Raw genomic sequence first — 115,343 nt, forward strand, 5'->3', positions numbered from 1 at the left:
GGGCGGGGCGGGCGTCCCGTCCCGCGCCCGGCCCCGCTGCTCGTCGCGACGCTGCTCGGCTTCCTGCTCGGCCTCTGGGCCCTGCTGTACGCGGCGCTGCTGTTCTCGGCGGCCCGGGCCGACGGCGTCCTCGCCGCGATCGCGGCCGTCTGGCTCGGCATCACCGTGCTGTGCGTGGCGGGCGGCGTCCAGGCGCTGACCGGGCGGGGCGGCCGCCTCCTCGCGGCCGGCGGGGTGGCGGTCGCCGCTCTGTCGCTGCTGGGGGTCGTCACCTCGGTCCTGGACGGCACGCTCGCCGTGTGGCCGCTGGTCCTGGCGGCGGCCGGCGCGGGCGTCGTCGTGCTGCTCAACCGGCCGGCGTCCCGGGAGTTCCTCAGCCGGCCCCGCGCCTGACCTCCCGCGCCGGACCTCGCGCCCCTGACCTGCACCGATCCCCCGCCCGGGCGACGACCCGGGCCCCCGCAGGCCCCTACACTCCGCCGTCGACCGCCGACCCGGCGCGCCGGCTCTCCCGGAAGGAACCCCATGACAGGTCCCAGCTTCGACAAGGACTCCCCCTACGGGGGCCAGCCCGCGCCGGGTCAGCCGCCCTACGGCCAGCAGCCCGGCTACGGCCAGCAGCAGCCGTACGGCCAGCAGCCCTACGGCCAGCCGCAGCCGTACGGCCAGCAGCCGGGCGGCTTCGGCGGCCCCTCCCCCTACGGCGCGCCGGCCGGCAGGCGCCCGGGCGTCGTCACCGGCGCCGCGGTCGTCGGCATCGTCTGGGGTGGCCTCGGCACGCTGTTCGGGATCATCAGCCTGTCGCTGGCCTTCCAGATCAACGCGGTGGTGGGGCTGCTCGTGCTCCTGTCGACCGCGCTGTCGATCGGCCTGCTCGTCGGCGGCATCCAGACGCTGCAGGGCAAGTCGCCCCGGCTGCTGCTGCTCATCAGCTACGTGGCCATCGGGATCAACGTGATCTCGCTGCTCCTGTCGCTGATCAGCGACGGCGCCTCGGCGGCCAACGGCCTGCTCGGGTTCATCCTGCCGGTCGTCGTCGTGGCGCTGCTGCGCCAGCCGCAGGCCCGGCAGTACTACGCCTCGCGCGGCATCAGCTACTGATCCCCGTACGTACGGGAACGGCCCTCGCTGCCCTCGGGCAGCGGGGGCCGTTCCCGTGTGCGGGGACTACGAGCGGGCGGCGGTGCCGGTGTAGTCGTCGGAGCTCGACACCCAGCTCATCAGGCCGCGCAGCTTGCGGCCGGTCTCCTCGATCGGGTGCGCCTCGGCCTCGGCGCGGCGACGCCTGAAGTCCGGCGCGCCGGCGTCCTGGTCGGCGATGAAGGCGGCGGCCCAGGAGCCGTCCTTGATCGCGGCGAGGACCTCCTTCATCGACTCCTTGACGCGGGCGTCGATGACCTTCGGGCCGGAGGTGTAGTCGCCGTACTCGGCGGTGTCCGACACCGACCAGCGCTGCTTGGCGATGCCGCCCTCGTACATGAGGTCGACGATCAGCTTGAGCTCGTGCAGGCACTCGAAGTACGCGATCTCGGGCTGGTAGCCGGCCTCGGTGAGGGTCTCGAAGCCGGCGGTGATCAGCGCGCTCGCGCCGCCGCAGAGGACGGCCTGCTCGCCGAACAGGTCGGTCTCGGTCTCCTCGGCGAACGTCGTCTTGATGACGCCGGCGCGGCTGCCGCCGATGGCCTTCGCGTAGGACAGCGCGAGCTGCAGGGCCTGCCCGCTCGCGTCCTGCTCGACGGCGACCAGGCAGGGCACGCCCTTGCCGTTCTCGAACTCGCGGCGCACGAGGTGGCCGGGGCCCTTGGGGGCGACCATCGCGACGTCGACGCCGGCCGGGGGCTTGACGTAGCCGAACCGGATGTTGAAGCCGTGGCCGAAGAACAGCGCGTCGCCGTCCTGCAGGTTGGGCTCGATCGACTCGGTGTAGAGGGTCCGCTGCACGTGGTCGGGCGCCAGGATCATGATCAGGTCCGCCTCGGCGGCGGCCTCGGACGGGGTGACGACCCGCAGGCCCTCGGCCTCGGCCTTGGCCCGGCTCTTCGACCCCTCGGGCAGGCCCACCCGGACGTCGACCCCCGAGTCGCGCAGCGAGAGGGCGTGCGCGTGCCCCTGGCTGCCGTAGCCGATGACGGCGACGGTGCGCCCCTGGATGATCGACAGGTCGGCGTCGTCGTCGTAGAAGATCTCGGCGGCCATGCGGTGGTGCTCCTTCGGTCGGTTCAGGTGAGTGGATGGAACGGCCCCCTCGCAGGGTCCCGCCGCGAGCGCGCGAGCGGTGGGGGGCGAGGGGGTCCTTCGTCAGGCGGTGCGGTCGACCGGCCGCAAGGTACCGGCGCCGCTCATCGAGCGCGGTCCGCGGCCCAGGGCGACGGTGCCCGACTGGGCCATCTCCTTGATGCCGAGCGGGGCGAGGACCGCGAGCAGGGCCTGCAGTTTGTCGGGGGTCCCGGTGGCCTCGAGGGTCACCGTGTCGGTGTTGACGTCGACGACGCGGGCGCGGAAGAGCTCCGCGGTCTGGAGCACGGTGGTCCGCTCGGCCAGCGGCGCGCGGACCTTGACCAGCAGCAGCTCGCGCTGGACGGCGGCGCCGCCGTCCAGCTCCACGATCTTGATGACCTCGACGAGCTTGTTCAGCTGCTTGGTCACCTGCTCCAGGGGGGCGGACTCCGCGTCGACGACGATCGTCATGCGGGACAGGTCGGGGTTCTCGGTCGGGCCGACGGCGAGCGACTCGATGTTGAACGCGCGCCGGCTGAACAGCGCCGAGACGCGGGCCAGGACGCCGGCCTTGTTCTCGACGAGGACCGACAGGGTGTGGCGGGTCATCGGGGGACCTTCTTCCGATCCGCGGTCCGGCCCCGTTCCAGGGGCCCGCCGCGAGCGTGCGAGTGGTGGGGAGGAACGGGGTCCTTCGTCAGACCTGGTCCTCTCCGAAGACGGGCCGCAGGTCGCGCGCGGCCAGGATGTCGTCGTTGCTGGCGCCCGCGGCGACCATCGGCCACACCTGGGCGTCGGCGCCGACGACGAAGTCGATGACCACCGGGGCGTCGGTGATCGCCATGGCCTTCTCGATGACGGCGTCGACGTCGTCCTTCGACTCGCAGCGCAGGCCGACGCAGCCGAGCGCCTCGGCGAGCGCGACGAAGTCGGGGATGCGCACCGGCTTGGGCGTGCCGTCGGCGTTGCGCGCGTGCAGCCGCGTGTTGGAGTAGCGGCCCTCGTAGAAGAGGGTCTGCCACTGCCGGACCATGCCGAGGTTGCCGTTGTTGATGACGGCGACCTTGACCGGGATGCCCTCGATCGCGCAGGTGGCGAGCTCCTGGTTGGTCATCTGGAAGCAGCCGTCGCCGTCGATCGCCCACACCGTGGTGTCGGGGCAGCCGTACTTGGCGCCCATGGCCGCGGGGACGGCGTAGCCCATCGTCCCGGCGCCGCCGCTGTTGAGCCAGGTGCCCGGCTTCTCGTAGCGGATGAACTGCGCGGCCCACATCTGGTGCTGGCCGACGCCGGAGGTGTAGATCGCGTCGGGGCCGGCGATCGCGCCGAGCCGCTCGATGACGTACTGCGGCGACAGCGAGCCGTCCTCGGGCCAGTCGTAGCCGAGCGGGTAGCGGTCGCGCCAGTCGTCGAGCTGGGTCCACCAGGCGGTGAGGTCGGCGCGCCGGCCGGCCTCGTGCTCGGCGCGCAGGGCGGTCACCAGCTCGGCGATCGTCTCCTTCGCGTCGCCGACGATCGGCACGTCGGCCTTGCGGTTCTTGCCGATCTCGGCCGGGTCGATGTCGGCGTGCACGACCAGGGCACCGGGCGCGAAGGTCGACAGCTGGCCGGTGACGCGGTCGTCGAAGCGGGCGCCCAGGGCGACGAGGACGTCGGCCTTCTGCAGCGCGGTCACGGCGGCGACGGTGCCGTGCATGCCCGGCATGCCCAGGTGCTGCGGCGAGCTGTCGGGGAAGGCGCCGCGGGCCATGAGCGTGGTGACGACGGGCGCGCCGGTGAGCTCGGCCAGCTCGGCGAGCTCCGCGGTGGCGGAGGCCTTGAGCACGCCGCCGCCGACGTAGAGGACCGGGCGGCGGGCGCCGGCGATCAGCGCGGCGGCCTCGCGGACCTGCTTGCCGTGCGGGCGGGTGGTCGGCTTGTAGCCGGGCAGGTCCAGCCGCGGCGGCCAGGCGAAGTCGGTGCGCGCCTGCAGCACGTCCTTGGGGATGTCAACCAGGACCGGCCCGGGGCGGCCGGTGGCGGCGAGGTGGAAGGCCTCGGCGATCCGCTGTGGGATCTCGGCGGGGTCGGTGACCAGGAAGTTGTGCTTGGTGATCGGCATCGTGATGCCGCGGATGTCGGCCTCCTGGAAGGCGTCGGTGCCGATCGCGGCGCTGGGCACCTGCCCGGTGATCGCGACGATCGGGACCGAGTCCATGTAGGCGTCGGCGAGCGGGGTGACCAGGTTGGTCGCGCCCGGGCCGGAGGTGGCCATGCAGACGCCGACCCGGCCGGTGGCCTGCGCGTACCCGGTGGCGGCGTGGCCGGCGCCCTGCTCGTGGCGGACCAGGACGTGGCGCACGCGGGAGTCGAACAGCGGGTCGTAGGCCGGCAGGATCGCCCCGCCGGGGATGCCGAACACCACGTCGACGCCGACCGCCTCGAGCGAGCGGACCAGGCTCTGGGCGCCGGTGATGCCGGTCGCGGGCAGGTGAGCGGACTCGGCGATCGAGCGGGCCGTCGTCTCGACACCGGTGAGCGCCTCGGCGGCCTCTCGGGTGGCGGACTCGCTCGGGGTCGTGGTCATGGGGGGCGTCTCCTGGGCCGGACGTGCGGGGAGGGTGCGGTCGGGTGCCTGCTCGGGCAACAAAAAACCCCTCGTGCCACGGGCACGGAGGGGTCAGCGCGTCGGTCGGGCGACCGGCGCGCTAGGCGAGTACGAGGAGCAGGCAGGCGGAGGGCACGACCACACTGTGCGCCTCCGCCGTCGGGACGTCAACCAGCCCGTCCCACACCGTGGGACCGTGTCGAGCGGAACCTGGGACGACGCTCCGCGCCCGCTACGGGACGGCGACCGCCTCGGGGCCGCCGACCAGGGCCGGGTCGAACCCGTCGACCCGGGCGGGCAGGTCCGCGGCGGGCACCGGCCGGCCGATGTGCCAGCCCTGCAGGAAGCGGCAGCCCAGCGCGGTGAGCACCTCGAGCTGGGCGCGGGTCTCCACGCCCTCGGCGACGACGTCCATGCCGAGCGTGCGGCCGAGGTCGACGACGCTGCCGACGAGGGCGGCGACGCGCGGGTCGGTGTCGATGCCGGAGACGAACCCGCGGTCCATCTTCAGCACCTGCACGGGCAGCCGGGCGAGGTAGGCCAGCGACGAGTAGCCCTTGCCGAAGTCGTCGAGGGAGACCACGCAGCCCAGCGCGGACAGCTCGGCGAGCTCGGCCAGCAGCCGCTCGTCGTCGTCCATGAGGACGCTCTCGGTGACCTCGACCATGAGCAGGTGCGCCGGCAGGCCGGAGCGCTCCAGCGCGCGGGTGACGTCCTCGACCAGGCAGCGGGCCTGCAGGTGGCGCACGGAGATGTTGACGCCGAGCTTGAGGTCGCGGCCGCCGGCGACGAGGCAGGCGTGCTCGGCGGTGGCGGTCGCGAGCACCCAGCGCTGCAGCGGCACGATGAGCCCGTCGTCCTCGGCCAGGCCGATGAACTCCTCCGGCGGCACGGGGCCGAGCTCGGGGTGGTCCCAGCGCACCAGCGCCTCGACGCCGAGGACGCGCCGCTCCTCCGCGCCGGCGACCGGCTGGTAGACCATCCGCAGCTCGCCGCGGGCGATGGCGCCGGGCAGGTCGCGGGCCAGCCGGCTGCGGCGGGCGGACTCCTCGACGAGGGCCTCCCCCGACGCCCGGACGCCGTTCTTGCCCTGCGCCTTGACGGTGCGCAGCGCGAGGTCGGCCTCCCGCACGGTGGCCGAGGCGTCCGCGCCGGACAGCACCTCGGTGACGCCGACGCTGGCCGACACCCGCAGCACGGGGCCCGCGGTCTCCGGCTCCCCCGGCGCGGCGTGCCGGCTCGTGCGGTCGAGCTCCGCGACCAGCCGCTCGGCCAGGGCGAGGGCCTCGTCGGGGCCGCCGTCGACGACGAGGGCGAACTCGTCGCCGCCGAGCCGGGCCACCAGGTCGGTGCCGCGCGCCTCGGCGCGCAGTGCGGCCGCGACCTCGACCAGCAGCCGGTCCCCGGCGTCGTGGCCGGCGAGGTCGTTGACGGCCTTGAAGCCGTCGAGGTCGACGAGCAGCACGCAGGCGCGGGCGCCGCGGCCGGCGCGGGCGAGGGCGCCGTCGAGGGCGGCCATGAACCGGGCGCGGTTGGGCAGGCCGGTGAGCGAGTCGGTGTAGGCCAGCCGCTCGAGCTCGCGGTGGCTGGCGCGGCGCTCGGTGACGTCGCGCAGGTGCAGCACCAGCCCGTCGCCGGTGCGGCGGCCGCCGGTGCGGGCGGCACCGGACACCTCGACCTCGCGCCACGCGCCGTCGGCGGTGCGCAGCCGGCCGGTGGCGGGCAGGCCGTCGGGGGCGCCGTCGCGCAGGGCCGCGGCGACCCGGACGACGAGGTCGCGGTCCTCCTCGTGCAGCAGCCCGACGAGCAGGCGTCCGCGGAGGTCCTCCTCGGGGCGGCCGAGCTGGGCCTCGACCGCGCCGGTCGCCGAGGTCACCCGGCCGGCGGCGTCGAGCTCGACGGTGACGGCGTCGCCGCTGTGCACCAGCGCGCGGAACCAGCCCTCGGTGCGCTCGAGGCGGCGGGTGAGCCGGGCGGCGTCGAGCACCCAGGACAGGGTGCGGACCGCGGCCAGCAGCAGCAGGACGGTGGCGGCGCCGGCCTCGGCGGCCTGCAGCGGCCGCCCCGCGACGACGCCGGCGGTCAGCCCGACCAGCGCGGCGGTCGCGGCGCCGTGGGCGAGCACGCCGCCGCGCAGGGGCAGCGCCCGCCGGGACCCCGGCGGGAAGTCGGCGGCCGGCACGGGACGGTCGGCGGCGGCCGCACCCAGGGCGGTGCCGAGCATGGCGAGCCACGCGAGCACGGTGACCACCCCGGCGACCGGGGCGGCGCCCTCGGCCGTGCGGCCGGCCGCGCCGCCGAGGGCGACGACGGCCATCGCCACGAAGGAGGCGAGCAGCCAGCCGGCCGCGCGGCGGCGGTCCTCCGACACCGCGGTGAGGGTGACCAGGCCGATGCCGCACAGGACGGCGCCCACCAGCGGGTAGCCGACGGCGATCAGGCCCTCGGCGGGGCCGCGGACGGCGGCCAGCAGGTCGGCGAGCAGGACGTCGCCGAGCAGCGCGACGGCGATGGTGACGACGAGGCCGTCGAGCACCACGCGGGTGCCCAGCCGGCGCTCGGCCCGCGGCGGCAGGAGCAGCACGGCGGCCGACACCGCGACCGGGACGGCGAGCAGGGCGGGCAGGTCCTCGACCCCGCCGGCACTCATGTCGCGGTCGGGCCGGGCGAGGGCGAGCACCTGGCCGAGCGCGAGCAGCGCGCCGGCGGCCGCGAGCGCCTGCCAGGGCCGGCGGGCGGTCCGGGGCAGGCGGGCGGCGCGGCGGGCCAGCACGGCGGCGGCAGCGCCGGAGCCGAGCGCGAGCGCCGCCGGGACGAGCCGGCCGGCCTCCTGCGCCCCGGACAGCTGCAGCGCGGTGGTGCCGGCGCCGAGGACGGCGAGCAGGACGACGACGGCGCGGCTGGCGGCGTCAGGCACCGGACGCCTCCCGCAGGGCGGAGGAGTCGGCGGTCTCCCCGGCGATCAAGGTCGCGGCCGGGCCGGCCGAGGAGCCGACCAGCCCCGGCCACAGCGCGCCGGCGTTCTCGCGCAGGACCTGCGCCAGGTCGGCGGCCGGCAGCGGGCGGGCGAGCAGGAAGCCCTGCGCGAAGCCGACGCCGAGACCGCGCAGCACGCCGAGCTGGGCCGGCGTCTCCACGCCCTCGGCGACGACGTCGAGACCGAGCGAGCGGCCGATGGTGACCATCGACTCGCACAGCGCGCGGCTGTCGCGGTCGCGGTCGACGCGGGAGACGAACGCGCGGTCGAGCTTGACGACGTCGATCGGCAGCCGGGTCAGGTGCAGCAGCGAGGAGGAACCGGTGCCGAAGTCGTCGAGGGCCACGTGCACGCCCATGAGGCGCAGCGCCGCGATGTCGCCGTCGACGGCGGTGCCGGCCGCGCGCACGGTGGCCTCGGTGATCTCGAGGACCAGCCGCTCGGGCCCGAGGCCGGAGCAGCGCAGGGCGCCCGCGACGTCGTCGACCAGGGTGCGGGCGGCGACGTGCGCGGCGGAGATGTTGACGCCCAGCCGCAGCGGGACGCCGTCGACGGCGGGCAGCGCGGCGACGGTGGTCGTGGCCTCCCGCAGGGCCCAGCGCTGCAGGTCGGCGATGACGCCGGCCCGCTCGGCGACGGGCACGAACTCTCGCGGCGGGACCTCGCCGAGGTCGGGGTGCCGCCAGCGCAGCAGCGCCTCGACGCCGGTCACCCGCTGCTCCCCCATCGACACGATCGGCTGGAACGCCAGCCACAGCTCCCCGCGCGCGGCGGCTCCGGCGACGTCCTCGCGCAGCCGGTCCCGGCGGGCCGCGGCCGCGCCGAGCTCCGGGGTCCACACGGTCGCCCGGGCCCGGCCGGAGGTGCGCGCGGCGGCGACGGCGAGCTCGGCGCGCGCGGTCAGCCCGGCGACGTCGAGGCCGTCCTCGACGACGACGACGCCGACGTCTGCGGTGAGGTCGAAGACGCCCGCGGGCGTGGTCACCGGCTGCTCGAGCACGGCGAGGCAGCGGTCGGCGAGCAGCGCGGCGGTGTCGGCGTCGCCCTCGGCGAGGATGCCGAAGGTGCCGCCCACGGTGCGGGCCACGACCTCCTCGCCGCGGGTGGTGGCGCGCAGCCGGCGGCCGAGCTCGACCAGGACGGTGGTCACGGTGTCGCGGCCGGCGTGCTCGCGGACGTCGTCGAGCCCGCGGACGTCGACGAGCAGCACGGCGTGGCCGGCGCCCGTGCCGGCCAGTGCGGCTTCCCAGCCGGCCCGGTTGGGCAGGCCGGTCAGGGCGTCGGTGTAGGCGACCTCGGCCAGCGCGCGCTCGCGGGCCTCGCGCTCGGTCACGTCCCGGCAGTGCAGCACGACGGAGCCGACCGCGGCCTCGTCGCGCAGGTCGGCGACGCTGGCCTCCAGGTGCCGGGTGCCGCCGTCGGCGGTGCGGACGCGGAGGGTCAGCAGGCCGGGCGCCCCGGCGGGGCCGGCGAGCAGCCGGCGCAGCGCGGCGGCGTCGGCGGGGTCGACGGTGCCGGGGCGGGCGGTGCCGCCGGTGAGCAGGTCGCGGCCGGCCAGCTCGGCGGGCGTGGTGCCCAGCAGGTCGGCCAGCGCCGCGGAGGCCCAGCCGACGCGCAGCCGGCGGTCGAGGACGAGCACGGCCTCGCGGGTGGACTGCAGGAGCTTGCGGAAGTACGCCTCGTCCGAGCGCAGGCGGGCGCCGCGCTGGTGGTCCTCGCGGGCGGTGACCCAGCGGTGCGCCGCCGACAGGGCCACGCACAGCAGCGCGCCGGCGAGGGTGACCCGGGTGGGCCGGACGCCGAACGCGAGCGGGCCGACGACGACGCCGACCACGGCGACGAGCGCGAGCTGGGGCAGGACCGACCGCAGCTGGACGGCGCGGCCGCTGGCGGCGCCGGTCGAGGAGGAGGCGGCGGCGTCGCGGAGGCGGGCCAGCACGACCAGCGCCAGCCCGAGCACCACGGCGATCCGGGTGGCGGCGACGAGGTGGGGCGCGCCGAGCAGCGCGGCGGAGGTGGCGGTGCCGCGGCCCAGGCACAGCAGCACCAGGCCGCCGAGCAGGACGGCGGCCATCCCCTGGCGGTGCGCCGCCACGGAGCCGAGGACGGTGAGCGCGGCGGCCATGACCGCGCCGGTCGCGGCGACGGCGGCGCCGAGCACCAGCTGGGCGCCGACGGTCAGGCCGGCCCAGCTGTTGCCCGGGCCGACCAGCAGCAGCTGCATGACCACGACCGCGGCGGTGCCGAACAGCGCCAGCTCGAGCGACGTGCGCGAGCAGGTGCGGCGCAGGCCGGAGCGCCCGGCCATGTGCAGCAGCGCGACGACGGTGACGGCGTAGCCGGGCACGGTGGGCAGCCAGCGCAGGACGACCTGCTGCAGCACCGTCTCCGGCTGCACGACCGCGCCCACCGCGAGCGCGAGGACGGGGAACAGCGGGGCGAGGGCGAGCAGCCGCCACGGCCGGTCGCCGGCCGCACCCGAGCGGCTCGTCGCGAACAGCACGGCCGCCGTCGCCACCCCGGCGAGGGCGGCGACGGCGTCGCCGAGCGGGGTCAGCGGCGGGACGAGCGCGGCGAGCACGCACGCCGCCGCGGCGGGCACGGCAGCCGCGAGCAGCCACCTGGTCCGTCTGTCCACAGTCCCGGTGTCGGCACCGCGGGCGGGCCGGAACAGCGCGGGGCGCCGCCGCTCACCCCATCGGGGGGACTCCCCCGGGTCTCAGCCGCAGATGGCGCCGTTCGCCGCGGAGCCGACGAGCTTGGCGTACTTGCCGAGGACCCCGGTGGTGTAGCGGGGCGGCAGCGGCTGCCAGTCCTGGCGGCGCCGGGCGAGCTCGTCGTCGTCGACCAGCAGGTCCAGCGTGCGGGTGGTCAGGTCCAGCCGGATCCGGTCGCCGTCGCGGACGAACGCGATCGGGCCGCCGTCGGTGGCCTCGGGCGCGACGTGCCCGACGCACAGGCCGGTGGTCCCGCCGGAGAAGCGGCCGTCGGTGAGCAGCAGGACGTCCTTGCCCAGGCCCGCGCCCTTGATGGCGCCGGTGACGGCGAGCATCTCGCGCATGCCCGGCCCGCCGCGCGGCCCCTCGTAGCGGATGACGACGACGTCGCCGCTCCGCAGCGTGCCCTCGGTGACGGCGTCCATCGCGCCCTGCTCGCCGTCGAAGACCCGCGCGGTGCCCTCGAAGACCTCGGCGTCGAAGCCGGCCGACTTGACCACGGCCCCCTCGGGCGAGAGCGAGCCGCGCAGGATGGTCAGGCCCCCGGTCTTGTGGATGGGGTTCTCCATCGCGTGCACGATCGTGCCGTCGAGGTCCGGCGGGGCGATCTCGGCGAGGTTCTCGGCCATGGTCTTCCCGGTCACGGTGAGCGCGTCGCCGTGCAGCAGGCCGGCGTCGAGCAGGGCCCGCAGCACGACCGGGACGCCGCCGACGCGGTCGATGTCGGTCATGACGAAGCGGCCGAACGGCTTGACGTCGGCCAGGTGCGGGGTGCGGTCGCCGATCCGGTTGAAGTCGTCGAGCGTGAGGTCGACCTGCGCCTCGTGCGCGATGGCCAGCAGGTGCAGGACGGCGTTGGTGGAGCCGCCGAGCGCCATGACGACGGTGATGGCGTTCTCGAACGCCTCCCGGGTCATGATCTGGCGGGCGGTGATGCCCTTGCGCAGCAGGTTGACCACGGCCTCGCCGGAGGCGACGGCGAACGCGTCGCGGCGGCTGTCGGGGGCCGGCGGGGCGGCGCTGCCGGGCAGCGCCATGCCGAGCGCCTCGGCCACGCTGGCCATGGTGTTGGCGGTGTACATGCCGCCGCAGGAGCCCATGCCGGGGCAGGCGGCCCGCTCGACGGCGGCCAGCTCGTCCTGGGTGATCAGCCCGCGGGCGCAGGCGCCGACGGCCTCGAAGACGTCGATGATCGTGAGGTCGTCGCGGTCGCCGAGCTTCCCGGGCAGCGTCGAGCCGGAGTAGAGGAACACGCTCGCGAGGTCCAGCCGCGCGGCGGCCATGAGCATCCCGGGCAGCGACTTGTCGCAGCCGGCGAGCAGCACCGAGCCGTCGAGCCGCTCGGCGAACATGACCGTCTCCACCGAGTCGGCGATGACCTCGCGGCTGACCAGCGAGGCGCGCATGCCCTCGTGGCCCATCGAGATGCCATCGGAGACGGAGATCGTGCCGAACTCCAGCGGGAACCCGCCGGCGGCGTGCACGCCCTCCTTCGCCCGCTTGGCCAGCCGGTCGAGGGAGAGGTTGCAGGGGGTGATCTCGTTCCAGGACGAGGCGACGCCGATCTGCGGCTTCTCCCAGTCGTCGTCGCCCATGCCGACGGCGCGCAGCATCGCGCGGGCCGGGGCCCGGGTGATGCCGTCGGTCACCTCGCGGCTGCGCGGCTTGACGTCGGCGATGGTGCGGGGCTCGTCCACGGTGGTCACGGACGACGAGGGTAGGCGCGTTCGGGAGGCCGTCCCAGACGCCGCTCATACTGGTACCGCCACCACCACCGAGGAGGAGCGCTGTCCGCCACCGCCCGCCGTGAACTCGCCGACTTCCTGCGCTCCCGGCGCGCCCAGCTCGACCCGCGCGACACCGGGCTGCCGGCCGGGGGCGCGCGGCGCACGCCGGGGCTGCGCCGCGAGGAGGTCGCGCTGCTCTCGGGCGTGAGCTCCACCTGGTACACGTGGCTGGAGCAGGGCCGCGACATCCGGCCCTCCCGGCAGGTGGTCGACGCGCTGGCCGCCACCCTGCGCATGACGCCGGCCGAGCACGGCTACGTGCTGCGGCTGACCGGCCACGGCGGCGCCGCCCCCGGCGACCCGGGCGACGGCATGCCCGGCCACGTGCAGCGGCTGCTCGACGCGCTGGGCCCCTCCCCCGCCTACGCCATCACCGCCGACTGGACGATCGCCGGCTGGAACCGCGCCTACGAGCGGCTCTACCCCGGCGTGGCCGCCGTCGCCCCGGACCGGCGCAACCTGCTGGAGCTGGTCTTCACCGACCCGGCCGTGCGGGCGCTGCTCGGCGACTGGGACACCGACAGCCGCCGGTTCCTCGCCCAGTTCCGCGCCGAGGTGGGGCCGCGGCTGGCCGACCCGCCGGTGGTCGACCTGGTCACCCGGCTCGAGGCGGCGAGCCCCGCGTTCCGCGCCGGCTGGGCCAGCCACGACGTCGACCGGTTCACCTCCGCCGAGCGGCGCTTCGAGCACCCGGAGGTCGGCACGCTGCTGCTCGAGCACCACCAGCTCGCGCCGGCCGACGCGCCGGGTCTGCAGGTCGTCGTCTACACCGCGGCCGCGGGCAGCGAGACCGCCGCGCGGCTGGCCCGGCTCGCCGGCCCGGCCGCGGGTCAGGCCGCCGGGGGCTGAGGCACCTCGAAGCGGCCGCCGGACCAGCCGGCCAGCCGCGGCAGGTCGCGGGCGCGCAGCACCGGCAGCCGCACCTCGCCGCCGCCGCGGGTGACCAGCCGCAGCCGCGCGTTGCGCACGACGCGGATCCCGGCCAGGTCGTCCCACGCCACGCGGCGCTGCCCGAGCACGCCGCGGGTGGTGATGGCCTCGTCGTCGACGTCGACGCCCACCCGCAGGACCCACACCGCGGCGGCCAGCGGCAGCAGGAGGACGAGCGCGGCCCACGGGGAGGCCGCGGCGAAGGGCAGCACGCAGACGGCGAGGAAGACGACGGGGACGAGGGCGACCCGGCTCAGCCGCATCCGCGCATGGACAGCCACGTCCGCCGATGATCCCTCAGTAGTCGCCGACGACGTCGGTCAGCGGCTCGCCGGCCAGCACCCGCCGCAGCTGGGCGAGGACGGTCTCCTGCGCGCGGGCCCGCGTCTGCGGCACCGCGCCGCCCACGTGCGGGGTGAGCAGCAGCCCCGGCGCCGTCCACAGCGGGTGGCCCTCGGGCAGCGGCTCGGGCTCGGTGACGTCGAGGGCGGCGCGCAGCCGGCCGGAGGTGAGCTCGGCGACCAGCGCGTCGGTGTCCACGACCACCCCGCGGGCGGCGTTGACCAGCAGCGCGCCGTCCGGCATGGCGGCGAGGAACGCGGCGTCGACCATGCCGGTGGTCTCGGCGGTGACCGGCACGATGAGCACGACGACGTCGGCCGACGGCAGCAGGTCCGGCAGCTCGTCGGTGCCGTGGACGCCGTCGCGGGCGGTGCGGCCGACGTAGGTCAGCTCGACGTCGAAGCCGGACATCATCGCGCCGATCCGGCGGGCGATGTCGCCGGCGCCGACGACGAGCACCCGCGCCCCGACCAGCGAGCGGTGGGTGCCGGGCGCCCAGCGGCCGGCGTCCTGCGCGCGGACGAACTCCGGCAGGCCGCGCTGCGCGGCGAGGGTGGCGGCGAGCACCCACTCCGCCGTCGACGGGGTGTGCGCGCCGCGGGCGTTGCACAGCACGACGCCGTCGGGCAGCCGGCCGGTGAACCGCTCGGCGCCGGCGCTGAGCAGCTGCACCAGGCGCAGGTCGGGCAGCGCGGCGAGGAACGCCTCGGCCGGCTGCGCGCCGCCGAAGGCCGGCACCCACACGCGCGCGGCCGCGGCCTCGCCCGTGGGCGGGCCGTCGTCGGGGGTGACGTGTGCGCGCACCCGCGGGTCGAGGGCCGCGACGGCGTCGGCCATCTCGCGCGAGGGCACGAGGACGGTCAGCGTCTCGTCGGGGCCGGCGATGTCGGTGCCGCGGATCTCGGGTGCCACGGGGTCCGAGCGTAGGCAGCCGCGCTCCACCCGGCCGCAGCGTGCCCGGCCGTACTGTGGGTCGGGTGAGGCGGCAGCGGGGGCGGCGGGCGGCGGGCGCCGCGTGCGCGGTGGCCCTGACCCTGGTCCTCGCCGGCTGCGGCGAGGAGGGCTACGAGCCCAGCGGCCCGTTCCGGCCGCTGCCGGAGGGCGCACCCCCGGAGGTCGGCCCGCCCACGGAGTCCTCCCCCGCCCCGGCGCCCGGCGACCCCGCCGACCCCGGCTCCGGGCAGGCCGGCGGCGACCCCAACGTCGTCGCGTCCGGGCTCACGGTGCCCACCGGCCTGGTCGTGCTGCCCGACGGCAGCGCCGTGGTCGGCGAGCGGGAGACCGGCCGGCTGCTGCAGGTCTTCCCCGACCGCTCGCCGGCCCGCGAGCTCATGGTGGTGCCGGGCGTCGACACCGGCGGCGACGGCGGCCTGCTCGGCCTCGCGCTCTCGCCCACCTTCGACGAGGACGGGCTGTTCTACGCCTACGTGTCGACGGCGACGGACAACCGCGTCGTCCGCTTCCCGATCGGCGGCACCCCGAACCCGGTGTTCACCGGCATCCCGCGCGGCGAGACGCACAACGGCGGCGGGCTGGCGTTCAGCACCGACGGAACGCTGCTCGTCGGCACCGGCGACACCGGCAACCCGGCGCTCGGGCAGGACCCGGCGTCCCTGGGCGGCAAGGTGCTGCGCATCGACGTCTTCGGGCGGCCGTCCAACGCCGCCGGGCCGGTGTTCAGCAGCGGCTTCGCCGACGTCACCGCGATCTGCCCGACCGCCGACCTGCCCTCGACGATCTACGCCGTCGACGAGTCGGCGGCCGGCCCCGACGAGCTCAACGAGCTCTCGGAGGGCACCGACCACGGCTGGCCGACCGCCGGTGGCGGCACGATCGAGCCGGTGTTCGAGGTGGACAACGCCGCGGGCGGGCTCGGCGGCTGCGCCGCCGTCGGCACCACGGTCTTCCTCGGCACCCTCGACGGGCAGCAGGTGACCGTCGTCCAGGTCGACGGCGAGGGCACCGTGAGCGAGGAGCCCGAGCAGCTGCTCACCGGGCGCTACGGCCGGCTGCGCACCGTCGTCCTCGACGGCGAGGGCGCGCTGTGGATCACCACGTCCAACCGCGACGGGATCGGCGCGCCCGCCGAGGACGACGACAAGGTGCTGCGCATCCTGCCGCCGTCCTCGACCGGTAACTCACCGTTGTAGCGGCCCGCGGTGCCGTGCCCGGTGGCGGGCCCCGGAGGGGTCCCCGGCGGGTGCGGCGGACGGGCTCAGCGCACGTCGGGGACGGCACGTGGCCGCGGTGCGGTCCGGTAGGACCGCAGTGTCATCGCACCCGCTCCTCGAGCATGCGGCGCACGGTCGCGGCGTCGGCCTGGCCGCGGGTGGACTTCATGACCGCGCCCACGAGCGCGCCGAGCGCCTGGACCTTCCCGCCGCGCACCTTCTCCACGACGTCCGGCGCGCCGGCGATCGCGGCCTCGACGGCGGCGACCAGCTCGTCGGACTCCCCCATCACCGCCAGGCCACGGGCCTCGACGACGGCGCGCGGGTCGCCCTCGCCGGCCAGCACGCCGTCGAGCGCCTGGCGGGCCAGCTTGTCGTTGATCGTGCCCTCGGCCACCAGCGCGGTCAGCTCGGCGACCTGGGCCGGGGTGACGGCGAGGTCGGCCAGCTCGACGCCGGCGTCGTTGGCCCGGCGCGCCAGCTCACCCAGCCACCACTTGCGGGCGTCGGCCGGCGTGGCCCCGGCGGCGACGGTCTGCTCGACCAGCCCGAGCGCCCCGGCGTTGACGAGCCAGGTCAGCTCGGTGCCCGACAGGCCCCACTCCTCCTGCAGCCGGCGGCGGCGGGCGGCGGGCAGCTCGGGCAGACCGGCCGCCAGCTTCTCGATCCACTCGGCGTCGGGCGCGAGCGGCACGAGGTCGGGCTCGGGGAAGTACCGGTAGTCGGTGGCCTCCTCCTTGCTCCGCCCGGACGAGGTGCTGCCGGTGTCCTCGTGGAAGTGCCGGGTCTCCTGCACGACCCGCCCGCCCGCGTCGAGGACGGCGGCCTGGCGGCGCATCTCGTAGCGCACCGAGCGCTCCACCGACCGCAGCGAGTTGACGTTCTTGGTCTCGGTGCGGGTGCCCCACTCCAGGCTGCCGATCGGCGCGAGCGAGGTGTTGACGTCGCAGCGCAGGCTGCCCTGCTCCATCCGGACGTCGGAGGCGCCGAGGGCCTGGATGATCTCGCGCAGCTCGGTCACGTAGGCGCGGGCGACCTCGGGGGCCTTCGCACCGGCGCCGGCGACCGGGCGGGTGACGATCTCGACCAGCGGGATCCCGGCGCGGTTGAAGTCGACCAGCGAGTGGTCGGCGCCGTGGATGCGGCCGGTGGCGCCGCCGACGTGCAGGTTCTTGCCGGTGTCCTCCTCGAGGTGCACCCGCTCGATCTCCACGCGGTAGGTCTCGCCGTCGACCTCGACGTCGAGGTGCCCGGCGGTGCACAGCGGCTCGTCGTACTGGCTGGTCTGGAAGCCCTTCGGGATGTCCGGGTAGAAGTAGTTCTTCCGGGCGAAGCGCGACCAGGACGCGATCCGGCAGCCCAGCGCGAGGCCGATGCGGATCGTCGACTCGACGGCGGCTGCGTTGGCCACCGGCAGCGAGCCGGGCAGGCCGAGGCACACCGGGCAGGTCTGCGTGTTGGGCTCGGCGCCGAAGGTGGTCGCGCAGCCGCAGAACATCTTCGACTCGGTGCCCAGCTCGACGTGGGTCTCCAGGCCGATGACCGGCTCGTACCGGGTCAGGACGTCGTCGAACTCGACCAGGGTCTCGCTGCGGGTCTCGCTCACGGGGTGGGGTCTCCCTTCGGGGCGGTGCTGCGCCCGGTCAGCCAGGCGCCGACGCCGGTCAGCAGCCCCAGGACGATGAAGACGGCGAACACCGCGCGGCCGGTGGTCAGCCAGAGCACGAGCCCGGCGAGGACGACGAACGCGGTCAGGCCCCAGGCGACCTTGAGGGCGCCGTTCACGCGGCACGCTCCGCGAGGCGGTCGGTGAGCGGCGCGCCCTGGGCGGCCTCGACGGCGGCGGCGACGCGGTAGCAGCGGTCGTCGGCCAGCGCCGGCGCCATCACCTGCAGGCCCACCGGCAGGCCGTCGGACAGGCCGCACGGCACCGAGATCGCCGGGACGCCGGCGAGGCTCGCCGGCAGGGTGCACAGGTCGGCGGCGTACATGGCCAGCGGGTCGTCGACGCGGGCGCCGATCGGCCAGGCCACCGTCGGGCTGGTGGGGCTGACCAGGACGTCGACGCCGCCGTCGAACGCGGCGGTGAAGTCGCGGGTGATCAGCGTGCGCACCTTCTGCGCCTGCCCGTAGTAGGCGTCGTAGTAGCCGGCCGACAGCGCGTAGGTGCCGAGGATGATCCGGCGCTTCACCTCGGGGCCGAAGCCCTGCTCGCGGGTGAGCGCCATGACCTCGTCGACGTCGCGGCTGCCGTCGTCGCCCACGCGGATGCCGAACCGCATGCCCTCGAAGCGGGCCAGGTTCGACGACGCCTCGCTCGGCGCGATCAGGTAGTACGCGGGCAGCGCCAGCCCGAACGACGGGCAGGTCACCTCGCGCACCTCGGCGCCGGCGGCCTCCAGCAGCGCGACCGCCTCGGCGAACCGGTCCAGCACGCCCTGCTCGTAGCCCTCGCGGGCGCCCTCGCCGCCGAGCTCCCGGACGACGCCGACGCGCAGGCCGGCCAGGTCGCCGGTGGCGCCGCGGCGGGCCGCCTCGACGACGGTGGGGACGGGCGCGTCGATGCTCGTGGAGTCGCGCGGGTCGTGGCCGCCGATGGCCTCGTGCAGCAGGGCGGCGTCCATGACCGTCCGGGCCATCGGGCCGGCCTGGTCGAGGCTCGAGGAGAAGGCGATGAGGCCGTAGCGCGACACCGAGCCGTAGGTCGGCTTGTGCCCGACGAGCCCGGTGACGGCGGCCGGCTGCCGGATCGAGCCGCCGGTGTCGGTGCCGAGCGCGAGCGGCGCGAGCCGGCCGGCGACCGCGGCGCTCGACCCACCCGAGGAGCCACCGGGGATCCGGTCGTGGTCCCAGGGGTTGCGGGTCGGCCGGTAGGCGGAGTTCTCGGTGGAGGACCCCATGGCGAACTCGTCCATGTTGGTCTTGCCGAGCATCACCGTGCCGGCCTCCTGCAGCCGGGTGGCGACGGTGGCCGAGTACGGCGGGCGCCAGCCCTCGAGGATCCGCGAGCCGCTGGTGGTGGGCACGCCCTCGGTGACGAAGACGTCCTTGAGCGCCACGGGGATGCCGGCCAGGCCGGTGCCGGCGGTGCCGGAGGCGTCGATCTCGGCGGCGCGGGCGAGCGCGGCGTCGTCGTCGACGAAGAGGTAGGCGCCGAGGGCGCCGTCCTCGGCGGCGATCCGGTCGAGGTGCGCGCGGGTGACCTCGACGGCGGAGGTCTCGCCGGCGGCCAGCGCCGCCTGCAGCTCGACGGCGGTCAGGGCGGTGAGGTCGCTCACTCCTCCTCCCCCAGGATGCGCGGGACGCGGAAGCGGTCGTCCTCGGCGGCGGGGGCGCCGGCCAGGACGACGTCGCGGGGCAGGCTCGGCGTGGCGACGTCGGGCCGCAGGACGTTGGTCAGCGGGACGGCGTGCGTGGTGGGGGCGACGTCGCCGGCGTCGGCGCGCTGCACCTGGGCCACCGCGTCGAGCACCGCCCCGAGCTGGCCGGCGAAGCGGTCGAGCTCCTCGTCGGTGACGGCGAGCCGGGCCAGTCGCGCGAGGTGCGCGATGTCCTGGCGGCCGAGGGCGGGCGTCGCCCCGCGGTCGGGGGTGGACTCGGTGCTCATGCTGGGGCGGGACTCCTGTCGTCGGCGCCGCGCCGGCGCCAGGGACGCAACCCGTTCAGCCTACGCGGCGGCGCCCGGGCCGCTCCGACCGCCGAGGGGACGCATCCCACGTCCCGGGTCCCGCGTCGCACCTCGACCCGGGACCCGGCCATGGGGGAAGCTGCCTACTCGATCGACGCGGATCGTCCTGCACCTCGACGTCGTCAGCGGAGGAACCGTGTCCTATCTCCTGCGCCTGGTGGTCCCCGACCGGCCCGGCCTGCTGGGTGCCGTGGCGACCGCGCTGGGCACCGCGGGGATCGACATCGTCTCCGTCGACGTGCTCGAGCGCGGGGGCGGCGTGGCCGTCGACGACATCGTCGTCGACCTGCCGCCCGACCGGCTGCCCGACAGCCTGATCACCGCCGCGCAGGCGGTGCCCGGCGTGCAAGTGGAGTCGTTGCGGCCCTTCGCCGGGCCGCTGGACACCCACCGCGAGCTCGACCTGCTCGAGGCGCTGGCACGGGCGGCCGAGGGCACCGCGGTGAAGCTGCTGGCCGCCGAGATGCCGCGGGTGTTCCACGCCGGGTGGGCGGCCGTGCTGCAGGCCTCCGGCGACGGCTCGGCCGTGGTGCTCGCCGCCTCCGACGCCGCGCCCGCGCTGGAGGGCATGGCGCTGCCGTGGCTGCCGCTGTCCTCGCCGCTGCTGCTGCCCAGCGAGGACGACTGGGTGCCCGAGCGCTGGCAGGAGATGGCGATCGAGATGATGGCCGCCCCCTTCGGCGCCCCCGACACGGCCGTGCTGCTGGGCCGGTCCGGCGGGCCGGCGTTCCGCCGGTCGGAGTTGCTGCGGCTCACGCACCTCACGGGCATCGCGACGTCGGTCGCCCACCTGCCACCGGTCTGACCTGCGGGTTCGTCCGTCCACAGGGGTTGTTCGGGTCTCCCTTCGAACGTATGATCGAAGGCGTGACGACGGTCCTGCCCGCTCCCGCCGGGGCGCCCACTGCCGGGTGGGCGTCCGGGCCGCTGGGGCTGGTGCAGGCCGCGGATCGTGAGGTGTCGCGGCAGTCGGCGCTGCGGTACCGGGCGGTGGCGGCGTTCGCGCTCTCGCGGCCGTCCTCGGTCGACCGTCCGCAGGGCACGCGGGGTGCGATGGCGGCGGAGCGGTGGGCTGTGCGGCCGGAGCTGCTGCGCTTGGTGAGCGAGTGGGCCACCCAGGAGCTGGTGGTGGCCCTGTCGCTGACGGCGACCGCGGCTGAGGCGCTGCTGGTCCGGTCGCTGACCCTGGTCCACCGGCTGCCCGCGACGCTGGACGCGCTGGAGTCCGGGGCGGTGCACGGCGGGCACGTCGCCGCGATGGTCGACCACGTCGCCCCGGTCGCCGACGACATGGTCCGCGCCGCGCTGGAGCGGGATCTCCTGGCCTGGTCCGCCCGGCGCGGGACGGTGTGCACGCCGGCGCAGTTGCGCGACAAGGCCCGCCGCGAGGTGCTCAAGCGCAAGGCCCGCTCCGCCGCCGAGGACCTGGCGCGGGCCATCAAGCAGCGCGGCCTCTCGTGCCGGCTCGACTCCTGCGACGGGATGAGCGTGGTGTCCGCCCTCCTGACCACGCCGGAGGCGGCGGCGCTCATGGCGGCGCTGGGCGCGCACGCCGACGCGCTGCCCGACGACGGGCGCACCCGCGGGCAGAAGATGGCCGACGCCCTGATGGACCTGGTGCTGCGGCCCGGGGCGAACGGCCTGTCGCCGGTGCAGGTGGTGCTCAACGTCGTCGCGCCGGTCGGCGCGCTGCTGGGCGGTGACCAGCCGTGCGAGATCGACGGGCAGGTCGTCCCGGCCGAGGTGGTCCGGGCCCTGCTCGCCGCCCTGACCGGCGCCCGCGTCGCAACCGCCGAGGACACGACCGCCGAGGGCGCCATGCCCGAGGACGCCGCGGCACCCGCCGAGGACGCCATGCCCGGGGACTCCGCGCCGGCCGGCGCGGACACCGCCGAGACCACCGCCGCGGGTACGCGACCAACGCCCGGGGACGCGGACGGCCCCGGGGCGGACGACACCGCCACCGAGAACCCTGCCGCGGCCGAGGACACCACGGCCGAGGACACGACGGCCGAGGACGCCACGGCCGAGGGCGTCAGCCTCGTCAAGGGCGTGGACCCGCTGCGCGGCCTGAGCGACGCCGCCATCGCACAGCACATCGCCGAACTGGAGGCCGATGCCGCCTGGTGGGCCGAGATCGAACGCCGCGTCGCCACCGGCGAGCTCTACGCCGACCTCGACCCCGCCCACGACGACGACCCCTGGCCACCACCCGGCTGGGCGCCACCCCGGTACGACCTCGATCCCGACGATCACGCCGACGACGACCCAGACCCGCCGCCCGACGACGCCGGCCCACCCGAGCCCGACGGCTGGTGGGCCCGCGCCGACGACGCCGTGAACGACGCCGGCGCCGCGCTGCTCGACGCCGAGCAGGCGATCGGCCGTGCCCGCCGCCTGGTGGCCACCGCCGAACGCGCCGACACCGCCGACGAGACCGCCTGGGCCGACAGCCCGGCCGGCCGCGTCACCGCCGCCGCCGACGCACTGGACGCCCTGGCCGCGGCCACCGACGACGCTCGAATGGACCTGGCGGACCTCCTCGATCGCACCGCCGGCGGCGGCCTCGCCGGCCGGCCCCGCATCGCCGTCACCCACGCCCTCACCGGCGCCCTGCTCACCCTCACCGACCTGCCCGGGCTCCGCCGCGCCGCCCGCGCCGGCACCGGACTCGCCGCACCCAGGGAAACCGACGGCTACCGCCCAGGTGCCGCCCTCGACCGGCACGTCCGCGCCCGCGACCGCCGCTGCCGCTTCCCCGGCTGCCGCCGACCCGTCCCCAAGCGGGGCGAACTCGACCACGGCACCCCCTGGCCACTCGGCGCGACCGCCGCCGGCAACCTCACCGGCTTCTGCACCGGCCACCACCGCGGCAAGCACCAGGCCCCCGGCTGGCGCCACGACCTGAAGCCCGACGGCACCCTCACCGTCACCACACCCAGCGGCCTCACCGCGAGCACGGAGCCGCCGCCCTGGTGAGGGGGCCGACAAGGACTCGCACCCCGCCCCGGCGCGGGGGCACGGTGACCGGCATGGCCGTCGACCACTTCGCCGGGCCCGTCGCCGAGCACTACGACGAGTCCTCCGCCGCGATGTCCGCGCCCGCGGTGGTCGATCCGGCGGTCGACCTGCGCGGCGACCTGGCCGGCGACGGCGCCGCGCTCGAGTTCGGCATCGGCACCGGCCGGCTCGCCCTCCCGCTCAGCGCACGCGGCGTCCCCGTGCACGGCATCGACCTCTCCCCCGACATGCTCGCCCGGCTGCGCGCCGAGCCCGGCGCCGAGCGGATCGGCGTCACGGTCGGCGGCTTCGCCACCACCCGGGTCGAGGGCACCTTCGCTCTGGTCTACCTGGTCGTCAACACGGTGATGAACCTGACCAGCCAGGACGAACAGGTCGCCTGCTCCGCCAACGCCGCGCGCCACCTGGGGCCGGGCGGGCACGTCGTCGTCGAGGTCGGCGTCCCGGACCTGCAACGGCTCCCGCCCGGCGAGCGCGCCCGCCCGTTCTCCGTCTCGGCCGACCGGCTGGGCGTCGACGAGTACGACGTCGCCGAGCAGCGCCTCGTCTCGCACCACTGGACGCTCACCGGCGGCCGCCCCGAGGCGCGGTCCATCCCGTTCCGCTACGTGTGGCCCGCCGAGCTCGACCTCATGGCGCGGCTCGCCGGCCTCGTGCCCGCGGCCGCTGGGCGGACTGGCACCGCTGGCCCTTCACCTCGGACAGCCGCGCGCACGTCTCCGCGTGGCGGAAGCCGGGGGAAGGGCCGGAGGAACCGCGGGTCAGCCGCGCGGCGAGGTGACCTTGTCCGCGCTGATCCGCACCATCAGGCGCACCTGGTCCCGGCCGCCGAACCACGGGTACGGCCCGCCGATGTAGCGCTGTGCGAGCTCGTCGATGTGCTCGCGCGCGCCCTCCTCGGTCACCTCGACCACACGGCCGCGCACCTCGAAGTAGCGGCTCGGGTCGTCGGGGTCGGCGACGTTGAGCGACACCCGTGGGTCCCGCTCGACGTTGCGCACCTTCTGGTGGCCCCGGACGGTGTTGATCAGGACGTCGCGCCCGTCGGTGTCGACCCAGGTCTGCGTCAGCTGCGGCGAGCCGTCGGGCATCAGCGTCGCGAGGAAGCAGGGGCTGGGACGGCGGAGCAGGTCGAGCAGGGCGTCGGGCAGCGACACGCGGGGTCCTTCCGGAGCGGGTGGAACCCGCCCCTACCCCCGCACCGGGCCTCCCCGAACGCGCGCGGACGGCGGACGGTCACTCAGCCGCCGGCTCGCTCCCGTCGCCGATCGTGGCCACCGCACGCGCCGCTTCCGGCCCCTCGTCGAGCAGCACCCGCAGGCCGTCGTCGTCGAGGACGGGCGCCTTCACCTGCACGGCCTTGTCGTACTTGCTGCCCGGGTCGGCGCCGACCACCACGAACCCGGTCTTCTTCGACACCGAGCCGGTCACCTTGCCGCCGCGCTCCTGCACCGCTGCGATCGCCTGGTCGCGGGACAGGTCGCGCAGCGAGCCCGTGATCACCACGGTGACCCCGGTGAGCGGCCCGGGCGGGGCGTCCTCCCCCGCGTCGGCCAGCCGCACGCCCGCGCGCCGCCACTTCTCCACGACGCCGAGGTGCCAGTCGACGGCGAACCAGTCGCGCACCGAGCGGGCGATCGTCGGCCCGACCCCGTCGGCCGCGGCCAGCTCCTCCTCCGAGGCAGCCATGATCCGGTCGAGCGAGCGGAAGTCGCGGGCCAGCGCCTGCGCCGCCGTAGGGCCCACGTGCCGGATCGACAGCGCGACCAGCACCCGCCACAGCGGCACGTCCTTGCGGGCCTGCAGGTTGGTGAGCAGCCGCTGCCCGTTCGCCGAGAGGCTGCCGTCCTTCTTGGTGAAGAAGGCGGTGCGGCGGAGCGCGTCCTCGGTCAGGTCGAAGACGTCGCCCTCGTCCTCCAGCAGGTGCTCGGCGAGCAGCGCGATCGCCGCCTCGTAGCCGAGCACCTCGATGTCGAAGGCCCCGCGCCCGGCCACGTGGAAGACGCGCTCCCGCAGCTGCGCGGGACACGAGCGGGCGTTCGGGCAGCGGATGTCGGCGTCGCCCTCCTTCTCGTGCCGCAGCTCGGTGCCGCACTCCGGGCAGTGCGTGGGCATCTCGAACTCGCGTTCGTCGCCGGTGCGCGCGGCGACCACCGGCCCGAGGATCTCCGGGATCACGTCGCCGGCCTTGCGCAGGACGACGGTGTCGCCGATCAGCACGCCCTTGCGCCGTACCTCGCTGGCGTTGTGCAGCGTGGCCAGCTGCACCGTGGACCCGGCCACCTTCACCGGCTCCATGTACCCGAACGGCGTCACCCGGCCGGTGCGCCCGACGTTCACCCGGATGTCGAGGAGCTTGGTCGTGGCCTCCTCCGGCGGGTACTTGAACGCGATCGCCCAGCGCGGCGCCCGCGCCGTCGACCCGAGCCGCCGCTGCAGCGACACCTGGTCCACCTTGACGACGACGCCGTCGATCTCGTGCTCCACCGAGTGGCGCTGCTCGCGGTACCGCTCGACGTAGGCCCACACCGCCTCGAGGTCGCCGACCACCTCGTACCGGCTGCTCACCGGCAGCCCCAGCGCGCGCAGCCGCTCGTAGGCCTCCGACTGCCGCTCCGGCTCGAAGCCGCGCCGCGCGCCCAGCCCGTGCACGACCAGCCGCAGCGGCCGGGACGCGGTGATCCGCGGGTCCTTCTGCCGCAGCGAGCCCGCGGCGGCGTTGCGCGGGTTGGCGAACGGCGCCTTGCCCTGCTCGACCATCCCGGCGTTCACGTCGGCGAAGCCCTCGATCGGGAAGTAGATCTCCCCGCGCACCTCGAGCAGCTCGGGCAGGTCGTCCCCGGTCAGCTGCTGCGGGACGTCGGCCATCGTGCGGACGTTCGCCGTCACGTCCTCGCCGGTGGTGCCGTCGCCGCGGGTGGCCGCCCGCACCAGCCGGCCGTTCTCGTACACCAGCGCCACCGCGACGCCGTCGACCTTCAGCTCGCACAGCCAGCTCACGCCCGCCCCGGCGTCGCGGGTGACCCGCCCGGCCCACGCCGACAGCTCGTCGCTGTCGAAGACGTTGTCGAGGCTCTGCATCCGCTCCAGGTGCTGCACCGGCGCGAACGTGGCCGTGAACCCGCCGTTGACCTTCTGGCTCGGCGAGTCGGGCGTGACCAGCGCCGGGTGCGCGGCCTCGAGGGCCTTGAGCTCGGCCATCCGCTCGTCGTACTGCCCGTCGCTGACCAGCGGCTCGTCGCGCACGTAGTACGCGAAGGCGTAGCGGTCGAGCTCCTCGGAGAGGTCGCGGTGGCGGGTGCGCGCGTCGTCGGGGACCTGCGTGAGGTCCTCGCGGTCGGCGACCGCGGCGACCTGCGGGGCGTCCAGCTCGGCGTCGGTGCTCACGCCGGAGACGGTATCCGCCGCCTCCGACGGCGAACCGGTCGTTCCCCCGGCCGGGTCGGCGGCCCGGTCACGCGGCCGCGTCACTCCGGCAGGAGGTACCGCGCCGCCTCGCGCACGTGCGTCATCGCCGCCCGGGCGTACGCCGGCGAGGCGCCCGCCAGGCCGCACGACGGGGTGAGCGTCACCGCGGCGTGCAGGTCGTCGGCGGGGAAGCCGAGCTCGCTCCACCACGCCCGCAGCCGCGACGCCGTCGCCTTGGCCTGCGGGAGCGCGCTGTCGGTGCCGGGGACGACGCCGGTCAGCAGGTGCACGCCCGCGTCGACGGCGGTGCCGAGCGCGTCGAGGTCCTGCACCAGGCCGAGGTCGAACGACAGCGCGGCGGCACCGGCCGCGCGCAGCAGGTCCAGCGGCACCCGCGGCGCGCAGCAGTGCAGGACCACCGGCCCGGGCAGCGCACCGACGACGGCCCCGAGCTCCGCCTCGACGTCGGGGGCGGCCACCGCGGGCAGCCGGCCGAAGCCGCTCGCCGTCGGCAGGGCGCCCTGCAGCACCGCGGGCAGCGACGGCTCGTCGAGCTGGACGACGACCTGCGCGCCGGGCACCCGGGCGCGCACCGCGGCCACGTGCGCGGCGATGCCCTCGGCCAGCGACTGGCCCAGGTCGCGGCGGGCGCCGGAGTCGACGACGGCCCGCTCCCCGCGCTCGCGCTCCAGCGAGGCGGCCAGCGTCCACGGGCCCGCGGCCTGCACCTTGAACGGCCCGGCGTGGCCCTCGGCGACGTCGTGCAGGGCGTCGAGGTCACGGGCCAGCAGCTCCTGCGCCCGGCGCAGGTCCACGCCCCCGCGCGGCACCAGCCGCCAGCCGGCCGGCGTCAGGTCGACGGCGAGGTCGACCAGCAGCGCGGCGCTGCGCCCCACCAGGTCGGCGCCGGGCCCGCGGGCCGGCAGCTCGGGCAGGTGCGGCAGGCCGGGCAGCTCGCCGAGCACCACCCGCAGCGCCTCGGCTGGGTCGGTCCCGGGCACCGACCCCACGCCGGTGGCCCCGCCCCAGGTCAGCGGCTCGCTCACGCGCGGACCGTCCCCTGGCCGAGCACCAGGTCACCGCGCACCGGGTCGGGCGCGTACAACACCGCCGACTGCCCGGGCGCCACCCCGCGCTGCGCGTCCGCCAGCGCGAGCACCAGCCCTCCGTCGGGCGCCGCGGTGACCTCGCAGGCCACCGGGGCGGAGTGCGCCCGCAGCTGCACCTCGGCGCGCAGCGGCAGCACCGGCGGCTCCCCCGTCCAGGTGGGCGGCGCCGTGCGGACGACGTCGACCCCGGCCAGCTCCGCCGTCCCGACCGTCACCGTGCGGGTGACCGGCTCGATCGACAGCACGTACCGCGGCCGCTGGTCGCCCACGGCGATCCCGAGGCCTCGCCGCTGGCCCACGGTGAACCCGTGGGTGCCCTCGTGCGTGCCCACGGTCGCCCCGGTGGCGGCGTCCACGACCGGGCCGGGCGCCGACCCGAGCCGGCGGGTGAGGAAGCCGCGGGTGTCGCCGTCGGGGATGAAGCAGATGTCGTGCGAGTCCGGCTTGGTGGCGACGGCGAACCCGCGCTCGGCGGCGATCGCGCGGACCCGCTCCTTGGTCATCGACCCGAGCGGGAACCGGGCGCCGGCGAGCTGCCCGGGCGTGAGCACGCCGAGCACGTAGGACTGGTCCTTGGCCGCGTCGACCGAGCGCCGCAGCCGGCCGTCCTCCAGCCGCGCGTGGTGGCCGGTGACGACGGCGTCGAAGCCCAGCGCCAGCGCCCGGTCGAGCACCGCGGTGAACTTGATCCGCTCGTTGCAGCGCAGGCACGGGTTGGGCGTGCGGCCGGCGGCGTACTCGGCCACGAAGTCGTCGACGACGTCCTCGGTGAACCGCTCGGCGAGGTCCCACACGTAGAACGGGATGCCGAGCTCGTCGGCGACCCGGCGGGCGTCGTGGGCGTCCTCGACGCTGCAGCAGCCGCGGGCGCCGCTGCGCAGCGTCTGCCGGTCGGGCGAGAGCGCCAGGTGCACGCCGGTGACGTCGTGGCCGGCGTCGACGGCCAGCGCGGCCGCGACCGCCGAGTCCACGCCCCCGCTCATGGCGGCGAGGACGCGCATCAGCGGCCCATCCCCGCGCGACGGGCGCGCTCCACCACCGGGGCGATGACGGCCAGCAGCGCGTCGACGTCGTCGTCGGTGCTCGGCGAGCCCAGGCTGAACCGCAGCGAGCTGCGCGCCCGGTCGGCCTCGGCGCCGACGGCGGTGAGCACGTGGCTGGGCCGGGCGACGCCGGCGCTGCACGCCGAGCCGGTGGAGCACTCGATGCCGCGGGCGTCGAGCAGCATGAGCAGCGCGTCGCCCTCGGCGCCGGGGAAGGACAGGTGCGCGTTGCCCGGCAGCCGCCCGGGCCCGCCGGCCACGACGTCGTCGAGCGGGGGGCCGTTGAGCTGCGCGTCGGGCACCTGCTCGAGCACCCCGGCCACCAGCCGGTCGCGCAGCGCCGCCAGCCGGGCGGCCCGCTCGGGGCGCGCGGCGACGGCGGTGGTGGCCGCGACGGCGAGACCGACGATCGCCGGCACGTCGAGGGTCCCGGAGCGGACGTCGCGCTCCTGGCCGCCGCCGTGCAGTAGCGGCACGCACTCGGCGTCGCGGCGCAGCAGCAGGGCGCCGGCGCCCATCGGCCCGCCGAGCTTGTGCCCGGTGAGGGTGAGCGCGTCGACGCCGCTGGCACCGAAGTCGACCGGCACCTGACCCACGGCCTGCACCGCGTCGGTGTGCAGCGGGACGCCGACGGCGTGCGCCACCTCGGCCAGCGCGGCGACGTCGCTGACCGTGCCGATCTCGTTGTTGGCCCACATCACGCTCGCGACCGCGACGTCGGTGCCGTCGCCGAGCGCGTCGGCCAGCGCGTCGGGCGTGACCCGGCCGGTGGGCTCCAGCCGCAGCCAGGTGACCTCGGCGCCGTCGTGCTTGGCCAGCCACTCGGCGCTGTCGAGGACGGCGTGGTGCTCGGCCGGGCTGACCACGAGCCGGCGACGGCGCTGGTCGGCGTCCCGCCGCGCCCAGTACAGGCCCTTGACCGCGAGGTTGTCGCTCTCGGTGCCGCCGCCGGTGAACAGCACCTCCGACGGCCGGGCGCCCACGGCCTCGGCGAGGCGCTCGCGGCCCTGCTCGGCGGCCCGCCGGGCGGCGCGGCCGCTCGCGTGCAGCGACGAGGCGTTGCCGACCCGGCCCCACTGCTCGGTCATGGCGGCCAGCACCTCGGGGAGCACCGGCGTGGTGGCCGCGTGGTCGAGGTAGGTCACCGGCCCAGGTTAGTCGCGCACGACGGATCCGCCGCCGGCGCGACCGTGCGCCCGGCCACCCGGGCGGTCAGCAGCGCCGGGACGGTCAGGACGGCGACCGCGGCCAGCACCGCCGGCCACAGCGGCCCCCCGGCGTCGGCGGCGCCGGCCACCAGCACGCCCGAGAGCCCGACGCAGATCGCCGACGCGGTGGCGTCGGAGATCTGCAGCGCGGCGGAGTTGGCCCCGCGCTCGGCCTCCGGCGACTGGTCGAGCAGCAGCACCCCGACGCTGGGCATGCCGAGCCCCATCCCGACCCCCGCGAGACCCCACGTCAGGTAGGCCGGCCAGCCGCCCAGGGCGGGGACCGCGACGGTGGCCGTGGCGGCCACGCCGACGGTGAGCACCAGGGCCCCCAGCCGGAGCACCCGCTGCCGGGGGACGTCGGGCCGCCGGCCCTGCAGCTGGGCGGCGACCACCCAGCCGACCGCGCCCGCGGTCAGCGGCAGCCCGGCGGTGGCCGCGCTCCACCCGTGCTGCTCGGTCAGCACGAACGGCAGCAGGGCGTCCATGCCGAAGAAGGCCCCGGCCAGCAGCCCGCGGGAGGCGACGACGGCGGGGATGCCGCGGCGGGCGCGCACGGTGCCGCGCGGCAGCAGCCGGCGCAGGCCCGCGGCGAGGGCGGCCGCCCCGAAGACGGCGATGCCGGCGGCGGCGAGGTCGAGCCGCTGCGCGGCGTACTGCAGCGCGGCGATGCCGGTGCCGGCCAGCAGCGCCCACCCGGCCCGGCTCCTCCTCGGCGCCGCGTCCGCGGGCGGGGTCCCGCCGGGCGCCCCGGTGAGGAGCAGCACCAGGCCGGCCGCGACCAGCGGCACCAGCCCGAGGAAGACCGCCCGCCAGCCGACGTGCGTGGTCAGCAGCCCGGCCGCGAGCGGCCCGAGCAGCGCCGGCAGCACCCAGCCCGCGGCGAACGCGCCGAACAGGCTGGGGCGCAGCCGGGAGTCGTAGGCCTGCCCGGCGACGACGTAGAGCAGCACGATGACCACCCCGGCACCCAGGCCCTGCACGGCGCGGCCGAGGACGAGCACGGCCATGTGCTGCGCGAGGCCGGCGATGACCAGGCCGACGGCGAACACCACCACGCCCGCGAGGACGCCCGGTCCCGGGGGACGGCGGTCCCCCACCTCACCGCCGACCACCATCCCGACGACCGAGGTCACCAGGAACGCGCTGAACGTCCACGCGTACCAGGCGACGCCGTCGAGCTCGGCGACCGCGCGCGGCATCGCCGTCCCGACCGCCATCGCCTCGAAGGCGACCAGGGTGACCAGCGTCAACAGGCCGACCGTCGTCCGCCGGTGCGCGGCGTCCCAGATGCTCGCCGTCGCCACGTCCCGCCCGCCCACCGGTCCCCCTGTCCCCCTGTACCCGCCCCCGCGCCCTGCCCCGAACGCCGACGGGCGCCGACCCCCCGGGAGGGGGTCGGCGCCCACGGAACGCGCTGGAACGGCCTCCCTGCAGGGTCCCACGGCGAGCTCGCGAGCCGTGGGGGGCAGGGAGGTCCTTCGTCAGCCCTTGCGGACCTTGATGAGCTCGGTGGCCTGCGGGGCGACCTGGAACAGGTCGCCGACGACGCCGAAGTCGGCCAGCTCGAAGATCGGGGCCTCGGGGTCCTTGTTGACGGCCACGATGGTCTTCGAGGTCTGCATCCCGGCGCGGTGCTGGATCGCACCGGAGATGCCGACGGCGATGTAGAGCTGCGGCGAGACGGTCTTGCCGGTCTGCCCGACCTGGAAGCTGTGCGGGTAGAAGCCGGAGTCGACGGCGGCGCGCGAGGCACCGACGGCGGCGCCGAGCGAGTCGGCCAGCGCCTCGATGATCGAGAAGTTCTCCGCGCTGGCCACGCCGCGGCCGCCGGAGACGACGATCGAGGCCTCGGTCAGCTCGGGGCGGTTGCTCTTCTGCTCGACGACCTTGTCGACGACGCGGGTGAGCTTGGCCTGCTCGGAGAGCTGGACCTGCACCGGGACCTCCTCACCGGCGGCCGGCGCCGGCTCGGGGGCGACGGAGTTGCCGCGCAGCGTGTAGATGGGCGTCCCGACGGTGACCTTCGAGTGCACGATCTGCGCGCCGGCGAAGACCACCTGGGTGGCGGTGCCGTCGGCGGCGATCTCGGTGACGTCGGTCAGGAAGCCGCTGCCGGTCTTGAGCGCGAGCCGGCCGGCGACCTCCCGGCCCTCCGGGGAGGACGGGATGACGACGGCGGCCGGCGAGACCTGCTGCACCAGCTGGGCCAGCACCTCGGCCTTGGGGGCGACGAGGAACTCGTCGATCTCCGGGGACTCGGCGACGTAGACCTTCGCCGCGCCGTACTGGGCGAGCTGCTCGCGGGTGCCGCCGAGGACACCGGGGCCGCCGGCGACGACCGCCGAGACCTCACCGAGTGCCCGCGCGGCGGTGAGCGCCTCGAGGGTGCCCTTGCGGACGGTGCCGTCGGCCGGGTTCAGCTCGACGAGGACCAGGACCTCTGCCATGGGTGTTCAGTCTCCTCTTCGCTTCGATCCGGGCCGGGTCAGACGAGCTTCTGCTCGGCGAGGAAGCCCACGAGCTTCTCGGCGCCGTCGCCCTCGTCGGTGACCTTCACGCCCTCGCCCTTCGGCGGCCGGCCGGAGAAGTCCACGACCTGGCTGGTCGCCGTGGCGAGGCCGACGGCGGAGGGGTCGACGCCGAGGTCGGCCAGGGACTTGGTCTCCACCGGCTTCTTCTTGGCGGCCATGATCCCCTTGAAGGAGGGGTAGCGCGGCTCGTTGATGGTGTCCCAGGTGGACACGATCGCCGGCAGCGGCGCCTCGAGCGCCCAGAAGCCGCCGTCGGTCTGCCGCTCGACCTTGACGGTCGAGCCCTCGACGGTGAGCTTCTGCGCACCGGACAGCTGCGGGAGGCCGAGCCGCTCGGCGAGCAGCGCCGGCATGACGGCGACCTGGCCGTCGGTGGACGTGGCGCCGGTGAGCACCAGGTCGTACTGCATCTGCTGCAGCGCCGCGGCCAGGACCCCGGAGGTCTGGATCGCGCACGAGCCGTGGATCGCGTCGTCCACCACGTGGACGGCCTTGTCCGCGCCCATCGACAGGGCCTTGCGGATCGCGTCGGTGGCCGAGGCGGGACCGACGGTCAGCACGGTGACCTCGCCACCCTCGCGGTCGCGGACCTGCAGTGCCTCCTCGATCGCGTACTCGTCGATCTCGTTGATGACGTTGTCCGCGGTGGCGCGGGCGACGGTGTTGTCCGACGGGTCCAGCGAGCGCTGGGTGCCGGAGTCGGGGACCTGCTTGACCAGAACGACGATGTTCATCGCCAGACCTACCTCCGCGATCGGTCATGGGGGACGCGGGCCCGCGGCCCGCCTGGCTCCGATAGTGGAGGTTACTGCGGGGTAACGGAGCGCCGTGCCGGGGTGCGGGTGAGGCCCGTCACGCCGGGAAGCGGCCGGTCGCGGCGAACTCGTCCAGTACCGCTGCGTACGGCGCGAGGTCCAGCCCGCGGGACGCCACCCAGGCGTCGGAGTGGTACGTGTGCGCGTACCGCTCGCCGCCGTCGCAGAGCAGGGTGACGACGCTGCCGGTGCGGCCCGCCGCGACCATCTCGGCGACCAGGCGGAACGCGCCCCACAGGTTGGTGCCGGTCGAGCCGCCGGCCCGCCGGCCGGTCGCCCGCTCCAGGTGCCGCACCGCGGCCAGCGAGGCGGCGTCGGGCACGCGGATCATCCGGTCGACCACCGAGGGCAGGAACGACGGCTCCACGCGCGGCCGGCCGATCCCCTCGATGCGCGAGGCCGTGCCGGTGGTCCACCCCGGCTCGTCCTCCACCCAGCCGGGGAAGAACGCCGACCCCTCCGGGTCGACGACGGCCAGCCGGGTCGGGTGCCGCCGGTAGCGCAGGTAGCGGCCGAAGGTCGCGCTCGTGCCGCCGGTGCCCGCGCCGACGACGACCCACTCCGGCACCGGGTGGCGCTCGAGGGCCATCTGCTCGAACACCGACTCGGCGATGGTGTTGTTGCCGCGCCAGTCGGTGGCCCGCTCGGCGTGGGTGAACTGGTCGAGGTAGTGGCCGCCGGTCTCGGCCGCCAGCCGGCGCGCCTCGTCGTACATCGCCGACGCGTCGTCGACGAACGCACAGCGCCCGCCGTGGAACTCGATGAGCGCGACCTTCTCCGGACTGGTGGAGGCCGGCATCACCGCGACGAAGGGCAGGCCCAGCATCCGGGCGAAGTACGCCTCGCTCACCGCCGTCGACCCGCTGGAGGCCTCGACGACGGTGCTGCCCTCGGTGATCCAGCCCGAGCACAGCGCGTGCAGGAACAGCGAGCGGGCCAGGCGGTGCTTGAGGCTGCCGGTCGGGTGCGTCGACTCGTCCTTCAGGTACAGGTCGACGCCCCACTCCGGCGGCAGCGGGTAGACGAGCAGGTGGGTGTCGGCGCTGCGCACCGCGTCGGCCTCGACGGCGGCGATCGCCCGCTCCACCCACGCGCGGCCGGCGGGGTCGGAACGGTCGACGTCGCCGGTGCCGGGGTGCTCCACCCGGCCATCCTCGTGCAGGCCGGCCGGACGGCGGCGCGCACCCTCCGTCGCGGCGGGGTGGCGCAGCGGCGGGACGCGGCGGTCCCGCCGGGCGGGGAGCCGGCGTCGGGCGGACGCGGCTCCCGGCGGGATGCCGCGGTCCCTACCCTCCGCGCGACCCGGACGTCCACGCCCGGCCGCGGTCCGCGGGCCGGGCAGCCGAGGAGCGCGCCCATGCCCCGCGAGTTCGGCCGCTACGTCCTGGAGGAGATGATCGGCGCCGGCGGCATGGGCGAGGTGTGGCGGGCCCGCGACACCCGCTTCGACCGGCTCGTGGCCCTCAAGCTGCTGCCCGAGGCGCTCAACCACGACGCGGAGTTCGCCCAGCGCTTCCGCCGCGAGTCGCACGTCGCCGCCCGGCTGCGCGAGCCGCACGTCGTCCCCATCCACGACTTCGGCGAGATCGACGGCCGCCTCTACATCGACATGCGGCTGGTCGACGGCCGCGACCTCGGCGCGATCCTGCGCGACGGGCCGCTGCCGCCCGCGCGGGCGCTCGCGCTGCTGTCCCAGGTCGCCGAGGCGCTGGAGGCCGCGCACGCCGACGGCCTGGTGCACCGCGACGTCAAGCCGAGCAACGTGCTGGTCACGCCGAACGACTTCGTCTACGTCGTCGACTTCGGCATCGCCCGGTCGGTGGGCAGCACGCGGACGTCGCTCACCATCACGGGCGCCACCGTCGGGACGCTGGACTACATGGCGCCCGAGCGCTTCACCGACCAGCCGATCGACGGCCGGGTCGACGTCTACTCGCTCGCCTGCGTGCTCGCCCAGACGCTGACCGCGCGCAAGCCCTTCGGCGGCGAGGACCTGCCGGCGTTGCTCTACGCGCACCTCTACGCCGAGCCGCCCCGTCCCAGCGACGTGGTGCCGGGTCTGCCGCCCGGGCTCGACGACGTCGTCGCGCGCGGGATGGCCAAGCGGCCCGAGGACCGCTACCCCACCCCCACCGCCCTGATCGCGGCGGCCCGGGAGGCGCTGCGGGACGGCGCGCGGGGGGCCCCGCGGGAGGCGCCGGCGCGGACCGTCCCGGCCGCCGGGCTGCCGGGCGCGGCACCCACCGTCCTCGGGGTGCACTCGCGCGACGGCGCGCACAGCTCCGTGCAGCCGCTCGGCCCGCCGCCGGGAGCGGTGCCGCCGGGGCCGGTCCCGACCGGCCGGCCGGCCCGCCGCGGCCGTGCCCGCCGCGCCGCCCTGGCCGCCGCGGCCGCGCTCGTGCTCGCCGCCGGCGGCCTCACCTGGTGGCTGTGGCCCGAGGGAGGCGACGGCGAACCCGCCGCGGCGGCCGGGACGAGCGGGGAGGCGTCCGGGACGCTCGCGCCCGACAGCACCACCGCGCCGCCCCGGCCGAGCGCCGGACCCGCCCCCAGCGTGGCCGTGCCCACCCAGCTGGGTGGGCCCATCTCGGTCCCGCCCACGCCGGGCTACATGGCGGTCGCGCCGAACGGCCGCTACGCCTACATCGCCCACCGCGCGGAGGGCATCGTCAGCGTCTTCGACACCAACTCCCTGCAGGTGGTCTCGCGCATCCGGATCGAGGCCGGGCCGCCGCAGTTCGTCACCTTCTCCCCCGACGGCAGCCGCGCCTACATCACGGTCACCAACGCCGACTACACCGAGAACCACGTCGCGTTCGTCGACACCGAAACCAACGAGGTGATCGACACGGTCGAGGTCGGCCTGCGGCCCTACGCGCCGGAGACCTCCCCCGACGGGTCGCTGCTGTACGTGCCGCTGCACGACGAGGGCCGGGTCGAGGTGCTCGACACCGCGACGGCCACGGACGTCGACTCCTACGACGTCCCGCGCAACCCGCACTGGATCGCCGTCTCCGCCGACGGGACGCGCGCCTGGACGGCCAACCACGAGTCGAACGTGCTCTCGGTGCTGGACCTCACCGACGGCGGCCGGGTGCTGCAGCAGATCCCCGCCGGGGTCTCACCGCACAGCGTCGCGGTCTCCCCGGACGGCACCCGCGTGGCCGTCGTCGCCTACGACAGCAGCGACGTCCACGTCATCGACGCCACGACCGGGGACGTCGTCGACTACGGGCCGGTCGGCACGAGCCCCCAGGACCTGACGTGGGCGCCGGACGGGCGCCGGTTCTACACCGCCGACGTGGGGTCCGACACGATGTCCGTGGTGGACGCCGAGACGCTGACCGTGACCGCGAACCCGTACACGGGCGACGGGCCCACCAGCGTCGCGGTCTCCCCCGACGGGGAGCGCGCCTACGTCACCAACCTCAACGAGGCCACGGTCGTCGTCTACCAGCTGACCGCGTGAGCCTCACTCCGTGGCCGCGGGCTCCACGAGCACCGGCCGCTCGGCCGGCGTGACCGTGACCGCGGTGCCGGGGGTGAGGCCCTGGCTGTCGGCGCTGGCGACGTCGGCCTGCACCTCCACGCCGTCGGGCAGCGCGACCGCCAGGCGGGTGGTGGCGCCGGAGAACGTGCGGGTGACCACGCGTCCGGCGCCGTCCGGGTCGGCGGTCACGGTGAGCGCCTCGGGGCGCACCAGCGCGGTCGCGGGGCCGGCCGGCGCGGTGGCGCCGAGGACCTCGCGGCGCACGCCGAGGAACTCCACGTCGCCGTCGCCGAGCTGCGCCGGGATCCGGTTCATCGTGCCGACGAAGCCGGCCACGAACGCCGTCGCCGGGCGCTCGTAGAGCTCGTCGGGCGAGGCCACCTGCTCCAGCCGCCCCGCGCGCATGACGCCGACCCGGTCGGCCACCGACAGGGCCTCGGCCTGGTCGTGGGTGACGAACACCGTGGTGGTGCCGAGCTCGAGCTGGATGCGGCGGATCTCCTCGCGCAGCTGCACGCGCACCTGCGCGTCGAGCGCCGACAGCGGCTCGTCGAGCAGCAGCACCTGCGGGGCGACGGCGAGCGCGCGGGCCAGGGCCACCCGCTGCTGCTGCCCGCCGGAGAGCTGGTGCGGGTAGCGGCCGCCGCGGTCGGCGAGCCCGACCAGCTCGAGCAGCTCCGCGGCCCGGCCCGCCCGCTCGGCCTTGTCCCGTCGGCGCACCCGCAGGCCGTAGGCGACGTTGTCGGCCACGGTCATGTTCGGGAACAGGCTGTAGGCCTGGAACACCATGCCGACGTCGCGCTTGGCCGGGGGCAGCCCGGTGACGTCGCGGCGGTCGAACCGGATCCGGCCGGCGTCGGGCACCTCGAACCCGGCGATGGCCCGCAGCGCCGTCGTCTTGCCGCAGCCCGACGGGCCGAGCAGGGCGAGGAACTCCCCGCCGGCGATCTCCAGGTCCAGGCCGTCGAGGGCGAGCACCGACCCGTAGCGGCGGGTCAGCCCCTCGAGCCGGACGGCGACGCCCGGCGCCTCCCGGAGGTCGGCCGGCGCGGCCGGTCGGACGGCGGTCATGCGGGGTCCTCCTCGCGGCGCCGGCGGTCCAGCGCGGAGATGAGCAGCAGCAGCGCCCAGGTGAGCAGCAGGGACAGCACCGAGACCGCGACCGACAGCCGCGGCTGGGAGCCCGAGATGCGCACGATCCAGGTGGGGAAGGTCTCGAAGCCGAGGATGTTGGCGACGGTGAACTCGCCGATCACCAGCGCGAGCGTGATGAAGGCGGCGTTGAGCACCGACGTGCGCAGCACCGGCAGGACGACGGTGAGCATCAGGCGCGGCCACGAGGCGCCGAGCACCCGCGCCGCCTCGGTGAGCGTGCGCAGCTGTGCGCCGCGGACGCCGGCGTCGAGCGCCCGGTAGACGAACGGCAGCGCCAGCACGACGTAGACGAGCACGAGGATCCACGGCAGCGCCGGCTCCTGGAGCGCGAAGAACGCCTCGGCCAGCGGGGTGCCGTAGAAGTGGTCGGGCGCCCAGGCGAGCACGCTGCGCACGCCGACCACCAGCGCGATCGGCGGCAGCAGCAGGGGCACCAGGGTGAGCAGCTCGACCACCGGCCGCCAGCGCGGCAGCCGCAGCTCCACGAGCACCACCGTGGGCACCATGAGCAGCAGCGCGATGACCACGGTGAGCACGCCGAGCAGCAGCGAGCGGCCGAGGTTCTCGGCGAACCCCTCCGCCGTCGGGATGCCGGCGTAGACGTCGGCGGTGACCCCGTCGCGGCTGCGCAGGGTGAACCACGTCGAGGCGGCCAGCGGGACGAGGAAGTACAGGCCGAGGACGGCGAACACCGCCCAGCGCCACCAGCCCCGGCCGCGGCGGGCGGGGCGGACGGACGTCTCCGGCTCCACCCCGCCGGCGCCCGCGACCGCCGCGGTGGACAGGCCGGCGGCGGTGGCGCTCACGCGAGCCACCGCGACGCGCGCCGCTGCACCCAGGTGTAGAAGACCATCACCAGGCCGACGAGGACGACCATGCCCAGCGCCAGCGCCTTGCCGAGGTTCTCCGCGCCGACGATCACGTTGCTCGACAGCGAGTCGGCGATCTGCAGGGTCACCAGCGGCACGCTGCTGCCCACCAGCGCCCGGGCGGTGGCGTAGGCGGCGAACGCGGAGGCGAACAGCAGCACCGTGGCGCCGAGCACCGGCGGGGCGAGCACCGGCCCGCCCACGTGCCGCCAGTACTGCCAGCGGCTCGCGCCCAGCACCTCGGCGGCCTCCCGCCACTGCGGCCGCAGCGCCTCGATCGCCGGGACGATCGTCAGCACCATCAGCGGGACCAGGAAGTAGAGGTAGACCAGCGCCAGGCCGGTCATCGAGTACAGCGAGAAGCCGTCGAGCCCGAGCGGGCCGGTGAGCACCGCGGTGACCACGCCCTGCGTGCCGATCGTGGCGATGAAGGCGAACGCCAGCGGGATCCCGCCGAAGTTGGCCAGCACGCCGGACGCGGTGAGCACCAGGCGGCGCAGCAGCCGGCCGCGGCGGCTGGTGACGACGGCGAACGCGAGCGCCAGCCCGAGCACGGCGCCGAGCACCGCCGTGATCGCCGACAGCCGCAGGCTCCCGGCGTAGGACCGGGCGTAGGCGCCCTCGGCGATCGCGCCGAGGTTCGCCGTCGACCAGGACTCCTCGAAGGTGACCGGGTCGACCGCGCGGAAGGCCTCGACGGCCAGCACGCCGACCGGCAGCAGCAGGAAGACCGCGACGTAGAGCAGGAACGGCACGATCCCCAGCAGGGGCAGCAGACGCCCGCGCCGGCGCCCCCGGGGGGACGCCGGCGCGGGGCTCTCGACGACGGTGCTCAGCCCGAGATCTCCTGGTTCCAGCGGGTGGCGACCACCTGCTGCGCGGCGGTCTCCTGCTCCTGGGTCGGGAACTCCGCGGTGCCCTCGACCGGCGGCAGGGCGGCGAGCGCCTCGGCGTCGGCGGTGCCGGCCTCCTCCATGGCGGCCTGCCGGACCGGGCGGGCGCCGCCGGCCAGGTAGAGGTTCTGGCCGCGGTCGGAGTAGAGGAACTCCTGCCACAGCCGCGCGGCGGCCGGGTGCGGGGCGTAGGCGCTGATCGCCTGGCTGTAGTAGCCGCCGAACAGGCCGTCGCTCGGGACGGCGACCTGCCACTCGACGCCGTCGGCGGCGAGGGTCTCCGTCAGGCCGGCGTTGAGGTAGTCCCAGTCGATGGCCAGCGGCGTCTCACCGCTCTGGATGGTGGCCGGGGTGATCTCGACCGGGTTGAAGTTGCCGGCCTCCTTCACCTGGGCGAAGAAGTCGATGCCCGGGCCGATGTCGTCGAGGCTGCCGCCGTTGGCCAGCGAGGCCGCCCAGACGCCGGCGAACGCGGCCGCGGCCTGGGTGGGGTTGCCGTTGAGCGCGACCTGGCCCGCGTACTGCGGGTCGAGCAGGTCGGCGAAGCTGGTCGGGCACTCGGCGATCACCGTGGCGTTGCAGCCGATGGAGATGTAGCCGCCGTAGTCGTTGTACCAGTGGCCCTCGGGGTCCTTCTGGCCCTCGGGGATCTCGTCCCAGGTCTCCACCTGGTACGGCGCGAGGAGGTCCTGGGCCTGCGCCTGGCGGGCGAAGGCGGTGCCGAGGTCGAGCACGTCGGGCGCCCGGTCCTGACCGCGCTGGCTCTCGACGGCGTTGAGCTCGTCCTGGCTGGAGCCGTCGGGCAGCGCGCTGTTGACGGTGATCCCGTACTCCTCCTCGAAGGCGGAGATGATCTCGCCGTAGTTCGCCCAGTCCGGCGGGAGCGCGATGACGTTCAGCTCGCCCTCGGCCTGCGCGGCCTCGACCAGGGCGTCCATGCCGCCGAGGTCCTCGGCCGAGCGCGCGCTCGCCGCGTCGCCGCCGCCCCCGCCGCCGGAGCCGCCGTCGTCACTCCCCCCTCCGCAGGCCGTGAGCACGAGGGCAGCGGCCGCCAGCACGGACGCGGTCCTCAGGGTGGGGGTGCTTCGCACGGGGGTCCTCCAGGGGAAGGGAACGGAACGGCCGGAAGGCCGTGCGGATGGTGACAGAGCCGGACCGTCCGGGAGGCGGGATCCGGTGGCCGCCGGCGGAACAGTCGGCGACGAGGAGCCCTCAGCGGCCGGTGAAGGTCGCCTTGCCCGGGCCGCTCTCCAGGAACGAGCGCATGCCGGTGGCCTGGTCCTCGGTGTCGAAGAGCTCGGCGAACAGCCGGCTCTCCAGCTCCAGGCCGCCCTGCAGCGGCAGGTCCAGCCCCTCGTCGACCGCCCGCTTGGCCGCCGCGAGGGCCAGCGGCGGCCCGGCGGCGAACTTGCGCGCCATGGCGACGGCGGTGTCGTACACCTCGGCGTCGGGGACGACGGCGTCGGCCAGGCCGATCTCCAGGGCCTCCTCCGCGCCGACGTGCCGGCCGGTGAAGACGAGGTCCTTCGCCTTGGCCGGGCCGACCAGGCGGGCCAGGCGCTGCGTGCCGCCGGCGCCGGGGATGACGCCGAGCAGGATCTCGGGCTGCCCCACCTTCGCCCCGGCGCCCATGACCCGGAAGTCGGCGCACAGCGCGAGCTCGTAGCCGCCGCCGAGGGCGTAGCCGGTGATCGCCGCGACGACGGGCTTGGGGATCCGCGCGACGGCGGTGAAGGAGTTCGTCAGCTCGCGGCCCCAGGCGACCATCGCGGTGCCGTCGAGCTGCGACATGGCCTTGATGTCGGCGCCCGCGGCGAACACCCGCTCGCCGCCGTAGAGCACCACCGCGCGGACGTCGGCGCGCTCGGCGGCCTGCACCGCGGCGGCGCGCACCTCGGTGTGCAGCTGCTCGTCGATGGCGTTCATCTTCGGCCGGTCGAGGCGAATCGTGCCCACCCCGTCCTCGACCGACAGGGTCACGAACTCCGGTGTTCCAGCCATGCCCGGCACCCTAGCCAGGCAGGCGGCGTCAGGACCGGCGGCGGGCGGTGAACCGGCCGTCGGCGCGGGTGAGCTGCAGGGGCAGGCCGAAGGTCTCCGACAGCGTCTCGCCGGTGAGCACCTGGCCGAGCGGGCCGGAGGCCACCACCCCGCCGCCGCGCAGCAGCAGCGCGTGCGTGTAGCCCGGCGGGATCTCCTCCACGTGGTGGGTGACCAGCACCTGCGCCGGCGCGAACAGGTAGCGGGCGAGGTCGGACAGCCGGCTGACCAGGTCCTCGCGGCCGCCGAGGTCGAGGCCGGCGCCGGGCTCGTCGAGCAGCAGCAGCTCCGGGTCGGGCATGAGCGCGCGGGCGATCTGCACCCGCTTGCGCTCCCCCTCGCTGAGCGTGCCGAACGGCCGGTGGGCGATCGACTGCACGCCCCACTGCTGCATGAGCAGCGCCGCGCGGGTGAGGTCGTGGATGTCGTAGCGCTCCCTGCCCCGCCCGACGACGGCGTAGCCCGCCGACAGGACGACGTCGCCGGTGCGCTCGCCGGGCTCGATGCGCTGGGCCAGGGCGGCGCTGGTCAGGCCGATCCGCGGCCGCAGCTCGAACACGTCGACGGCGCCCATCGTCTCGCCGAGCAGCCGCACCTCGCCGCGGGTCGGGTGCATGTGCGCGCCGGCCAGCTGCAGCAGCGTCGTCTTGCCCGCGCCGTTGGGCCCGAGGACCACCCAGCGCTGGTCGGGCAGGACGGTCCAGTCGACCCCGCGCAGCAGGTGCGAGGTGCCGCGCACGACGTCCACCCCGCGCATCTCGACGACCGGCTCGGCTCCGGGGGGTGAGGCGCTGCTCGACACGGCCCCATCCAAACAGCACCCCTGGTCCCGCCGCCCGGGAGGCGGACCGGGCACGATCGCGGCGTGAGGACTCCTGAGCACGGCAGCGGCGGCCCGGAGGTGTGGCCCGGCTCCCCCGCGCCGCTCGGCGCGCACTGGGACGGCACGGGCACCAACTTCGCGCTCTGGTCGGCCGGGGCGAGCGCCGTCGACCTGTGCCTGTTCGACCCCGACGGGACCGAGTCCCGCCACCGGCTGCAGGAGACCACCCACCAGGTGTGGCACGGCCGGCTGGCCGGCGTCGGCCCCGGCCAGCGCTACGGCTACCGGGTGCACGGCCCCTACGACCCGGGCGCCGGGTCGCGGTGGAACCCGGCCAAGCTGCTGCTGGACCCCTACGCCCGCGCCGTCGACGGCGAGCTCGCCCTCGACCCGGCGCTGTTCGGCTTCCGCCCCGACGGCGTCGACGCCGCCTCCCCCGACCCGCGCGACTCCGCGCCGTTCGTGCCGCGCGGCGTCGTCGTCCACGACTCCTTCCCGTGGGACGGCGACCGGCGGCCGGCGACGCCGTGGTCGGACACCGTCATCTACGAGGTGCACGTCAAGGGCGCCACGATGCGCCACCCCGACGTCCCCCCGGCGCTGCGCGGCACCTACGCCGGCCTCGCGCACCCCGCGTTCGTCGAGCACCTGCAGTCCCTGGGCGTCACCGCCGTCGAGCTGCTGCCGGTGCACCAGTTCGTCAGCGAGCCGCACCTGCTGCGCCGCGGCCTGACCAACTACTGGGGCTACAACACCCTCGGCTACTTCGCCCCGCACGCCGGCTACAGCTCGGCGGGCTCGGGCGGCGCGCAGGTGACCGAGTTCAAGGCGATGGTCAAGGCGCTGCACGCCGCGGGCATCGAGGTCGTGCTCGACGTCGTCTACAACCACACCGCCGAGGGCGACTCGACCGGGCCGACGCTGTCACTGCGCGGCATCGACAACCCCGGCTACTACCGGCTCGACGGCGCCAACCGGGCCCGCTACACCGACTACACCGGGTGCGGGAACACCCTCGACGTCCGCCGGCCGCAGGTGCTGGCGATGCTCATGGACTCGCTGCGCTACTGGGTCACCGAGATGCACGTCGACGGCTTCCGCTTCGACCTCGCCGCGGCGCTGGCCCGCTCGATGCACGACGTCGACCGGCTCTCGGCGTTCTTCGACGTCGTCCACCAGGACCCGGTGGTCAGCCAGGTGAAGCTCATCGCCGAGCCGTGGGACATCGGCGAGGGCGGCTACCAGGTGGGCAACTTCCCGCCGCTGTGGACCGAGTGGAACGGCAAGTACCGCGACACGGTGCGCGACGTGTGGTCCGGCGCCCGGGTGGGCGTGCGCGACCTCGCCTACCGGCTGACCGGCTCGTCGGACCTCTACCGCTCCGACGGCCGCCGGCCCTTCGCCAGCGTCAACTTCGTCACCGCGCACGACGGCTTCCCCATGGCCGACCTCGTCACCTACGAGCACAAGCGCAACGAGGCCAACGGCGAGGACAACCGCGACGGCGAGAGCCACAACCGCAACTGGAACTGCGGCGTCGAGGGCCCCACCGACGACCCGGAGGTCACCGCCCTGCGCGCCCGCCAGGTGCGCAACCACCTGGCCACGCTGCTGCTGTCCACCGGCGTGCCGATGCTCACCGCCGGCGACGAGCTCGGCCGCACCCAGGGCGGCAACAACAACGCCTACTGCCAGGACAACGAGATCTCCTGGATCGACTGGGAGGGCGTCGACGGCGAGCTGCTGGAGTTCGTCAGCCGGCTGGTCGCGGTGCGCCGCGGCGCCCCGGTGCTGCGCCAGGAGGCGTTCTTCGAGGGCCACGAGATCCCCGGCACCGGGGGCACCCGCGACGTCGCGTGGTTCGCCCCGGGCGGCGGGCAGCTGACGACGGCGGAGTGGTTCGACGGCGGCCTGCAGACCGTCGGCATGTACCTCGACGGGCGCGGCATCCGGCACCGCGACGCCCGCGGCCGCCGGGTGGTCGACGACTCCTACCTGGTACAGCTGCACGCCGGCCCCGACCCGGTGACCGTGCACCTGCCCGGGCCGCCGTGGGCCGACGGCTACGAGTTCGTCGTCAGCACCGAGTACCCGACCGGCGTCCCCCCGCGCCCGGCCGTCGTCGCGCCCGGCCCGATCGAGGTGCCCCCGCGCTGCGTCTGGCTGCTGCGCGTCCTGCGCCGGCCCTGACACGGCGAGAGCCCCGGTCCGCGGGGACCGGGGCTCTCGTCGGGAGCGGTGCCGCTACTCCTGCGGCTGCTCGTACGTGATCACGGTCCAGCCGAGCAGGAGGCGGTCGCCGTCGGAGAGCGGGTGGGCGACGCCGGGCTCGAGCTGCGTCCACTCGGTGGCCTCGGGGCCGGCGACGTGGGTGCCGTTGAGCGAGCCGAGGTCGGTGAGGGTGACCTCGCGGCCCTGGCGCTGGATGGCGGCGTGCGCCGAGGACAGCACGTTCTGCGTGTCGGCGATCGGCACCGGGCGGGCGTTGCCCGCGGTCACGAGCTCGTGGCTGTCGGGGCGGCGGCCGAGGACCAGGTCCTCGTCGACGGTGACGACGAGGCCGTCGTCGAACCGGAGCACCGGCGCGGAGGCGCTGTCGGGCTTCCAGAACGCCGTCTCCTCGCCCTCGTCGGCGCGGGAGGGCGCCGACGACGCGGCCGAGGAGCCGCCCGGGGTGTAGGACGGCGCGGCGCCGAAGGAGGAGGGGCCGGCGAACCCGGCGTCGGAGCCGGCGGTGAACGACGACGGCTGCGCGGGGGCCGACGGCGGGACCGCGGCGCCGGCGGACGCGGCGGCGGCGAGGTGCAGCAGCGCGCCGGAGCCGGGCACGGTGCCCTCGGTGAGGTCGTAGGCGACGCCGGGCGGCATCGACGGGGCGGCCTGGCCGGGGCCGACGTACAGCGTGCCGCCGAGCGGGAAGCCCGCGGCGAGGCTGCAGCCCTCGGTGGGCTGGCCGGAGACCGGGACGCCGTCGACGGCGGGCTGGCCCTTGCCCGACCAGAGCGCGACGCCGGTGCCCGCGCCGCCCTGGGAGTCGGTCAGGACGAGCGCGAAGGACGCCGACCCGCTCCCCAGCGAGTGCACCTGCGCGGCGACGGCGGCCAGGACGCGGTCGGCGCCGGGGCCGGCGACGCCCAGGCAGGCGTGCAGGGCGGCGACGAGCGCCGGCGAGCCGGGAGCGTCCACCCAGAGCAGGCCACCGCCGCGTCGGGCGACGACGGCGTCTCCGGGCAGGACTTCACAGCGGTCGGGCATGCGCGCCAGCCTAGTGACCGGGCCGGGGTCCGCGCGGCCCGGCGGCCACCGCCACGCCGGTCGCGCGCGCCCGGTGGGGACGCTGCGACCGGCGTGACGGGTGATCCCGGGTCAGGCCGAGCGGACCAGCCCCAGCTCGGCCGGGTCGGCCAGGTGCTCGGAGTGCGGGAGCACGCGCACGGTGTAGCCGAAGGCGCCGGTGCGCTCCAGCGGCAGCGTGGCGGTGAACCAGTGCCGGGAGCCCTCGGTGTGCTCGTGCGCCATCGGCACCGTGGTCACCTCGTGCAGCCCGTCGGCGTCGTCGACCCGCCCGTAGGCGGCCTGCACCTCGACGTCGCCCGGCGTCAGGTGCGGCAGCTCCACCTCGGCGCGCAGCGCCAGGGTCGAGCCGATCTCCGGGGTGTCGCCGGCGCCGGTGGCCTCCACGTGCGCCACCCGCACGCTGCTCCAGTTCTCCAGCAGCCGGGCCCGCCACTGCGCCTCGTCGCGCGCCGGGGCGTAGCCGCCGTCGGCCATCGACCGGGCCGAGCCCGCGGCCGGGACGTAGAGGTGCTCGACGTAGTCGCGGACCATCCGGGTGGCCAGCACCTTCGGCCCGGTCTCGCGCAGCGTGTGCCGCACCATCTCCACCCAGCGGGTCGGGATGCCGTCGCGGTCGGTCTCGTAGAACCGCGGCAGCACCTGGGTAGCCAGCAGGTCGTAGATGGCGCGGGCCTCGACGTCGTCGCGGCGGGCCGGGTCGCTGACGCCGTCGGCGGTCGGGATCGCCCAGCCGTTCTGGCCGTCGAACCACTCGTCCCACCAGCCGTCGCGGATGGAGAGGTTGAGCCCGCCGTTGAGCGCGGCCTTCATGCCCGAGGTGCCGCAGGCCTCCAGCGGCCGCAGCGGGTTGTTCAGCCAGACGTCGCAGCCCCAGTAGAGGTAGCGGGCCATGCCGATGTCGTAACCGGGCAGGAACGCGATGCGGTGCCGGATGGCCGGGTCGTCGGCGAACTTCACCATCTGCTGGATCAGCTGCTTGCCGCCGTCGTCGGCGGGGTGGCTCTTGCCGGCGATGACCAGCTGCACGGGCCGGTCGGGGTCCAGCAGCAGCGCCCGCAGCCGCTCGGGGTCGCGCAGCATGAGGGTGAGCCGCTTGTAGGACGGCACCCGGCGGGCGAAGCCGATGGTGAGGACGTCGGGGTCGAAGGCGGTGTCGGTCCAGCCGACCTCGGCCTCGGCCGCGCCGCGGGACAGCGCGGTCTCCCGCAGCCGGCGGCGCACCTCCTCCACCAGCCGGCCGCGCAGCATCCGGCGGGTGTTCCACAGCTCCAGCGCCGGGATCCGGTCCACGCCGTCGAACACCGCGGCGCCGGCGCCCTCGAACGGGTCGCCGCTGCGGGAGGTCTGGGTGCCGAGCTCGACGAGCTCCCGCGCGGTCCAGGTGGGGGCGTGCACGCCGTTGGTGATCGAGCCGATCGGGACGTCGGCCTCGTCGAAGCCCGGCCACAGGTCGCTGAACATGCCGCGGCTCACGTGCCCGTGCAGCTCGCTGACGCCGTTGGCCCGCTGGCCCAGCCGCAGCCCCATGTGCGCCATGTTGAACTTCGCCGGGTCGTCCTCGGCGCCGAGCGGGATGAGGTGCTCGAGCGGGACGCCGAAGCCCGCGAAGTAGCGCTCGATCAGCGCGCGCGGGAAGCGGTCGATGCCCGCCGGGACCGGCGTGTGCGTCGTGAACACGGTGCCCGCGCGGACGGCCTGCAGCGCCTCGGTGAAGGTCAGCCCGTGCGACTCGGTGAGCTCGCGGATCCGCTCGACGCCCTGGAAGCCGGCGTGCCCCTCGTTGGCGTGGAACACCTCCGGCTGCGGGGTGCCGGTGAGCTGGCAGTAGGCGCGCAGCGCCCGCACGCCGCCGATGCCGAGCAGCATCTCCTGGCGCAGCCGGTGGTCCTCGTCGCCGCCGTAGAGCCGGTCGGTGACGACGCGCTCGGCCGGGGTGTTCTCCTCGATGTCGCTGTCGAGCAGCAGCAGCGAGACCCGGCCGACCTGCGCCCGCCAGACGTGCGCGTGCAGGGTGCGGCCCTCGGGCAGCGGCACGGAGATGACGACGGCCGACCCGTCGGGCTGGCGCAGCAGCTTCACCGGCAGGCCGTGCGGGTCGAGCGAGGGGTAGTGCTCGAGCTGCCAGCCGTCGGCCGACAGACCCTGCTCGAAGTAGCCGGCCCGGTAGAGCAGCCCGACGCCGATCAGCGGGACGCCGAGGTCGGAGGCGGCCTTCAGGTGGTCACCGGCGAGGATGCCGAGGCCGCCGGAGTACTGCGGCAGCACCTCAGTGATGCCGAACTCGGCGGAGAAGTAGGCGATCGACCGCGGGGCGTCGGGCCCCAGCGACTGGTACCAGTGCTCGGCGGACAGGTAGTCCTCGAGGTCGTCGACGACGTCCTGGAGGCGGCGCAGGAACCGGCGGTCGGTGGAGAGCGTGGCCAGCCGCTCGGCCGACACCTCCCCCAGGACCTTCACCGGGTCGTTGCCGCACCGGCGCCAGAGGTCGGGGTCCAGCGTCTCGAACAGGTCGCGGGTCTCGGCGTGCCAGGACCAGCGCAGGTTCATGACCAGCTGGGACAGGGGTGTGAGGGCCTCGGGGAGGGCCGCCCGGACGGTGAACCGACGGAGTGCTCGCACGGCGCGAGCCTAGTCAGGCGGGCCCCGCGCGACAGGGTGGACGGATTCCACCCGCCACGGCACCGGGACGTGCCGGAACCGGACGGGTGGGCGGCCCCCGGCCGAGGTGTGGGCGACCCCCCGGCTGGATAGCGTGGCCGCGATGACTCGCCGACCTGACCTCCGCCTCGGCATCTCCGATGTCGCCCCCGTCGTGTCCTGCGGGTCCTTCTCGGCCCGCGCCGTGGTCGGCGAGCACCTGCCGATCACGGCCACCGTGTTCCGCGAGGGCCACGACGCCGTCGCCGCCGACGTCGTCTGGACCGCTCCCGACGGCACGCGCGGTGCCTTCACCCGCATGCGCCGCTACGGCGAGGAGCCCGACCGCTGGATCGCCACGGTCGTGCCCGACCGGGAGGGCCGCTGGACCTTCCGCGTCGAGGCGTGGAGCGACCCGCTGGCCACCTGGCACCACGCCGTCGAGGTGAAGATCGACGCCGGCCAGGGCCCGGCCGAGCTCGCCAACGACCTCGAGGAGGGCGCGCGGCTGCTCGAGCGCGTGGCCGCCGACGCCGACGACGAGTGGCGCGGGCGGCTCACCGACGCGGTCACCGCGCTGCGCGACGAGACGCGCGGCCTGCACGAGCGCGTCGCCCCGGCGCTGGCCACCGGCCTGCAGCGATACCTCGACGGCCACCCGGTCCGCGAGCTGGTCACCCCGACCGCCGACCACGAGGTGTGGGTCGACCGGCCGACCGCGCTCTACGGCTCCTGGTACGAGTTCTTCCCGCGCTCGGAGGGCGCCGTCGTCGGCGGGCAGCCCACGCACGGCACCTTCACCACCGCCGCCGACCGGCTGCCGGCGATCGCCGACATGGGCTTCGACGTCGTCTACCTGCCGCCGATCCACCCGATCGGCACGGTCAACCGCAAGGGCCCGAACACCGCCCAGTTCCCGGGCGGCAACCCGAACGAGATCGGCCCCGACGACGTCGGCTCGCCGTGGGCGATCGGCAGCGCCGAGGGCGGGCACGACGCCGTCCACCCGCAGCTCGGCACGATGGAGGACTTCCGCGCCTTCGTCGAGCGCACCCGCTCCCTCGGCATGGAGGTGGCGCTCGACCTCGCGCTGCAGGCCGCGCCGGACCACCCGTGGGTGGCCGAGCACCCGGAGTGGTTCACCACCAAGCCCGACGGCACGATCGCCTACGCGGAGAACCCGCCGAAGAAGTACCAGGACATCTACCCGGTCAACTTCGACAACGACCCCGAGGGCATCTACGCCGAGGTGCTGCGGGTCGTGCGCGTGTGGATGGACGCCGGCGTGCGGATCTTCCGCGTCGACAACCCGCACACCAAGCCGCTGGACTTCTGGCACTGGCTGATCTGGAAGGTCAAGGAGACCGACCCCGACGTGCTCTTCCTGGCCGAGGCGTTCACCCGGCCGGCGATGATGCACCAGCTCGCGCGGATCGGCTTCACGCAGTCCTACACGTACTTCACGTGGCGGACCGGCCGCGAGGAGATCGAGGAGTACGGCCGGGAGCTCGCCTCCAACGCGCACTACATGCGGCCGAACTTCTTCGTGAACACCCCGGACATCCTGCACGCGAGCCTGCAGTACGGCGGCCCGCCGATGTTCAAGATCCGCGCGGTGCTCGCGTCGATGATGAGCCCGACCTGGGGCGTCTACAGCGGCTACGAGCTGTTCGAGCACGTGGCCGTCAAGCCGGGCAGCGAGGAGTACCTCGACAGCGAGAAGTACCGGCTGCGTCCCCGCGACTGGGCCGGGGCCGAGGCCGCCGGGCGGAGCCTGGCGCCCTACCTGCGCAGGCTCAACGAGATCCGGCGCGCGCACCCCGCGCTGCAGCAGTTGCGCACGCTGCGCTTCCACGGCGTCGACAACGGCAACCTGCTCTGCTTCTCCAAGACCGACCCGGGCTCGCAGGACGCCGTCCTCGTGGTCTGCGCGCTCGACAGCCAGAACCGGCAGATCGGGACGACGTCGCTGGACCTGCCGGCGCTCGGTCTCGACTGGCACGAGCGGTTCGCCGTGACCGACGAGATCACCGGCGCGCGCTACGACTGGGGCCAGTTCAACTACGTCGAGCTCGACCCCTACTGGGAGCCCGCGCACGTCTTCTCGGTGCACCTCCCCCGGCCGGTCACCTGGCCGCCACCGGTCCGCTGAGCGCCGACCGCCCCTTCCCCGGACCACCGCTGAACCGCGAGGACGACCCGCTCCGATGACGCTCCCCGTGCCCGATCCCACCGACTCGACCTCCGGCCTGCCGCCGCGCGGCAGCGACCCGCTGTGGTTCCAGCGCGCCGTCTTCTACGAGGTGCTCGTCCGCGGCTTCGCCGACAGCAACGCCGACGGCATCGGCGACCTGCGCGGCATGCTCGACAAGCTCGACTACCTGCAGTGGCTCGGCGTCGACTGCCTGTGGCTGCCGCCGTTCTTCGCCTCGCCGCTGCGCGACGGCGGCTACGACGTCAGCGACTACACCGCGGTGCTGCCCGAGTTCGGCGACATCGACGACTTCCGCGCCCTGCTGCAGGCGGCCCACGCCCGCGGCATCCGCGTGATCATCGACTTCGTCATGAACCACACCTCGGACCAGCACCCCTGGTTCCAGGCCAGCCGCAGCGACCCCGAGGGCCCCTACGGCGACTTCTACGTGTGGGCCGACGACGACACCGGCTACGCCGACGCGCGGATCATCTTCGTCGACACCGAGAGCTCGAACTGGACGTTCGACCCGGTGCGCAAGCAGTACTTCTGGCACCGCTTCTTCTCCCACCAGCCGGACCTCAACTTCGAGAACCCGAAGGTGCAGGAGGCGATCATCGACGCCCTGCGCTTCTGGCTGGACCTGGGCATCGACGGCTTCCGGCTCGACGCGGTGCCCTACCTGTTCGAGGAGGAGGGCACCAACGGTGAGAACCTCCCCCGCACCCACGAGTTCCTCAAGCACGTGCGCAAGGTGGTCGACGCCGACTACCCCGACCGCGTGCTGCTGTGCGAGGCCAACCAGTGGCCGGCCGACGTCGTCGAGTACTTCGGCGAGAACGGCGACGAGTGCCAGATGGCCTTCCACTTCCCGGTCATGCCGCGGCTGTTCATGGCCGCCCGCCGGGAGCAGCGGTTCCCGATCTCGGAGATCATGGCCCAGACGCCGCCGATCCCCGACAACTGCCAGTGGGGCATCTTCCTGCGCAACCACGACGAGCTGACCCTGGAGATGGTCACCGACGAGGAGCGCGACTACATGTGGGCGGAGTACGCCAAGGACCCCCGCATGAAGGCCAACATCGGCATCCGCCGCCGGCTGGCGCCGCTGCTGGAGAACGACCTCAACACCCTCGAGCTGTTCAACGCGCTGCTGCTGAGCCTGCCCGGGTCGCCGGTCCTCTACTACGGCGACGAGATCGGCATGGGCGACAACATCTGGCTCGGCGACCGCGACGGCGTGCGCACGCCGATGCAGTGGACGCCCGACCGCAACGGCGGCTTCTCCACCGCCGACCCGCAGCGGATGTACCTGCCGCTGAACCAGGACCCGGTCTACGGCTACCAGACCACCAACGTCGAGGCGCAGCTGCGCAACAGCAACTCGATGCTGCAGTGGATCCGCCGGATGATCGCCGTCCGCAAGGAGCACCCGACCTTCGGCCGGGGCACCTACGAGGAGATCGGCTCGCGCAACCCGACGGTGCTGTCGTTCGTCCGTGAGTTCGGCGACGACGTCGTGCTGTGCGTCAACAACCTCTCGCGCTTCCCGCAGCCGGTGGAGCTCGACCTGCGCCGGTTCGAGGGCTACACGCCGATCGAGCTCACCGGCCGGGTCGAGTTCCCGCAGATCGGCGTGCTGCCCTACATGCTCACCCTCGCCGGGCACGGCTTCTACTGGTTCGAGCTGGCCAAGCCGGCGGAGCCGGTCGAGGAGCCCGCCGCGGAGCCGGAGTCCGCGACCAGCCCGGTCGCCGACGCGCTGCTCGCCGCCGGCCTCGTCAGCGAGGCCGAGCAGATCCCCGGCGGCAGCGACACGCGCACCGGCGACGACGTCCCGCCCAGCACCGGAGGACCCCGATGAGCACCGCCCTGGCCCACGTCCTGCGGGACTGGATGCCGCACCAGCGCTGGTTCGGCGGCAAGGGCCGCGAGTGGGCCGACGTGAGCGAGGAGGGCTTCTTCCTCTCCCGCTCCGAGCCGGTGCTCTCGGTCCACCGCGTCCGGGTCACCTACGCCGACGGCGCCGTCGAGACCTACCTCGTGCCGCTGTCGTGGCGGGCGCACCCGGAGGAGGACCTGACCTCGGCCTTCGTCGGCGCCGTGCCGGTGAAGGACGCCGAGGGCGCCGACCGGGAGAACTACGCCTACGACGCGCTGCGCGACCGCGACGCCACGACGCCGTGGCTGACCCACCTGGCCGCCGCCTCGACCGTCGGGCCGATGCACTTCTCCCCGTCGGGGAGCTCCGCCATCCCCGAGGGCGTGCCCGGCGACGTCATCTCCACCGAGCAGAGCAACACCTCGCTCGTCTACGGCCAGGACGCCATCCTCAAGCTGTTCCGCCGGCTCGAGCCCGGGCTCAACCCCGACGTCGAGATCGGCGAGGCGCTGCGCCGCACCGAGAACCCGCACATCGCCCCGCTGCTCGGCCACGTCGAGATCGACACCCCCGACGGCGAGCCCGCCACCGTGGCGATGCTGCAGACCTTCGTGCCGAACGCCAGCGACGGCTGGCGCCTGGCCACCGCGAGCGTGCGCGACCTCTACGCCGAGGGCGACCTGCACGCCGACGAGGTGGGCGGCGACTTCGCCGCCGACAGCGAGCGGCTGGGCGCGGCGACGGCGTCGGTGCACGCCGACCTCGCGCGGGTGCTGCCCACCGAGGCGGCCGACCGCGACTGGTTCGCCGCCACCGCACGGGGCATGGGCGAGCGGCTCGAGGCGGCGCTGGCCGTCGTCCCGCAGCTGGAGGAGCACCTCGAGCGGCTGCGGGCGGTCTACGCCGCCGTCGCCGACAGCCCCGAGACGGTCGTGCGCCAGCGGGTGCACGGCGACTTCCACCTCGGCCAGGTGCTGCGCACCGCGACCGGCTGGGTGGTGCTCGACTTCGAGGGCGAGCCGGCCCGGCCGCTGGCCGAGCGGCGGCAGCTCGACAGCCCGATGCGCGACGTGGCGGGCATGCTGCGCAGCTTCGACTACGCCGCACGTCACATGCTCGTGGAGCAGCCCGACGACCCCCAGCGCGCGTACCGGGCGCAGGAGTGGGCAGTGCGCAACCGCGGCGCCTTCTGTGCGGGCTACTCGGCGGCGAGCGGGATCGACCCGTGCGGGGACTCCCCTCTCCTGCGGGCCTTCGAGGCGGACAAGGCCGTCTACGAGTGCGTCTACGAGGCGCGCAACCGGCCGAACTGGCTGATGATCCCGCTCCAGTCGCTCTCCCGGCTCACCGCCGGCGAGGCCTGAGGCCCGCACCGCACCGCACGCAGACGAGACGACGGCAGCAGAGGACGGCACCCCGACGATGACGACGAGCGACTCCACCGGCCACGAGACCCCCGAGGCGCCGGCGACCAAGGACGAGCTGCAGCGGGTGGTCGAGCAGAAGGCGGCTGCCGCCGAGGCGGCCGAGAGCGAGCCGATCGTGAACCCGACGCCGGCCCGCAAGCGCGCCCCGGCCAAGAAGGCCGCCGCGAAGAAGGCCCCGGCGAAGAAGGCCGCCGCAGCCGCGCTCGCGGACGGCGACGGCGCGGCCGAGCCCGCCGCACCGGCCAAGGCCGCGAAGCGGACGACGAAGAAGGCCGCCGCGGCCGCCGGGGACGGCGCCCCCGCGAAGGCCACCCGCAAGCGCGCGCCGGCCAAGCGGACGGTCGCCGACACCGCCGCCGAGCCCGCCGAGCAGGTGATCGCCGAGCAGGGCGGCACCGCGACGCCGGTGGTGGCGCCGGCGCCGATCGCCGAGCCCGGGTCGCCGACCGGCGCCCCCGCGGAGCAGCCGGAGGCGCCCGACCCCGACCCGGCGACGCCGATGACGCCGCAGGCCCCGTCGGAGTCGCCGTCCGAGTCGCCGTCCGAGGCCCCGTCCCAGTCGCCGTCGGAGGCCCCCTCCGACGCGTCTGCCGAGCCGTCTGCCGAGCCTGCCCCCGGCGACGGGGGCGGGCTCGCCTCCGGCGCCGGCGGCGAGGGCGACCACGACCCCGTCGACGAGGTGACCGAGGAGGACCTGCGGGCCATCGTCGACGGCTGGTCGCGCGACCCGCACCGGGTCCTCGGCGCGCACCCGTCCGGCGACGGCTGGGTGGTGCGCGCCCTGCGCCCCGACGCCGCCGCCGTGGCCGTCGTCGACCAGGACGACGCCCGCTACGACGCCCGGCAGATCCACCCGGGCGGCGTCTTCGAGGCCCGTCTCCCGAGCCAGCCCGGCGACTACCGGCTCGACGTCAGCTACGGCAACGGCGAGGGCGGCACCGACACCTTCCTCGTCGACGACCCCTACCGCTGGCTGCCGACCCTCGGCGAGCTCGACCAGTACCTGGTCGGCGAGGGCCGGCACGAGCGGCTCTGGGAGGTGCTCGGCGCGCACGTCCGCCGCTACGACACCCCGCGCGGCCGGGTCGAGGGCGTCTCCTTCGCCGTGTGGGCGCCCAACGCCCAGGGCGTGAAGGTCACCGGCGACTTCGACTACTGGGAGGCCCGCTCCTACCCGATGCGCCAGCTCGGCTCGATCGGCGTCTGGGAGATCTACGTGCCCGGCGTGCAGGCCGGCAGCCGCTACCGCTTCCATGTGCTCGGGGCCGACGGCGTGTGGCGCGAGAAGGCCGACCCGATGGCGTTCGCCACCGAGGTGCCGCCGCTGAACGCCTCCGTCGTCACCGAGTCCACCCACGAGTGGCGCGACGACGAGTGGCTGGCCGCGCGCGAGCGCGGCGGCTGGCACGAGCGGCCGATGAGCATCTACGAGGTGCACCTCGGCTCGTGGCGGCAGGGGCTGTCCTACCGGGAACTGGCCGAGGAGCTCGTCGACTACGCCGTCTCCGCCGGGTTCACCCACCTGGAGTTCCTGCCCGTCGCCGAGCACCCGTTCGGCGGCTCGTGGGGCTACCAGGTCACGAGCTACTACGCGCCGACGTCGCGGTTCGGCGGCCCCGACGACTTCCGGTACCTCGTCGACCGGGCGCACCAGGCCGGCCTCGGGATCATCGTCGACTGGGTGCCCGCGCACTTCCCCAAGGACGCCTGGGCGCTGGGCCGATTCGACGGCACCGCGCTCTACGAGCACGCCGACCCCCGCCGCGGTGAGCAGCCGGACTGGGGCACGTTCGTGTTCAACTTCGGCCGCACCGAGGTGCGCAACTTCCTCGTGGCGAACGCGCTGTTCTGGGCGCAGGAGTTCCACGTCGACGGCCTGCGCGTCGACGCGGTGGCCTCGATGCTCTACCTCGACTACTCGCGCGAGGACGGCGAGTGGGTGCCCAACGTGCACGGCGGGCGGGAGAACCTGGAGGCGGTGTCCTTCCTCCAGGAGGTCAACGCCACGATCTACCGCGAGGTCCCCGGCGTGGTCACCATCGCCGAGGAGTCGACCGCCTGGCCGGGCGTCACCCGGCCCACCCACCTCGGCGGCCTGGGCTTCGGCTTCAAGTGGAACATGGGCTGGATGCACGACTCGCTGGCCTACGTGGCCCGCCAGCCGGTGCACCGCAGCTACCACCACAACCAGCTGACGTTCTCGATGATGTACGCCTACTCCGAGAACTACGTGCTGCCGATCAGCCACGACGAGGTCGTGTACGGCAAGGGCTCGCTGCTGCGGAAGATGCCCGGCGACCGGTGGCAGCAGCTGGCCGGCGTCCGCGGCTACCTCGCCTACATGTGGGCCCACCCCGGCAAGCAGCTGCTGTTCATGGGTTCGGAGTTCGCGCAGGACGGCGAGTGGGCCGAGAGCCGCTCGCTGGACTGGTGGCATCTCGACGACCCCGCGCACCGCGGCGTGCTGGAGCTGGTGACCGACCTGAACGCCCGCTACCGCGAGACCGAGGCGCTGTGGTCGCTCGACGTCGACCCGGCCGGGTTCCAGTGGATCGACGCCAACGACGCGGGCGGCAACGTCGTCACCTTCCTGCGCTACGGCCGGCCGAAGGTCGCCGACGTCCCCACGCCCACGGAGGCGGCCGAGTCCGGCGACAGCGGCACGACGCCCGACGGCGGGCAGACGCCGGGGCAGGCGCTGGCGGTCGTCTGCAACTTCTCCGGGTCGCCGCACCACGGCTACCGCATCGGCCTGCCGCGCGGCGGCCGGTGGCGCGAGGTGCTCAACACCGACGCCGAGGGCTACGGCGGCTCCGGCGTCGGCAACTACGGCGGCGTCGACGCCGTCGAGGAGTCCTGGCACGGCCAGCCGTTCTCGGCCACCGTGTCCGCCCCCCCGCTCGGCACGCTCTGGCTGCTGCACGAGGGCTGACGCCCGCCCGCGTTCCCCGGCTCCGCTCCCCCGGCCCCGCCGCGCTCCCCGCGCGGCGGGGCCGCGCGCAGACCCGTTCCGCGCTCCTCCCGGTCCGTGCATCATGGCCCGGCTCCGCGCCGCCCCCGGCGGCGCCGGACGGTCCCGCCGGCTCCGCTGCCGGCACCGGCAGAGGAGGAACACCGCGCGATGAGGCATGCCCGACGCCCCGGACTCGCCGTGCTCGCGGTGGGCAGCGTGCTGCTCGCCGGGTGCTCGGGCACCGTCGCGGGTGCCGCGGCCCCCGGCCCGGGGGTGCCGGCCGACGTCGCCGCCGCCGACTTCCCGATCACCGGCTCGGCCGACACCGAGGCCGACCGGCGGGCGCGCAACGCCCTCGCCGACCTCGACGCCTTCTGGTCCGAGGCGTACCCGGAGTTCTTCGGCGAGGAGTACCAGCCGATCACCGGCGGCTACTTCTCGGTCGACTCCACCGCGATCGACGAGTCGGCCTACCCGGCCACCGGGATCGGCTGCGCGGAGGCGCCGGAGGACCCGGAGGGCGTCGCGAACAACGCCCACTACGACCCGAACTGCGACGTCGTCGCCTACGACCGGGCGCTGCTGCAGCAGCTCAGCGAGGCCAACGGGCCCTACCTCGGCCCCGCGGTGATGGCGCACGAGATCGGCCACGCGATGCAGGGCCGGTTCGGCTTCGCCGACTCCACGATCGTCGTCGAGACCCAGGCCGACTGCCTGGCCGGCGCCTTCACCCGCTGGGTGGTCGACGGCAACGCCGAGCACACGGCCCTGCGGATGTCGGAGCTCGACAGCGTCGTCCTCGGCTTCATCGGCCTGCGCGACCCGGTGGGTCTCGCCCCCGACGACGACCGGGCGCACGGCTCGGGCTTCGACCGGCTGTCGGGCTTCTACGCCGGCTTCGAGGGCGGCGTCGGCACCTGCCGCGACGACTTCACCGAGGACCGGCTGTTCACCGCCACCGAGTTCCTCACCGAGGACGATCTCGACAACGAGGGCAACGCCCCGATCGACGAGATCGGCGGCCTGGTCGAGCAGACCCTGCCCGCGTTCTACGAGTCGGTGTTCCCGGGCCTGGGCGCGCAGTTCACCGCGCCGGCGATCGAGACCTTCGAGGGCACGGCGCCCGACTGCGGCGACATGGGCGCCGAGGACCGCGACGTCGGCTACTGCGAGGCCGACGACACCGTCTACGTCGACGGCGAGCTGCTCGGCGGCGCCTACGAGCAGATCGGCGACTTCGCCGTCGCGGCCGCCGTCTCGGTCGGCTACGCGCAGGCCGTCCGCGCGCAGCTGGACCTGCCGGTCGACGACGCCGCCGCGATCTCGTCGGCCGTCTGCCTGACCGGCTGGTACACCGCCCGGTTCTGGACCGGCGACTTCGAGCAGATCGGCAGCCTCTCCCCCGGCGACGTCGACGAGGCCGCCGTCTTCCTGCTCACCTACGGCCAGGAGGACGGCGTCTTCCCGAACACCGACCTGTCGGGCTTCGAGATGGTCGACGCCTTCCGCGACGGCTTCCTCGAGGGCGGGGCCGGCTGCGACATCGGGCTCTGACCTCCCCACCCGCGCCGGCGCCGCGTTCGGACGGCGCCGGCGCGGGTAAGGGCGCGCTGATGAGCCAGACAGCGCGCTCCCGGGGCCTGCTCGCCGCCGTGGCCACGCTCGGCGTCCTCACGACGTCGGCGTGCTCCTACGTCGTCATCGGCACGCCGTCGTTGCAGGGCATGCCCTCGCAGTCGGTCGACGACGGGACGCTGCAGATCGTCGGCGCCACGGACAACCCGATCGACGCGCTGTCGCGCAACGCCCTGGCCGACCTGGAGACCTACTGGTCGCAGACGTTCCCCGACGTCTACGGCGAGCAGTTCCCGCCGCTGGCCGGCGGCTACTTCAGCGTCGACCCGGACGACATCGACCCGGCGGCCTACCCCGAGGGCATCGGCTGCGGCACCGACCCGCGCGACCTGGAGAACAACGCCTTCTACTGCTCCTCGCAGGGCGTGCCGAACTCCGACTCGATCAGCTACGACCGCGCCTTCCTCGGCGAGCTGGCCTCCCAGTACGGCGAGGTGCTGCCGCAGCTGGTGATGGCGCACGAGTTCGGCCACGCCGTGCAGGGGCGGGTGGGCTACCCGCGGACGTCGATCGCCACGGAGACCCAGGCCGACTGCCTCGCCGGCGCGTGGACGGCCTGGGTGGCCGACGGCAACGGCGAGTACTCCTCGGTCGACACCGCCGACCTCGACCAGCTGCTGCGCGGCTACTTCCTGCTGCGCGACCCGGTGGGCACCGGCTCCGGCGAGCAGCAGGCGCACGGCTCCTACTTCGACCGGGTCTCGGCCTTCCAGGAGGGCTTCGACGACGGCGCGACGGCCTGCCGCGACCGCTTCGGCCCCGACCGGGTCTTCACCCAGGGCGAGTTCACCAGCGACGCCGACTTCGCCAGCGGCGGCAACGCGCCCTTCCCCGACACCGAGGACATCCTCGCCGCGTCGCTGCCGGAGTTCTGGGACCGCGCGTTCACCGAGGTCCTCGACGCGCAGTTCACCGAGCCGGAGCTGCAGAGCACCGACGGCCCGCCGTCGTGCGCGCCGTCCGACGTCGCGCTCGTGTACTGCCCCGACGGCGGCGACGGGTCGGGTCTGGTCGCCTACGACGCCGACTTCGCCTCGGCCGCCTACGACCTCGGCGACTTCGCGCTGGTCACCGGGGTCGCGATCCCGTACTCGCTCGCCGCCCGCGACCAGCTCGACCTGTCCACCGACGACACCGCGGCCCTGCAGTCGGCGGTCTGCCTCACCGGCTGGTACTCCGCGCAGGTCTACAACGCCCAGCTGACCTCGGTGACGATCTCGCCCGGCGACCTCGACGAGAGCGTGCAGTTCCTGCTCGAGTACGGCAACGACCCGGACGTGCTCGCCGACGTCGAGCTGACCGGCTTCCAGCTCGTCGACCTGTTCCGCGCCGGCTTCCTGAACGGCGCGGCCAGCTGCGACGTCGGCGTGTGACCCCGGGTCAGTACAGGGCGGCCATCAGCTGACGGCGGGCGGCGACGACCCGGGGGTCCTCGGCGCCCACGACGTCGAACAGCCCGACCAGGTGCACGCGCGCGGCGTCGCGGTCCTCGCCGGCGGTGCGCCGCACGGTGTCGACCAGGCGGGCGAAGGCGCCCTCGACGTCGCCGGTGCCGAGCAGGAAGTCGGCGGCGCGGGTCTGCGCCGCCACGTCGTCGGGGGCGGCGTCCGCCTGGGCGACGGCGTCGGGGCCGGCGTCCTCGGCGCGGCGGATGAGCCGTACCTGGCTGAGCGCGAGGCCGGCGACCGGGTGGTCGGGCTCGGCCTCGAGGATCGCGGCGTAGGCGGCCTCGGCGGCCTCGAGGTCACCGCGCTCGAGCGCGGCCTCGGCGGCGTCGAGGCGGGGGTCCTCCAGGCCGTCGTCCTCGCCCTCGGCCGCGCCGGGGACGGCGCCGCCGGTGGTGGCGCGCACCAGCTCGGTGACGAACTGGCGGGCCTGCTCCTCGGGGATGGCGCCGGTGAACTCGGCGACCAGCTGCCCCTGCCAGACGGCCTTGACCGCCGGGATGCCCTGCACGCGCAGGCCCTGGGCCAGCGCCGGGTTGGCGTCGACGTCGACCTTGGCGAGCACCCACGAGCCGCCGCCCTCGGCGGCGAGGCGCTCGAGCACCGGGGACAGCTGCTTGCAGGGGCCGCACCACTCGGCCCACAGGTCGAGGACGACCGGCACCTGGAAGGAGCGGTCGAGGACCTCGGTCTGGAAGGTGGCCTCGGTGACGTCGACGACCGCCGAGCCGGGCGCGCCCGCGGGGGCCGCGGCGCTGGGCGGCGGGGCTGCCTGGGCCCGGGCGGCGGCCTCGGAGCGCGCCTTGACGGCGGCGAGGTCGACCGCACCGGCGAGGGAGGCGGCCAGCTGTGCCTGCTGGGCCTGCGCGCGCGGGTCGGGGCGTCCGGGACGGGTGGGCTGCATGGCTCCCATGATCCCACCGGCGCGGACGCGCCGTGTCAGCCCTCGGCGGACGGGGCGGGGTCGAGCCCGGCGACGTCGCCGGCGCCCAGGCGGACCCGGCGCAGCAGCTCGAACAACGTCTCCTGCTCGGCCTCGGGCAGGTCGTCGAGGCCGAAGCCGAGCGCGGTCAGCTCCCCGGTGGCGGCCTCCACGACGGCGCGGCCGCGCTCGGTGATCCCGGCGAGCACGCCGCGGCCGTCGGCGGGATTGGGCCGGCGGTCGACGTAGCCCGCCGCGGCGAGCCGGTCGATGGCGTTGGTGACGCTCGTCGGGTGCACCATCAGCCGGCTGCCGATGACCTTGAGCGGCAGCTGCCCGGTGCGGCTGAAGGTGAGCAGCACGAGCACCTCGTAGCGGGCGAAGGTCAGCCCGTGCGGGCGCAGCACCTCGTCGAAGCGGGCGAGCAGGATCTGCTGGACCCGGAACACCGACGTCGCCGCGCGCATCGCCGAGGGGGGCCCGAAGTGCTGCTCCCAGGTCTCCCCCGCGCGCTCGATCGGGTCGAACGGCAGCCCCAGCGCCCGGACCATGCGCCCGACGCTACCTGGGCTGATCGTCCGTCCCCCGGTGAGATGCGGCTCAGCGTCGTCATCCGGCGCCGGATGACCGCCCAGGACCGCATCTCGGTGCCGCCTGTGGACGACGCCGACGTCGCGCCGGCAGGAGCGGCAGCATCCTCACCCGTGTCCCGACCGCCGGCCCGCCCGACCCAGCTGGTGGGCCGGGTCTTCCGCGGCTCCGCTGTCGTCCGGGCCGGGCTCCTGACGCGGTCGCAGCTGCGCAGCTCGGCCTGGCGGCGCCTGTTCCCCGACGTCTACGCGTGCACCACGGCGCAGGTGGACCACGCCGTCCGGGTCCTGGCGGTGAGCCGGCTGCTGCTCCCGGGCGCCGTCGTGAGCGGGCGCAGCGCCGCCGTCCTGTGGGGAGTGGCCCTGGCGGAGGCCGCTGACGACGTCACCTGCACCGTCACGCCCTCCGTCCGCGCAGGCGAGGTGCCCGGGATCGTCCTCACCCGGCGGCACCTCCGCGCGGACGAGACAGCGACCCGGCGCGGCACCCGCGTGACCACGCCCCTCCGCACGGCCCTGGACCTGGCCCGAACCCGCCCGCTCGAGGACGCGGTCGTCGACGTCGACCGGTTCCTCCGTACCGGCCTCCTCGACCTGGCGTCCCTGCGGGAGGCGGCGACCGCGCTGACGGGCCGCGACTGCCGCCACGTCCGGAACGTCCTGGCGCTGGCCGACGGGCTCGCCGAGTCCCCTCAGGAGACGAGGCTCCGGCTGCTCCTGCTCAGGTCGGGGCTGCCGCGACCCGTCGCCCAGCACGTCGTCCGTGACGGCACGCGCTTCGTCGCCCGGGTCGACCTCGCCTGGCCCGACCGGCGCATCGCCGTCGAGTACGACGGGCTCTGGCACGCCGACCCCGTGCAGTTCCGCGCCGACCGTCAGCGGCTCAACCGCCTCACCGCGGCCGGCTGGCTCGTCGTCTTCGTGACGGCAGCGGACCTGCGGGACCCCGCGCAACTGCTCACCCGCCTGCGGACACTGCTCGCCGCACCGAGATCCGCCTGAGGGGCGTCATCCGGGGCGCAGAACGACCCTCGGACGGATCTCGACGCGGCGAGGCCGAATGGGTGTCAGGCGGCGGGGCGCAGGCGCGGGACATCGCGGACGCCGAACACCTCGCGCAGCGCCACGCGGGCCGCGTTGTCGCCGCACGCGCCGTGCACCGCGGGCCCGGGCGGGGTGGCCGCCGAGGCGAGGTACACGCCGTCGACCGGCGTCTTGTAGGTGTTCCACCGCGGCACCGGGCGGGCGAGCATCTGCCGCAGCGACGCCTCGCCGTTGGAGATGTCCCCGCCGACGTGGTTGGGGTTCCACGCCTCCATCGCCGGGGCGTTCTTCACCGCCCGCGCGACGATCGTGTCCCGGAAGCCGGGCGCGAACCGCTCCACCTGCGCCTCGATGGCGTCGGTCATGTCCACCGGCGAGCCGTGCGGCACGTGCACGTACGCCCAGAACACGTGCCCGCCCTCGGGCGCCCGGGTCGGGTCGACGACGGTCGGCTGGACGGCGAGCACGTAGGGCTTGTCGGTGATCCGGCCGGCCGCGGACGCCGCCTCGCCGGCGATCGTCTCGGTGAGGTCCCCGGCGACGTGGACGGTGCCCGCGCGGCGCACCTGGGGGTTGGTCCAGGGCACCGGCTCCGACAGGACCCAGTCCACCTTGAAGACGCCCGGCCCGTGCTTGTACCGCGACACCCAGCGCCGGTAGCCCGGGTTCACGCGGTCCCCGGCCATCTCGACGAAGGCCCCGGGCGTCGTGTCGAGCAGCACCGCGGGGACGCCGTCGAACTCGCGCAGATCGGTGACCCGGTGGCCGGTCACCACCTCGCCGCCCTGCTGCTCCAGCGCGGTGACCATCGCGTCGGCCAGCCGCTGCGAGCCGCCCTCGACCAGCGGCCACCCGCGGTGGTGGGCCAGCATCCCGAGCACCATGCCCAGGCCCGCGGTGAGCGGCCGGCCGAGGTCGAGCATCCCGTGCGCGGCCGCCCCGCCGATGAGCGCCCGCGCCTCGTCGGTCTCGAAGTACCGGTGCACCAGCCAGCGCACGTTGGGCAGCGCGTTGAGCGCGAAGTGCGTGATCGCGCCGACGCTGCGGGTGGGCAGCCGCCGCAGCCGGCTCATGAGGAAGAAGTCGATGACGTCCTGGCCGTGCTCGACCAGCGGCTCGAACAGCCGCCGGTAGGCCGCGCCGTCGGAGCCGAGGCCCTCGGCGGTCTCCTCCAGCGAGTACCGCGACACCGCCGCCCGCCCGCCGTCGAGCGGGTGCGCGTAGGCGATCTCCGGGTGCACCAGCCGCACGCCGCGGCTGGGCAGGTCGAACTCGCGGAAGAAGGGCGCGGCGGCGGCCATCGGGTGCACGCTCGAGCAGGTGTCGTGCCGGTAGCCGGGCCGGGTGAGCTCCTCGGTGCGCATCCCGCCACCGGGCTTGTCGGCCGCCTCGACCACCTGCACCCGCAGTCCCGCGGCGGCCAGCCGGAGGGCTGCGGCCAGGCCGTTGGGTCCCGATCCGACGACGACGGCGTCCGGTCTGCCGTTCATGCGCGTGGCCCGTTCACCGGGACAGTCTCCCCGGGGCGGGTCGACGCCGCCCGGTCAGAGTGAGGCGAGGAGCCGGTCGGCGGCGCGGTAGGGGTCGGTCTCCCCCGCCACCACCTCGGCGGCGAGCGCGTCCAGCGCCGCCGACCCGCGCACCTCGCCCATCCGCTCGCGCAGCCCGGCCAGCGCGATCGCCTCGATCTCGCGGGCGGCCCGCTCGGCGCGGCGGCGGGCGCCCTCGCCGGAGGAGTCCAGCCAGCGGCGGTGCTCCCCGACCTCGGCGAGGACCCGGTCGATCCCCTCGTCGCGCGAGGCCACGGCCCGCACGATCGGTGGCCGCCACGCGCCCGGGCCGGTGTGCCGCCCGCCGAGGGACTGCGCGTACCGCAGGTCGCGCACGGTGGTGTCGGCGCCGTCGCGGTCGGCCTTGTTGACGACGAAGACGTCGGCCACCTCGAGGATCCCCGCCTTCGCCGCCTGGATGCCGTCGCCCATCCCGGGCGCGACGAGCACGAGCGTGGTGTCGGCGAGCGAGGCGATCTCCAGCTCCGACTGCCCGACGCCGACGGTCTCCACCAGCACCACGTCGCAGCCGGCCGCGTCGAGCACCCGCAGCGCCTGCGGGGTCGCCCAGGCCAGCCCGCCGAGGTGGCCGCGGGAGGCCATCGACCGGATGTAGACGCCGCGGTCGCCGGCGTGGTCCTGCATCCGCACCCGGTCGCCGAGCAGGGCGCCGCCGGAGAACGGCGAGGACGGGTCGACGGCGAGCACGCCCACCCGCCGGCCGGCGGCCCGCAGCGCGCGGACCAGCGCCGTCGTCGTCGTGGACTTGCCCACCCCGGGCGAACCGGTCAGGCCGATGACCTGCGCGTGCCCGGTGTGCGGGGCCAGCGCCGCGGCGACCTCGCGGAGGACCGGGCTCGCGTCCTCGACCAGCGAGATCAGCCGGGCGACCGCGCGGGCCTCGCCGTCGCGGGCGCGGGCGACGAGGTCGGGGACGTCGACAGCGCGCCGGCCCCGCCGCCCACGGGGGGCGACGGGGCCGGGCGTCGCGACGGCCGTGCCGTCCAGGACGACGCCGTCCGAGGTCACGCCTTCGCGGGCACGTGCAGGATCAGCGCGTCGCCCTGGCCGCCACCGCCGCACAGCGCGGCCGCCCCGACGCCGCCGCCGCGACGACGCAGCTCCAGGGCCAGGTCGAGGACGATCCGGGCGCCGCTCATGCCGACCGGGTGGCCCAGCGCGATCGCGCCGCCGTTCGGGTTGACCTTCTCCGGGTCGATGCCGAGCTCGCGGGTGGACACGATGCCCACCGCCGCGAAGGCCTCGTTGAGCTCGACGAGGTCGAGGTCCTTGGGATCGATGCCCTCGCTGGCGCAGGCCTTCTGGATCGCCCGCGACGGCTGGCTCTGCAGCGTGGCGTCCGGACCGGCGACGACGCCGTGCGCGCCGATCTCGGCGAGCACGGTGCAGCCGAGCTCGGCGGCCTTCTCCGCGGACATGACGACGACCGCGCACGCGCCGTCGGAGATCTGGGAGGCGGTGCCGGCGGTGATGGTGCCGTCCTTGGCGAAGGCCGGCTTGAGCTTGGCGAGGGTCTCGACCGTGGTGTCGGCGCGGATGCCCTCGTCCTCGCGGAACTCGATGGGGTCGCCCTTGCGCTGCGGGATGAGGACGGGGGTGATCTCCTCGTCGAAGACCCCGTTCTTCTGGGCGCGGGCGGCCTTCTGGTGGCTCTCCGCGGCGAAGGCGTCCTGCTCCTCGCGGGTGAGCTGGTACTGCGCGTTGGCCCGCTCGGTCAGGGCGCCCATGGCGATCTGGTCGAAGGTGTCCGACAGGCCGTCGTGGGCCATCGAGTCGACCAGCGTGGCGTCGCCGTACTTGGTGCCGGTGCGGGAGCTCGGCAGCAGGTGGGGCGCCTGCGTCATCGACTCCATGCCGCCGGCGACGACGACGTCGAACTCGCCGGCGCGGATGAGCTGGTCGGCCAGCGCGATCGCGTCGAGGCCGGACAGGCAGACCTTGTTGAGCGTGAAGGACGGGACCGTCATCGGGATGCCGCCGGCGACCGCGGCCGGGCGGGCCGGGTTCTGGCCGGCGCCGGCCTGGATGACCTGGCCCATGATCACGTAGTCGACCTGGTCGCCGCTGATGCCCGCGCGCTCGAGGGCCGCCTTGATGGCGACGCCGCCGAGGTCGGCGGCGGAGAAGTCCTTGAGCGAGCCGAGGAGCCGGCCCATCGGGGTCCGGGCGCCGCCGACGATGACCGAGCGGGACATGCTGCCTCCAAGGGCGCGTCGCCGACGCTGGCGACCGCGGATCGGGCCGCACCCGCAGGACAGCGAGTCGCGGCGAACGGGCTGCCGGTCAGGATAGATCGGTTCTCCAACCGGGTCGACGGGCCGCCCGGGGGTCCCGTCGTCCGCCGGGCAGCGGGCGGTCCGGGGCGGACCCGCGGGGCGTGATGCCCGCCACACGGGAGAGTCGTCTCAGACGTCTTGCGCCAAGATGGCCCGATGACCGCCGACGCCCCCGCGGGTCTGCCCGCCGAGCTGTTCACGACCATCGACCACGTCGGGATCGCCGTCCCCGACCTGGACGAGGCGATCGCCTTCTACGCGGACACCCTCGGCGTGCGCTCGGTGCACGAGGAGACCAACGAGGAGCAGGGCGTCCGGGAGGCGATGCTCGCCGTCGGCACCGGGGAGACGCGCATCCAGCTGCTCGCCCCGCTCACCCCCGAGTCGACGATCGCGAAGTTCATCGGCCGGTCCGGCCCCGGCCTGCAGCAGCTCGCCTTCCGCGTCGACGACGTCGAGGCCGTCAGCGCCACGCTGCGCGAGCGCGGCCTGCGCCTGCTCTACGACACCCCGAGGCGGGGGACGTCGGACAGCCGCGTCAACTTCGTCCACCCCAAGGACGCCGGCGGCGTGCTCGTCGAGCTCGTCGAGCCCGCCCGCACCGCGCACTGACCCGTCGCCGGGCCCGGTGAGACGTCCGCCACGGTCTCGCCGCCCGCCCTCGCGACGCCCGGTTACCCATCGGTAACCTCCGCCGCACCGCACCGCCCTCCGAGCCAATGAAGACCCGGGAGACACACGTGGACGCCATCAGGGACGCCATCCTCGCCGACCAGCTCAGTGACATCGGCGGCCTGCCGGTGCCGGAGTCCTACAAGGCCGTGCTGGTCCGCAAGGACGAGCAGGACATGTTCGCGGGCCTGCCTCCCAAGGAGAAGGACCCCCGCAAGTCGCTGCACGTGGAGGAGGTCGCCACCCCGGAGCTCGGCCCGGGCGAGGCGATCGTCGCCGTCATGGCGTCGTCGGTGAACTACAACACCGTCTGGACGTCGATCTTCGAGCCGGTCAGCACCTTCGGCTTCCTCGAGCGCTACGGCCGCCAGAACGACCTCACCAAGCGCCACGACCTGCCCTACCACGTGGTCGGCTCCGACCTCGCCGGCGTCGTGCTCAAGGTGGGCGCGGGGGTCAACAAGTGGAAGCCCGGCGACGAGGTCGTGGCCCACTGCCTGTCGGTCGAGCTCGAGGACCCGGCCGGCCACGACGACACGATGATGGACCCGCAGCAGCGGATCTGGGGCTTCGAGACGAACTTCGGCGGCCTCGCCGAGTTGGCGCTGGTCAAGAGCAACCAGCTCATGCCCAAGCCCGCCCACCTGTCGTGGGAGGAGGCGGCCGCCCCCGGGCTGGTCAACTCCACCGCCTACCGGCAGCTGGTCAGCCGGAACGGCGCGGCCATGAAGCAGGGCGACGTCGTCCTCATCTGGGGCGCCTCGGGCGGCCTGGGCTCCTACGCCACCCAGATGGCGCTCAACGGCGGCGCCATCCCCGTCTGCGTCGTCTCCTCCCCCGAGAAGGCCGACATCGTCCGGTCGATGGGCGCCGAGCTGGTCATCGACCGCTCCGCCGAGGGCTACCGGTTCTGGAAGGACGAGCAGACCCAGGACCCGAAGGAGTGGCAGCGCTTCGGCAAGCGGATCCGCGAGCTGACCGGCGGGGACGACGTCGACATCGTGTTCGAGCACCCCGGCCGGGAGACCTTCGGCGCGAGCATCTACGTCGCCAAGAAGGGCGGCACGATCGTCACCTGCGCCTCCACCAGCGGCTACATGCACTCCTACGACAACCGCTACCTGTGGATGAACCTCAAGCGGATCGTCGGCTCGCACTTCGCCAACTACAAGGAGGCGTGGGAGGCCAACCGGCTCATCGACAAGGGGCTCGTGCACCCGACCCTGTCGAAGACCTACGCCATGGACGAGGTCGGCCAGGCCGCCTACGACGTCCACCACAACCTCCACCAGGGCAAGGTCGGCGTGCTGACCCTCGCCCCCGAGGAGGGCCTCGGCGTCAAGGACGCCGAGAAGCGCGAGAAGCACCTCGCCGCGATCAACCGCTTCCGCGGCGTGTGACCACCGTCCCCGGGCCCGGTCGACCGGGTCCGGGGACCGTGGCATGCTGCCCGCCCGGGCGCCCCTCGCGGGCGCCCGGGCACCCCGGGGGGGACCGCTTCGTTGACCGACGGGGCGCGGTCCGGGGGCTACGTGGCCCGTGGCGCGGGCCCCGTCCGACAGGCTGACGACACCCCCCGACTCTGCGAGGATGAACCGCATGACCGATCCCCGCCGCGACCTGCTGCCCATGCGCGAGGCACAGCACTCGTTCGACGTGGTGCTGCGGGGCTTCGACCGCCACCAGGTGGCCGAGACGATCGAGCGTCTCGAGGCCGACATCCGGGTGGCGCTCGCCGACCGGGACGCCGCGGCCGGCCGCGTCAGCGACCTCGCCGGGCAGCTCTCGGCGATGCACGCGGAGATCGACCAGCTGCGCCGCAGGGCCGCCAACCAGGGCCCGGCCACGTTCGAGAACATGAGCGAGCGCATCTCTCACATGCTCCGGCTGGCCGAGGAGGAGGCCGCCGACATCCGCGGCGCCGCCGAGCAGGAGGCCCGCGCGCTGCGCGAGCAGACCGCCGCCGAGGAGCGCGCGATGCTCGAGCGGCACGCCGCCGGGCGGGCCGAGGTCGAACGGATGCTCGCCGAGGCCCGGCAGAACGCCGAGCAGATCGCCAGCAAGGCGCAGATCCGCGCCGACGAGCTGGTCACCAAGGCGCAGGAGAAGGTCGCACGCCTCGACGCCGAGTCCCAGGCCCGCCGCACCAAGGTCGAGCAGGACTTCGACATCGCGCAGCGCGCCCGCCGTGACGAGGCCGCGCGCGCCGCCGACGAGCGCGAGCGCGCGTCGGTGCAGGCGGCGCAGGACCGGGTCGCCGCCGCCGAGGCGCACGCCGCCCGCATCGTCGGCGAGGCCGAGGCCTCCGCCGCCGCCATCCGCCGCATCCGTGACGAGCTGACCGGCCGCCTCGTCGAGGCCCGGCGCGTGCTGTCCGCCCTGCCCGAGCTCGGCGACCGCCCGCAGGCCCGCCCGGCGGGCCCGCAGCAGCCCCAGCAGGGTCCCGCCCCGCAGGGCCAGCAGGCGCCGGCACCCCAGGGCCCGGCGGCCCAGGGCCCGGCCCCGCAGGCCCCGGCGCAGCAGCCGCGGCCGGGGGCGACCCAGGAGGCGCGCCTCCCCCGCCGCGAGCCGCAGGGCCCGCCCACGGCCATGCAGCCCGCCGTGGGTCCGCAGACGGGGATGCAGCCGGCGGTCGGCCCGCAGACCGCCGTCCAGACGGCCGTCCAGCCCGCGGCGCAGCCCGCCGGGGGCCCGCAGACGGCGCCGCCGCGGCCCGCGCCCGGCCGGGCGGCGACCGCGCCGCAGCCGGTGACCCAGCCGGCCACGCAGCCGCCCGGCGCCTCGCCCGAGCAGACGCAGTCGATCCGCCCGGTGCACACCAGCGCGCAGGACGAGGGCCGGCACTCCGGCGGCTCGACCCGCGTCGACAGCGCCCGGCCCGACAGCGCCCGGCCCGAGGGCGCCCCGGCCGAGGAGTCCCGGGCCCCGGGCGAGGGCCCGCAGACGCAGGTCCAGCCGGCCGTCGACCCGCGGGACACCGGCAGCCAGCCGGCCGTCCCCGGGCGGCGCTGAGTCCCGCCCGCACTTCTCCGGCGACGCAGCGCGACCGGCGCGCGGACGGCGGCCCGGCAGGGTAGGCAGGACCCGTGCCTGACGCCGCCGGACCGGAGGGCGCCGGACCACGGCACGCCGCTCCCGAGGACGACGACGGCCCCACGCCCGGTGCCGCCCCGGCGCGGACGCCCTCCCGCGCCCGGCACCGGCGGCGCCCGGCCCTGTCGGGACCGCCGGGCCGGGGCGCGCTGCTGGCCCTCGTGCTCGCCGTACTGGTCGTCGGCGCCGCGTTCGTCCCGCGGCTGACCGGCGACGCCGGCGGCAGCACCACGGGCCCGTCCCCAGCCGCGCCGTCGTCCGGGTCGACCGCCGCCGCGGCGTCTCCCGCCGCCGGCGCGACCTCGCCTGCCGACTGGCTGGCCGCCGCGCTCCCGCCGTCGACCGACCTCGCCGCCACGGCCGGCGTCCGCGAGGAGCTCGCGGCGGAGGGGGTGCCGGCCGACCGGCTGCGCCCCGCCGAGCAGGGCGTCTCCTCGGGGAGCCTGCTCGCCGTCGTGGGGCCGGCGCCGGAGGGCGCGCGGGTGGTGGCCGCCTTCGACCGGCCCGGGGACGGCAGCCGGATGCTGGTGGTCGACCCCGCGCCGGCCGAGCCGACCGCGGAGGAGCTCGACCGCCGCCGCGCGCTGGCCGACGCGCTGCTGGCCAACCCGGCCACCGGCGAGGACCCCGCGGTCACGGCCGTCCTGCGGGCCGGCGACGTCGACGCGCGGCTGCTGAGCATGCTCGCCGCCGTCGCCGCGCGGGAGGGCGTGCGCATCGCCGGGTTCCCCGCGCTGCCCGGCGAGGAGGCCGGCGACGCCCCGGCCCGGCGGGTCCTGGTCGGCGCCGTGGCGGGCGCGCCGGTGCCCGCCGACGCGGCGGCCACGGCGTCGCTGCGCGAGTGGCTCGACGCCCAGCTGCCGCCCTACCGCCCCGACGACGTGCAGGTCACCGACGCGGGCGTGCTGGTGTCCTTCCACTACGCCTCCGCGCCCGACGCCCTGGTCAGCGCCGCGGCGGGCTGACGGCGCGCCCGGGCGGACCTCGGCGTGCGACCCGCCCGGGCGGGGGGTAGACGTGGGGCGGTCGCCCGGCTCCGCCGGTGCGCGGGGTGCCGCGAGCAGCGCGGGTTCGTACACGGGGAGGACGCAGTGACGAGGACGAGCCGGGTCCTGGCGGTGGCGGCATTGACGGCGGGCCTGGCGGGCCTGCCGCTGCCCGCGGCGAGCGCCGCCGACGGGGGGCTGCTGCGCCTGGCGCACCTGTCGCCCGACACCCCCGCGGTCGACGTGTACGTCGACTCGGTCGCCGACCCCGCCGCCGGGCAGGTGTTCCCGGCGGTCGGCTACGGCACGGTGTCGGACTACCAGACCGTCCCGGTCGGCACGTACGCCATCAGCATGCGGGCCGCGGGCGCCGCCCCCGACAGCCCGCCCGTGCTGTCGACGACGGTGCAGGTGGGCACCGACTCCGCCCGCACGGTGGCCGGCGTCGGGCCCTTCGCCGACCTGGGCCTCGAGGTGCTCGAGGACGACCTGACGCCGCCCGCGGCCGGGTCCTCGCGGGTGCGCGTGATCGCCGCCGCGGCGAGCGCGCCGACCCTCGACGTCGCCGTGCCCGGCGGCCCGTCGGTGGCCACCGACCTCGCCTTCGCCGAGACCACCGGCTACGTGGACGTGCCTGCCGGCGCCACCAGCATCAGCGTCACGCCCGAGGGCGGGCAGGCCACCGACCTGCCGGTGCAGGTGGACGCGGGCTCGGTCTACAGCGTGCTCGTCCTCGACCGCCCGGGTGGCGGCCTGAGCGTGCAGACGGCGCTCGACGCGGCCAGCCCCGGCGTGGTGCCCGCGGGCGGCGTGGAGGCGGGCGCCGGCGGGACGGCCGGGGACTCCCCGTCGCTGCTGGTCGTGCTCACCGCGACGGCCGGTTCGCTGGCCGCGGGCGGCGGGCTGCTGCTGGTCGCCTCCCGGCGCACCGCGGCCGCCGGCCCGCGGCACGCCGCCCGCGCCCGGCACGCCGCCGGCCCGCGGGCGCGGTGACCTCCACCCGGCAGCGCACCGCCCCCCGCCGCGCGCGGCACCGCGCACCCCGCCGGCGGGGGGCGGTGCTGCTGCGCGCCGTCGTCGGGGTGCTCGCCCTGGCCGCCGGGGCGGCCGTCCTGCTGGCGCCCGGGTCGCCATCCCCGGCCGGCGCGGCGGAACCGTCGTCGGCCCCGTCGTCGGCCCCGTCGTCGGCCGGCCCGGTGGTGATGGCCGCCCGGCCGCCCGCGACGACGGCGGTGCCCACCCGGGTGCGGGTGCCGGCGATCGGCGTCGACAGCGCGCTGGTCGACCTCAGCCTCGACGGCGCCGGCGCGCTCGAGGCGCCCGCCGACTTCTCCCTGGCCGGCTGGTACGCCGACGGGCCGGTGCCCGGCGACACCGGCCCCGCGGTCGTGGCCGGGCACGTCGACTCGACCGCGGGCCCCGCGGTGTTCTTCCGGCTGCGCGAGCTCGCCCCCGGCGACGAGGTGCTCGTCGACCGCTCCGACGGCACGACCGCCCGGTTCAGCGTCACCGGCGTCGAGCGGCACCCGAAGGACGCCTTCCCCACCGAGGCGGTCTACGGCCCCACCGCCGACGCCCAGCTGCGGCTGGTCACCTGCGGCGGCGCCTTCGACCGCTCGGTGCGCAGCTACGAGGACAACGTGGTGGTCTTCGCGCGGCTCGTCTAACGGCGGCGGTCGCGGGCCCGCCAGCAGGCGGTGTGCCAGTGCCGGCGCAGGTCGGCCGCGGAGTCGGTGTCCCACGGCTCGAGGTCGGAGTCGCGGGCGTAGGCGGGCCACGTGACCACGTGCGGCGTGCCGGGCCGGATCTCCTGGTCGCAGCCGGGGCAGCGGTAGGCCTTGCTGCTCGCGGCGCCGCTCAGCTGCCGGACGACCCAGTCGCCGTCGGTGGCCTCCTCGACCGGCTCGGGGCGACGCGACAGCGGGGGGCGGCCGCCCGGCCGCCCCCCGCTGCTCCGTCGTCCCCGGCGCGGCACGGCCTCAGCGGCCGGAGTGGTCCCGGAACCCGCGGCCGGTCTTGCGGCCGAGGTACCCGGCGGTGACCAGGTGCTCGAGCAGCGGCGCCGGCGCGAAACCGGGCTCGCGGAACTCGGTGTAGAGCTCCCGCTCGATCGCCAGCGACACGTCGAGGCCGACGACGTCGAGCAGCTCGAAGGGACCCATCGGGTAGCCGCAGCCGACCTTCATGGCGGCGTCGATGTCGTCGGCGGTCGCGTAGTGCGCCTCGAGCATCTTCACCGCGTCGTTGAGGTAGGGGAACAGCAGCGCGTTGACGATGAACCCGGCGCGGTCGGTGCAGGAGACCGCGTGCTTGCCCAGCTGCGCGCAGACCGCGTGCGCGGTGGCCGCGACGTCGGGGGCGGTGGCGATGGTGCTGACCACCTCGACGAGCTTCATCACCGGGGCGGGGTTGAAGAAGTGCAGGCCGACGACGTCGCCGGGGCGCTCGCTGGCCTTGGCGCACTCGATGACCGGCAGGCTCGAGGTCGTCGTCGCGAGGACCGCGCCCGGCTTGGCGATCTCCCCCAGCGCCGCGAACAGCGCCTGCTTGACCGGCAGCGACTCGACGACGGCCTCGATCACCAGGTCGCGGTCGGCGAGGTCGTCGAGCGACGTCGTGCCGCGGACCCGGCCGAGCACCTCGTCGCGGCCGGCCTCGTCCAGGCGCCCGCGGGCCACCTGCTTGTCCAGCGACCGGGCCAGCGCCGTGCGGACCGCCTCGACCTTCTCCGGCGAGCGGGCCTGGAAGACGACGTCGTAGCCGCCCTTGGCGACGACCTCGATGATCCCGGTGGCCATCGTGCCCGAGCCGACGACGCCGACCAGCGAGACCGGGCGGGCGCCCTCGGCGGCGCCACCGGCCGGCGGGGTGGCGGCGTCGGGGACGACCTCGGCGGAGTCGCGGCCGGCGTAGGTGTAGAAGCCGCGGCCGGACTTCCGGCCCAGCAGGCCCGCGGTCATCATCTGCTTGATCACCGGGCTCGGGGCGTGCAGCCGGTCGCGCGACTGCTTGTACATCGTGTCGAGGATCTCGTAGGCGGTGTCGATGCCGATGAGGTCCATGAGCGCGAGCGGGCCCATCGGCAGGCCGCAGCCCAGCCGCATGGCCGCGTCGATGTCCTCGCGGCTGGCGTACCGGTTCTCGTACATGGAGACCGCGTGGTTGAGGTAGCCGAACAGCAGGGCGTTGGCGATGAAGCCGGCCTTGTCGCCGATCGTCACGTCGACCTTGCCGAGGCGGGCGGCCAGGGCCTCGACGTCCTCGATGACCGAGGGCTCGGTGACGACGGTGCGCACCACCTCGACCAGCTTCATGACCGGCGCCGGGTTGAAGAAGTGCATCCCGATGACCTTGCTCGGGCGGCCGGTGGCCACCGACAGCTCGGTCACCGACAGGCTCGAGGTGTTCGTGGCCAGGATGGTGTCCGGCGGGCAGATCTTGTCGAGCTTCGCGAACAGGTCGGTCTTGAGCTCCATCCGCTCCGGGACGGCCTCGACGACCAGCTCGGCGGCGGCGAGGTCCTCCAGCGAGGTGCTGAACCGGATGCGGCCGAGGATCGCGTCGCGCTCCGCCGGCTCCAGCTTGCCGCGCGAGACCGCCTTGTCCGTCGACTGCTCGACGTGCCCGCGGCCGCGGCCGAGCGCGTCCTCGCTGATCTCCACGGCGGTCACCGACAGGCCCGCGCGGGCCAGGACCTCGGCGATGCCCGCACCCATGGTGCCGAGCCCCACCACGCCGACCTCGGTCAGTTCTCTGGCCACGCTGCCATCCCTCCGTACCCGTTCCGACCGGGGCAGTCTCCCACCCGGGACGGCGGCGGTTACCCCTGGGTAGGGCTCAGAACAGGCGCTGCGTGGGGTCGTCGGTGCCCTTGAGGACGGCGTAGTCGACGGTCACGCAGTCGATGCCGCGGTCGCCGGCCAGGACCCGCGCCTGCGGCTTGATCTCCTGCGCGGCGAACACGCCCTTGACCGGCGCGAGCAGCGGGTCGCGGTTGAGCAGCTCGAGGTAGCGGGTGAGCTGCTCGACGCCGTCGATCTCCCCGCGCCGCTTGATCTCCACCGCCACCGTGCGGCCGTCCGCGTCGCGGCACAGCAGGTCCACCGGGCCGATCGCCGTCGGGTACTCCCGGCGCACCAGCGTCCAGCCGGCGCCGAAGGTCTCCACGTGCAGCGCGAGCAGCCGCTGGAGCTCGGCCTCGACGCCGTCCTTCTGCAGGCCCGGGTCCACGCCGAGCTCGTGCGAGCTGTCGTGCTCGACGGCCTCGATCGTGATGACCAGCTGCTCCCCGGCCTTGTTGGTGACCGTCCAGGTGCCGGCCCGGCCGTCGGGGGTGTCGGCGAGCTCGTCCTTGAGGGTGCAGGGCGGGGTCATCCAGTTGAGCGGCTTGTAGGCGCGGTCGTCGGCGTGCACCGACACCGAGCCGTCGGCCTTCACCAGCAGCAGCCGGGTGGCGAGGGGCAGGTGGGCGGTCAGCCGCCCGATGTAGTCGACCGAGCAGCGGGCGATGACCAGGCGCACGGGCGCCGACGGTACCGGTCCGGTCACGACGGGAACCCCGCGGCCGGGGTCGGGCGTCGCACGACCGTGACGACGACGTCGACGGCCCGCGCGGCCGGCCTGCTCGCCCTGGCGCTCTCGCTCGCGGCCTGTGCCGGGGGCGGCGGGGACGCCGCGGCACCCTCCCCCGACCCGGCGCCGCTGCCGCCCGGGCTGGTGCTGCAGGTGGCGCACACGGGCGGCTTCACCACGCCGGACGAGCTCGCCGCCCGGCTGCCCGTGGTGAGCGTCTACGGCGACGGGCGGATCCTCACCCAGGGCCCGCAGATCGAGATCTGGCCGGCGCCGGCGCTGCCGAACGTGCAGGTCCAGCAGGTCGGCGAGGACGTCGTCCGCGACCTCGTGCAGGCCGCCGTCGACGCCGGCGTCGAGGAGTCCGGCGACCTCGGCGACCCACCGGTGGCCGACGCGCCGACGACCCGCTTCACGCTGGTCACCGGCGGCGGCACGGCGGTGCGGGAGGTCTACGCACTGTCCGAGACGCCCGACGACTCGGTGACGCCGGAGCAGGCGGAGGCCCGCACGCGGCTGCGCGGGCTGGTCGACGAGCTCACCTCGCAGACCGGGCCGAGCGAGCCCTACGTCCCGCAGACCGTCGCCGCCGTGGTGCAGCCGCATCCCGGCGGCGACCCGGAGCTGCCGCAGCCCGACGTCGCCTGGCCCGGGCCGGAGCTGCCCGGGACGCCGCTCGGCGCGGGCCTGACCTGCGTGAGCGCCACCGGCCGCGAGGGCGCCGACGTGCTGGCCGCGGCCGCGTCGGCGAACGCCCTCACGCCGTGGGTCACGCCCGACGGCGCCCGCTGGTCGGTCACGTTCCGGCCGGTCCTCCCGCACGAGACGGGCTGCGCCGACCTCGGGCGCTGACCCGGTGGCTCAGACGCCGAGGTGGGCCAGCGCCTGCAGGAGCAGCGTGCCCTGCCCGCCGGCCAGCTCGGCGAGCACGGTCGACGCGCGCACCTCGTCCGGGGTGAACCAGGTGAGCTCCAGCGCGTCCTGCTGCGGCGCGCAGTCGCCCTCCACGGGCACGACGTAGGCCAGCGAGACGGCGTGCTGGCGGGGGTCGTGGAACGGCGTGACGCCGGGCGTCGGGAAGTACTCCGCGATGGTGAAGGGCTGCGGTGCCGGGGGGACGCGCGGCAGCGCGAGCGGGCCGAGGTCCTTCTCCAGGTGCCGCAGCAGCGCCGAGCGGACCCGCTCGTGGTGCAGCACCCGGCCCGAGACCAGCGCCCGCTTCACCTGCCCGTCCTCGCCGATCCGCAGCAGCAGGCCGACGGCGGTGACGACGCCCTGGCCGTCCACCCGCACCGGCACGGCGTCCACGTACAGGATCGGCAGGCGCTCCCGCGCGAGGTCCATCTCCTCGCGGGAGAGCCAGCCGGCGTCGGACCGCGTCACCTCGGGCATGCGGACTGTCTATCCGACGCGGCCGCGGGCGGCCCGGCAGGGTCCCCCGATCAGTCGGTCCAGACCGCGGGCCGCTTCTCCAGGAACGAGGCCATGCCCTCGCGGGCGCCGTCGAGCTGGCTGGCCGCGGCCATGACCTCGACGGCCGTGGCGTAGGCGTCGCGCTCGGGCCGGTCGAGCTGGGCGTACATCGTCCGCTTGCCCCACGCCTTGCTGGCCCGCGAGCCGCGGGTCGCCCGCGCCACGAGCTCGTCGACGGCGGCGTCCAGCTCGTCGTCGGGGACCACCCGGTTGACCAGGCCCCAGTCCAGCGCGGTGCGGGCGTCGATGACGTCGCCGGTGAGCGCCAGCTCCATCGCGCGCTTGCGGCCGACGTTGCGGGCGATCGGCACCATCGGCGTGTGGCAGAACCAGCCGCCCTTCCCGCCCGGCGCGGCGAAACCGGCCGACTCGGCGGCGACGGCCAGGTCGCAGGAGGCCACCAGCTGGCACCCGGCGGCGGTGGCCAGCGCGTGCACCCGCGCGACGACGACCTGCGGCACCTGCTCGATCGCCTGCATGAGCTCGGTGCACAGCGCCAGCAGGCTGCGCACGTCGGTCAGCGGGGCGTCGAGGACGTCGGCGAAGTCGTGGCCCGCGCTGAACACCGGCCCCTCGCCCGCGAGCACGATGCCGGCGGCGTCGCCCTCCCCCACCTCGCGCACCGCGGCCAGCAGCTGCTCCAGGTGGTCGCGGGACAGCGCGTTGCGCCTCCGCGGCCGGCACATGGTGATGCGGACGACATCGCCGTCCCGCTCGACGCGGGGCGCACCCTCAGCGGTCATGTGGCCGACCTCACCACGGCGGGGTCGCCGCGGGCAACGCCGCTGGGGAGGCTGGAGGCGTGCAGCCCGAGGAGGTCACCGACACCGCGCCGCGCGCCGCCGGCCGGACGCTGTTCACGCAGGGCTGGCGCGACGTCGCGTTCGTGCACTGGGCGGTCGACCCCGCCGTCGTCGCGCCGCTGCTGCCCGCCGGCACCGACCCCGACGTGCACGACGGCGCGAGCTGGGTGGGCCTCGTGCCGTTCCGGATGCGGCGCATCGGCGTCCTGGGCTCCCCCGGCCTGCCGTGGGTCGGCTCGTTCCTCGAGACCAACGTGCGGCTGTACTCCGTCGACGCGCAGGGCCGCCGCGGCGTCGTCTTCCGGTCCCTCGACGCCGACCGGCTGCTGCCGGTGCTGGTCGCCCGGGCCGCCGGGCTGCCCTACCTGTGGTCGCGGATGCGGTTCGCCCGCGACGGCGACCGGCTCACCTACACCTCGCGCCGCCGCTGGCCCGGCCCCCGCGGCGCCGGCGGGCGGGTGGAGCTGCGGGTGGGCGAGCGGCTGGCCGCGCCCGGCCCGCTCGAGCGGTTCCTCACCGGCCGGTGGGGGCTGCACCAGACGACGCTCGGCCGCACCCGCTACTGGCCCAACGAGCACCCGGCCTGGCCGCTGCACCGCGCCGAGCTGCTGACCTGGGACGGCGACCTGCTGGCCGCCGCCGGGCTGCCCGGGGTCGGCGGCCCGCCGGACAGCGTGCTGTTCTCCCCGGGCGTCGACGTCCGCTTCGGCCCGCGCCGGTAGCCGTCCGACGCCGTTCCGCCACCGCTGGGCAAGCGCTCTCCCAACCGTCAGGATGCCGGGGTGGGCTCTCCCCGGTCGCTCGCCGCTCCCCCGACGTCCGCTCCCTCCGACGACTGGGTGCACCGGCTGCTCGACCTCGCCCGGACCCGGCTCGACATGGACGTCGCGTGGCTGTCGGTGTTCACCGAGGGACGGCAGGAGGTCACCTCGGCCACCGGCGCGCTCGACGCCATGAACGTGAGCGAGGGGATGTCGCTGCCGCTGGAGGAGTCCTTCTGCGTGCGGGTTCTCTCCGGCCAGCTGCCGCCCGTGGTGACCGCGGCCGACCGCAACCCGGTCACCCGCGACCTGGCGGTCACCGAGGCGCTGGGCATCGGCTCCTACGTCGGCGCCCCGGTCCGCGACGTCGACCGGCGCCCGCTGGGGATGCTCTGCTGCCTCAGCCGCGACGCCGGTGAGCACCTCGACGGCGCCGCGGTGCGCACGGTGGAGATGCTGGCCGACCTGATCGGCGAGCGGCTGGCCGCCGAGGAGTTCGCCGAGGCCGAGCTCACCGCGCGGCGCGACCGCGTCGTCGACGTCCTGACCCGCCGGGCGGTGACCATCCACCTGCAGCCGGTCGTGGACATGCGCTCGGGCCGGGTGGTGGCGCACGAGGCGCTGGCCCGCTTCCCCGGCCGGGAGGAGGGCCCCGCGACGCTGTTCTCCGACGCCGCGGCCGTCGGGCTCGGCGTCGAGCTGGAGCTGCTGGCGGTGCGCTCGGCGCTGGAGCTGGCCGACCGGCTGCCGCCCGGCACCCGCCTGGCGGTCAACGTCTCCCCCGAGGCGCTGCTCGTGCCGGCCGTGGGCCGCACGCTGGTCGAGGGCGCCGCCGCCACGCCGCTGACGGTGGAGGTCACCGAGCACTCGCCGATCGAGGACTACCCGGCCGTGCTGGTCGCCGTCGAGCCGCTGCGACGGGCGGGCGTCCGGCTGAGCGTCGACGACGCCGGCGCCGGCTACGCGAGCCTGCGGCACATCCTGCGGCTGCGCCCGGACACCATCAAGCTCGACATCGCGCTGGTCAGCGGCGTGGACGCCGACCCGGCCCGGCAGGCGATGACCGCCGCGATGGTGGCCTTCGCCGCCGAGACCGGGTCCGCGCTGGTGGCCGAGGGCGTGGAGACCGCCGCCGAGCGGGACGCGCTGCTCGCCCGCGGCGTCCGGCTGGGGCAGGGCCACCTGTTCGGCCGCCCGGCCCCGCTGGACCGGGCGGCCGACGAGCAGACCGCCTAGGCGGGCGCGGGGACCCGCTCGTCGAGGCCGTTCGCCTCGCGGACGACGTCGACGACCTGGCCCATGATGTCGGTGAGCCCGAAGTCCTTGGGCGTGAACACCCGGGCCACGCCCTGCTCGCGCAGCCGGCGCGCGTCGCTGTCGGGGATGATCCCGCCGACCACGACCGGGACGTCGTCGAGCCCGGCGTCCCGGAGGCCCTGGAGCACCGCCGGCACCACCTGGAGGTGCGAGCCGGACAGCACCGACAGCCCGACGACGTGGACGTCCTCCTCGACCGCCGCCGACACGATCTGCGCGGGCGTCAGCCGGATGCCCTGGTAGACCACCTCGAAGCCGGCGTCGCGGGCCCGGACGGCGATCTGCTCGGCGCCGTTGGAGTGCCCGTCGAGGCCCGGCTTGCCGACCAGGAACCGCAGCCGCCCGCCGAGCTCCTCGCCGGTGGCGCGCACCCGCTCGCGGACGGCCACCAGCGTCTCGTCGGCCTCGCCGCCGCCGGTGGCCGCGGCCACGCCGGTGGGGGCGCGGAACTCGCCGAACACCTCGCGCAGGACCCCCGCCCACTCCCCCGTCGTCACGCCCGCGCGGGCGCACGCGAGCGTCGCGGGCACCAGGTTGACGTCGCTGCCGGCGGCCGCCCGCAGGGCGGCCAGCGCGGCCTCGACCGGAGCCGGGTCGCGCTCGGCCCGCCACCGGCGGACCGCCTCCTGGGCGGCGCTCTCGACGGCGGGGTCGACGACCTGGATGGCGGCGTCGAGGTCGGCCAGCAGCGGGTTGGGCTCGGTGCCCTCGAACCGGTTGACGCCGACGACGACGTCGTCCCCGTTCTCCATCCGGCGCCGCCGCTCGGCCAGCGAGGCGACGAGCCGGCCCTTCATGTAGCCGGACTCGACGGCGGCCACCGCCCCGCCCATCTCCTGCACCCGGGCGATCTCGGCGCGGGCGCCCTCGACCAGCTCGGACACCTTGCGCTCCACGACGACCGAGCCGGTGAACAGGTCGTCGTACTCGAGCAGGTCGGTCTCGTAGGCGAGCACCTGCTGCAGCCGCAGCGACCACTGCTGGTCCCACGGCCGCGGCAGGCCGAGCGCCTCGTTCCAGGCGGGCAGCTGCACCGCGCGGGCGCGGGCGTCCTTCGACAGCGTGACCGCGAGCATCTCCAGCACGATCCGCTGCACGTTGTTCTCCGGCTGCGCCTCGGTCAGGCCGAGGGAGTTGACCTGCACGCCGTAGCGGAACCAACGGTGCTTGGGGTCCTGCACGCCGTAGCGCTCCTGCGTCAGCTCGTCCCACAGCTGGGTGAAGGCGCGCATCTTGCACATCTCCTCGACGAAGCGGACACCCGCGTTGACGAAGAAGGAGATGCGCGCGACCACCTCGCCGAAGCGCTCCTGCGGCACCTGGCCGGAGTCGCGGACGGAGTCCAGGACGGCGATCGCGGTGCTCATCGCGTACGCGATCTCCTGCACCGGCGTCGCCCCGGCCTCCTGCAGGTGGTAGCTGCAGATGTTGATCGGGTTCCACTTCGGCATGGCCGTCACCGTGTAGGCGACCATGTCGGTGATCAGCCGCATCGAGGGCCCGGGCGGGAACACGTAGGTCCCCCGCGACAGGTACTCCTTGATGATGTCGTTCTGCGTCGTACCCGCGAGCTTCGCGACGTCGTGGCCGTGCTCCTCGGCGACGGCCTGGTAGAGCGCGAGCAGCCACATCGCCGTGGCGTTGATCGTCATCGACGTGTTCATCTCGTCGAGCGGGATGCCGTCGAACAGCGCGCGCATGTCGCCGATGTGCGTCACCGGCACGCCGACCTTGCCCACCTCGCCGACGGCGAGCTCGTCGTCGGGGTCGTAGCCGGTCTGCGTCGGCAGGTCGAAGGCGACCGACAGCCCGGTCTGCCCCTTCGCCAGGTTGCGCCGGTACAGCGCGTTCGACTCGGCGGGTGACGAGTGGCCGGCGTAGGTGCGCATGACCCAGGGGCGGTCGCGGTCCTTCGGCGCTGAAGGGAACGGCATGCCCGCGGAGTGTAGGGCTGTTACCGGCCAGTAGCAGCACCGGTCCGAGAGCTCCGGCGGTGGCACACTCGATCGTGGACGACCGTGCCGGCGGGGCGCGGCCGGGGTCGACGGAGGGGGCCGGGATGCTGCAGCCGGGCAGTCTCAGCTACATCGCCGGGCCGGTCATCGCGATCGTGGTCATGGTCCTGCTGGCGCTGTTCATGCGCTGGGCCTTCGGCGGGAGCTCGACCGGCGGCATGCGCCGCGGCCGTCCCACGCCGTCGGACGACGGCCTGCTGACCCGCGTGGCCACGCTGTCGCGGCGTGAGTCGGCGCTGGCCCTGCGCGCCGTCCTGTCCGACGCCGGGATCCGCTCGACGATCCGCTTCCCCGAGGCGCACCGGGCCGACGTGCTCGTCTTCCCCGAGGACGCCCCCCGCGCCCGCGAGCTCGCGGCCTCGTTCCCGGCCCGCTAGCGGCCCCCGTGCAGGTGCCCGGGCCGAGCGCAGCGAGGTCCGGGGGGCACGGGAGTCCTTCTTCAGTCGGGGCGGTCGACCCGGCGGATCTCGGCGCCGAGGCCGGTGAGCAGCTCGACGAAGTCGGGGTAGCCGCGGTCGACGTGGTGGACGTCCTGCACCTCGGTGACGCCGTCGGTGAGCAGCCCGGCGAGCACCAGCCCGGCGCCGGCGCGGATGTCGGTGGCCAGCACCGGCGCGCTGGAGAGCCGCTCGCGGCCCCGGACGACGGCGTGGTGGCCGTCGATGCGCACGTCGGCGCCCAGCCGGACGAGCTCGTTGACGAACATGAACCGGCCCTCGAACACGTTCTCGGTGATCAGCGCCGTGCCGGTGGACACCGCGGCGAGCGCGACCGCCATCGGCTGCAGGTCCGTGGGGAACCCGGGGAAGGGCAGCGTGACGACGTCGACCCCGCGGGGTCGCTCCTCCATGGCCACCCGGATGCCGTTCTCGACCACCTCGACGGTCGCCCCGGCGCTCACCAGCTTGTCCAGCGGGACGGCGAGGTGGTCGGGCACGGCCCGCTCCACGACGACGTCGCCGCGGGTCATCACCGCCCCGATCGCCCAGGTGCCGGCGACGATCCGGTCGGGGACGGTGCTGTAGGTGACCGGGAGCAGGCCGTCGACGCCCTCGATCGTCAGCGTGGAGGAGCCCGCGCCGTCGATCCGCGCGCCCATCGCGGTGAGCATCGAGCAGATGTCGACGATCTCCGGCTCGCGCGCGGCGTTGTCGATGACGGTCGTGCCCTCGGCGAGCACCGCGGCCATGAGCAGGTTCTCGGTGGCACCGACCGACGGGAAGTCCAGCCAGATCGAGGTGCCCTGGAGCCGCGGCGCGGTGGCCACGAGGAAGCCGTGCTCGCTGTGGATGGAGGCGCCGAGCCGCTCGAGGCCGGAGATGTGCATGTCCAGGCCGCGGGAGCCGATCGCGTCGCCGCCGGGCAGCGCGACCTTGGCGCTGCCGCAGCGGGCCACCAGCGGGCCGAGCACGCTGATCGAGGCGCGCATCTTGCGGACCAGGTCGTAGTCGGTCTCGGTGTCCGGCTGCTCCGGCACGTCGACGACGACCCGGCCGCCGCCCCCGGGCTGCCCCGACCGCTCGTAGGTGACGCCGCAGCCCAGCCGGCGCAGCACCTCGCTCATGATCGCCACGTCGAGGATGTCGGGGACCTCGTCGATGGTCGTCCGGCCGGAGGCCAGGAGCGCCGCGGCCATGAGCTTGAGGGCGCTGTTCTTGGCGCCCGTGACGCGGACCCTGCCCGTGAGGGCCGTGCCCCCGGTCACCTCGAAGCACTGCACCGGCCCACCCTACGGCGGGCCCGCCGGCGGCCTCCGGCCAGCGCCTAGTCTCCTGGCCATGACCGTCCGGCTCACCCGCATCTACACGAAGACCGGTGACGCCGGGCAGACCCACCTCGGCGACATGAGCCGGGTGTCGAAGACCGACCCGCGACTGGTCGCCTACGCCGACGTCGACGAGGCCAACAGCGTCATCGGCGTCGCGCTCGCGCTCGGCTCGCCGACGCCGGAGCTGACCGAGCTGCTGCGCAGCGTGCAGAACGACCTGTTCGACGTCGGCGCCGACCTCTGCACCCCGATCGTCCCCGACCCCGCGTACCCGCCGCTGCGGGTGACCGCCGCCTACACCGAGCGGCTCGAGGCCGCCTGCGACGAGCACAACGAGGCGCTGCCGAAGCTGACCAGCTTCGTGCTGCCCGGCGGCACCCCGCTCGCGGCGCTGCTGCACCAGGCGCGGGTGGTGGTCCGGCGGGCCGAGCGGAGCGTCTGGGCGCTGCTGGAGGCCGACGGCGAGCGCACCAACCCCGAGACGGCGCGCTACCTCAACCGGCTCTCGGACCTGGTGTTCATCCTCGCCCGCGAGGCCAACCCCGACGGCGACGTCCTCTGGGAGCCGGGGGCGCACAGCGGGGTGCACGCCCAGCGCGCCGCCCGCGGCTGACCGCCCGGGCCGGCCGCCGGGCTCGCCCGCCCGGCCGCTAGGCCGTGGGCGGGGCCGACTCCACCCAGGACAGGAAGCCGGTCACCGTCGCGGGGTCCATCGCTAGCTCGCGGGGCCCGTTGTCGGTCTCGCAGGACACCACGACGGCGTCGTCGGGCAGCGCGACGTCGTCGCGGCCGGGCGCCCGGCGACCGGCGACGTGCAGCTCGGTGCGGCACAGCCGCTGCTGCGGGCGCACCGACAGCGACACGGCGCGGTACCAGAGCAGCGAGTCCCCGCCGTACCAGGCCACGCCCACCGCCCAGCGCGAGCTGCCGCCGGGGCGCAGCCACATGGTCACCGCGCCGAGGCCGGAGAGCAGGAACCGGCGGCGCAGCAGGAAGGCGACCACCAGGGCGACGACCAGCGCCGCGGCGACGACGAGGAGGGCGGTGGTCACCGGCGGGTCGTGCGGGAGCGGTCCGGTCGGGTCAGGCCGGCCGGGTCAGGCCTGGCCGGCGGCGCGCAGCCGGGACTGGGCGCGGCGGGCGGCGGCGAGCGCGTCGGGGTCGTCCCCCTCCGACTCGGCGCGGCGCAGGGCCTCGCGGGCCCGCTCGACGTCGATCTCGGAACTGATCTCCGCCGTCTCGGCGAGGATCGAGACGCCCTGCGGCGTCACCGACAGGAAGCCGCCGTGGGCGGCCGCGACGACGTCCTGGCCCTCGGTGCTGCGGATGGTGACGACGCCGCCGGGGGCGAGCTCGCCGAGCAGCGGGGCGTGGCCGGGCAGGACGCCGATCTCACCCTCGGTGGTGCGGGCGATGACCATGCTCGCCTCGCCGGACCAGATGGTCCGCTCGACGGCCACCAACTCGACCTGCAGGGTCGCCACGACACTCCTCCGGGTCCACCGACGCTGCGGTGCTGGGACGCCGGCCGGACGGGCACGGCGACGGTCGCCCTCACTCTAGCCGCGTGCGTCGCGGCGTCCGGCGCGGGTCGGCCGCGGCCACCCCTTCGGGCGGCGGCGTGCCCGGGTGCTCAGGCGGCGCGGCGGTAGAGCAGGGTCCAGCGGCCGACGCGGACCCAGGGGTGGCGCACCGTGGAGGCCGGCGCCCAGTCGTCGGTGTCGTAGCAGATGTCGTCGACGGAGGAGACCGGCGCCGACGGCGGCCAGGTCCAGCCGGGGTCCGGGGTGCTGACCGGCAGCCGGCTCACCGTGCCGTGCGTGCTCGTCCCGTCCAGCCAGTCCATCGTCACTCCCGTGCTGCGCTTCCGGTCCCTCCGGGGCGCCACCTGCTGTGTCGGCACGCAGGCTCCCGCTCTTGAGGGTCGATCCGCCAGCCACCTGCCCACGGGGGTGCCCCGCCCAACCACCCGTCCCGGCGCGCCCGGGCAGGTCCCGACGCTGTGTCACCGGTCCGGCACGGAGGACGTCGATGCAGGTCACGGACCCGTAACGGCGGAGCGGAGCGTCGGAGAAGCGCGACGGCCGGGCACCCCTGTTCGGGGTGCCCGGCCGTCGCCGGACCGCGGGAGGTCAGCCGCGCTTGAGCTTCTCCGCGTTGCGCTCGAGGTCCTCGAGCCCACCGCACATGAAGAAGGCCTGCTCCGGCACGTGGTCGTAGTTGCCCTCGGTGAGCGCCTTGAAGGCCTCGAGGGTCTCCGACAGCGGCACGAAGGAGCCGGGCTGACCGGTGAAGGCCTCGGCCACGAACATGTTCTGCGAGAGGAACCGCTCGATCCGCCGCGCGCGCTGCACGGTGACCTTGTCCTCCTCGGAGAGCTCGTCGATGCCGAGGATGGCGATGATGTCCTGCAGCTCCTGGTAGCGCTGCAGAATCTGCTTCACCGTCTGGGCGACCTGGTAGTGCTCCTGCCCGACGTACTGCGGGTCGAGGATCCGGCTGGTGGAGTCCAGCGGGTCGACGGCCGGGTAGATGCCCTTCTCCGAGATCGGCCGCGAGAGCACGGTCGTCGCGTCGAGGTGGGCGAAGGTGGTGTGCGGCGCCGGGTCGGTGATGTCGTCGGCGGGCACGTAGATCGCCTGCAGCGAGGTGATCGAGTGACCACGCGTCGAGGTGATCCGCTCCTGCAGCTCGCCCATCTCGTCGGCGAGGGTCGGCTGGTACCCCACGGCGGAGGGCATGCGGCCCAGCAGCGTGGAGACCTCGGACCCGGCCTGGGTGAACCGGAAGATGTTGTCGATGAAGAGCAGCACGTCCTGGTTCTGCTCGTCGCGGAAGTACTCCGCCATCGTCAGCGCCGAGAGCGCCACGCGCAGGCGGGTGCCCGGCGGCTCGTCCATCTGGCCGAAGACCAGCGCGGTCGAGTTGATGACGCCGGACTCCGTCATCTCCGTGATGAGGTCGTTGCCCTCGCGGGTGCGCTCGCCGACGCCGGCGAACACCGACACGCCACCGAACTCCTGGGCGACGCGGCGGATCATCTCCTGGATCAGCACGGTCTTGCCCACGCCGGCACCGCCGAACAGGCCGATCTTGCCGCCGGCCACGTAGGGGGTCAGCAGGTCGATGACCTTGATGCCGGTCTCGAGCAGCTCGGTGCGGCCCTCGAGCTGGTCGAACCGCGGCGCGTGGCGGTGGATCGACCAGCGGGTGAGGTCGCTGCCGTAGCCGGGCTGGTCGAGGCACTCGCCGAGGGCGTTGAACACGTGCCCGGTGACGCCCTCGCCGACGGGCACCGAGATCGGGGACCCGGTGTCGGTGACCGCGGCGCCGCGGACGAGGCCGTCGGTCGGGGCCATGGAGATGGTGCGGACCACGTTGTCACCCAGGTGCTGGGCGACCTCGAGGGTCAGGGTCTTGCCCAGGTCGGCGAGGGTGACGTCGACGTGCAGGGCGTTGAACAGGTCGGGCATCGCGTCGCGCGGGAACTCGACGTCGACGACCGGCCCGGTGACCCGGACGACGCGGCCGGTCGTCTGGGTGGTCGGACGGTCCTCGGTGACGGTCATGGGGTGCTCCTGGGATCTCAGGTCCGGACTCCCCGTCGCGGGCGACGGGGCGGGGTGGTCAGTCGTCGGCGTTCGCTGCGACCAGCGCGTCGGCGCCACCGACGATCTCGCTGATCTCCTGGGTGATCTCCGCCTGCCGGGCCTGGTTGGCCTGGCGGGACAGGTTCTTGGCCAGCTCCTCGGCGTTGTCGGACGCCGACTTCATCGCCCGCCGGCGCGACGCCGACTCCGAGGCCGCGGCCTCGAGCAGCGCCGCGTAGATGCGGGTGGTGACGTACTTGGGGAGCAGCGCGTCCAGCAGCGCCTCGGGTGAGGGCTCGAACTCGTAGGAGGTGGGGACGCCGGAGTCGCCGGGGCGCTCGCCGTCCTCCTCCCCCGCGTCCTCGAGCTCCGAGGTGTCCATCGGGGCCAGCCGGCGGGCGGTCGGCACCTGGGACAGCAGCGAGACGAACTCGGTGTAGACGATGTGCACCTCGTCGACGGCGCCGCTGCGGTCGGCGTCGTCCCCCGGCGCGAACACGTCGATCAGCGCGCGGCCGACCTCCTGCGCGTCGGAGTAGGCCGGCTGCTCGGAGAACCCGGTGAAGGTCTGCTCGACGGGCCGGTCGCGGAAGGAGTAGTAGGTCTCCCCCTTGCGGCCGACGACGTAGAGCACCGGCTCCTTGCCCTGCTGGCGCAGCTGGCCGAGGAGCTCCTCGGTGCGGCGCAGCACGTTGACGTTGTACGAGCCGGCGAACCCACGGTCGGAGGTGACCACCAGGACCGCCGCCCTGCGCGTCTCGGTCCGCTCGTTGAGCAGCGGGTGCTCCAGCGTCGCGGAGGACGCCAGGGCCGAGAGCACGCGGGTGATCTCCCGGGCGTAGGGCTTGGAGGCCTCCACCCGGGCCTGGGCGCGGACGATGCGGGCGCCGGCGATCAGCTCCTGGGCCGAGAAGATCTTCTTCGTCGACTGGGTGGAGCGGATGCGGCGCCGCAGCGCGCGGAGGGAACCGGCCACGTCAGGCGCTCTTCGTCGTCGAGACGCCCTGGGCGGTCGCGCCGCCGTCCTCGTCGTCGGTGAGCGAGGAGCCGTCCGACGTCGTGAACGAGCCGTAGAACGACTGCACCGCGCGCTCGAGGCTGCTGACGGCGTCGTCGCCGAGGGCCCGCGAGGTGCGGATCTCGTCGTAGACGCCGGGCTCGGACCGGCCGATGTGGTCGAGGAACTCCGACTCGAAGCGCCGGACGTCGCCGACCGGGATGCGGTCGAGCTTGCCGGTGGTGCCGAGCCACAGCGAGACGACCTCGCGCTCGACCGGGTACGGCTGGTACTGGCCCTGCTTGAGCAGCTCGACCAGGCGCTGGCCGCGGTCCAGCGTGGCGCGGCTGGAGGCGTCCAGGTCGGACGAGAAGGAGGCGAAGGCCTCGAGCTCGCGGTACTGGGCGAGGTCCAGGCGCAGCCGGCCGGCGACGGACTTCATCGCCTTGATCTGCGCCGAGCCGCCGACGCGGGACACCGAGATGCCGACGTTGATGGCCGGGCGGACACCGGAGTTGAACAGACCCGTCTCGAGGAAGATCTGCCCGTCGGTGATCGAGATGACGTTGGTCGGGATGTAGGCCGACACGTCGTTGCCCTTGGTCTCGATGAGCGGGAGACCCGTCATCGAGCCGGCGCCCAGGTCGTCGGAGAGCTTCGCGCAGCGCTCCAGCAGGCGGGAGTGGAGGTAGAAGACGTCGCCCGGGTAGGCCTCGCGGCCCGGCGGGCGGCGCAGCAGCAGGGAGACGGCGCGGTAGGCCTCGGCCTGCTTGGACAGGTCGTCGAACACGATGAGGACGTGCTTGCCCTCGTACATCCAGTGCTGGCCGATCGCCGAGCCGGTGTAGGGGGCGATGTACTTGAAGCCGGCCGACTCCGACGCCGGGGCCGCGACGATGGTCGTGTACTCCATCGCGCCGGCCTCCTCGAGGGAGGCGCGGATCGCCGCGATCGTCGAGCCCTTCTGGCCGACGGCGACGTAGATGCAGCGCACCTGCTGGGCCGGGTCACCGGTCTCCCAGGCCTGCTTCTGGTTGATGATCGTGTCGGTGACGATCGCCGTCTTGCCGGTCTGGCGGTCGCCGATGACCAGCTGGCGCTGGCCGCGGCCGATCGGCGTCATGGCGTCGATGGCCTTGATGCCGGTCTGCATCGGCTCGTGCACCGACTGCCGCTGCACCACGGTCGGCGCCTGCAGCTCCAGGGCCCGGCGCCCGGTGGTGGCGATCTCGCCGGCACCGTCGATCGGGTTCCCCAGCGGGTCGACCACGCGGCCGAGGTAGCCGTCGCCGACCGGCACCGAGAGGACCTCGCCGGTGCGGCGGACCTGCTGGCCCTCCTCGATCCCGGCGAAGTCACCCAGGATGACGACGCCGACCTCGCGGACGTCGAGGTTCAGCGCCAGGCCGCGGACGCCGCTCTCGAACTCGAGCAGCTCGTTGGTCATGACCGAGGGCAGGCCCTCGACCCGGGCGATGCCGTCGCCGGCCTCGGTGACGATCCCGACCTCTTCCCGGGACACGTCCGGGGAGAACTCGGTGACGTAGTTCTGGATGGCACTGCGGATCTCGTCTGCGGAGATCGTCAGCTCGGCCATGGCTCGCGTCCTCTTCCCTGCTGGGTCGTGCTGTCTGTGGTCTGGGGTGGGGCGGGTCAGCCGGCGAGCCGGCGGCTCGCGACCTCGAGCCGGTTCGCCACGCTGCCGTCGATGACCTCGTCACCGACGCGGACGACGAGACCGCCGAGCACCGCCGGGTCGACGGTCACCTGCAGTCCGATGGTCCGCCCGTAGATCCGGCCGAGCACGTCCTGCAGCCGGCGCTCCTGCGCCGCGGTCAGCGCCACCGCCGTCGTCACGTGGGCGACGGAGCGGCCGCGCCGGGCGGAGGCCGCCTCGGACAGCCGGACGATCCGGTTCTCCGCGTTCCCCACGTGCCGCGCGGTCAGCGAGTTCCGCAGCAGCGACTCGGTGACCGGGCTGACCCGGCCCGTGAGCAGCCGGTCGAGCAGGGCCGACTTGCCCGCCACGGGCGCGCGGTCGTCACCGAGGATGCGGCTGAGCTCGGGGTCGCCACCGACGATCCGGCCGAACCGGAAGAGCTCGTCCTCGACGCCCTCGAGCTCGCCGCGCGCCTCGGCGGCGTCGAGCCCCGCCTCGGTGGCGAGCACCTCGGTGGCCTCGACCAGGTCCAGCGGGCGCGACCAGCGCTGCCGGGCCGCGGTCTGGACCAGGTCGACGGTCGCCTCCGACACCCGCGAGCCGAGGACCCGCTGGGCCAGGCCCGCGCGGTCCGCCGGCTTGACGGCCGCGTCCGACAGCGCGCGCCGCAGCGCGACGCTGCCGTCGAGCAGCCGCGCGACGGCGAACAGCTCGTCGGCGAAGGCGAGCAGGCCCGGGCCGGCCGCCCCGCGGGTGGTCGCCGCCAGGCGCTCGCGGGTGACCGCGAGCGCCTCCCGGCTCGAGGCGTCCATCAGCGGTCCGTGCCGGGGACGAACACGGTGCTGCCGGTCCGCCCGTCGGTGGCGCCGCCGGCGCTCATGCCGTCGAGCGTGTCGAGGAAGCGGTCGACGGTGCCCCGGCGACGCGCCTCGTCCTCGAGGGACTCCCCGACGACGCGGCCGGCCAGGTCGACGGCGAGCGTGCCGATCTGGCCACGCAGCTCGTTGATGACCGACTGGCGGTTGGCCGCCAGCTGCTCCTCGCCGCGCGCGACGATCCGCGCGGACTCCTCCTGCGCCTGCGTCCGCAGCTCCTCGAGGATCTGCTGGCCCTCGGCGCGCGCCTGGTCGCGGATCTGTGCGGCCTCGGTGCGGGCCTCGGCGAGCTGGGCGCGGTACTGCTCCAGCGCCGCCTTCGCCTCGGCCTGCATGGCCTCAGCGCGCTCGATGCCGCCCTCGATCGCCTCACGGCGGGCGCGGAAGACCTGCTCGAAGCGCGGCGCGATGAGCCGGAAGAACACCACCATGACGATCGCGAAGGCGATCAGGCCGATGATGATCTCGCCGAGCGGCGGGATGAGCGGGTTGGCACTCTCCGCAGCGAGGATGCTCATGGTCTCAGTGTCCTGTCTCTGTGGTCGCTGTCCCTACCCGGAGGCGGGGATCAGGTGCCGAAGACGAAGGGGACGACGAAGCCGATCAGGGCGAGCGCCTCGGAGAGGGCGAACCCGAGGAAGGCGTAGGTGCGGGTCAGGCCGGCCGACTCGGGCTGCCGGGCCGTGGCCTGGATGTAGGCCGCCCACACGATGCCGACGCCGATGCCGGGGCCGATGGCGGCGAGGCCGTAGCCCACGGAGCCGATGCTGCCGGTCAGCTCAGCGAGAAGATCCATGACGGGGTGTTCCTCCTGTGTCGTCGCCCGGTGTCGTCCGGGCGGCTTGCGGGGGTCGTGCGGGTGGTGCGGTCCGGGTGGTGCGCGGGGAAGCCCCGGGGCTCAGTGCTCGGCCTCGATGGAGCCGTTGAGGTAGGTCCCCATCAGCACGGTGAAGACGTAGGCCTGCAGGAAGATGACCAGCAGCTCGAAGAAGGTCATCACGATCGCCATCAGCGCCGAGATGGGGCCGAACACGATCGAGAAGTTGTCCCGGCTGAACAGGTAGACCGCACCGAGCGAGAAGACGACCAGCAGCATGTGGCCGGCGAACATGTTCGCGAAGAGCCGGACCGCGAGGGTGAACGGTCGGACGACGAAGTTCTGCAGGATCTCGATCGGGGTGACCAGGATGTACATCGGCTTGGGCACACCGGGCAGGAACAGGATGTCCTTGAAGTACCGGCCGGCGCCCTGCTCGCGGATGCCGATGTAGATGTAGATGACCCAGCAGATGGCGGCGAGCACCAGCGGGAAGGCGAACTTCGACATCGGGGAGATCTGCGCGAACGGGATGATCGCCATCAGGTTGTTCGCGAGGATGAAGAAGAACAGCGACGCGAGGAACGGCGCGAAGGGGATCCCCCGGGGGCCGACGACGTCGCGGGCGATGCCGTCACGGACGAGCGAGTAGCCGCTCTCACCGATGAACTGCATCTTGCCGGGGACGATGGACGGCTTGCGCACCGTCATGACCATGAAGACCAGCATCGCGAGCGTGGCGAACCACAGCCCCAGCGTGATGCGGGTGATGGCGAAGTCGACGCCCAGCAGCGAGAACTCGGCGATCGGCTCGGGGTAGAACTCGCTCAGGCCGGGGGCCTGGAAGCCGTCGCCGGCGCCACCGCCCTCGGCGGCGAGCACGTCCACGAGCGCGAGGGCGCTGGAGGTCACCGTTGTCCCTTCTGCGTCCTGGGCCGGCTCCGTCGTCCGCCCGGGGTCCTGCTGTTCTCGGTCGCCCCCGGTGTCGGAGGCGGACCGCCGTACCGCTTGACGACCAGGTAGATGGCCACGGTGATGCCGAGGAGGATCCCGACCGGCAGGAACACCCGCGTGTCCAGCCACCGGTCGATCAGCCAGCCGGCTCCGCCCCACACTGCCAGCCCGGAGATCATCGTCCCGATGACCGCATAGCCGGTCTCGGCACCGCTGCCCCGAGGAGCGGCTGGTCGCGCAGGTCGGGGCCGGGGCTCCCCACGGGTGAGGTCGTCCTCGGCCATCGCCCGGACACTATCAGCCGCGTGTCGCGGGCCCTCCCGGTGCCGGGGAGCCGGTCCCCTGACCGGGTGGCGCGGGAGGCGTGACGTAGTACAGCGGCCGGGTCCACACCCAGCGGAGCTGGACGACGCTCCACAGCAGCGCCCCGACGATCACCGTCCACGCGAGGGTGAGCCGGTCGAGCCAGCCGTCCTCGGGCAGGGCGTCGAGCACGGCGAAGAGAACCAGCGCCTTGACGAAGAACATGCCGAGCGCGGCGGGCAGCGTGAACGTGTCGTTGATCCGGCCGGCCCAGGCGATGACCACGCCGCTGACCACGAAGAACGCCGTCACCACGGCGGCCCCGACCAGGACGCCCACGGCGTCGGCCCAGCCGAGCGTCAGGCCGACGACGAGCGCGGCGACCGCGGCGACGGCGCCGGTGACCAGCGCGCCGACGCGGAGGAACGAGAGGTCCCAGGGGACCTCGGTTCCGGGGCGCGGCGCGCTCACCGGGTCACCTGCCCGGCGCCGGCCGCGCGCGGCGCGGTCGTCCCGGGCGCCGTCGCGCCGTTGGGTGAGGGCGGTGGCGCCGCGACCGGGCCGGCCGGCCGGCGCTCGCGGGTGGCGCGGGCGGTGGGGTGCGCGGCCCGGCTGCGCCGGCGCTGCGCGGCGATCTCGGCCGCCCGGGCCTCGCGGGCCGCCCGTCGGGTGTGCGGGCTGAGGACGACGACGACACCCACGGCGAGCAGGACTCCGATCACGACGAGCAGCTCCGCCGTCCCGCCGGTGATCGAGAGGGCCACCGCGCCGAAGGACAGGAGAGCCGCCCAGAAGTACATGGTCAGCACCGCCCGGCGGTGCGAGTGCCCGATGGACAGCAGCCGGTGGTGCAGGTGCATCTTGTCCGGCGAGAACGGCGACTGTCCGCGGCGGGTCCGGCGGACGACGGCCAGGACCAGGTCGACGAACGGGATGAAGAGCACCGCGACCGGCACGAGCAGCGGCAGCGTCAGCGGCAGCAGGCTGGCCGCGGAGTCGAAGGTCTGGGCGTCGACGCGGCCGGTGGCGCTGACCGCGGCCGCCGACAGCATCAGGCCGACGAGCATCGAGCCCGAGTCGCCCATGAAGATGCGCGCCGGGCTGAAGTTGTGCGGCAGGAACCCGAGGCACGCGCCGGCGAGCACCGCCGTGATGAGGGCCGGGGCGCTGGCCACCTCGTCGTAGCCGACCCGGCCGAGGTTGTAGCTGTAGGCGAAGAACGCCAGGGCCGCGATGGCCGAGACGCCGGCGGCCAGCCCGTCGAGCCCGTCGATGAAGTTGAGCGCGTTCACCACGAGGACGGTCAGCAGGATCGTCAGCGGCACGCCGACGTCGGGGCCGAAGGAGATCGTGCCGATGTCGGCGACCGGCAGGAACAGGAACGCCAGCTGGACGCCGAGCAGCACCATCACGCCGGCCGCGGCGATCTGGCCGGTGAGCTTGGTGAGCGCGTCGAGGCCGAACTTGTCGTCGAGCACGCCGAGCAGGCAGATCAGGCCGCCCGCGGCCAGTACCGCGGCGGTCTGCGAGTCCTCGAACGTGCGCTGCAGGGCCGGCAGCCGGGTGGCGACCAGCACGGCGGCGGCCACGCCCAGGTACATCGCGACCCCTCCCCCGCGCGGGGTCGGGATGACGTGCACGTCGCGCTCGCGGGGGGCGGCCATCATCCGCAGCCGGACGGCGGCCACGCGGACCACCGGCGTCGCCAGGAACGTCACCAGCGCCGCGGTGAGCAGGACGACGGCGTACTCGCGCACGGCTCAGCCCCGCTCGGGACCGCGCGGGACCCCGGCCGGGCGCGCGGCGGAGGGGCTCATCGCGACGGTGCTCCCGGGGCGAGACGACGACAGCGGACTCCCCACGGTATCCCCCGGGACGGGACCGGAGCGGGACGTCGGCCCCTCCGCAGGGCCCCGCCGCGCGCGGAGCGCGTGGTGGGGGGCGGAGGGGTCCTCCATCAGTCGGTGGTGTCGGGCAGCACCTCGCGCACGCGGTCGACGGGGACGGCGCCCACCCGCAGCACCCGCGGCACGGGGCCGGTGCAGTCGACGATCGTGCTGGCCGCGGAGCCCGCGCGCGGGCCGCCGTCGAGCACCACGGCGGCGTGCTCGCCGAGCTGGGCCACCGCCTCCTCCGCCGTCGTCGCGGCCGGGCGGCCGGACCGGTTGGCGCTGGAGACCGCGAGCGGGCCGGTGCGGCGCAGCAGGTCGCGGGCGACGTCGTCGTCGGGCAGGCGGACGGCCACCGTGCCCTCGGCGTCGCCGAGGTCCCAGGCCAGCGACGGGGCGTGCTCGACGACGATGGTCAGCCCGCCGGGCCAGAACGCCTCGGCGAGCCGCTGCGCCGGCTGCGGCACGCTCATCGTCAGCCCGGCGAGCGTGGAGGCCTCCCCGACGAGGACGGGCACCGGCATCGCGCGGCCGCGGTTCTTCGCCCCGAGGAGCCGGGCGACCGCGGCGGGCGAGAAGGCGTCGGCGCCGACGCCGTACACGGTGTCGGTGGGCAGCAGGACCAGCTCGCCGCGGGCGATCGCCGCCGCGGCGGCGTCGAGGCCGGCGGCGCGGGCCTCGGGGTCGGTGCAGTCGTAGACGTCGGCCACGGGACGCGAGTCTCCCCCACGTACCGTCCGCGCCGTGCGCAGGGAGGCGGCGGCGTCGCTGGTCGGGGCGCTGCTGACGGCCGGCTGCGCGACCGCGGCACCCCCGACGCCGGCCGGGCCGCCGGCGGGCGTCCGCTGGGACTACCAACTCGGCGGGGCGTCGGAGCCGGCCGCGGGCGTGGGGATCGTCGTCCGCGACCGGACCGCGGCGCCGGCGGATGGCGTCTACTCGGTCTGCTACGTCAACGCCTTCCAGACCCAGCCGGGCGGGGACGGGGTGCCGCCGGACCTGCTGCTGCGGACCCCCGACGGCGCCCCCGTCGAGGACCCCGACTGGCCAGGCGAGTTCCTGCTCGACGTGTCGGCGGACGGCGCGCGGGACCGCGTGGTGGACCTCGTCGGGGGCTGGGTGGCGGGGTGCGCGGCGGACGGCTTCGACGCCGTCGAGCTCGACAACCTGGACAGCTGGATGCGGTCGGCGGGCGTGCTCACCCGCTCCGACGCCGAGGCGGTCGCCCGGGCTCTGACCGCGCGGGCGCACGACGCGGGGCTCGCCGCGGCGCAGAAGAACGCCGCCGAGCTGGCCGGGACCGACCTGGGGTTCGACTTCGCCGTCGCCGAGGAGTGCGCGGCGTACGGCGAGTGCGGGGCCTACGCCGCCACCTACGAGGTCGTGCTGGCGGTCGAGTACGCCGACGGGCCGTTCGCCGCGGCCTGCGCCGCCGGGCTCGACGGCGTCTCGGTCGTGCGCCGGGACCGCGACGTGCGCCCGCACGGCGAGCCGGGCGCGGTCACCCGCTGGTGCCCCTGACCGTCAGCGGCGGACGGCGGTGGTGAAGCGCGGGCGGCCGGCGAGGTCGGGGTGGTCGGCGACGTCGCCGAAGTCGCCGCTGCCGCGGACCAGCGCCGGGAGCGAGTCGCCCTGGGCGTCGGCGTGCTCGATGCCCAGCCCGCCGCCGGCCGGCAGCAGCCGGGCCGCGGTGCGCAGCAGCCCGCGGACGACGTCGAGGCCGTCGGGGCCGCCCCACAGCGCCAGCGGCGGGTCGTGGTCGGCGACCTCGCGGGGCACGCGCGCGCCGTCGGGCACGTAGGGCGGGTTGGAGACGACGAGGTCGACGGCGCCGTCGAGGTCGCGCAGCAGGCCGGGGTCGGTCATGTCGCCGGCGAGCACGGTGACGGGGGCGTCCCCCGCCGCGGCGCGCAGGGCGGCGTTGTGCCGGGTCCACTCGATCGCCTGCGGGTCGCGCTCGACGGCGGTGACGCGCGCGCCGGGGTGCTCGTGCGCGATGGACAGCGCGATGGCGCCCGAGCCGCTGCCCAGGTCGACGACGACCGGCTCGGCGACGCCGGCCAGCCGGGCCAGCGCCCACTCGACGAGCTGCTCGGTCTCCGGCCGGGGCACGAACACCCCCGGCCCGACGGCGAGCTCGAGGTGGCGGAACGGCGCCCGGCCGGTGAGGTGCTGCAGCGGGACGCGGCCGGCGCGCTGGTCGAGCAGCGCGGAGAAGCGGGCGGCCGCGTCGTCGTCGACGCCGTCGAGGGTGAGCAGCGCGGCGCGGGACCGGCCGAGGACGTGCGCGAGCAGCAGCTCGGCGTCGACCCGCGGGGACGCGACCCCGGCGTCGGCGAGCCGCCGGGCGGCGTCGGTGAGCAGCGTGCGGGGACTCGGGGACATGGGTTCTAGGACCCGGCCGCCAGCAGCTCGGCGGTGTGCGCGCGGGTGAGCGCGTCGATGACCGGGTCGAGCTCGCCGTCGAGGACGGCGTCGAGGTTGTGCGCCTTGAAGCCGACCCGGTGGTCGGAGATGCGGCTCTCCGGGAAGTTGTAGGTGCGCACCCGCTCGCTGCGGTCGACGGTGCGCACCTGGCTGCGCCGCTGGTCGCTGGCGGTGGCCGCGGCCTCCTCGCGGGCGGCGGCCAGCAGCCGCGAGCGCAGCACGCGCAGCGCCGACTCCCGGTTCTGCAGCTGGCTCTTCTCGTTCTGCGAGCTCACCACGATGCCGGTGGGCAGGTGGGTGATGCGCACGGCGGAGTCGGTGGTGTTCACGCTCTGCCCGCCGGGGCCCGACGAGCGGAAGACGTCGATGCGCAGGTCGTTCGGGTCGACGGTGACGTCGACCTCCTCGGCCTCGGGCAGCACGAGCACGCCGACGGCGGAGGTGTGGATGCGGCCCTGCGACTCGGTGACCGGCACGCGCTGCACCCGGTGGACGCCGCCCTCGAACTTCAGCCGCGACCAGATGCCCTCGTCGGTGCGGGACTTCACCGCGATCGAGACGTCCTTGTAGCCACCCAGCTCGGCGGGGACGCCGTCGAGGACCTCGGTGGCCCAGCCGCGGCGCTCGGCGTAGCGCAGGTACATGCGCAGCAGGTCGCCGGCGAACAGCGCCGACTCCGCGCCGCCCTCCCCCGCCTTGATCTCGAGGATGACGTCCTTGTCGTCGTCGGGGTCCTTCGGCAGCAGCTGCTCGCGCAGCCGGTCCGAGAGCTCGTCGACGCTGTGCTCCAACTCGGTGACCTCGTCCCGGAAGGACGGGTCCTCGGCGGCCAGCTCGCGGGCGGCGGAAAGGTCGTCGCGGGCGGCGTCGAGCGACCGGGCGGTCTCCACGACCGGCGCGAGCTGCGCGTACCGGCGGCCCAGGCGGCGGGCACGGCCGGCGTCGGCGTGCACGGCCGGGTCGGCGAGCTCGGACTCGAGCGCGGCGTGCTCGTCGAGCAGCCCGCGCAGCCGGTCGGGAGCGGCGTCGGGGGTGCTGCTCATCGGGTACCTCTCGGACGGGCCGTACGGGGTGCGGACACGACGACGGCGCCCGTCCCACGCGAGGTGGGACGGGCGCCGTCGGGGGTGCTACTTCTCGGCGTTCGCGCCGCGCTTGCCGAAGCGCTTCTCGAAGCGGGCCACGCGGCCGCCGGTGTCGAGGATCCGCTGCTTGCCCGTGTAGAACGGGTGGCACGCGGAGCAGGTCTCCACGGTGAGCGTGCCGCCGGGGGCGGTGCTGCGGGTGGTGAAGGTGTTCCCGCAACCACAGGTCACCGTGGTGGTGTGGTAGTCGGGGTGGATGCCGGGCTTCATGATGCTGCCTCTTCCGGGGACGTCGGTGCTGTCTGGCTGAACGCCGGCGGCCGGCCGGTCATTCCGGGCGCGCAGCGGGGCTCGGCCGTCCAGTGTCCCAGACGGCCGGGCCCTGCTGCAGCGGTGGTGGCTAGTCCCTCTCCGGGCCCAGCGTCGTCTTCTGGATCTGCATGAGGAACTCGATGTTGTTGCGCGTCTTGCGCAGCTTGTCGAGCAGCAGCTCCAGCGCCTGCTGCGGCTCGAGCGCGGCGAGCACCCGGCGCAGCTTGATGACGATGGCCAGCTCGTCGGGCGACATGAGGATCTCCTCCTTGCGCGTGCCCGACGCGTTGACGTCGACGGCCGGGAAGACCCGCTTGTCCGCCAGCCGGCGGTCGAGCTTGATCTCCGCGTTACCGGTGCCCTTGAACTCCTCGAAGATGACCGTGTCCATCGTCGAGCCGGTCTCGACCAGCGCGGAGGCGATGATGGTCAGCGAGCCGCCGTTCTCGATGTTGCGGGCGGCGCCGAGGAAGCGCTTGGGCGGGTAGAGCGCCGTGGAGTCGACACCACCGGACAGGATCCGCCCGCTGGCGGGCGCGGCCAGGTTGTAGGCGCGGCCCAGGCGGGTGATCGAGTCCAGCAGGACGACGACGTCGTGGCCCATCTCGACCAGGCGCTTGGCCCGCTCGATGGACAGCTCCGCCACCGTGGTGTGGTCCGACGGCGGGCGGTCGAAGGTCGAGGCGATGACCTCGCCCTTCACCGACCGCTGCATGTCGGTGACCTCCTCGGGCCGCTCGTCGACGAGGACGACCATGAGGTGGCACTCGGGGTTGTTCGTGGTGATCGCGTTGGCGATCGCCTGCAGCACCATCGTCTTGCCCGCCTTGGGCGGCGAGACGATGAGGGCGCGCTGCCCCTTGCCGATCGGCATGACCAGGTCGATGACCCGGGTGGTCAGCTGGTGCGGGTCGGTCTCCAGGCGCAGCCGCTCCTGCGGGTACAGCGGCGTGAGCTTGGTGAACTCGGGGCGGTTGCGCGCCTGCTCGGGGTCGAGGCCGTTGACGGTGTCGAGCCGCACGAGCGCGTTGTACTTGTCCTTGCGCTCGCCCTCGCGGGGCTGGCGGACGGCGCCGGTGATGGCGTCACCGCGGCGCAGGCCGTAGCGGCGCACCTGCGACAGCGAGACGTACACGTCGTTCGGGCCGGTCAGGTAGCCCGAGGTCCGGACGAACGCGTAGTTGTCGAGGACGTCGAGGATGCCGGCGACCGGCAGCAGGACGTCGTCGTCGCTGACGGTGGGCTCGCTCGGCTGGTCGAAGCGGTCGCGCCCGTTGCGGCGGTTGCGGTCGCGGTAGCGGCGCCCGCGGCGGCCGCGGCCGCCCTCGAAGTCGTCGTCGTCCTCGTCGTTGCGGCTGTCGTTGCGGCTGTCGCCCCGGGTGTCGGGACGGGCGTCCGTGCGGTCGGCACGGCCGTCCCGCTCGGCACGGTCGGTGCGACCGTCACGGCCGTCGCGGTCGGCGCGGCCGTCCGGGCGGGCGGCGCGCTCACCGCGCTCGGCGCCGCGGCCGTCGCGCTGGGTGTCACGGCCGCCGTCGCGCTGGGCGCGCTCGGCGTCACGGCCGTCCCGCTGGCGGTCGCCGTCGCGCTGCGGGCGGTCGCCGTCGCGGCCGGTGCGCTCGGCACGCTCGCCGTCGCGGTCCCGCGGGGCGCGGTCGCCGTCGCGGAGGGCGCGCTCGCCGTCCCGGTCGCGGCCGTCGCGCCGATTGCGGTCGCGGCGGGACGGGCGGTCGCCGTCGGCGCGCTCGTCCTCGGTGCGCTCGGCGGGCGGCGCGGTGTCGGACGCGGGGGCCGGGGCCTCGGCGACCGGCGCCTCGGCGGGGGCCTCGACGACGACGGGGGTCCCGGCGGTGGGCCCGGCGGTCCCGGCCGGCGCGCCGGCGGGGCGGCTGGCCGCACGGCGGCGGCGCGGCGTGGTCTCGGCCGGCGTGGTCTCGGCCGGCGCGGCCTCGGCGGGGGCGCTCGCGGCCGGGGCGGTCAGCGGGCCGCCGTTGGCGCCACCGCTCACGGGGGCCTCGACCGGCGCGGCGGTCGCGGCGATGCCCCGCGGGGCGTCCCCGGCGGGCGCGCTCACGGCGGGCGCGGTCTCGACCTGCGCGGTGGCGGCGGGCGCGATGCCGGCGGGCGCGGCGTCGGCCGGCGCGGCGTCGGCCGGCGCGCTGGGCGTCGGGGTGCCGTTGCCCACCTGGCGGGCGGAGATGGCGGCGACGAGGTCGCCCTTGCGCATGCGGCCGACGCCGGAGATGCCCAGCTCGGACGCGAGTCGCTGGAGCTCCGGGAGCAGCATCCCGGCGAGCCCGCTGCCACGGCGGCGGGACCGGCCCGCGGCAGGCGCCTCGCCCGTCGCGCCCGCGGGGGCGTCGGCGGTGGCGAGGTCGGTGGTTTCGCTCACGTACAGGTCCTTCCCTGCGGTGACCTGCGCCTACCGGCACAGGAGGTGACCCGGCGCCGCCCCTGCCGACCGGTTGAGGGCAGGGCAGAGCGGCGGATCGAGTGGGTGCGGAGCGGGGATCTGCGTCGACAGGAAGGGTCGTCGGCAACGTTCCGCGCGAGGCTCGCCCGAGAGGCGGCTACGCCGAGAAGACTAGACTCGCCCCACAGACGGGACAACACCGCTGGCCAGCGGAGTGTTCCTCGTTATGCCAACGATACCCCAGGCGTCACACGGGACACGCGGGCGCCGCCGTGGTCCACCTGCAGGGGGTACGCGCGCCACCCGTCCGGGGTGAGGGAACTCACCTCACGAACCCGGCGGGCCGACGCCGGGTCGCCCACCGCGTCGTCCGGGTGGCGGCGGGTCAGCACCAGGACGCTCGGGCCGGCGCCCGAGACCACGGCCGCGTGGCCGGCGGCCCGCAGCCGGTCGACGAGCGCGAGCGTGTCCGGCATCGCCGCCGCCCGCTGCCGCTGGTGCAGCCGGTCGCCGGTCGCCTCGAGGAGCAGGCCGGGCTCGCTGGTCAGCGCGTGCACGAGCAGCGCGGCGCGGGCGGCGTTGAACGCGGCGTCGTCGTGCGGCACCGAGGCCGGCAGCAGCGTGCGGGCGAGGTGCGTCGACAGCGTCCCCTCCGGCACGAGGACCACCGGCAGCACCTCGTCGCTGACCGGCAGCTGCTCGGCCTGCGCGCCGTCGTCCGTCGACCACGACAGCGTGGCCCCGCCGAGCAGGCAGGCCGCGACGTTGTCCGGGTGCCCCTCGATCCGGTCGACCAGCCGCAGCACCGCGCCGGTGTCGACGGCCTCGACGTGCGGGCACAGCGCCCACGCGCCGACGACGCCGGCCACGACGGCGGCGGCCGACGAGCCCATCCCCCGCCCCTGCGGGATGGCGTTCTCCGCGCGGACCGCCAGGCCCGCCGGCGTCCAGCCGAGCTCCTCGCAGGCGGCGCGGAACGCGCGCACCACGAGGTGGCGCTCGTCGGTGGGCAGCTCCCCCGCGCCGACGCCGGACACCTCGACGGTCAGCCCGCCGTCGGTGACGGCGAACTCGACGACGTCGTGCAGCGTGAGCGCCAGCCCCGCGCAGTCGAACGCGGGGCCGAGGTTCGCGCTGGTGGCGGGGACCCGGACCCGGACGGCGGAGCTCACAGACCGAGCTGCGCTGCGGCCGCGGCGGCGTCGACCGGCACGGTGACCGGCGCGGGCGCGCCGGAGATCGCCCACTCCGGGTCCTTGAGGCCGTTGCCGGTGACCGTGCAGACCACGCGCTGGCCGGGCTCGAGCTCCCCGGCCGCGGCGGCCTTCAGCAGGCCCGCGACCGACGCGGCCGACGCCGGCTCGACGAAGACGGCCTCGCGGCGGGCCAGCAGCCGGTAGGCGGCGAGGATCTCGCGGTCGGTGACGGAGTCGATGCGCCCGCCGGACTCGTCGCGGGCGGCCAGCGCCTTGGTCCACGACGCCGGGTTGCCGATGCGGATCGCCGTCGCGATGGTGCTCGGCTGCTCGACCACCTGCCCGGTGACGATCGGAGCGGCGCCGGCGGCCTGGAAGCCCCACATGCGCGGGCGCCGCGTGGCCGGGCCGTCGTCGGCGTACTCGCGGTAGCCCTGCCAGTAGGCGGTGATGTTGCCGGCGTTGCCGACCGGCAGGCAGTGCACGTCGGGGGCGTCGCCCAGGACGTCGACGACCTCGAAGGAGGCGGTCTTCTGCCCCTCGATGCGGTACTGGTTGACGCTGTTGACCAGGCTGACCGGGTAGTCGATCGCGAGCTTGCTGGCCAGCGCCAGGCAGTCGTCGAAGTTGCCGTCGACCTGCAGCAGCTTGGCGCCGTGCACCAGAGCCTGGGCGAGCTTGCCGAGCGCGATCTTGCCCTGCGGCACGAGGACGGCGCAGACCATGCCGGCGCGCGCGGCGTAGGCCGCGGCGCTCGCGCTGGTGTTGCCGGTGGAGGCGCAGATGACCGCCTGCGCGCCCTCCTCCTTGGCCTTGGTGATGGCCATGGTCATGCCGCGGTCCTTGAAGGAGCCGGTCGGGTTGGCGCCCTCGACCTTGAGGAACACCTCGCAGCCGGTGCGCTCCGAGAGCTCCACGGCGCGCACCAGCGGGGTGGCGCCCTCCTGCAGGGTGACGACCGGCGTCGTGTCGGTGACCGGCAGCCGCGACCGGTAGGCCTCGATCAGCCCCGGCCAGAAGGGCGAGACCGCACCGCGCAGCGTCCCCGTCATGACAGACCCTCCACCCTCAGCACGCTCGTGACCCCGCGGACCGCGGGCACCTCCCGCAGCGCCGCGATCGTCGCCGAGAGGGCGGCGTCGGGGGCGCTGTGCGTGACGATGACCAGCGTGGCGGCGTCGCCGTGCCCGTCCTGGCGGACGGTCGCGATGCTCACCTCGTGCCGGGCGAACTCGGTGGCCACGGTCGCCAGCACGCCGGGCACGTCGGCGACGTCGAGGCTGACGTGGTACCGCGTCGGCGTCTCGGCGATCGGCCGGGCCGGCAGCTCGGCGTAGGCGCTGGGGCCGGCGCCCGCGGCACCGGCGACCCGGTTGCGGGCGACGGCGACGAGGTCGCCGAGGACGGCGCTGGCGGTCGGCTCGCCGCCCGCGCCCTGGCCGTAGAACATCAGCTGCCCGGCGGCCTCGGCCTCGACGAAGACGGCGTTGAACGCCCCGCCGACGGCGGCCAGCGGGTGCGACGTCGGGATCATCGCCGGGTGCACGCGGACGGCGACGGTGTCGCCCTCGGCGTCGTCGGGGCGGCCCGCCACCCGCTCGCAGATGGCCAGCAGCTTCACCGTGCAGCCGATCTCGGCGGCGCGGGCGACGTCGGTGGCGGTGACCGACGAGATGCCCTCGCGGTGCACGTCGGCGGCCGTGACGGCGGTGTGGAACGCCAGCGACGCGAGGATCGCGGCCTTCGCGGCGGCGTCGAACCCGTCGACGTCGGCGGTCGGGTCGGCCTCGGCGTAGCCGAGCTCGGTGGCCTCGGCGAGCGCCTCGCTGAACCCGGCGCCGGTCTCGGCCATCCGGGACAGGATGTAGTTCGTCGTGCCGTTGACGATGCCCACGACCCGGCGGATCTGGTCGCCGGCCAGCGACTCGCGCAGCGGGCGCAGCAGCGGGATCGCCCCGGCGACCGAGGCCTCGTAGTACAGGTCGACGCCGGCCTTGGCCGCCGCGGCGTGCAGCGCGACGCCGTCCTCGGCCAGCAGCGCCTTGTTCGCGGAGACCACCGACTTGCCCGCCTCGATCGCGGCGAGGATCAGCGAGCGCGCGGGCTCGATGCCGCCGATCACCTCGACGACGAGGTCGACGTCGTCGCGGGTGACCAGGCCGTGCGCGTCGGTGGTGAGCAGGCCGGCAGGCACCTCGGGGTGCCGGTCGGGCCGGCGGACGGCGACGCCGACGACCTCCACGGCGCGGCCGACGCGGGCGGCGAGGTCGGCGGCCTGCTCGTCGACGAGCCGCAGGACGGCGCTGCCGACGGTGCCGCAGCCGAGCAGGGCGACCTTCAGCGGTCCGGTCACGAGCGGGCTCCCACCGGGTGCTCGGGCGCGGGCTGGTCGACCGCCGGGGACGGCGCGGGCCGGCCGGCGAGGACGGCGTCGAGGGCGAACACGTCGGACAGTGTCTGACGCCGGACGATCTCGGTGGCGGCGCCCTCCCGCACGGCGACCACCGGCGGCTTGAGCAGGTAGTTGTAGTTGCTGGCCATCGACCAGCAGTAGGCGCCGGTGGCGGCGACGGCGAGCAGGTCGCCGGGCTGCACGTCGGACGGCAGCCACAGGTCGCGGACCAGCACGTCGCCGCTCTCGCAGTGCTTGCCGACGACGCGGCACAGCGCCGGCGGGGCGTCGGAGGTGCGGTTGGCCAGCACGCAGGTGTAGCTCGCGTCGTAGAGGGCGGTGCGGATGTTGTCGCTCATCCCGCCGTCGACCGACACGTAGTTGCGCACCTGCGGGGCGCCCTGCCCGCCGCTGCCCAGCCGGACCGGCTTGATCGTGCCGATCTCGTACAGGGTGACCGTGCCGGGCCCCGCGATCGCGCGGCCGGGCTCGACGGCCAGCCGCGGCACCGGCAGGTCCAGCGCGGCGCACTCCATCGCGATGACCGCGCGCAGCCGCCGGGCGACGTCGCCGGGGGTCACCGGGTCGTCGTCGGAGAGGTAGGCGATGCCGAAGCCGCCGCCGAGGTTGAGCTCCTCCAGCACCTCGCCGGTGGCCTGGTGCACCTGGCCCATCAGGCCGACGACGCGGTGCGCGGCGGCCTCGAAGCCGGCCGTGTCGAAGATCTGCGAGCCGATGTGGCTGTGCAGGCCCGACAGGTGCAGCGCGGGCTCGCGGATGACCCGGACGGCGGCGGTCAGCGCGTCGCCGGTGGCCAGCGAGAAGCCGAACTTCTGGTCCTCGTGCGCGGTGGCGATGAACTCGTGGGTGTGCGCCTCGATGCCGACCGTGGTGCGCACCAGCACCGGCACCGGGGCGCCGCCGGCGGCCACCCGCGCCGCGGCCATGGGCACCAGCCGGTCGATCTCGTCGAAGGAGTCGAGGACGACGTGGCCGATGCCGGCGTCGACGGCGAGCTGCAGCTCCACCAGCGACTTGTTGTTGCCGTGCAGCGCGATCCGCTCCGCGGGGAAGCCGGCGGCCAGGGCGACGGCGAGCTCGTTGCCGCTGCAGGCGTCGAGGTGCAGGCCGTCGTCGGCGATCCAGCGGGCCACCTGGCCGCAGAGGAACGCCTTGGACGCGTAGTGCACGTCGGCGCCGGCGAAGGCGGTGGCGAAGTCGGCGGCGCGGCCGCGGAAGTCGTCCTCGTCGAGCACGAACAGCGGGGTGCCGTGGGCGCGGGCGAGGTCGGTGACCGCCCGCCCGCCGAGGTGCAGCTCGCCGTCGACCCGGCGGGCCGAGCGCGGCCACACCTGCGGGTCGAGCGCGCCGAGGTCGGCCGGGGGCATCCCGGCCGACGGCGGCGGGGCGAAGGCGCCGTGCAGCGGCCCCGCCGGGTGCGCCCTCACATCCGCTCCGGCGCGGAGACGCCGAGCAGGCCCAGGCCGTTGCGCAGCACCACCGCGGTGGCCGAGCACAGCCACAGCCGGGCGGTGGTGAGCGGGCCGGCCTCCTCGTCGCCGCGCGGCAGCACCCGGCAGGCGTCGTAGAAGCGGTGGTAGGTGCCGGCCAGCTCCTCGAGGTAGCGGGCCACCCGGTGCGGCGCCCGCAGCTCGGCGGCCGCGGCCACCACCCGCGGGAACTCGGCGATGGCCCGGAGCAGGTCGTTCTCCCGCTCGTGGGCCAGCAGCGCCGGGTCGACGTCGCCGGGCCCCCCCAGGGCGAGCCCGAGGTCGGCGGCGTTGCGCAGCACCGAGGCGATCCGGGCGTGCGCGTACTGGACGTAGAAGACCGGGTTGTCGTTGGTCTTCCGGCTCCACAGCTCGACGTCGATGTCGATCATCTGGTCCACCGACGCCCGGGCGAGGGCGTACCGGGCGGCGTCGACGCCGATCGCGTCGGTGAGGTCGGAGAGCAGCACGATCGTGCCCGCCCGCTTGCTCATCCGGACCGGCTCGCCGTCGCGCAGCAGGTTGACCAGCTGGCCGATGAGGATCTCGAGGTGGGTGTCGGGGTCGTCGCCGGTGGCGGCCACCAGCGCCTTGTACCGGCCCACGTAGCCGGAGTGGTCGGCGCCGAGCATGATCACGACCCGGTCGAAGCCCCGGGACCGCTTGTCGAGGTAGTAGGCGCAGTCGGAGGCGAAGTAGGTCGTCTCGCCGTCGGCCTTGACCAGCACCCGGTCCTTGTCGTCGCCGAACGTCGTGGTGCGCAGCCACACCGCGCCGTCGGACTCGTAGACGTGCCCCTGCTCGCGCAGCCGGGCCAGCGCCTTGTCCACCGCGCCGGTCTCGTACAGCGACTTCTCGGAGAACCAGACGTCGAAGTCGACGCCGAAGCCCTCCATCGACCGGCGGATCTCGTCGAGCATCAGCGCGACGCCGGTGTCGCGGAACGCCTGCCGCTGGGCGTCGTCGTCGCGGTCGAAGACGTCGGGGACTGCGGTGACCACCGACGCGGCGATGTCGCCGATGTAGGAGCCGCCGTAGCCGTCCTCGGGCACCGGCCGGCCCTGCGCAGCGGCCTGCAGGCTGCGCGCGAAGCGGTCGATCTGCGCGCCGGCGTCGTTGATGTAGTACTCGCGGGTCACCACGGCGCCGCTGGCCTCGAGCAGCCGCCCGATCGCGTCGCCGACCGCGGCCCACCGGCTGCCGCCGATGTGCACCGGGCCGGTCGGGTTGGCCGAGACGAACTCGAGGTTGAGCGTCTGCCCGGCCAGCGGGGTGGTGCGGCCGTAGGCCTCGCCGGCGGTGACCGCCTGGACGGCGATCTGCCCGAGGGCGCCCTGGGCGAGGGTGACGTTGAGGAAGCCGGGGCCGGCGACGTCGACCCGGGCGACGCCGGGCTGCTCGCGCAGCTCCGCGGCGAGCAGGTCGGCCACCGCGCGCGGCGGCATGCCGGCGGGCTTGGCCAGGCGGAGGGCGACGTTGGTCGCGTAGTCGCCGTGCTCGGGGTTCTTGGGACGCTCGACGAGGACGTCGTCGGGGACGGCGACGGCGAGCGTGCCGCGCTCGACCACCGCCGCGACGACGGCCCGGACGAGGTCGCGCAACTGCTCGGGTGTCACCGCGACATCGTAGTCAGCGGCCGCGACCCGACTTCCGTCACACCTGCGGTGCCCGGGCACGCACAGGCGACCGACCTATGCTCGCGGGCGGGAGCGGCGGCGCAGCCGCGCTGCCCCGCGCGGACGGGCCCCCATCGTGGGCCACCGCGCACGCGCGCACCACTCGGGGCGCCGCCAGCGAGACGAGGACGAGGAGAGCACGTGGCCAAGGACCGCAAGCCCGACGCCGGCCGCAGCGGAGGCGGGGCGGGTCGCTCCGGCGGCGCGACGGGCAGGGGCGGCTCCGGCGCGCGGCCGGTCTCCACCACGAAGGGCGGCGCCGGCGCACGCCCGTCCGGCCGGGGCCGCACCCGCCCGCCGACGCAGGTGGTCACCCAGCAGCGGCCGTGGGGCCTGATCGCCGCCGCCGTCGCCGTCGTGGTCTTCGCCGCCGCGGCGATCACCTACGCGGTGGTGCAGGTGCGCCAGGCCGACGCCGAGCGGATCGACGCGATCGACGAGATCGCCGGCATCGAGAGCTTCGACTACGCCGCGGGCCAGGAGCACGTGACCACCCCGGTCGAGTACGACCAGTCGCCGCCGGTGGGCGGCCCGCACGACGGCAACTGGGCCGACTGCACGGGCACCGTCTACGACGTCGACGTCCGGCACGAGAACGCCGTCCACTCCCTCGAGCACGGCGCCGTCTGGATCGCGTACAACCCCGACGAGGTCTCCGACGAGGACGTCGAGCGGCTGTCGGGGCTCGTCGACGGGATCTCCGGCCGGCTGATGTCGCCCTACGAGGGCCTGGACGCCGCGGTGAGCCTGCAGTCGTGGAACCACCAGCTGAAGGTGGACTCCGCCGACGACCCGCGCATCGAGCAGTTCGCCGACTTCCTGACCTTCAACGGCGACGTCGAGGGCCACTACCCCGAGATCGGCGCGAGCTGCGAGAACCCCGACTTCGCCGCCAGCCCGCTGGTCGCCGGCGACGCGAGCACCCCGGTCGGGCCGAGCGACGCGCCGACCACGCCGACCATGGGCGCCGAGAGCACCACCGAGAGCACCACGGAGTGAGGCCGCGATGACCGCCACCGCCACCCGTCCCGAGCAGGACGCGCCGGCTCCGGCGCCGGGCCCCCGCGGGCGCGGCCTGCGGGCGGCGCTGCTCGCCGTCATCGCCGTCGCGCTGGTGGCGCTCGGCGGCGGGCTGGCGGTCGGTCTCGGCATCGGCGCGAGCGGGACGCCCGCGGCGGAGTCGGTCGACGCCGGCTTCTCCCGCGACATGGCGGTGCACCACCGGCAGGGCGTGGAGATGGCCAACCTCGCGCTCGACCGCAGCGCCGACCCCGAGGTGCGGCAGCTCGCCTTCGACATCTCCAGCACGCAGACCAACCAGGCCGGGCAGATGGAGGGCTGGCTGGCGCTGTGGGGCCTCCCCCGCTCCGGCGGCGACCACATGGCCTGGATGGGCGACGGGCACGCCGGCCACGACATGTCCGGGATGTCGTCGGACACCGACGGCGCGCTCATGCCCGGCATGGCCACCGAGACCGAGCTCGCCGAGCTGCGCACGCTGACCGGCACGGAGTTCGACGTGCAGTTCCTGCGGCTGATGACCCGCCACCACCAGGGCGGGTTCGACATGGCGCAGTACGCGGCGGAGAACGCCTCGGAGGCGGCGGTGCGCACGCTCGCCCGGTCGATCGCCGAGACGCAGACCGCCGAGGTGACGACGATGGTCGGGATGCTCACCGCGCGGGGCGGGACGCCGCTGCCGGCGCCCTGACGCCCGCCGTCGGGACGGGCGGGGGCGGCTGGTAACTTCTCTCCTGCCCGGGCCCCCGTAGCTCAGGGGATAGAGCACCGCCCTCCGGAGGCGGGTGCGCAGGTTCGAATCCTGCCGGGGGCACCCACGCGAGAACGGCCCGGACGGTCCTCCGTCCGGGCCGTTCTCGGTTCCGGGTCTCCGCGGCGACCGCGTCAGCGGTCCGGCGCCGTCTCCAGCGCCGGGGAGGCCGCCGGAGCGGCCCCCGTGACGGGCGCCTGCGCCGCCGGCTCCCGGTCGCGCAGGCTGCGCTGCGCCCGCGCCGCGCGGAAGCGCGACAGCGCGGCCCGCTGCCCGAACGCCCCGGTCAGCCGGTCGAGGAAGATCGCCAGCAGCACGACGGCGAGGCCGCCCTCGAAGCCGGCGGCGACGTCGAGCTGGGTCACCGCCCGCACCACCACCGCGCCGAGCCCCGCGGCCCCGAGCAGGCCCGCGGTGACCACCATCGACAGCGCCAGCATGATCACCTGGTTGACGCCCGCCATGATCGACGGCAGGGCCAGCGGCAGCTGCACCTCGCGCAGCACCTGCCCCGGCCGGGCGCCGAACGCCCGCGCGGCCTCGACGACCTCGCGGTCGACCTGCCGGATGCCGAGCTCGGTCAGCCGGACCCCGGGTGGGATGGCGAACAGGATCGTGGCCACCACGCCCGGCACCACCCCGACGCCGAAGAAGAAGACGGCGGGGATCAGGTAGACGAAGACCGGCGTCGTCTGCATGAAGTCCAGGACCGGCCGGACGACGACGCTCACCGCACGGTTGCGGGCCGCGAGGATGCCCAGCGGGACCCCGATCGCCGCCGCGATGACCGCCGCGACGAGGACCAGCGCCAGGGTCTGCATCGTCTCGGCCCACAGCTCGAGCGACACGACCAGGAGGAACGCCAGCACGGTGTAGAGCGCCAGCCAGGGTCCGCGCAGGAGCAGCGCGACGACGGCGAAGACGACGATCCAGACCACCGGCGGCGGGGTGACCAGCAGGTCGGTCAGGCCCTCGACGAGCGCCGACATGACCGCCGAGACGGCGTCGAAGAGCCACGGCACCGTGGCCAGCAGCCAGTCGATAAGGTCCGACACCCACCGGCCGAGCGGGACGTGCGGCATCAGGACCGCCTCCCCCGGGCCGGGACGGCCGACAGGGCATCGAGCACCGCGGCCCGCGGGACGACGCCGAGCAGCCGGCCGTCGTCGTCGAGGACGCCGAGGGGCACCGTGTGCCGCCCGACCAGGTGCACGAAGTCCACGACGGGCCGGTCGGCGCCGATCGTCGCGTAGTCGGGGACGAGCTCGCGGGGGCCGAGCGCGTCGCGGCCCTCCTGCACGGCGCGGGCCAGCAGGTCGTCCCGGGCGACGCCGGCCACCCGCCGGTCGCCGTCGAGGACGTAGACGCCGTTGGCCTCCGCGGCGCCCAGCCGTCGCAGCACCTCCCCCGGCGGGTCGCCGAGCCGGGCGGTCATCCGCGGCTCGCGCAGCAGGTCGCCGGCGGTCAGCACCCGGGTCCGGTCGACGTCGGAGGTGAAGTCGGCGACGTAGTCGTCCGCGGGCGCGGAGATGATCTCCGGACCGGTGCCCAGCTGGACGGTGCGGCCGTCCTTGAGCATCAGGATCCGGTCACCGAGCCGCATGGCCTCGTTGAGGTCGTGCGTGATGAACACGATCGTCTTGGCCAGCTCCGACTGCAGCCGCTCGAGCAGGTCCTGCATGTCCCGGCGGATCAGCGGGTCGAGGGCGGAGAACGGCTCGTCCATGAGCAGCACCTCCGAATCGGCCGCCAGCGCCCGGGCCAGCCCGACCCGCTGCCGCATGCCACCGGAGAGCTCCTCGGGCCGGGCACCGGCGCGGTCGATGAGGCCGACGGTCTCCAGCGCCCAGTCCGCGCGCTCGCGCTGCACGGCCGCGGGCGCCCCGCGGACCTTGAGCGCGTAGGCGGCGTTCTCCCGGACCGTCCGGTGCGGCAGCAGCGCGAAGTGCTGGAAGACCATGCTGATCTTCTCGTTGCGCACCGTCCGGAGCTCGGCGTCGTCGAGCGCGCGCAGGTCGCGGCCCTCGACCTCGACGGTGCCGGCGCTCGGCTCGATCAGCCGGTTGAGCAGCCGCACCAGCGTCGACTTGCCCGAGCCCGACAGGCCCATCACGACGAACAGCTCACCGCGCTCGACGGCGAAGCCGACGTCGTGCACGGCGAGCGTCGCGCCGGTCCGGCGCAGGATCTCGTCGCGCCCGAGCCCCTCGCCGGCCAGCCGCAGCGCCTCCTGCTCCCGCGCGCCGAAGACCTTCGTCAGGCCCGTGACCCGCAGCACCGGGGCCGTCACGTCAGCCGATCCACTCGTCGATCTGGTCGGCGTTCGCGTCCACCCACTCGCGCGCCACCGCGGCCACGTCCTCGCCGTCGACGTCGACCCGCTTCTGCATCTCCTCCATCTCCTCGACGGAGATGCGGAAGTCCGTCAGCAGGTCGACGAACGCCGGCGCCTGCTCGCGCAGCTCGTCGCTGGCGGCGATGTTGGCGCTGTAGGAGGGCATCGCGCAGGCGCCGTCGCCGGTGGTCAGGCACCCGTCGCTGTAGGGCGTGGGCTCCTCGAGCTGCACCATGTCGTACTGCGCGAAGACCGCGTGCGGGTGGTACAGGTACAGCACGATCGGCTCCTCGCGGCTGTAGCTGTTCGCCAGCTGCGCGAGCTCGGCGGCCTCGCTGGACACCACGTGCTCGAGCCCGATGCCGTAGCCCTCGAGGCGCTTGGCGTTCTGCTCGGTGGTGATGTAGCCGGGGTCGGCGTCGTAGAACTTGTTCCCGAGCTGGTCGGCGTACTCGTCGAGCTGCGTGACGCTGGTCAGCCCCTCGAGCGGGCCGCCCGGCTCCAGCGCGTACGCGGGGACGAACCAGCCCTGCGAGGCGTCCCCGTAGGTCTCCGACACGATCTCGACGCGGTCGGCGGCGGAGTCGGCGAGCTCCTGCTGGTTGGGCAGGGCGACCTCGGTGAGCAGGTCGATGTCACCGCGCTGGGCGCCCGCCCAGGCGGCGGCCGGGTCGAGCTGGGTGGTGGCGAGCGAGGCGACCCCGAGGTCGGGGTTGTCGGCGGCGATCTCGCCGAGGATGCCGGTGGTCAGGCCGGCCGCGGTCCAGCTGAACTGCGCGGTCTGGACGGTGATCCCGTCGCCGCTGCCGGAACCGGCGCCCGAGTCGGGCTGCTCGCTCGTGCAGCCGGCGACGGCGGCGGCCAGGACGGCGGTGAGGGCCACCGCGGAAGCGCGGGGCCGGAGGGTCGTGCGCTGCATGGGGTCTCTTCCTGGAGGTCGTCGGGCCCGGGAGGCCGCGGCGGAGGGAGGCGCGCGCGACGAGGCGCAGGCCCCTCTCGGAGAAGAGCCTGCGCCTCGTGCGGCGGTCGTGCTGGGCGGAGGTGTCCCGCCGTCACCCGGCGGAGGGACCGACCGGGGCGTCGCCGCGCAGCGTGATGCGGTGCATGACACGGCGCTGGTCGCCGTAGTCGCGGTTGGCGTAGTGCACCGTCGAGCGGTTGTCCCACATCACGACGTCGCCGACCGACCAGCGGTGCCGCACGACGTGCTCCGGCTTGGTGATGTGCGCGTAGAAGAGGTCGAGGAGGTACCGGCTCTCGGCGTCGGACACGCCCTCGATGTGCGACACGAAGCCCGGGTTGACGAACAGCCCCTTGCGGCCCGTCTCGGGGTGCACGCGGACGACCGGGTGGGCGACCGGGACGAGGGCGCGGTACTCCTCGCCCTCCCACTTCGTGCGCTCCTCGCGCTGGGCGATGTAGTAGCCGAACTCGCGGGTGCCGTCGTGCACCGCGACGAGCTGGTCGGCCAGCCGCTGCACCGGCTCGGACAGGGAGCGGTAGGCGAGCTCCAGGTCGGCCCACTGGGTGTCGCCACCGGTGGGCGGGAGGACGACGGCGCGCAGCACCGACCCGAGCGGGGGCCGGCGGACGAAGGTGACGTCGGTGTGCCAGATGTCGGCGAACCCGCCGGTGGCGCTGTCCAGCGCGTAGATCTCGGGGTGCTCCTGGTCGACGCCCGGGACGACGGGGTGCGACTCGGTGACCTCGCCGAGCCGGCGGCCCAGCGCGATCTGGCCGTCGGGGTGCAGGTCGTGCTGGCCGGCGAAGAACAGCACCTTGTACTCGGCGAGCGCGGCCCGGACGGCCCGGACCTGCTCGTCGGTGGCGCGGGCGAGGTCGAGGCCGTGGACGCGGGCGCCGATGGTGGGCTCGAGGCGCTCGAGCTCGAGGGCGGCGACGTCACCGTGGACGTCGGCGGGCTGGGTCGGGGCTGCGGCGAGCAGGGTCATGCGAGGACTCCGGGGGATGCGGCTGGACGGGACGGGGGACGGTCCTCAGGCCCGACAGAGCGCGCTCGCGCACCGCAGCAGGTCGACGTGCCGGCGCTCGACGAGCGCCAACCGCACAATCCCGACCGACTGCATGGGGATTACCGTAGCGGTCGATCGGGTCCGGCGACACGCGGGTGCCCTCGTCCCGCCCCCTGGAGGACCCGTGCCCACCACCGTCCGCGCCTACGCCGCCACGTCGCCCACCGATCCGCTGGCGCCGACGACGATCGACCTGCGGGACGTCGGCCCCCGCGACGTGCGCATCGACATCCGGTACGTCGGCATCTGCCACTCCGACATCCACACCGCGCGCAGCGAGTGGGGCGCCACCCGCTACCCGGTCGTCCTCGGTCACGAGATCGCCGGGGTGGTGGCCGAGGTCGGCGCCGAGGTGAGCCGGTTCCGCGTCGGCGACCGCGTCGGCGTCGGCTGTCTCGTCGACTCCTGCCGGGAGTGCCGCTACTGCCGGCGCGGGGACGAGCAGTTCTGCACCGAGGGCTACGTCGAGACCTACTCGAGCACCGGGCGGGACGGGCGGCCCACCCAGGGCGGCTACGCCGAGGGCATCGTCGTCACGGAGGACTTCGTCCTGCGCATCCCCGACGGCCTGGCGCTCGACGTGGCCGCCCCGCTGCTGTGCGCGGGCGTCACCGTCTACTCCCCGCTGCGCCACTGGGGAGCGGGCCCGGGGACCCGGGTCGCCGTCGTCGGGCTGGGCGGGCTGGGGCACGTGGCCGTCCAGGTCGCCGCCGCGCTCGGTGCCGAGGTCACGGTGCTGTCCCAGTCCCTGCGGAAGCAGGAGGACGGCCTGCGCCTGGGGGCGGGCCACTACGCCGCCACGAGCGCCCCGGACACCTTCGCCCGCCTGGCGGGCTCGTTCGACCTCGTCCTCAACACCGTCAGCGCGTCGGTCGACGTCGACGCGTACCTGTCCCTGCTCGACGTGGACGGCACGCTGGTCAACCTCGGGATCCCCGAGCACCCGCAGTCGCTGGACGTCGCCTCGCTGCTCATGCGTCGCCTCTCCTACGCCGCGTCGAACATCGGCGGCATCCGCGAGACCCAGGAGATGCTCGACTTCTGCGCCGCGCACGGCATCGCCGCGGAGGTCGAGACGATCGGCGTGGACCGCGTGGACGAGGCCTTCGACCGGGTGGTGGCCTCCGACGTGCGCTACCGCTTCGTGATCGACACGGCCACCCTGGCGTGACGCGCCGGTAGCGGACGGCACCGGGGGTTGCCGATCTCCGGGACGGGGCACAGCGGTATCGGACGACGCCGACCGGAACGAGCCGATGACCGCACGCACCTGGCCGCGACGGCCCTGCCCCGAGACCACGGGATCCCGCTACGACTACGAACTCGCCTCCGCGGCACAGCTGCGCACCATGCGCGCCGGGCTGCGGGACTGGCTGCCCGCCGTGACGAGTGACCCCGACCTGCTCGACGAGCTGCTCCTGACCCTCGACGAGCTGGCGTCGAACGGCCTGCGGCACGGGCTCCCGCCCGTGCGCGTGAGCGTCGCGTCCTCGGCGGACGACCTGCTGCTCGCCGTCAGCGACGCCGCGCCCGAGTGCGCGCCGGAGCCGGCGACGGGGCGGGACCCCGCGCAGGGCGGGATGGGCCTCAACCTGGTGGCCGACCTGTCGGTCGCGTGCGGCTGGGACGTCCACGACGGCCGCAAGCACGTCTGGGCCTGCCTGTCGCGGGGCTGACCCCGGGTCGCCCCCCTCGGGAGGAGGACCCGCGGCGGGCCAGGAACGCGGGACGCCCGGCCCGGCGTTGTGCTCTCCGGACGACGCGCCCGCCCCCGGCGCGCGCCCGAGGAGGGGAAATGGACTACCTCAACCGCCTGCGCTCCGAGCGCCCGGTGCTCTACTGGCTCGTCCTGCTGGTCGGGTTCTGGCTGGCCTTCCAGCTCCTCCTCGGCGTCGCGCAGCTGCTGCTGGGCGGTTTCGCGCTGCCGGCGTGGGCGCCCCTGGCCCTGGTGCTCGGCGTGCTCGTCCTCGT

101 protein-coding genes, 1 tRNA gene and 1 pseudogene (2 of these 103 running past the window's edge) are annotated in these 115,343 nt (G+C 75.1%); 34 read left to right on the forward strand and 69 right to left on the reverse strand.

Annotated features, from left to right (window positions below; translation table 11 throughout):
• Both ACI78R_RS04435 and ACI78R_RS04440 read left to right on the forward strand, forming a co-directional pair.
• Window positions 1–393, forward strand: partial view of a hypothetical protein gene (locus tag ACI78R_RS04435; RefSeq protein WP_457039794.1) — the 3' portion only. The gene continues 33 nt to the left of window position 1, outside the view; the window shows 393 of its 426 coding nt (coding positions 34–426); its start codon lies beyond the left edge, outside the window; it ends in the stop codon at window positions 391–393.
• A 132-nt stretch (window positions 394–525) separates the two neighbouring features.
• Window positions 526–1,101: a hypothetical protein gene (locus tag ACI78R_RS04440; RefSeq protein ID WP_457039795.1), complete on the forward strand. Its 576-nt coding sequence runs from the start codon at window positions 526–528 to the stop codon at window positions 1,099–1,101.
• Between the two features lie 66 nt (window positions 1,102–1,167).
• Here the strand turns inward: ACI78R_RS04440 and ilvC are convergent, their stop codons facing one another.
• From ilvC to ilvD, 6 genes are all read right to left on the reverse strand, one after another.
• The gene (gene ilvC, locus ACI78R_RS04445; protein WP_073421766.1) at window positions 1,168–2,196 is read right to left on the reverse strand and encodes a ketol-acid reductoisomerase; all 1,029 of its coding nucleotides are present in this window, start codon (window positions 2,194–2,196) and stop codon (window positions 1,168–1,170) included.
• 102 nt (window positions 2,197–2,298) lie between these two features.
• A complete protein-coding gene (gene ilvN / locus ACI78R_RS04450) occupies window positions 2,299–2,826 on the reverse strand; it encodes an acetolactate synthase small subunit (protein WP_073421765.1) in 528 nt (175 codons plus the stop codon).
• Between the two features lie 88 nt (window positions 2,827–2,914).
• Window positions 2,915–4,783, reverse strand: a complete 1,869-nt coding sequence (locus tag ACI78R_RS04455) for an acetolactate synthase large subunit (RefSeq protein WP_073421764.1) — start codon at window positions 4,781–4,783, stop codon at window positions 2,915–2,917.
• Window positions 4,784–5,036: 253 nt separating this feature from the next.
• Window positions 5,037–7,721, reverse strand: coding sequence for a putative bifunctional diguanylate cyclase/phosphodiesterase (locus ACI78R_RS04460; protein WP_457039796.1), 2,685 nt, complete (start codon window positions 7,719–7,721; stop codon window positions 5,037–5,039).
• Complete coding sequence (locus ACI78R_RS04465; protein WP_457039797.1) at window positions 7,714–10,419, reverse strand: putative bifunctional diguanylate cyclase/phosphodiesterase; 2,706 nt, start codon at window positions 10,417–10,419, stop codon at window positions 7,714–7,716. Before ACI78R_RS04465 ends, ACI78R_RS04460 begins: the two co-directional genes overlap by 8 nt.
• Before the next feature lie 81 nt (window positions 10,420–10,500).
• Window positions 10,501–12,204, reverse strand: coding sequence for a dihydroxy-acid dehydratase (ilvD, locus tag ACI78R_RS04470; RefSeq protein ID WP_457039798.1), 1,704 nt, complete (start codon window positions 12,202–12,204; stop codon window positions 10,501–10,503).
• 81 nt (window positions 12,205–12,285) lie between these two features.
• Here ilvD and ACI78R_RS04475 point away from each other — a divergent pair, with 81 nt between their 5' ends.
• The gene (locus ACI78R_RS04475) at window positions 12,286–13,134 is read left to right on the forward strand and encodes a helix-turn-helix transcriptional regulator (RefSeq protein WP_457039898.1); all 849 of its coding nucleotides are present in this window, start codon (window positions 12,286–12,288) and stop codon (window positions 13,132–13,134) included.
• Here the strand turns inward: ACI78R_RS04475 and ACI78R_RS04480 are convergent.
• Window positions 13,116–13,496: a PH domain-containing protein gene (locus ACI78R_RS04480; protein WP_073421759.1), complete on the reverse strand. Its 381-nt coding sequence runs from the start codon at window positions 13,494–13,496 to the stop codon at window positions 13,116–13,118. The two genes, ACI78R_RS04475 and ACI78R_RS04480, sit on opposite strands and share 19 nt — an antisense overlap.
• A gap of 16 nt (window positions 13,497–13,512) precedes the next feature.
• Complete coding sequence (locus ACI78R_RS04485) at window positions 13,513–14,469, reverse strand: 2-hydroxyacid dehydrogenase (protein ID WP_457039799.1); 957 nt, start codon at window positions 14,467–14,469, stop codon at window positions 13,513–13,515.
• A gap of 65 nt (window positions 14,470–14,534) precedes the next feature.
• On the opposite strand from ACI78R_RS04485, the gene ACI78R_RS04490 reads away from it, so the two are divergent.
• Complete coding sequence (locus ACI78R_RS04490) at window positions 14,535–15,707, forward strand: PQQ-dependent sugar dehydrogenase (RefSeq protein ID WP_083628845.1); 1,173 nt, start codon at window positions 14,535–14,537, stop codon at window positions 15,705–15,707.
• 121 nt (window positions 15,708–15,828) lie between these two features.
• Here the strand turns inward: ACI78R_RS04490 and gatB are convergent, their stop codons facing one another.
• Genes gatB through gatC form a run of 4 tightly spaced genes read right to left on the reverse strand, consistent with a single transcriptional unit; the run spans window position 15,829 to window position 19,335 of the window.
• Entirely contained in the window at window positions 15,829–17,334 is a 1,506-nt protein-coding gene (gatB, locus tag ACI78R_RS04495; RefSeq protein ID WP_457039800.1) for an Asp-tRNA(Asn)/Glu-tRNA(Gln) amidotransferase subunit GatB, read from the reverse strand.
• Window positions 17,331–17,513 (reverse strand): hypothetical protein, encoded by a 183-nt coding sequence (locus ACI78R_RS04500; protein WP_457039801.1) that lies wholly within the window; start codon window positions 17,511–17,513, stop codon window positions 17,331–17,333. Before ACI78R_RS04500 ends, gatB begins: the two co-directional genes overlap by 4 nt.
• Window positions 17,510–19,006, reverse strand: a complete 1,497-nt coding sequence (gatA, locus tag ACI78R_RS04505; RefSeq protein ID WP_457039802.1) for an Asp-tRNA(Asn)/Glu-tRNA(Gln) amidotransferase subunit GatA — start codon at window positions 19,004–19,006, stop codon at window positions 17,510–17,512. Before gatA ends, ACI78R_RS04500 begins: the two co-directional genes overlap by 4 nt.
• The gene (gene gatC, locus ACI78R_RS04510) at window positions 19,003–19,335 is read right to left on the reverse strand and encodes an Asp-tRNA(Asn)/Glu-tRNA(Gln) amidotransferase subunit GatC (RefSeq protein ID WP_073421754.1); all 333 of its coding nucleotides are present in this window, start codon (window positions 19,333–19,335) and stop codon (window positions 19,003–19,005) included. Before gatC ends, gatA begins: the two co-directional genes overlap by 4 nt.
• Window positions 19,336–19,552: 217 nt before the next feature.
• On the opposite strand from gatC, the gene ACI78R_RS04515 reads away from it, so the two are divergent.
• The 3 genes and pseudogenes from ACI78R_RS04515 to ACI78R_RS04525 form a co-directional block, all read left to right on the forward strand.
• Window positions 19,553–20,221 (forward strand): ACT domain-containing protein, encoded by a 669-nt coding sequence (locus tag ACI78R_RS04515; RefSeq protein ID WP_073421753.1) that lies wholly within the window; start codon window positions 19,553–19,555, stop codon window positions 20,219–20,221.
• Window positions 20,222–20,283: 62 nt separating this feature from the next.
• Window positions 20,284–22,395 (forward strand): DUF222 domain-containing protein, encoded by a 2,112-nt coding sequence (locus ACI78R_RS04520; RefSeq protein ID WP_457039803.1) that lies wholly within the window; start codon window positions 20,284–20,286, stop codon window positions 22,393–22,395.
• A gap of 113 nt (window positions 22,396–22,508) precedes the next feature.
• Window positions 22,509–22,856: pseudogene (locus ACI78R_RS04525) on the forward strand (methyltransferase domain-containing protein); the annotation flags it as partial.
• A gap of 342 nt (window positions 22,857–23,198) precedes the next feature.
• Here the strand turns inward: ACI78R_RS04525 and ACI78R_RS04530 are convergent.
• From ACI78R_RS04530 to cds1, 9 genes are all read right to left on the reverse strand, one after another.
• A complete protein-coding gene (locus tag ACI78R_RS04530; protein WP_073421751.1) occupies window positions 23,199–23,594 on the reverse strand; it encodes a PPOX class F420-dependent oxidoreductase in 396 nt (131 codons plus the stop codon).
• A gap of 79 nt (window positions 23,595–23,673) precedes the next feature.
• Entirely contained in the window at window positions 23,674–25,824 is a 2,151-nt protein-coding gene (gene ligA, locus ACI78R_RS04535; RefSeq protein ID WP_073421750.1) for an NAD-dependent DNA ligase LigA, read from the reverse strand.
• An 80-nt stretch (window positions 25,825–25,904) separates the two neighbouring features.
• Entirely contained in the window at window positions 25,905–26,891 is a 987-nt protein-coding gene (locus tag ACI78R_RS04540) for a methionine synthase (protein ID WP_457039804.1), read from the reverse strand.
• On the reverse strand, window positions 26,888–27,955 hold the full coding sequence (gene mnmA / locus ACI78R_RS04545; RefSeq protein ID WP_336032093.1) for a tRNA 2-thiouridine(34) synthase MnmA: 1,068 nt from the start codon (window positions 27,953–27,955) through the stop codon (window positions 26,888–26,890). The genes ACI78R_RS04540 and mnmA overlap by 4 nt, the downstream gene beginning before the upstream one ends.
• Window positions 27,955–29,142 carry a cysteine desulfurase family protein gene (locus ACI78R_RS04550; protein WP_457039805.1) on the reverse strand — a complete coding sequence of 396 codons (1,188 nt, stop codon included), beginning with the start codon at window positions 29,140–29,142 and terminating at the stop codon, window positions 27,955–27,957. Before ACI78R_RS04550 ends, mnmA begins: the two co-directional genes overlap by 1 nt.
• Window positions 29,139–30,527 (reverse strand): MFS transporter, encoded by a 1,389-nt coding sequence (locus ACI78R_RS04555; protein WP_457039806.1) that lies wholly within the window; start codon window positions 30,525–30,527, stop codon window positions 29,139–29,141. Before ACI78R_RS04555 ends, ACI78R_RS04550 begins: the two co-directional genes overlap by 4 nt.
• 162 nt (window positions 30,528–30,689) lie before the next feature.
• Window positions 30,690–31,655 carry an electron transfer flavoprotein subunit alpha/FixB family protein gene (locus ACI78R_RS04560; RefSeq protein WP_073421745.1) on the reverse strand — a complete coding sequence of 322 codons (966 nt, stop codon included), beginning with the start codon at window positions 31,653–31,655 and terminating at the stop codon, window positions 30,690–30,692.
• Window positions 31,656–31,693: 38 nt separating this feature from the next.
• Window positions 31,694–32,473: an electron transfer flavoprotein subunit beta/FixA family protein gene (locus ACI78R_RS04565; protein WP_073421744.1), complete on the reverse strand. Its 780-nt coding sequence runs from the start codon at window positions 32,471–32,473 to the stop codon at window positions 31,694–31,696.
• A 118-nt stretch (window positions 32,474–32,591) separates the two neighbouring features.
• The gene (gene cds1, locus ACI78R_RS04570; RefSeq protein ID WP_457039807.1) at window positions 32,592–33,698 is read right to left on the reverse strand and encodes an L-cysteine desulfhydrase Cds1; all 1,107 of its coding nucleotides are present in this window, start codon (window positions 33,696–33,698) and stop codon (window positions 32,592–32,594) included.
• Window positions 33,699–33,911: 213 nt separating this feature from the next.
• Here cds1 and ACI78R_RS04575 point away from each other — a divergent pair, with 213 nt between their 5' ends.
• Window positions 33,912–36,023, forward strand: coding sequence for a protein kinase domain-containing protein (locus tag ACI78R_RS04575; RefSeq protein WP_457039808.1), 2,112 nt, complete (start codon window positions 33,912–33,914; stop codon window positions 36,021–36,023).
• 3 nt (window positions 36,024–36,026) lie between these two features.
• On the opposite strand, the gene ACI78R_RS04580 is transcribed toward ACI78R_RS04575, so the two are convergent.
• From ACI78R_RS04580 to ACI78R_RS04605, 6 genes are all read right to left on the reverse strand, one after another.
• Window positions 36,027–37,115 (reverse strand): ABC transporter ATP-binding protein, encoded by a 1,089-nt coding sequence (locus ACI78R_RS04580; protein ID WP_457039809.1) that lies wholly within the window; start codon window positions 37,113–37,115, stop codon window positions 36,027–36,029.
• Complete coding sequence (locus ACI78R_RS04585) at window positions 37,112–38,005, reverse strand: ABC transporter permease (protein WP_457039810.1); 894 nt, start codon at window positions 38,003–38,005, stop codon at window positions 37,112–37,114. The genes ACI78R_RS04580 and ACI78R_RS04585 overlap by 4 nt, the downstream gene beginning before the upstream one ends.
• Window positions 38,002–38,823, reverse strand: a complete 822-nt coding sequence (locus tag ACI78R_RS04590; RefSeq protein ID WP_245794715.1) for an ABC transporter permease — start codon at window positions 38,821–38,823, stop codon at window positions 38,002–38,004. The genes ACI78R_RS04585 and ACI78R_RS04590 overlap by 4 nt, the downstream gene beginning before the upstream one ends.
• Before the next feature lie 77 nt (window positions 38,824–38,900).
• Window positions 38,901–40,052 carry an ABC transporter substrate-binding protein gene (locus ACI78R_RS04595; RefSeq protein ID WP_073421741.1) on the reverse strand — a complete coding sequence of 384 codons (1,152 nt, stop codon included), beginning with the start codon at window positions 40,050–40,052 and terminating at the stop codon, window positions 38,901–38,903.
• A gap of 121 nt (window positions 40,053–40,173) precedes the next feature.
• Window positions 40,174–40,962 (reverse strand): enoyl-CoA hydratase/isomerase family protein, encoded by a 789-nt coding sequence (locus ACI78R_RS04600; protein WP_457039811.1) that lies wholly within the window; start codon window positions 40,960–40,962, stop codon window positions 40,174–40,176.
• Between the two features lie 28 nt (window positions 40,963–40,990).
• The gene (locus ACI78R_RS04605; protein ID WP_457039812.1) at window positions 40,991–41,803 is read right to left on the reverse strand and encodes an ABC transporter ATP-binding protein; all 813 of its coding nucleotides are present in this window, start codon (window positions 41,801–41,803) and stop codon (window positions 40,991–40,993) included.
• Window positions 41,804–41,866: 63 nt separating this feature from the next.
• Here ACI78R_RS04605 and glgX point away from each other — a divergent pair, with 63 nt between their 5' ends.
• Window positions 41,867–44,014, forward strand: coding sequence for a glycogen debranching protein GlgX (gene glgX / locus ACI78R_RS04610; RefSeq protein ID WP_457039813.1), 2,148 nt, complete (start codon window positions 41,867–41,869; stop codon window positions 44,012–44,014).
• A gap of 54 nt (window positions 44,015–44,068) precedes the next feature.
• Here glgX and ACI78R_RS04615 read toward each other — a convergent pair whose 3' ends face one another.
• On the reverse strand, window positions 44,069–45,079 hold the full coding sequence (locus ACI78R_RS04615; RefSeq protein ID WP_073421738.1) for an FHA domain-containing protein: 1,011 nt from the start codon (window positions 45,077–45,079) through the stop codon (window positions 44,069–44,071).
• Between the two features lie 111 nt (window positions 45,080–45,190).
• Window positions 45,191–47,740: an alpha-glucan family phosphorylase gene (gene glgP / locus ACI78R_RS04620; protein ID WP_457039814.1), complete on the reverse strand. Its 2,550-nt coding sequence runs from the start codon at window positions 47,738–47,740 to the stop codon at window positions 45,191–45,193.
• Window positions 47,741–47,882: 142 nt separating this feature from the next.
• Here glgP and ACI78R_RS04625 point away from each other — a divergent pair, with 142 nt between their 5' ends.
• From ACI78R_RS04625 to ACI78R_RS04650, 6 genes are all read left to right on the forward strand, one after another.
• Window positions 47,883–49,910: an alpha-1,4-glucan--maltose-1-phosphate maltosyltransferase gene (locus tag ACI78R_RS04625; protein WP_073422008.1), complete on the forward strand. Its 2,028-nt coding sequence runs from the start codon at window positions 47,883–47,885 to the stop codon at window positions 49,908–49,910.
• Between the two features lie 55 nt (window positions 49,911–49,965).
• On the forward strand, window positions 49,966–51,816 hold the full coding sequence (treS, locus tag ACI78R_RS04630) for a maltose alpha-D-glucosyltransferase (RefSeq protein WP_073421736.1): 1,851 nt from the start codon (window positions 49,966–49,968) through the stop codon (window positions 51,814–51,816).
• Complete coding sequence (locus ACI78R_RS04635) at window positions 51,813–53,198, forward strand: maltokinase N-terminal cap-like domain-containing protein (protein WP_073421735.1); 1,386 nt, start codon at window positions 51,813–51,815, stop codon at window positions 53,196–53,198. Before treS ends, ACI78R_RS04635 begins: the two co-directional genes overlap by 4 nt.
• Window positions 53,199–53,256: 58 nt before the next feature.
• Window positions 53,257–56,193, forward strand: coding sequence for a 1,4-alpha-glucan branching protein GlgB (glgB, locus tag ACI78R_RS04640; protein WP_457039815.1), 2,937 nt, complete (start codon window positions 53,257–53,259; stop codon window positions 56,191–56,193).
• 189 nt (window positions 56,194–56,382) lie between these two features.
• On the forward strand, window positions 56,383–57,768 hold the full coding sequence (locus tag ACI78R_RS04645; protein ID WP_073421733.1) for a neutral zinc metallopeptidase: 1,386 nt from the start codon (window positions 56,383–56,385) through the stop codon (window positions 57,766–57,768).
• Window positions 57,769–57,827: 59 nt separating this feature from the next.
• Window positions 57,828–59,222, forward strand: coding sequence for a neutral zinc metallopeptidase (locus tag ACI78R_RS04650; RefSeq protein ID WP_457039816.1), 1,395 nt, complete (start codon window positions 57,828–57,830; stop codon window positions 59,220–59,222).
• 7 nt (window positions 59,223–59,229) lie between these two features.
• Here the strand turns inward: ACI78R_RS04650 and ACI78R_RS04655 are convergent, their stop codons facing one another.
• Both ACI78R_RS04655 and ACI78R_RS04660 read right to left on the reverse strand, forming a co-directional pair.
• Window positions 59,230–60,198: a tetratricopeptide repeat protein gene (locus tag ACI78R_RS04655; RefSeq protein ID WP_336032047.1), complete on the reverse strand. Its 969-nt coding sequence runs from the start codon at window positions 60,196–60,198 to the stop codon at window positions 59,230–59,232.
• Window positions 60,199–60,233: 35 nt separating this feature from the next.
• Window positions 60,234–60,767 (reverse strand): MarR family winged helix-turn-helix transcriptional regulator, encoded by a 534-nt coding sequence (locus ACI78R_RS04660; RefSeq protein WP_457039817.1) that lies wholly within the window; start codon window positions 60,765–60,767, stop codon window positions 60,234–60,236.
• A gap of 153 nt (window positions 60,768–60,920) precedes the next feature.
• Here ACI78R_RS04660 and ACI78R_RS04665 point away from each other — a divergent pair, with 153 nt between their 5' ends.
• Window positions 60,921–61,808: a hypothetical protein gene (locus tag ACI78R_RS04665; RefSeq protein ID WP_457039818.1), complete on the forward strand. Its 888-nt coding sequence runs from the start codon at window positions 60,921–60,923 to the stop codon at window positions 61,806–61,808.
• Between the two features lie 65 nt (window positions 61,809–61,873).
• Here the strand turns inward: ACI78R_RS04665 and ACI78R_RS04670 are convergent, their stop codons facing one another.
• From ACI78R_RS04670 to ACI78R_RS04680, 3 genes are read right to left on the reverse strand one after another with little or no spacing between them, the layout of a single operon-like run.
• Window positions 61,874–63,340 carry a phytoene desaturase family protein gene (locus ACI78R_RS04670; RefSeq protein WP_457039819.1) on the reverse strand — a complete coding sequence of 489 codons (1,467 nt, stop codon included), beginning with the start codon at window positions 63,338–63,340 and terminating at the stop codon, window positions 61,874–61,876.
• A gap of 54 nt (window positions 63,341–63,394) precedes the next feature.
• Window positions 63,395–64,429 carry a methylmalonyl Co-A mutase-associated GTPase MeaB gene (meaB, locus tag ACI78R_RS04675; RefSeq protein ID WP_457039820.1) on the reverse strand — a complete coding sequence of 345 codons (1,035 nt, stop codon included), beginning with the start codon at window positions 64,427–64,429 and terminating at the stop codon, window positions 63,395–63,397.
• Window positions 64,426–65,616, reverse strand: a complete 1,191-nt coding sequence (locus tag ACI78R_RS04680) for an acetyl-CoA C-acetyltransferase (RefSeq protein WP_457039821.1) — start codon at window positions 65,614–65,616, stop codon at window positions 64,426–64,428. Before ACI78R_RS04680 ends, meaB begins: the two co-directional genes overlap by 4 nt.
• A 237-nt stretch (window positions 65,617–65,853) precedes the next feature.
• Between ACI78R_RS04680 and mce the strand changes: the two genes are divergently transcribed.
• The 6 genes from mce to ACI78R_RS04710 all read left to right on the forward strand — a co-directional run bounded on the left by mce (window position 65,854) and on the right by ACI78R_RS04710 (window position 72,115).
• Window positions 65,854–66,309 (forward strand): methylmalonyl-CoA epimerase, encoded by a 456-nt coding sequence (mce, locus tag ACI78R_RS04685; RefSeq protein ID WP_073421727.1) that lies wholly within the window; start codon window positions 65,854–65,856, stop codon window positions 66,307–66,309.
• Window positions 66,310–66,437: 128 nt separating this feature from the next.
• Entirely contained in the window at window positions 66,438–67,769 is a 1,332-nt protein-coding gene (gene ccrA, locus ACI78R_RS04690) for a crotonyl-CoA carboxylase/reductase (protein ID WP_457039822.1), read from the forward strand.
• 199 nt (window positions 67,770–67,968) lie between these two features.
• Complete coding sequence (locus tag ACI78R_RS04695; RefSeq protein ID WP_457039823.1) at window positions 67,969–69,381, forward strand: hypothetical protein; 1,413 nt, start codon at window positions 67,969–67,971, stop codon at window positions 69,379–69,381.
• Between the two features lie 74 nt (window positions 69,382–69,455).
• Window positions 69,456–70,427 (forward strand): hypothetical protein, encoded by a 972-nt coding sequence (locus ACI78R_RS04700; RefSeq protein ID WP_457039824.1) that lies wholly within the window; start codon window positions 69,456–69,458, stop codon window positions 70,425–70,427.
• Window positions 70,428–70,553: 126 nt separating this feature from the next.
• Window positions 70,554–71,441 (forward strand): DUF4397 domain-containing protein, encoded by an 888-nt coding sequence (locus ACI78R_RS04705; protein ID WP_457039825.1) that lies wholly within the window; start codon window positions 70,554–70,556, stop codon window positions 71,439–71,441.
• Window positions 71,438–72,115 (forward strand): class F sortase, encoded by a 678-nt coding sequence (locus ACI78R_RS04710; RefSeq protein WP_457039826.1) that lies wholly within the window; start codon window positions 71,438–71,440, stop codon window positions 72,113–72,115. The genes ACI78R_RS04705 and ACI78R_RS04710 overlap by 4 nt, the downstream gene beginning before the upstream one ends.
• On the opposite strand, the gene ACI78R_RS04715 is transcribed toward ACI78R_RS04710, so the two are convergent.
• From ACI78R_RS04715 to nucS, 3 genes are all read right to left on the reverse strand, one after another.
• Entirely contained in the window at window positions 72,112–72,423 is a 312-nt protein-coding gene (locus tag ACI78R_RS04715) for a hypothetical protein (protein WP_457039827.1), read from the reverse strand. The genes ACI78R_RS04710 and ACI78R_RS04715 overlap by 4 nt on opposite strands.
• 4 nt (window positions 72,424–72,427) lie before the next feature.
• A complete protein-coding gene (locus tag ACI78R_RS04720; protein WP_073421721.1) occupies window positions 72,428–74,209 on the reverse strand; it encodes a 3-hydroxyacyl-CoA dehydrogenase family protein in 1,782 nt (593 codons plus the stop codon).
• A 76-nt stretch (window positions 74,210–74,285) separates the two neighbouring features.
• Window positions 74,286–74,969 carry an endonuclease NucS gene (gene nucS / locus ACI78R_RS04725; protein ID WP_457039828.1) on the reverse strand — a complete coding sequence of 228 codons (684 nt, stop codon included), beginning with the start codon at window positions 74,967–74,969 and terminating at the stop codon, window positions 74,286–74,288.
• Window positions 74,970–75,035: 66 nt separating this feature from the next.
• On the opposite strand from nucS, the gene ACI78R_RS04730 reads away from it, so the two are divergent.
• Complete coding sequence (locus tag ACI78R_RS04730) at window positions 75,036–75,872, forward strand: hypothetical protein (protein WP_073421719.1); 837 nt, start codon at window positions 75,036–75,038, stop codon at window positions 75,870–75,872.
• 9 nt (window positions 75,873–75,881) lie between these two features.
• On the opposite strand, the gene ACI78R_RS04735 is transcribed toward ACI78R_RS04730, so the two are convergent.
• Window positions 75,882–76,412: an NUDIX hydrolase family protein gene (locus ACI78R_RS04735; protein WP_457039829.1), complete on the reverse strand. Its 531-nt coding sequence runs from the start codon at window positions 76,410–76,412 to the stop codon at window positions 75,882–75,884.
• A 50-nt stretch (window positions 76,413–76,462) separates the two neighbouring features.
• Window positions 76,463–77,236: an enoyl-CoA hydratase-related protein gene (locus tag ACI78R_RS04740; RefSeq protein ID WP_073421717.1), complete on the reverse strand. Its 774-nt coding sequence runs from the start codon at window positions 77,234–77,236 to the stop codon at window positions 76,463–76,465.
• A gap of 59 nt (window positions 77,237–77,295) precedes the next feature.
• Between ACI78R_RS04740 and ACI78R_RS04745 the strand changes: the two genes are divergently transcribed.
• The gene (locus ACI78R_RS04745) at window positions 77,296–78,018 is read left to right on the forward strand and encodes a YqjF family protein (protein WP_457039830.1); all 723 of its coding nucleotides are present in this window, start codon (window positions 77,296–77,298) and stop codon (window positions 78,016–78,018) included.
• 60 nt (window positions 78,019–78,078) lie between these two features.
• Complete coding sequence (locus ACI78R_RS04750; protein ID WP_457039831.1) at window positions 78,079–79,293, forward strand: sensor domain-containing phosphodiesterase; 1,215 nt, start codon at window positions 78,079–78,081, stop codon at window positions 79,291–79,293.
• On the opposite strand, the gene ACI78R_RS04755 is transcribed toward ACI78R_RS04750, so the two are convergent.
• Window positions 79,290–81,308: a protein meaA gene (locus tag ACI78R_RS04755; RefSeq protein ID WP_457039832.1), complete on the reverse strand. Its 2,019-nt coding sequence runs from the start codon at window positions 81,306–81,308 to the stop codon at window positions 79,290–79,292. The two genes, ACI78R_RS04750 and ACI78R_RS04755, sit on opposite strands and share 4 nt — an antisense overlap.
• Before the next feature lie 125 nt (window positions 81,309–81,433).
• Here ACI78R_RS04755 and ACI78R_RS04760 point away from each other — a divergent pair, with 125 nt between their 5' ends.
• A complete protein-coding gene (locus ACI78R_RS04760; protein WP_073422003.1) occupies window positions 81,434–81,766 on the forward strand; it encodes a hypothetical protein in 333 nt (110 codons plus the stop codon).
• Between the two features lie 62 nt (window positions 81,767–81,828).
• On the opposite strand, the gene murA is transcribed toward ACI78R_RS04760, so the two are convergent.
• Window positions 81,829–83,109, reverse strand: a complete 1,281-nt coding sequence (murA, locus tag ACI78R_RS04765; protein WP_457039833.1) for a UDP-N-acetylglucosamine 1-carboxyvinyltransferase — start codon at window positions 83,107–83,109, stop codon at window positions 81,829–81,831.
• A 58-nt stretch (window positions 83,110–83,167) separates the two neighbouring features.
• On the opposite strand from murA, the gene ACI78R_RS04770 reads away from it, so the two are divergent.
• On the forward strand, window positions 83,168–83,770 hold the full coding sequence (locus ACI78R_RS04770) for a cob(I)yrinic acid a,c-diamide adenosyltransferase (protein ID WP_073421713.1): 603 nt from the start codon (window positions 83,168–83,170) through the stop codon (window positions 83,768–83,770).
• Window positions 83,771–83,807: 37 nt separating this feature from the next.
• Here ACI78R_RS04770 and ACI78R_RS04775 read toward each other — a convergent pair whose 3' ends face one another.
• From ACI78R_RS04775 to ACI78R_RS04840, 14 genes are all read right to left on the reverse strand, one after another.
• Window positions 83,808–84,209, reverse strand: a complete 402-nt coding sequence (locus tag ACI78R_RS04775; protein WP_457039834.1) for a DUF2550 domain-containing protein — start codon at window positions 84,207–84,209, stop codon at window positions 83,808–83,810.
• 45 nt (window positions 84,210–84,254) lie between these two features.
• Window positions 84,255–84,641 carry a F0F1 ATP synthase subunit epsilon gene (locus ACI78R_RS04780; protein WP_073421711.1) on the reverse strand — a complete coding sequence of 129 codons (387 nt, stop codon included), beginning with the start codon at window positions 84,639–84,641 and terminating at the stop codon, window positions 84,255–84,257.
• Between the two features lie 149 nt (window positions 84,642–84,790).
• Window positions 84,791–85,003, reverse strand: coding sequence for a hypothetical protein (locus ACI78R_RS04785; protein WP_139253032.1), 213 nt, complete (start codon window positions 85,001–85,003; stop codon window positions 84,791–84,793).
• Between the two features lie 286 nt (window positions 85,004–85,289).
• Window positions 85,290–86,726, reverse strand: a complete 1,437-nt coding sequence (gene atpD, locus ACI78R_RS04790; RefSeq protein ID WP_073421709.1) for a F0F1 ATP synthase subunit beta — start codon at window positions 86,724–86,726, stop codon at window positions 85,290–85,292.
• Between the two features lie 58 nt (window positions 86,727–86,784).
• Window positions 86,785–87,723 (reverse strand): F0F1 ATP synthase subunit gamma, encoded by a 939-nt coding sequence (locus ACI78R_RS04795; protein WP_073421708.1) that lies wholly within the window; start codon window positions 87,721–87,723, stop codon window positions 86,785–86,787.
• Window position 87,724: 1 nt separating this feature from the next.
• Entirely contained in the window at window positions 87,725–89,341 is a 1,617-nt protein-coding gene (gene atpA, locus ACI78R_RS04800; protein ID WP_457039835.1) for a F0F1 ATP synthase subunit alpha, read from the reverse strand.
• Between the two features lie 56 nt (window positions 89,342–89,397).
• Window positions 89,398–90,216 carry a F0F1 ATP synthase subunit delta gene (locus tag ACI78R_RS04805; RefSeq protein ID WP_336032006.1) on the reverse strand — a complete coding sequence of 273 codons (819 nt, stop codon included), beginning with the start codon at window positions 90,214–90,216 and terminating at the stop codon, window positions 89,398–89,400.
• On the reverse strand, window positions 90,216–90,797 hold the full coding sequence (locus tag ACI78R_RS04810; RefSeq protein WP_073421705.1) for a F0F1 ATP synthase subunit B: 582 nt from the start codon (window positions 90,795–90,797) through the stop codon (window positions 90,216–90,218). Before ACI78R_RS04810 ends, ACI78R_RS04805 begins: the two co-directional genes overlap by 1 nt.
• A 50-nt stretch (window positions 90,798–90,847) precedes the next feature.
• Window positions 90,848–91,075, reverse strand: coding sequence for an ATP synthase F0 subunit C (gene atpE / locus ACI78R_RS04815; protein WP_029432783.1), 228 nt, complete (start codon window positions 91,073–91,075; stop codon window positions 90,848–90,850).
• A 102-nt stretch (window positions 91,076–91,177) separates the two neighbouring features.
• Entirely contained in the window at window positions 91,178–92,008 is an 831-nt protein-coding gene (gene atpB / locus ACI78R_RS04820) for a F0F1 ATP synthase subunit A (protein WP_083628837.1), read from the reverse strand.
• Window positions 92,005–92,334, reverse strand: a complete 330-nt coding sequence (locus tag ACI78R_RS04825) for an AtpZ/AtpI family protein (protein WP_073421704.1) — start codon at window positions 92,332–92,334, stop codon at window positions 92,005–92,007. The genes atpB and ACI78R_RS04825 overlap by 4 nt, the downstream gene beginning before the upstream one ends.
• A 13-nt stretch (window positions 92,335–92,347) precedes the next feature.
• Window positions 92,348–92,824 (reverse strand): hypothetical protein, encoded by a 477-nt coding sequence (locus ACI78R_RS04830; protein ID WP_073421703.1) that lies wholly within the window; start codon window positions 92,822–92,824, stop codon window positions 92,348–92,350.
• Complete coding sequence (locus ACI78R_RS04835; protein WP_073421702.1) at window positions 92,821–94,110, reverse strand: glycosyltransferase family 4 protein; 1,290 nt, start codon at window positions 94,108–94,110, stop codon at window positions 92,821–92,823. Before ACI78R_RS04835 ends, ACI78R_RS04830 begins: the two co-directional genes overlap by 4 nt.
• Window positions 94,111–94,310: 200 nt before the next feature.
• Window positions 94,311–94,952 carry an L-threonylcarbamoyladenylate synthase gene (locus ACI78R_RS04840; protein WP_073421701.1) on the reverse strand — a complete coding sequence of 214 codons (642 nt, stop codon included), beginning with the start codon at window positions 94,950–94,952 and terminating at the stop codon, window positions 94,311–94,313.
• A gap of 34 nt (window positions 94,953–94,986) precedes the next feature.
• On the opposite strand from ACI78R_RS04840, the gene ACI78R_RS04845 reads away from it, so the two are divergent.
• On the forward strand, window positions 94,987–95,763 hold the full coding sequence (locus tag ACI78R_RS04845) for an endo alpha-1,4 polygalactosaminidase (RefSeq protein ID WP_457039836.1): 777 nt from the start codon (window positions 94,987–94,989) through the stop codon (window positions 95,761–95,763).
• 3 nt (window positions 95,764–95,766) lie between these two features.
• Here ACI78R_RS04845 and prmC read toward each other — a convergent pair whose 3' ends face one another.
• The 9 genes from prmC to argS form a co-directional block, all read right to left on the reverse strand.
• Complete coding sequence (gene prmC, locus ACI78R_RS04850) at window positions 95,767–96,627, reverse strand: peptide chain release factor N(5)-glutamine methyltransferase (protein ID WP_457039837.1); 861 nt, start codon at window positions 96,625–96,627, stop codon at window positions 95,767–95,769.
• 5 nt (window positions 96,628–96,632) lie between these two features.
• Window positions 96,633–97,712 (reverse strand): peptide chain release factor 1, encoded by a 1,080-nt coding sequence (gene prfA, locus ACI78R_RS04855; RefSeq protein WP_457039838.1) that lies wholly within the window; start codon window positions 97,710–97,712, stop codon window positions 96,633–96,635.
• A gap of 87 nt (window positions 97,713–97,799) precedes the next feature.
• Entirely contained in the window at window positions 97,800–98,024 is a 225-nt protein-coding gene (gene rpmE / locus ACI78R_RS04860) for a 50S ribosomal protein L31 (RefSeq protein ID WP_073421697.1), read from the reverse strand.
• Window positions 98,025–98,154: 130 nt separating this feature from the next.
• On the reverse strand, window positions 98,155–100,458 hold the full coding sequence (gene rho / locus ACI78R_RS04865; RefSeq protein ID WP_457039839.1) for a transcription termination factor Rho: 2,304 nt from the start codon (window positions 100,456–100,458) through the stop codon (window positions 98,155–98,157).
• Between the two features lie 245 nt (window positions 100,459–100,703).
• Window positions 100,704–101,651, reverse strand: coding sequence for a homoserine kinase (gene thrB, locus ACI78R_RS04870; protein ID WP_457039840.1), 948 nt, complete (start codon window positions 101,649–101,651; stop codon window positions 100,704–100,706).
• Window positions 101,648–102,727 (reverse strand): threonine synthase, encoded by a 1,080-nt coding sequence (gene thrC / locus ACI78R_RS04875; RefSeq protein WP_073421694.1) that lies wholly within the window; start codon window positions 102,725–102,727, stop codon window positions 101,648–101,650. Before thrC ends, thrB begins: the two co-directional genes overlap by 4 nt.
• Window positions 102,724–104,028 (reverse strand): homoserine dehydrogenase, encoded by a 1,305-nt coding sequence (locus ACI78R_RS04880; protein WP_457039841.1) that lies wholly within the window; start codon window positions 104,026–104,028, stop codon window positions 102,724–102,726. The genes thrC and ACI78R_RS04880 overlap by 4 nt, the downstream gene beginning before the upstream one ends.
• The gene (gene lysA / locus ACI78R_RS04885) at window positions 104,025–105,515 is read right to left on the reverse strand and encodes a diaminopimelate decarboxylase (protein ID WP_457039842.1); all 1,491 of its coding nucleotides are present in this window, start codon (window positions 105,513–105,515) and stop codon (window positions 104,025–104,027) included. Before lysA ends, ACI78R_RS04880 begins: the two co-directional genes overlap by 4 nt.
• On the reverse strand, window positions 105,512–107,173 hold the full coding sequence (gene argS, locus ACI78R_RS04890) for an arginine--tRNA ligase (protein ID WP_457039843.1): 1,662 nt from the start codon (window positions 107,171–107,173) through the stop codon (window positions 105,512–105,514). Before argS ends, lysA begins: the two co-directional genes overlap by 4 nt.
• Window positions 107,174–107,374: 201 nt before the next feature.
• Between argS and ACI78R_RS04895 the strand changes: the two genes are divergently transcribed.
• The 3 genes from ACI78R_RS04895 to ACI78R_RS04905 all read left to right on the forward strand — a co-directional run bounded on the left by ACI78R_RS04895 (window position 107,375) and on the right by ACI78R_RS04905 (window position 109,067).
• Window positions 107,375–108,232, forward strand: a complete 858-nt coding sequence (locus tag ACI78R_RS04895; protein WP_457039844.1) for a DUF3105 domain-containing protein — start codon at window positions 107,375–107,377, stop codon at window positions 108,230–108,232.
• A gap of 7 nt (window positions 108,233–108,239) precedes the next feature.
• Complete coding sequence (locus tag ACI78R_RS04900) at window positions 108,240–108,944, forward strand: DUF305 domain-containing protein (protein ID WP_457039845.1); 705 nt, start codon at window positions 108,240–108,242, stop codon at window positions 108,942–108,944.
• 51 nt (window positions 108,945–108,995) lie between these two features.
• Window positions 108,996–109,067, forward strand: a tRNA-Arg gene (locus ACI78R_RS04905).
• Window positions 109,068–109,138: 71 nt separating this feature from the next.
• Here ACI78R_RS04905 and ACI78R_RS04910 read toward each other — a convergent pair.
• The 5 genes from ACI78R_RS04910 to ACI78R_RS04930 form a co-directional block, all read right to left on the reverse strand.
• A complete protein-coding gene (locus ACI78R_RS04910) occupies window positions 109,139–110,086 on the reverse strand; it encodes an ABC transporter permease (RefSeq protein WP_073421682.1) in 948 nt (315 codons plus the stop codon).
• On the reverse strand, window positions 110,086–111,294 hold the full coding sequence (locus tag ACI78R_RS04915) for a quaternary amine ABC transporter ATP-binding protein (RefSeq protein WP_457039846.1): 1,209 nt from the start codon (window positions 111,292–111,294) through the stop codon (window positions 110,086–110,088). Before ACI78R_RS04915 ends, ACI78R_RS04910 begins: the two co-directional genes overlap by 1 nt.
• Before the next feature lies 1 nt (window position 111,295).
• Window positions 111,296–112,258 carry a glycine betaine ABC transporter substrate-binding protein gene (locus ACI78R_RS04920; protein WP_336027600.1) on the reverse strand — a complete coding sequence of 321 codons (963 nt, stop codon included), beginning with the start codon at window positions 112,256–112,258 and terminating at the stop codon, window positions 111,296–111,298.
• A gap of 133 nt (window positions 112,259–112,391) precedes the next feature.
• Window positions 112,392–113,291 (reverse strand): TauD/TfdA dioxygenase family protein, encoded by a 900-nt coding sequence (locus ACI78R_RS04925; RefSeq protein ID WP_457039847.1) that lies wholly within the window; start codon window positions 113,289–113,291, stop codon window positions 112,392–112,394.
• A 45-nt stretch (window positions 113,292–113,336) separates the two neighbouring features.
• On the reverse strand, window positions 113,337–113,426 hold the full coding sequence (locus ACI78R_RS04930; RefSeq protein WP_425432424.1) for a putative leader peptide: 90 nt from the start codon (window positions 113,424–113,426) through the stop codon (window positions 113,337–113,339).
• A gap of 70 nt (window positions 113,427–113,496) precedes the next feature.
• Between ACI78R_RS04930 and ACI78R_RS04935 the strand changes: the two genes are divergently transcribed.
• The 3 genes from ACI78R_RS04935 to ACI78R_RS04945 form a co-directional block, all read left to right on the forward strand.
• Window positions 113,497–114,543: an NAD(P)-dependent alcohol dehydrogenase gene (locus ACI78R_RS04935; RefSeq protein WP_073421679.1), complete on the forward strand. Its 1,047-nt coding sequence runs from the start codon at window positions 113,497–113,499 to the stop codon at window positions 114,541–114,543.
• Window positions 114,544–114,628: 85 nt separating this feature from the next.
• Window positions 114,629–115,048, forward strand: coding sequence for an ATP-binding protein (locus ACI78R_RS04940; protein ID WP_073421678.1), 420 nt, complete (start codon window positions 114,629–114,631; stop codon window positions 115,046–115,048).
• 119 nt (window positions 115,049–115,167) lie between these two features.
• Window positions 115,168–115,343: the 5' portion of a hypothetical protein gene (locus ACI78R_RS04945; RefSeq protein WP_073421677.1), read on the forward strand. It continues 25 nt past the right edge of the window; 176 of the gene's 201 nt are visible here — the first part of the coding sequence; it begins with the start codon at window positions 115,168–115,170; its stop codon lies off the right edge, out of view.

It is taken from the genome of Geodermatophilus sp. SYSU D01106 (genome assembly GCF_054049995.1).

Coding starts and splice junctions, on each gene's coding strand:
- atpA (WP_457039835.1), bottom strand. CDS start 89,341: ATGGCCGAGCTGACGATCTCCGCAGACGAGATCCGCAGTGCCATCCAG.
- ACI78R_RS04660 (WP_457039817.1), bottom strand. CDS start 60,767: ATGGTCCGGGCGCTGGGGCTGCCGTTCGACCCGATCGAGCGCGCGGGG.
- treS (WP_073421736.1), top strand. CDS start 49,966: ATGACGCTCCCCGTGCCCGATCCCACCGACTCGACCTCCGGCCTGCCG.
- ACI78R_RS04925 (WP_457039847.1), bottom strand. CDS start 113,291: ATGACCCTGCTCGCCGCAGCCCCGACCCAGCCCGCCGACGTCCACGGT.
- ACI78R_RS04680 (WP_457039821.1), bottom strand. CDS start 65,616: ATGTCCCGCTCGGTCATCGTCGGCGGCGCCCGGACCCCGATGGGCCGG.
- ACI78R_RS04785 (WP_139253032.1), bottom strand. CDS start 85,003: ATGGACTGGCTGGACGGGACGAGCACGCACGGCACGGTGAGCCGGCTG.
- ACI78R_RS04575 (WP_457039808.1), top strand. CDS start 33,912: ATGCCCCGCGAGTTCGGCCGCTACGTCCTGGAGGAGATGATCGGCGCC.
- ACI78R_RS04755 (WP_457039832.1), bottom strand. CDS start 81,308: ATGCCGTTCCCTTCAGCGCCGAAGGACCGCGACCGCCCCTGGGTCATG.
- ACI78R_RS04695 (WP_457039823.1), top strand. CDS start 67,969: ATGACCGATCCCCGCCGCGACCTGCTGCCCATGCGCGAGGCACAGCAC.
- ACI78R_RS04560 (WP_073421745.1), bottom strand. CDS start 31,655: ATGGCAGAGGTCCTGGTCCTCGTCGAGCTGAACCCGGCCGACGGCACC.
- glgB (WP_457039815.1), top strand. CDS start 53,257: ATGACGACGAGCGACTCCACCGGCCACGAGACCCCCGAGGCGCCGGCG.
- ACI78R_RS04810 (WP_073421705.1), bottom strand. CDS start 90,797: ATGAGCATCCTCGCTGCGGAGAGTGCCAACCCGCTCATCCCGCCGCTC.
- thrC (WP_073421694.1), bottom strand. CDS start 102,727: ATGACGGGGACGCTGCGCGGTGCGGTCTCGCCCTTCTGGCCGGGGCTG.
- ACI78R_RS04770 (WP_073421713.1), top strand. CDS start 83,168: ATGACCGTCCGGCTCACCCGCATCTACACGAAGACCGGTGACGCCGGG.
- atpE (WP_029432783.1), bottom strand. CDS start 91,075: ATGGATCTTCTCGCTGAGCTGACCGGCAGCATCGGCTCCGTGGGCTAC.
- gatC (WP_073421754.1), bottom strand. CDS start 19,335: ATGAGCACCGAGTCCACCCCCGACCGCGGGGCGACGCCCGCCCTCGGC.
- ACI78R_RS04645 (WP_073421733.1), top strand. CDS start 56,383: ATGAGGCATGCCCGACGCCCCGGACTCGCCGTGCTCGCGGTGGGCAGC.
- ACI78R_RS04740 (WP_073421717.1), bottom strand. CDS start 77,236: ATGACCGCTGAGGGTGCGCCCCGCGTCGAGCGGGACGGCGATGTCGTC.
- ACI78R_RS04735 (WP_457039829.1), bottom strand. CDS start 76,412: ATGCCCGAGGTGACGCGGTCCGACGCCGGCTGGCTCTCCCGCGAGGAG.
- ACI78R_RS04900 (WP_457039845.1), top strand. CDS start 108,240: ATGACCGCCACCGCCACCCGTCCCGAGCAGGACGCGCCGGCTCCGGCG.
- ACI78R_RS04910 (WP_073421682.1), bottom strand. CDS start 110,086: ATGCCGCACGTCCCGCTCGGCCGGTGGGTGTCGGACCTTATCGACTGG.
- ilvN (WP_073421765.1), bottom strand. CDS start 2,826: ATGACCCGCCACACCCTGTCGGTCCTCGTCGAGAACAAGGCCGGCGTC.
- ACI78R_RS04440 (WP_457039795.1), top strand. CDS start 526: ATGACAGGTCCCAGCTTCGACAAGGACTCCCCCTACGGGGGCCAGCCC.
- ACI78R_RS04760 (WP_073422003.1), top strand. CDS start 81,434: ATGCTGCAGCCGGGCAGTCTCAGCTACATCGCCGGGCCGGTCATCGCG.
- atpD (WP_073421709.1), bottom strand. CDS start 86,726: ATGACCGTCACCGAGGACCGTCCGACCACCCAGACGACCGGCCGCGTC.
- ACI78R_RS04455 (WP_073421764.1), bottom strand. CDS start 4,783: ATGACCACGACCCCGAGCGAGTCCGCCACCCGAGAGGCCGCCGAGGCG.
- ACI78R_RS04940 (WP_073421678.1), top strand. CDS start 114,629: ATGACCGCACGCACCTGGCCGCGACGGCCCTGCCCCGAGACCACGGGA.
- mnmA (WP_336032093.1), bottom strand. CDS start 27,955: ATGCGCGTCCTCGCCGCCATGAGCGGGGGCGTGGACTCGGCGGTCGCG.
- ACI78R_RS04600 (WP_457039811.1), bottom strand. CDS start 40,962: ATGGCTGGAACACCGGAGTTCGTGACCCTGTCGGTCGAGGACGGGGTG.
- ACI78R_RS04580 (WP_457039809.1), bottom strand. CDS start 37,115: ATGACCGCCGTCCGACCGGCCGCGCCGGCCGACCTCCGGGAGGCGCCG.
- ACI78R_RS04805 (WP_336032006.1), bottom strand. CDS start 90,216: ATGGACGCCTCGAGCCGGGAGGCGCTCGCGGTCACCCGCGAGCGCCTG.
- ACI78R_RS04655 (WP_336032047.1), bottom strand. CDS start 60,198: ATGCAGCCCACCCGTCCCGGACGCCCCGACCCGCGCGCGCAGGCCCAG.
- prfA (WP_457039838.1), bottom strand. CDS start 97,712: ATGAGCAGCACCCCCGACGCCGCTCCCGACCGGCTGCGCGGGCTGCTC.
- ilvC (WP_073421766.1), bottom strand. CDS start 2,196: ATGGCCGCCGAGATCTTCTACGACGACGACGCCGACCTGTCGATCATC.
- ACI78R_RS04930 (WP_425432424.1), bottom strand. CDS start 113,426: ATGCAGTCGGTCGGGATTGTGCGGTTGGCGCTCGTCGAGCGCCGGCAC.
- prmC (WP_457039837.1), bottom strand. CDS start 96,627: ATGTCCCCGAGTCCCCGCACGCTGCTCACCGACGCCGCCCGGCGGCTC.
- mce (WP_073421727.1), top strand. CDS start 65,854: ATGACCGCCGACGCCCCCGCGGGTCTGCCCGCCGAGCTGTTCACGACC.
- ACI78R_RS04565 (WP_073421744.1), bottom strand. CDS start 32,473: ATGAACATCGTCGTTCTGGTCAAGCAGGTCCCCGACTCCGGCACCCAG.
- ACI78R_RS04635 (WP_073421735.1), top strand. CDS start 51,813: ATGAGCACCGCCCTGGCCCACGTCCTGCGGGACTGGATGCCGCACCAG.
- ACI78R_RS04920 (WP_336027600.1), bottom strand. CDS start 112,258: ATGCAGCGCACGACCCTCCGGCCCCGCGCTTCCGCGGTGGCCCTCACC.
- ACI78R_RS04825 (WP_073421704.1), bottom strand. CDS start 92,334: ATGGCCGAGGACGACCTCACCCGTGGGGAGCCCCGGCCCCGACCTGCG.
- ACI78R_RS04670 (WP_457039819.1), bottom strand. CDS start 63,340: ATGAACGGCAGACCGGACGCCGTCGTCGTCGGATCGGGACCCAACGGC.
- ACI78R_RS04615 (WP_073421738.1), bottom strand. CDS start 45,079: ATGCCCGACCGCTGTGAAGTCCTGCCCGGAGACGCCGTCGTCGCCCGA.
- rpmE (WP_073421697.1), bottom strand. CDS start 98,024: ATGAAGCCCGGCATCCACCCCGACTACCACACCACCACGGTGACCTGT.
- ACI78R_RS04650 (WP_457039816.1), top strand. CDS start 57,828: ATGAGCCAGACAGCGCGCTCCCGGGGCCTGCTCGCCGCCGTGGCCACG.
- ACI78R_RS04625 (WP_073422008.1), top strand. CDS start 47,883: ATGACTCGCCGACCTGACCTCCGCCTCGGCATCTCCGATGTCGCCCCC.